Origin of the sequence: Bradyrhizobium sp. 172 (assembly GCF_023101065.1) — a bacterium.
GTDB lineage: Bacteria > Pseudomonadota > Alphaproteobacteria > Rhizobiales > Xanthobacteraceae > Bradyrhizobium > Bradyrhizobium canariense_D.
Genome location: NZ_CP064701.1, coordinates 2,211,288 through 2,326,630 on the forward strand (window position 1 = coordinate 2,211,288; position 115,343 = coordinate 2,326,630).

Annotated in this window: 86 protein-coding genes, 1 tRNA gene and 6 pseudogenes (2 of these 93 cut by a window edge); 48 read left to right on the forward strand and 45 right to left on the reverse strand. The window is 61.7% G+C overall.

The genetic code is table 11. The features are described 5' to 3' along the window. The 4 genes from IVB07_RS10475 to IVB07_RS10490 form a co-directional block, all read left to right on the forward strand. On the forward strand, window positions 1-689 hold the 3' portion of the coding sequence (locus tag IVB07_RS10475; protein ID WP_247767629.1) for a DUF1501 domain-containing protein. Its footprint begins 562 nt before the window's first position; 689 of the gene's 1,251 nt are visible here — the last part of the coding sequence; its start codon lies off the left edge, out of view; its stop codon occupies window positions 687-689. Between the two features lie 30 nt (window positions 690-719). Next, a complete protein-coding gene (locus tag IVB07_RS10480) occupies window positions 720-941 on the forward strand; it encodes a hypothetical protein (protein WP_026233375.1) in 222 nt (73 codons plus the stop codon). A gap of 93 nt (window positions 942-1,034) precedes the next feature. Beyond that, the gene (locus tag IVB07_RS10485) at window positions 1,035-1,550 is read left to right on the forward strand and encodes a septal ring lytic transglycosylase RlpA family protein (protein WP_018457463.1); all 516 of its coding nucleotides are present in this window, start codon (window positions 1,035-1,037) and stop codon (window positions 1,548-1,550) included. 111 nt (window positions 1,551-1,661) lie between these two features. Then, window positions 1,662-1,817: a hypothetical protein gene (locus tag IVB07_RS10490; RefSeq protein WP_018457464.1), complete on the forward strand. Its 156-nt coding sequence runs from the start codon at window positions 1,662-1,664 to the stop codon at window positions 1,815-1,817. Between the two features lie 19 nt (window positions 1,818-1,836). On the opposite strand, the gene IVB07_RS10495 is transcribed toward IVB07_RS10490, so the two are convergent. The 3 genes from IVB07_RS10495 to IVB07_RS10505 form a co-directional block, all read right to left on the reverse strand. Continuing rightward, window positions 1,837-2,142, reverse strand: coding sequence for a hypothetical protein (locus tag IVB07_RS10495; RefSeq protein WP_018457465.1), 306 nt, complete (start codon window positions 2,140-2,142; stop codon window positions 1,837-1,839). A gap of 88 nt (window positions 2,143-2,230) precedes the next feature. Next, on the reverse strand, window positions 2,231-2,503 hold the full coding sequence (locus tag IVB07_RS10500) for a hypothetical protein (RefSeq protein WP_018457466.1): 273 nt from the start codon (window positions 2,501-2,503) through the stop codon (window positions 2,231-2,233). A gap of 128 nt (window positions 2,504-2,631) precedes the next feature. After that, window positions 2,632-5,322, reverse strand: coding sequence for an alpha/beta hydrolase fold domain-containing protein (locus IVB07_RS10505; protein WP_247361231.1), 2,691 nt, complete (start codon window positions 5,320-5,322; stop codon window positions 2,632-2,634). Window positions 5,323-5,513: 191 nt separating this feature from the next. On the opposite strand from IVB07_RS10505, the gene IVB07_RS10510 reads away from it, so the two are divergent. Then, on the forward strand, window positions 5,514-5,759 hold the full coding sequence (locus IVB07_RS10510) for a hypothetical protein (protein WP_018457468.1): 246 nt from the start codon (window positions 5,514-5,516) through the stop codon (window positions 5,757-5,759). Window positions 5,760-5,840: 81 nt separating this feature from the next. Beyond that, window positions 5,841-7,301 carry a carboxylesterase family protein gene (locus IVB07_RS10515; protein ID WP_247361233.1) on the forward strand — a complete coding sequence of 487 codons (1,461 nt, stop codon included), beginning with the start codon at window positions 5,841-5,843 and terminating at the stop codon, window positions 7,299-7,301. A 15-nt stretch (window positions 7,302-7,316) separates the two neighbouring features. Here IVB07_RS10515 and IVB07_RS10520 read toward each other — a convergent pair whose 3' ends face one another. After that, complete coding sequence (locus IVB07_RS10520; RefSeq protein WP_007601069.1) at window positions 7,317-7,496, reverse strand: hypothetical protein; 180 nt, start codon at window positions 7,494-7,496, stop codon at window positions 7,317-7,319. A 158-nt stretch (window positions 7,497-7,654) separates the two neighbouring features. On the opposite strand from IVB07_RS10520, the gene IVB07_RS10525 reads away from it, so the two are divergent. Further along, window positions 7,655-8,452, forward strand: coding sequence for a class III extradiol ring-cleavage dioxygenase (locus IVB07_RS10525; RefSeq protein ID WP_247294809.1), 798 nt, complete (start codon window positions 7,655-7,657; stop codon window positions 8,450-8,452). Window positions 8,453-8,496: 44 nt separating this feature from the next. Here IVB07_RS10525 and IVB07_RS10530 read toward each other — a convergent pair whose 3' ends face one another. Genes IVB07_RS10530 through glgC form a run of 3 tightly spaced genes read right to left on the reverse strand, consistent with a single transcriptional unit; the run spans window position 8,497 to window position 11,508 of the window. Next, entirely contained in the window at window positions 8,497-8,757 is a 261-nt protein-coding gene (locus tag IVB07_RS10530) for a SemiSWEET transporter (protein ID WP_018457471.1), read from the reverse strand. A 37-nt stretch (window positions 8,758-8,794) separates the two neighbouring features. Then, window positions 8,795-10,249, reverse strand: coding sequence for a glycogen synthase GlgA (glgA, locus tag IVB07_RS10535; RefSeq protein ID WP_018457472.1), 1,455 nt, complete (start codon window positions 10,247-10,249; stop codon window positions 8,795-8,797). Then, window positions 10,246-11,508, reverse strand: coding sequence for a glucose-1-phosphate adenylyltransferase (gene glgC, locus IVB07_RS10540; RefSeq protein ID WP_007613273.1), 1,263 nt, complete (start codon window positions 11,506-11,508; stop codon window positions 10,246-10,248). The genes glgA and glgC overlap by 4 nt, the downstream gene beginning before the upstream one ends. 335 nt (window positions 11,509-11,843) lie before the next feature. On the opposite strand from glgC, the gene IVB07_RS10545 reads away from it, so the two are divergent. After that, entirely contained in the window at window positions 11,844-12,275 is a 432-nt protein-coding gene (locus IVB07_RS10545) for a hypothetical protein (protein ID WP_018457473.1), read from the forward strand. Between the two features lie 204 nt (window positions 12,276-12,479). On the opposite strand, the gene IVB07_RS10550 is transcribed toward IVB07_RS10545, so the two are convergent. Further along, window positions 12,480-12,659: a hypothetical protein gene (locus IVB07_RS10550; protein WP_018457475.1), complete on the reverse strand. Its 180-nt coding sequence runs from the start codon at window positions 12,657-12,659 to the stop codon at window positions 12,480-12,482. Between the two features lie 202 nt (window positions 12,660-12,861). On the opposite strand from IVB07_RS10550, the gene IVB07_RS10555 reads away from it, so the two are divergent. Beyond that, window positions 12,862-15,930, forward strand: coding sequence for an AAA family ATPase (locus IVB07_RS10555; RefSeq protein WP_247767630.1), 3,069 nt, complete (start codon window positions 12,862-12,864; stop codon window positions 15,928-15,930). Between the two features lie 5 nt (window positions 15,931-15,935). On the opposite strand, the gene IVB07_RS10560 is transcribed toward IVB07_RS10555, so the two are convergent. Beyond that, window positions 15,936-17,030, reverse strand: a complete 1,095-nt coding sequence (locus IVB07_RS10560; protein ID WP_026233377.1) for a catalase family protein — start codon at window positions 17,028-17,030, stop codon at window positions 15,936-15,938. A 381-nt stretch (window positions 17,031-17,411) separates the two neighbouring features. Then, entirely contained in the window at window positions 17,412-18,392 is a 981-nt protein-coding gene (locus IVB07_RS10565) for an ABC transporter substrate-binding protein (protein ID WP_026233378.1), read from the reverse strand. 475 nt (window positions 18,393-18,867) lie between these two features. Here IVB07_RS10565 and IVB07_RS10570 point away from each other — a divergent pair, with 475 nt between their 5' ends. From IVB07_RS10570 to IVB07_RS10605, 8 genes are all read left to right on the forward strand, one after another. Further along, window positions 18,868-19,971 carry an ABC transporter substrate-binding protein gene (locus IVB07_RS10570; RefSeq protein ID WP_085360713.1) on the forward strand — a complete coding sequence of 368 codons (1,104 nt, stop codon included), beginning with the start codon at window positions 18,868-18,870 and terminating at the stop codon, window positions 19,969-19,971. Beyond that, a complete protein-coding gene (locus IVB07_RS10575; protein ID WP_247294801.1) occupies window positions 19,949-20,971 on the forward strand; it encodes an ABC transporter permease subunit in 1,023 nt (340 codons plus the stop codon). Before IVB07_RS10570 ends, IVB07_RS10575 begins: the two co-directional genes overlap by 23 nt. Then, window positions 20,965-21,765, forward strand: a complete 801-nt coding sequence (locus IVB07_RS10580) for an ABC transporter ATP-binding protein (RefSeq protein ID WP_247767631.1) — start codon at window positions 20,965-20,967, stop codon at window positions 21,763-21,765. Before IVB07_RS10575 ends, IVB07_RS10580 begins: the two co-directional genes overlap by 7 nt. Further along, entirely contained in the window at window positions 21,759-22,931 is a 1,173-nt protein-coding gene (locus IVB07_RS10585; RefSeq protein ID WP_018457483.1) for an acyl-CoA dehydrogenase family protein, read from the forward strand. The genes IVB07_RS10580 and IVB07_RS10585 overlap by 7 nt, the downstream gene beginning before the upstream one ends. Window positions 22,932-22,960: 29 nt before the next feature. Continuing rightward, on the forward strand, window positions 22,961-24,061 hold the full coding sequence (locus tag IVB07_RS10590) for an LLM class flavin-dependent oxidoreductase (RefSeq protein WP_018457484.1): 1,101 nt from the start codon (window positions 22,961-22,963) through the stop codon (window positions 24,059-24,061). Window positions 24,062-24,466: 405 nt separating this feature from the next. Continuing rightward, entirely contained in the window at window positions 24,467-25,312 is an 846-nt protein-coding gene (locus IVB07_RS10595) for a CmcJ/NvfI family oxidoreductase (protein WP_247294798.1), read from the forward strand. Between the two features lie 103 nt (window positions 25,313-25,415). Beyond that, entirely contained in the window at window positions 25,416-25,727 is a 312-nt protein-coding gene (locus IVB07_RS10600) for a septal ring lytic transglycosylase RlpA family protein (protein WP_026233379.1), read from the forward strand. 42 nt (window positions 25,728-25,769) lie between these two features. Continuing rightward, window positions 25,770-26,939, forward strand: a complete 1,170-nt coding sequence (locus IVB07_RS10605; RefSeq protein ID WP_026233380.1) for a Gfo/Idh/MocA family oxidoreductase — start codon at window positions 25,770-25,772, stop codon at window positions 26,937-26,939. Between the two features lie 270 nt (window positions 26,940-27,209). Here IVB07_RS10605 and IVB07_RS10610 read toward each other — a convergent pair whose 3' ends face one another. The 10 genes from IVB07_RS10610 to IVB07_RS10655 form a co-directional block, all read right to left on the reverse strand. Continuing rightward, the gene (locus IVB07_RS10610; protein WP_018457488.1) at window positions 27,210-28,520 is read right to left on the reverse strand and encodes an ABC transporter substrate-binding protein; all 1,311 of its coding nucleotides are present in this window, start codon (window positions 28,518-28,520) and stop codon (window positions 27,210-27,212) included. Between the two features lie 153 nt (window positions 28,521-28,673). Beyond that, the gene (gene uvrA / locus IVB07_RS10615; RefSeq protein WP_247767632.1) at window positions 28,674-31,187 is read right to left on the reverse strand and encodes an excinuclease ABC subunit UvrA; all 2,514 of its coding nucleotides are present in this window, start codon (window positions 31,185-31,187) and stop codon (window positions 28,674-28,676) included. Window positions 31,188-31,362: 175 nt separating this feature from the next. Beyond that, complete coding sequence (locus tag IVB07_RS10620) at window positions 31,363-32,604, reverse strand: ABC transporter substrate-binding protein (RefSeq protein WP_026233382.1); 1,242 nt, start codon at window positions 32,602-32,604, stop codon at window positions 31,363-31,365. Between the two features lie 41 nt (window positions 32,605-32,645). Further along, complete coding sequence (locus IVB07_RS10625) at window positions 32,646-34,127, reverse strand: ATP-binding cassette domain-containing protein (protein WP_026233383.1); 1,482 nt, start codon at window positions 34,125-34,127, stop codon at window positions 32,646-32,648. Next, window positions 34,127-35,053, reverse strand: a complete 927-nt coding sequence (locus IVB07_RS10630) for a branched-chain amino acid ABC transporter permease (protein ID WP_018457492.1) — start codon at window positions 35,051-35,053, stop codon at window positions 34,127-34,129. The genes IVB07_RS10625 and IVB07_RS10630 overlap by 1 nt, the downstream gene beginning before the upstream one ends. 1 nt (window position 35,054) lies before the next feature. Beyond that, window positions 35,055-35,930, reverse strand: a complete 876-nt coding sequence (locus tag IVB07_RS10635) for a branched-chain amino acid ABC transporter permease (RefSeq protein ID WP_018457493.1) — start codon at window positions 35,928-35,930, stop codon at window positions 35,055-35,057. A 104-nt stretch (window positions 35,931-36,034) separates the two neighbouring features. Next, on the reverse strand, window positions 36,035-37,276 hold the full coding sequence (locus tag IVB07_RS10640) for an ABC transporter substrate-binding protein (RefSeq protein WP_247767633.1): 1,242 nt from the start codon (window positions 37,274-37,276) through the stop codon (window positions 36,035-36,037). A 250-nt stretch (window positions 37,277-37,526) separates the two neighbouring features. Beyond that, entirely contained in the window at window positions 37,527-38,630 is a 1,104-nt protein-coding gene (locus IVB07_RS10645; protein WP_247361242.1) for an FAD-dependent oxidoreductase, read from the reverse strand. A gap of 10 nt (window positions 38,631-38,640) precedes the next feature. Continuing rightward, entirely contained in the window at window positions 38,641-39,825 is a 1,185-nt protein-coding gene (locus tag IVB07_RS10650) for a hypothetical protein (protein WP_247294795.1), read from the reverse strand. 198 nt (window positions 39,826-40,023) lie between these two features. Beyond that, window positions 40,024-41,244 carry an SMP-30/gluconolactonase/LRE family protein gene (locus IVB07_RS10655; protein ID WP_018457497.1) on the reverse strand — a complete coding sequence of 407 codons (1,221 nt, stop codon included), beginning with the start codon at window positions 41,242-41,244 and terminating at the stop codon, window positions 40,024-40,026. Between the two features lie 276 nt (window positions 41,245-41,520). Here IVB07_RS10655 and IVB07_RS10660 point away from each other — a divergent pair, with 276 nt between their 5' ends. From IVB07_RS10660 to IVB07_RS10680, 5 genes are all read left to right on the forward strand, one after another. Beyond that, entirely contained in the window at window positions 41,521-41,784 is a 264-nt protein-coding gene (locus IVB07_RS10660; RefSeq protein ID WP_018457498.1) for a hypothetical protein, read from the forward strand. A gap of 429 nt (window positions 41,785-42,213) precedes the next feature. After that, window positions 42,214-43,776, forward strand: a complete 1,563-nt coding sequence (locus IVB07_RS10665; protein WP_018457500.1) for a 2-isopropylmalate synthase — start codon at window positions 42,214-42,216, stop codon at window positions 43,774-43,776. A gap of 170 nt (window positions 43,777-43,946) precedes the next feature. After that, window positions 43,947-44,951, forward strand: a complete 1,005-nt coding sequence (locus IVB07_RS10670) for a TRAP transporter substrate-binding protein (protein WP_018457501.1) — start codon at window positions 43,947-43,949, stop codon at window positions 44,949-44,951. A gap of 193 nt (window positions 44,952-45,144) precedes the next feature. Next, on the forward strand, window positions 45,145-45,768 hold the full coding sequence (locus tag IVB07_RS10675) for a Spy/CpxP family protein refolding chaperone (protein WP_018457502.1): 624 nt from the start codon (window positions 45,145-45,147) through the stop codon (window positions 45,766-45,768). Window positions 45,769-45,968: 200 nt separating this feature from the next. Beyond that, window positions 45,969-46,044: transfer RNA gene (locus IVB07_RS10680), tRNA-Lys, on the forward strand. Window positions 46,045-46,105: 61 nt separating this feature from the next. Here IVB07_RS10680 and IVB07_RS10685 read toward each other — a convergent pair. Then, window positions 46,106-47,128, reverse strand: a complete 1,023-nt coding sequence (locus IVB07_RS10685) for a tyrosine-type recombinase/integrase (RefSeq protein ID WP_247294793.1) — start codon at window positions 47,126-47,128, stop codon at window positions 46,106-46,108. A 706-nt stretch (window positions 47,129-47,834) separates the two neighbouring features. Between IVB07_RS10685 and IVB07_RS10690 the strand changes: the two genes are divergently transcribed. Further along, the gene (locus IVB07_RS10690; RefSeq protein ID WP_247294791.1) at window positions 47,835-51,185 is read left to right on the forward strand and encodes an adenylate/guanylate cyclase domain-containing protein; all 3,351 of its coding nucleotides are present in this window, start codon (window positions 47,835-47,837) and stop codon (window positions 51,183-51,185) included. 48 nt (window positions 51,186-51,233) lie between these two features. Here the strand turns inward: IVB07_RS10690 and IVB07_RS10695 are convergent, their stop codons facing one another. Then, window positions 51,234-52,643 (reverse strand): patatin-like phospholipase family protein, encoded by a 1,410-nt coding sequence (locus tag IVB07_RS10695; RefSeq protein WP_247294790.1) that lies wholly within the window; start codon window positions 52,641-52,643, stop codon window positions 51,234-51,236. Between the two features lie 1,355 nt (window positions 52,644-53,998). Here IVB07_RS10695 and IVB07_RS10700 point away from each other — a divergent pair. Both IVB07_RS10700 and IVB07_RS10705 read left to right on the forward strand, forming a co-directional pair. Beyond that, entirely contained in the window at window positions 53,999-54,469 is a 471-nt protein-coding gene (locus IVB07_RS10700; protein WP_018460466.1) for a nuclear transport factor 2 family protein, read from the forward strand. A gap of 686 nt (window positions 54,470-55,155) precedes the next feature. Further along, entirely contained in the window at window positions 55,156-55,494 is a 339-nt protein-coding gene (locus IVB07_RS10705; RefSeq protein ID WP_018460464.1) for an ABC transporter substrate binding protein, read from the forward strand. A gap of 1,296 nt (window positions 55,495-56,790) precedes the next feature. On the opposite strand, the gene IVB07_RS10710 is transcribed toward IVB07_RS10705, so the two are convergent. Both IVB07_RS10710 and IVB07_RS10720 read right to left on the reverse strand, forming a co-directional pair. Beyond that, a complete protein-coding gene (locus IVB07_RS10710; RefSeq protein WP_247294782.1) occupies window positions 56,791-57,006 on the reverse strand; it encodes a hypothetical protein in 216 nt (71 codons plus the stop codon). A gap of 1,384 nt (window positions 57,007-58,390) precedes the next feature. Next, window positions 58,391-58,789, reverse strand: coding sequence for a hypothetical protein (locus tag IVB07_RS10720; protein ID WP_094183477.1), 399 nt, complete (start codon window positions 58,787-58,789; stop codon window positions 58,391-58,393). Between the two features lie 1,080 nt (window positions 58,790-59,869). Here IVB07_RS10720 and IVB07_RS10725 point away from each other — a divergent pair. Further along, window positions 59,870-60,040 carry a hypothetical protein gene (locus IVB07_RS10725; protein WP_018460462.1) on the forward strand — a complete coding sequence of 57 codons (171 nt, stop codon included), beginning with the start codon at window positions 59,870-59,872 and terminating at the stop codon, window positions 60,038-60,040. Window positions 60,041-60,758: 718 nt separating this feature from the next. Here the strand turns inward: IVB07_RS10725 and IVB07_RS10730 are convergent. From IVB07_RS10730 to IVB07_RS10750, 5 genes and pseudogenes are all read right to left on the reverse strand, one after another. Beyond that, window positions 60,759-61,005 (reverse strand): annotated as a pseudogene (locus tag IVB07_RS10730) (DNA polymerase IV); the annotation flags it as partial. A 471-nt stretch (window positions 61,006-61,476) separates the two neighbouring features. Further along, complete coding sequence (locus IVB07_RS10735; RefSeq protein ID WP_204512002.1) at window positions 61,477-61,689, reverse strand: hypothetical protein; 213 nt, start codon at window positions 61,687-61,689, stop codon at window positions 61,477-61,479. A 480-nt stretch (window positions 61,690-62,169) separates the two neighbouring features. Further along, window positions 62,170-63,915 carry an ATP-binding protein gene (locus IVB07_RS10740; protein WP_231190465.1) on the reverse strand — a complete coding sequence of 582 codons (1,746 nt, stop codon included), beginning with the start codon at window positions 63,913-63,915 and terminating at the stop codon, window positions 62,170-62,172. Window positions 63,916-63,920: 5 nt separating this feature from the next. Further along, complete coding sequence (locus IVB07_RS10745; RefSeq protein ID WP_247767634.1) at window positions 63,921-65,078, reverse strand: FIST N-terminal domain-containing protein; 1,158 nt, start codon at window positions 65,076-65,078, stop codon at window positions 63,921-63,923. A gap of 610 nt (window positions 65,079-65,688) precedes the next feature. Next, on the reverse strand, window positions 65,689-67,902 hold the full coding sequence (locus tag IVB07_RS10750; protein WP_247767635.1) for a VCBS domain-containing protein: 2,214 nt from the start codon (window positions 67,900-67,902) through the stop codon (window positions 65,689-65,691). A gap of 295 nt (window positions 67,903-68,197) precedes the next feature. Between IVB07_RS10750 and IVB07_RS10755 the strand changes: the two genes are divergently transcribed. Beyond that, window positions 68,198-68,818: a FecR family protein gene (locus IVB07_RS10755; RefSeq protein ID WP_026234035.1), complete on the forward strand. Its 621-nt coding sequence runs from the start codon at window positions 68,198-68,200 to the stop codon at window positions 68,816-68,818. 23 nt (window positions 68,819-68,841) lie between these two features. Further along, window positions 68,842-69,639, forward strand: coding sequence for a tetratricopeptide repeat protein (locus tag IVB07_RS10760; RefSeq protein ID WP_245288580.1), 798 nt, complete (start codon window positions 68,842-68,844; stop codon window positions 69,637-69,639). Between the two features lie 749 nt (window positions 69,640-70,388). On the opposite strand, the gene IVB07_RS10765 is transcribed toward IVB07_RS10760, so the two are convergent. The 4 genes from IVB07_RS10765 to IVB07_RS10785 form a co-directional block, all read right to left on the reverse strand. Continuing rightward, a complete protein-coding gene (locus IVB07_RS10765) occupies window positions 70,389-71,528 on the reverse strand; it encodes an FAD-dependent oxidoreductase (protein ID WP_247767636.1) in 1,140 nt (379 codons plus the stop codon). 202 nt (window positions 71,529-71,730) lie between these two features. Next, window positions 71,731-72,516 carry a hypothetical protein gene (locus IVB07_RS10770; RefSeq protein WP_026234034.1) on the reverse strand — a complete coding sequence of 262 codons (786 nt, stop codon included), beginning with the start codon at window positions 72,514-72,516 and terminating at the stop codon, window positions 71,731-71,733. A 1,300-nt stretch (window positions 72,517-73,816) separates the two neighbouring features. Next, the gene (locus IVB07_RS10780; RefSeq protein ID WP_143274137.1) at window positions 73,817-74,056 is read right to left on the reverse strand and encodes a hypothetical protein; all 240 of its coding nucleotides are present in this window, start codon (window positions 74,054-74,056) and stop codon (window positions 73,817-73,819) included. 184 nt (window positions 74,057-74,240) lie between these two features. Continuing rightward, window positions 74,241-74,753, reverse strand: a complete 513-nt coding sequence (locus IVB07_RS10785) for a septal ring lytic transglycosylase RlpA family protein (RefSeq protein WP_083926609.1) — start codon at window positions 74,751-74,753, stop codon at window positions 74,241-74,243. A 2,578-nt stretch (window positions 74,754-77,331) separates the two neighbouring features. Between IVB07_RS10785 and IVB07_RS10790 the strand changes: the two genes are divergently transcribed. After that, window positions 77,332-77,871, forward strand: coding sequence for a hypothetical protein (locus IVB07_RS10790; RefSeq protein ID WP_198293420.1), 540 nt, complete (start codon window positions 77,332-77,334; stop codon window positions 77,869-77,871). Between the two features lie 425 nt (window positions 77,872-78,296). Here the strand turns inward: IVB07_RS10790 and IVB07_RS10795 are convergent, their stop codons facing one another. Both IVB07_RS10795 and IVB07_RS10800 read right to left on the reverse strand, forming a co-directional pair. Further along, window positions 78,297-78,623, reverse strand: a complete 327-nt coding sequence (locus IVB07_RS10795) for a lipocalin-like domain-containing protein (protein ID WP_143274136.1) — start codon at window positions 78,621-78,623, stop codon at window positions 78,297-78,299. 775 nt (window positions 78,624-79,398) lie between these two features. Continuing rightward, window positions 79,399-79,704, reverse strand: coding sequence for a phage integrase N-terminal SAM-like domain-containing protein (locus tag IVB07_RS10800; protein WP_018460443.1), 306 nt, complete (start codon window positions 79,702-79,704; stop codon window positions 79,399-79,401). 831 nt (window positions 79,705-80,535) lie between these two features. Here IVB07_RS10800 and IVB07_RS10805 point away from each other — a divergent pair. Continuing rightward, complete coding sequence (locus tag IVB07_RS10805; RefSeq protein WP_039801407.1) at window positions 80,536-81,546, forward strand: PAS domain-containing protein; 1,011 nt, start codon at window positions 80,536-80,538, stop codon at window positions 81,544-81,546. 70 nt (window positions 81,547-81,616) lie between these two features. Here the strand turns inward: IVB07_RS10805 and IVB07_RS10810 are convergent, their stop codons facing one another. Continuing rightward, window positions 81,617-81,844 carry a hypothetical protein gene (locus IVB07_RS10810; RefSeq protein ID WP_143273025.1) on the reverse strand — a complete coding sequence of 76 codons (228 nt, stop codon included), beginning with the start codon at window positions 81,842-81,844 and terminating at the stop codon, window positions 81,617-81,619. 119 nt (window positions 81,845-81,963) lie between these two features. Here IVB07_RS10810 and IVB07_RS10815 point away from each other — a divergent pair, with 119 nt between their 5' ends. Further along, a complete protein-coding gene (locus tag IVB07_RS10815; protein ID WP_018460439.1) occupies window positions 81,964-84,072 on the forward strand; it encodes a methyl-accepting chemotaxis protein in 2,109 nt (702 codons plus the stop codon). Between the two features lie 1,655 nt (window positions 84,073-85,727). Here IVB07_RS10815 and IVB07_RS10825 read toward each other — a convergent pair. Continuing rightward, window positions 85,728-88,127 carry an EAL domain-containing protein gene (locus IVB07_RS10825; RefSeq protein ID WP_026234031.1) on the reverse strand — a complete coding sequence of 800 codons (2,400 nt, stop codon included), beginning with the start codon at window positions 88,125-88,127 and terminating at the stop codon, window positions 85,728-85,730. Between the two features lie 846 nt (window positions 88,128-88,973). Beyond that, a pseudogene (locus tag IVB07_RS10830) lies at window positions 88,974-89,732 on the reverse strand (IS110 family transposase); the annotation flags it as partial. 253 nt (window positions 89,733-89,985) lie between these two features. Here IVB07_RS10830 and IVB07_RS10835 point away from each other — a divergent pair. Continuing rightward, entirely contained in the window at window positions 89,986-90,642 is a 657-nt protein-coding gene (locus IVB07_RS10835; protein WP_240543263.1) for a Crp/Fnr family transcriptional regulator, read from the forward strand. Window positions 90,643-92,217: 1,575 nt separating this feature from the next. Here IVB07_RS10835 and ligD read toward each other — a convergent pair. The 5 genes and pseudogenes from ligD to IVB07_RS10860 form a co-directional block, all read right to left on the reverse strand. After that, on the reverse strand, window positions 92,218-94,035 hold the full coding sequence (gene ligD / locus IVB07_RS10840) for a DNA ligase D (RefSeq protein WP_018460435.1): 1,818 nt from the start codon (window positions 94,033-94,035) through the stop codon (window positions 92,218-92,220). Between the two features lie 232 nt (window positions 94,036-94,267). Continuing rightward, window positions 94,268-94,894 (reverse strand): NYN domain-containing protein, encoded by a 627-nt coding sequence (locus tag IVB07_RS10845; protein WP_018460434.1) that lies wholly within the window; start codon window positions 94,892-94,894, stop codon window positions 94,268-94,270. 514 nt (window positions 94,895-95,408) lie between these two features. Next, on the reverse strand, window positions 95,409-95,786 hold the full coding sequence (locus IVB07_RS10850) for an ATP-binding protein (RefSeq protein ID WP_051113081.1): 378 nt from the start codon (window positions 95,784-95,786) through the stop codon (window positions 95,409-95,411). Next, window positions 95,783-96,370, reverse strand: a complete 588-nt coding sequence (locus IVB07_RS10855; RefSeq protein WP_051113080.1) for a histidine kinase dimerization/phosphoacceptor domain -containing protein — start codon at window positions 96,368-96,370, stop codon at window positions 95,783-95,785. Before IVB07_RS10855 ends, IVB07_RS10850 begins: the two co-directional genes overlap by 4 nt. 91 nt (window positions 96,371-96,461) lie before the next feature. Beyond that, window positions 96,462-97,151: pseudogene (locus IVB07_RS10860) on the reverse strand (Hsp70 family protein); the annotation flags it as partial. Window positions 97,152-97,224: 73 nt separating this feature from the next. Between IVB07_RS10860 and IVB07_RS10865 the strand changes: the two are divergent. Further along, window positions 97,225-97,365 (forward strand): annotated as a pseudogene (locus IVB07_RS10865) (protein-L-isoaspartate O-methyltransferase); the annotation flags it as partial. A 1,734-nt stretch (window positions 97,366-99,099) separates the two neighbouring features. Here the strand turns inward: IVB07_RS10865 and IVB07_RS10870 are convergent. Next, the gene (locus IVB07_RS10870) at window positions 99,100-100,080 is read right to left on the reverse strand and encodes a LysR family transcriptional regulator (protein WP_018460432.1); all 981 of its coding nucleotides are present in this window, start codon (window positions 100,078-100,080) and stop codon (window positions 99,100-99,102) included. A gap of 102 nt (window positions 100,081-100,182) precedes the next feature. Here IVB07_RS10870 and IVB07_RS10875 point away from each other — a divergent pair, with 102 nt between their 5' ends. The 12 genes and pseudogenes from IVB07_RS10875 (at window position 100,183) to IVB07_RS10930 (ending at window position 109,498) form a co-directional block, all read left to right on the forward strand. Beyond that, window positions 100,183-101,127: a ketopantoate reductase family protein gene (locus IVB07_RS10875; RefSeq protein ID WP_026234030.1), complete on the forward strand. Its 945-nt coding sequence runs from the start codon at window positions 100,183-100,185 to the stop codon at window positions 101,125-101,127. A gap of 4 nt (window positions 101,128-101,131) precedes the next feature. Further along, entirely contained in the window at window positions 101,132-101,518 is a 387-nt protein-coding gene (locus IVB07_RS10880) for a VOC family protein (RefSeq protein WP_026234029.1), read from the forward strand. Between the two features lie 13 nt (window positions 101,519-101,531). Next, on the forward strand, window positions 101,532-102,002 hold the full coding sequence (locus IVB07_RS10885; RefSeq protein WP_018460428.1) for a MaoC/PaaZ C-terminal domain-containing protein: 471 nt from the start codon (window positions 101,532-101,534) through the stop codon (window positions 102,000-102,002). Further along, window positions 101,999-103,225 (forward strand): CoA transferase, encoded by a 1,227-nt coding sequence (locus tag IVB07_RS10890; protein WP_018460427.1) that lies wholly within the window; start codon window positions 101,999-102,001, stop codon window positions 103,223-103,225. The genes IVB07_RS10885 and IVB07_RS10890 overlap by 4 nt, the downstream gene beginning before the upstream one ends. 3 nt (window positions 103,226-103,228) lie before the next feature. Continuing rightward, entirely contained in the window at window positions 103,229-104,056 is an 828-nt protein-coding gene (gene aroE, locus IVB07_RS10895) for a shikimate dehydrogenase (RefSeq protein ID WP_018460426.1), read from the forward strand. A 15-nt stretch (window positions 104,057-104,071) separates the two neighbouring features. Beyond that, the gene (locus IVB07_RS10900; protein ID WP_247361250.1) at window positions 104,072-104,926 is read left to right on the forward strand and encodes a shikimate dehydrogenase; all 855 of its coding nucleotides are present in this window, start codon (window positions 104,072-104,074) and stop codon (window positions 104,924-104,926) included. 51 nt (window positions 104,927-104,977) lie between these two features. Then, on the forward strand, window positions 104,978-105,646 hold the full coding sequence (locus IVB07_RS10905) for an amino acid ABC transporter permease (RefSeq protein WP_007601261.1): 669 nt from the start codon (window positions 104,978-104,980) through the stop codon (window positions 105,644-105,646). A gap of 12 nt (window positions 105,647-105,658) precedes the next feature. Next, the gene (locus IVB07_RS10910) at window positions 105,659-106,315 is read left to right on the forward strand and encodes an amino acid ABC transporter permease (protein WP_018460423.1); all 657 of its coding nucleotides are present in this window, start codon (window positions 105,659-105,661) and stop codon (window positions 106,313-106,315) included. 51 nt (window positions 106,316-106,366) lie between these two features. Further along, the gene (locus tag IVB07_RS10915) at window positions 106,367-107,194 is read left to right on the forward strand and encodes a transporter substrate-binding domain-containing protein (RefSeq protein WP_018460422.1); all 828 of its coding nucleotides are present in this window, start codon (window positions 106,367-106,369) and stop codon (window positions 107,192-107,194) included. A 62-nt stretch (window positions 107,195-107,256) separates the two neighbouring features. Next, window positions 107,257-108,003 (forward strand): amino acid ABC transporter ATP-binding protein, encoded by a 747-nt coding sequence (locus IVB07_RS10920; RefSeq protein ID WP_247361252.1) that lies wholly within the window; start codon window positions 107,257-107,259, stop codon window positions 108,001-108,003. A 13-nt stretch (window positions 108,004-108,016) separates the two neighbouring features. Continuing rightward, complete coding sequence (gene aroQ / locus IVB07_RS10925) at window positions 108,017-108,463, forward strand: type II 3-dehydroquinate dehydratase (RefSeq protein ID WP_018460420.1); 447 nt, start codon at window positions 108,017-108,019, stop codon at window positions 108,461-108,463. A gap of 6 nt (window positions 108,464-108,469) precedes the next feature. Further along, window positions 108,470-109,498 (forward strand): annotated as a pseudogene (locus IVB07_RS10930) (Gfo/Idh/MocA family oxidoreductase). 1,319 nt (window positions 109,499-110,817) lie between these two features. On the opposite strand, the pseudogene IVB07_RS10935 reads toward IVB07_RS10930, so the two are convergent. After that, a pseudogene (locus IVB07_RS10935) lies at window positions 110,818-112,011 on the reverse strand (IS256 family transposase). A gap of 265 nt (window positions 112,012-112,276) precedes the next feature. Between IVB07_RS10935 and IVB07_RS10940 the strand changes: the two are divergent. The 3 genes in view from IVB07_RS10940 to IVB07_RS10950 are tightly spaced (at most 55 nt apart) and all read left to right on the forward strand, a layout consistent with a single transcriptional unit that may run on beyond the window. Then, the gene (locus IVB07_RS10940; RefSeq protein WP_018460419.1) at window positions 112,277-113,578 is read left to right on the forward strand and encodes an ABC transporter substrate-binding protein; all 1,302 of its coding nucleotides are present in this window, start codon (window positions 112,277-112,279) and stop codon (window positions 113,576-113,578) included. 55 nt (window positions 113,579-113,633) lie between these two features. Further along, window positions 113,634-114,533 (forward strand): branched-chain amino acid ABC transporter permease, encoded by a 900-nt coding sequence (locus tag IVB07_RS10945; protein WP_018460418.1) that lies wholly within the window; start codon window positions 113,634-113,636, stop codon window positions 114,531-114,533. Then, window positions 114,533-115,343 carry the 5' portion of a branched-chain amino acid ABC transporter permease gene (locus tag IVB07_RS10950; protein ID WP_085359164.1) on the forward strand. The gene runs 146 nt beyond the window's last position, so only the first 811 of its 957 coding nucleotides appear in the window; the start codon lies at window positions 114,533-114,535; the stop codon falls past the right edge of the window. The genes IVB07_RS10945 and IVB07_RS10950 overlap by 1 nt, the downstream gene beginning before the upstream one ends.

Consider the following 115,343-nt stretch of genomic DNA (forward strand, 5'->3'; position numbering starts at 1 on the left):
CGGCGAGCGAGGACACGCAGAACCGCCTGCTCGATCTCTACCAGCACACCGATCCGAAGCTTGCGACCGTGCTCCAGGCCCGCATGAGGCTCGCTTCGCTCGGCGGCGCACCAGGCGCGGGCGATCCGATGTCCGACGATCCGACCTTGCCGCCGCCCGGCATCGCGCGCGTGCGCGCCTATTTCGCCGAAGCCGCCGGCACGGCCGCGCGCTATCTCGCCAAGCCTGACGGCCCGCGTGTCGGCGCCATGGGCTTCGTCGGCTGGGATACGCACATCGCCGAGGGCGTGGCCTCGGGCCAGCTCTACAATCTGCTCGGTGCTCTCGACGGCGCCTTTGCCGCGATCGAGAGCAATATGGGCGAAGCGTGGCGCGAAACAGTCGTGGCCGTCGTCACCGAGTTCGGGCGAACCGCGCGCATCAACGGTACGCAGGGTACCGACCACGGCACGGGCACGGTCGCTTTCCTGATCGGCGGCGGGCTCAACGGTGGTCGCGTGATCGCGGACTGGCCCGGTCTGAAGCCGGCGCAACTCTTCGAGGATCGCGATCTCAAGCCGACCACGGATTTGCGCGCGGTGCTGAAAGGCCTGCTGAGGGATCATCTGCGCGTCGAGGAGAAGGTGCTCGCAGAAGCCGTCTTCCCGGGCAGCGCCGACGTCAAACCGATGGGAGGCCTCGTCGGCTGACGACGCGGCTCTCGCAACCGGATCGGGTTCATGATGTGCACGCTGACACAACGGGAGCTCGACTTTCTCGCCAGCTTGAAGACCGGCTGGCAGCGGCTCTATCGGCGCGAGCTCGCGCGGCTCTCGAGGAGCGGCGCCGAACCTGACGAGGTTCCGCCGGAGACGCGCCCGATCTGGCGCGTCGTATCGGGCTTATCCCACGAGCCTGTCTCGATTCAGGACAAGCCAGTGTGGTGGAATCGCCACAGCTAACCCGAAACGGCTGCGGCCTCAGGCGCGCTTTCGTTCCGACAAGGTTCTGCCCTCATTGCCCACCGAAACTCGGGGCCATTCGGAGGGCGCATCATGTCTTGCTTTGCACGTGCCGAAAATGCCCGGATTTCGCCGGCAAGCCTGTGCCGGATCCTGCTCGCCACCATCGGCGCGGCGTCGCTTGCGGCGTGTGCGCAATCGCCGGTCGGCCACCAGAAGGCCGATCTCGGCACCCACCGCCAGGCCGCTGTCGAACGACCGCACAGGGTGGCGGCGCTGCATCCGCGTCCGATCAGCCGGGCGCGCATCCCCGACGGTGATGCAAAGCAGAGCGTCTCCCACGGCGTCGCCAGTTTCTATTCGGACACGGAGACGGCGAGCGGCGAGAGGTTCGACAAGAACGAATTGACCGCGGCCCATCCCAGCCTGCCGTTCGGCACCAAGCTGCGCGTCACCGATGTCTCATCCGGCCGCTTCGTCACCGTCAGGATCAACGATCGCGGGCCGTATGTTCGCGGACGCGTGGTCGACGTCTCTCCCTCCGCGGCGGAGGCGCTCGGCATGGTCGACAAGGGTGTCACCAATGTCCGGCTCGACGTGGTGCAATAATTTGCGGCTGCATCGATCCGAAGCGCTGTGCTTAACCGGCTGTTAGCCGCCTCAAGCCACCATGGATACCCAATCATTCGGGACTAGATCTAAGCTCTTGGGAGGCGGCGTTTGACCACGATCCAGTATCTCGAAGATCAGGCCGCACGCGCCGAGCGGCTGGCCAAACGGATCACGGATACATTGACGATCGAAAAGCTCCTGACCTTCGCGCACGAACGCCGCCGCGAGATCGAGGTCATCGCCGGCAAGTACCGGCGCGCCTGATTCTCATCCCCATGCGCGCTCAGCTGTGGCTTTCGACGAAGTCGCTGAGATAGTCCGGCAGCGTCATGCCATCAATGTCACAGCGCGCCCGGATCTCGCCGGCGACATCGGTCGAGATGTCCTTCATCCAGTGCTCCAGCGTGTTGAACGAGATGACCTTGATGGGGTCGTTGAAGCAGCCAGCGACGAGCTCGCCGATCGTGGCGTCGAGATCGCTTCGCTCGACGCGAATTTCGGTCGCCTTGTCGAGGCGGTCGATCACCACGAACAGGGTCTGGTCTGCGCCATAGGGCACGACAGGGGCTGGCACGCCGGCTTCAAGCATGTGAGGCACTCACGCCTTCGCTTCCGATCACCATCAACGGGAAAAACCGGCAGAAGGTTCCCGCGCTCAGCCGGTGCTTCTGCGAGGATCAGAGAAATTCGCGCAGCCGCGCCAGCTCCGTGATGTGCTCGGGCGAGAGAATGTCCGTGACCAGCGGCGGTTGCGCGATGGTGCGGATCTCATAGAGATGCCTGGTCGCCGCCGGCTTCGCCATGAACGCCGAGATGCATTCGTCGAGCGTACCCTCGATCACCTGGTAGGACGCTCGGTCCGACCGTCGCTGGTTCGCAAGCGACGGCCATTTATGCAGCACCGCAAGGACACCAAAGTCGACCTTTGAATCCCCAACCACGTCCCCCATCGTCCCGCCTCACGCAAAAAGACCCCGGCACACGATCGTGCGTACCGGGGCCTACACCCATTACTGCATCTCAATGCCTCAGCACCAAACGCGATGACCGGGAAATAGTTCCCGGCAAATGTTTGCTTTCAGCTCGCGGCCGCCGCGATTTTATGGCCCGGGCTGGTGTGCCCGTGGCTGGTCTCATCGCCGCGACCAACTTCGGGCGGAAGCCCGGCAAAGCGCCGCAAGGCCTCGGCCATCTGCACCCGGCTCGGCGCGCCGGTGATGATCACGTCCACCATCGTGAAGGACGAATGGAAATGGCCACGCGCCTTGAGTTGCTCGACCGGGACGCCGGCGGCTGCCATCGCCTCGGCATAGGCGATGCCTTCGTCGCGCAGGGGATCGAATTCGCAGGTGACGACGAAGGCCGGCGGTAGCCTTTCGACCTTGCCGCGGAGCGGCGAGGCGCGTGGATCGGTGCGGTCGGTCGGCGAGCAGTAGAGGTCCCAGAACCAGTACATCAGCGAGCGCGTCAGGAAATAGCCGGTCGCATTGTCGTTGTAGGAGGGGCGGTCGAAGGTGCAGTCGGTGACCGGGCAGATCAGGAGTTGGCCCGCGATCTCAGGGCCGCCGCGATCGCGCGCAAGCTGGCAGGTGACGGCGGCGATGTTGCCGCCGGCGCTCCAGCCCGCGACCAGCACCGGGCCCGGCCTGCCGCCGAGCTCGGCGGCGTGCTCGGCGATCCAGCGCGTCGCCGCATAGCCGTCTTCGGCCGCGGCCGGGAAACGATGCTCGGGCGCATGACGATAGCCGACGCTGACCAGCATCATGCCGGTCCGCCGCACCATGTCGCGGCAGAACGGCTCGTCCGACTGCTCGTCGCCGAGCACCCAGCCGCCGCCGTGGAAATAGACCACCACCGGATGCGGCCCCGGCGTTGCCGGCCGGTATACCCGGTAAGGCAGCGGACCGTCGGCGCCTGTCAGGGTGCCGTCGACGATCTCGCCGATCGGCCGTCCCGCCGGGCGGCCCTTGTTGAACTCGTCGACGAAGGCGCGGGCGCCGAGGGCGCCCATCGACTCGATCGGCGGCAGGTTGAGTGACGCCAGCAGGTTCAGCACCAGCCGCACGTCCGGCTGCAGCCGCACCACCTCGCCGTCATTGCATTGCGCGGCGACGTCGGGGCCGGTCAGCTTGAAGCCGAGCATGCCGCGGCTGACCACCTCGTCGCAGATGCTGCGATAGGGACCGACGCCGCCGGTATAGGGCATCAGGCCCTGCACCTTGCCGGGCACGTTGGCGCCCGTGTACCAGGTGTTGGCGAGCCGGTGCAGCGTCACCATCGAGCAATCGGCCATGTGCCTGTTCCAGCCGGCTTGCGCCGTCTCGCTCGGCTCGATCGTGGTGAAGCCGCCGTCGCGCAATGCTTTGAGCCGGTCGACGACCCAGTCGACATGCTGCTCGATTGACACCGCCATGTTCGACAGCACCGACGGGCTGCCGGGACCGGTGATCATGAAGAAGTTCGGGAAGCCTGCGACGGTGAGGCCGAGATAGGTCTGCGGCCCCTGCGCCCAGACGTCGGTGAGCGACTTGCCGCCACGTCCGGTGATCGGATGCACGGCGCGGATCGCGCCGGTCATGGCGTCGAAGCCGGTCGCGAACACGATCACGTCCACGTCGACGCTGCGCTTGGCCGTCGTGATCCCACTTGCGGTGATCGCCTTGATCGGCTCCTGACGCAGATTGACCAGCGTGACGTTCGGCCGGTTGTAGGTCGCGTAATAGTTGGTATCGAGGCAGGGGCGTTTGGCGCCGAACGGATGATCGTCCGGCATCAGCGCCGCGGCGGTCTCGGGGTCTTTGACGGCGGCGCGGATCTTCTCGCGGATCAGGTCCTGGACGATCTTGTTGCCGTCGATGTCGACCGCCTGGTCGGCCCAGAGCTGGGTCAGGATGTGGACGAGGTCGCCGGCCGCCCAAGCGCGTTCGAACCGCTCACGACGCTCGGCATCGCTTAATTGCCAGCTAACGACCGTCTGCTGCGGATAGGGCACGCCGGCCATCGACTGGCGCGCCTGCTCGCGATAGGCCGCGCGATCGCCTTGCAGCAGGCTCATGCGATCGGACGGCGCGGGACCGTTGTGCGCCGGAAGCGCGAAATTCGGGGTGCGCTGGAACACGGTCAGGTGCGCAGCCTGCTCGGCGATCAGCGGGATCGACTGAATGGCCGACGATCCCGTGCCGATCACCGCGACGCGCTTGCCGCCGAGATGGACGCCGTCATGCGGCCAGCGTCCGGTGAAATAGACCTCGCCCTTGAAGTCCTTCACGCCGTCGATCTCCGGCGGCTTGGGCGCCGAGAGGCAGCCGGTGGCCATGATGTAATGGCGGCAGGAGACCGGCGGGCCATTATCGGTGGTGAGCTGCCAGCGCTCGATCGCCTCGTCCCATTTCGCTTCCGTGACCTTGGTCTTGAAGCGGATGTCACGCCTGAGATCGTAGCGGTCGGCGACGAAGCCGAGATAGCGCAGGATCTCGGGCTGGGTCGCATATTTCTCCGACCAGGTCCATGCGGTCTCGAGGTCGGGATCGAAGGTGTAGCTGTAATCAATGGTCTGGATGTCGCAGCGCGCCCCGGGATATCGGTTCCAGTACCAGGTGCCGCCGACGTCGCCGGCTTCTTCGAGGCCGACCGCCGTCAGGCCGGCCTTGCGTAGCCGATGCAGAAGATAGAGGCCGGCAAATCCGGCACCGACCACGGCAACATCGACCTGCTGGCTGGTTCCGCGCCCCGTGTCCGAGGCACGTGCAGCAACCATTGCATCAGGCATGGCATTTCCTCCCGTGTGTTTTGTTTTGCCCGCAGGCTATCGCTGCAGGTTCGGCTTGTCATCACGGCATGTGCAATCTTCGGTAGCCATTTGCGGCGTCATCATGGCCGCGTGAATGTTGCGGCGGCACACGCATCGCGATGCACAAGGGCCGTGATTTCCCGGGCTAATCAGGGTCGATCCACCTGTGTATGCTCTTGTTTTTGCCACGCGTGCAAACGGGCGTCATGACAGAGTTGAGTGAGCGGACCAAAGCGAACATGGACGTCGTCCTGGAGGAGACGTGCCGCCAACTGCCTCACGGCGGCGATCACGACAGCCGCAGGTTCATCGCCGAGCGGCTGATCGAGGCGGCGCGGTCCGGTCACTCCACGCTCGGCGAGCTCGGCATCATCGCACGGCACGCACTGGCGGAGCTTGCCGCCAAGCGGAGCTAGGCGCAGCCGCGGCGCTTGCTTCGCGGCGGGCCACGGACATAACCTGCCCAAAATCCTTCCGCGCGTCGAGATGCTCCGAAGATGCGGTCCGTGTTCGAGCTTTTTGCGACGTCACTCGTCCTCTGTTGCGCCGGCTCGGTCGTGGCCCAGCCGGTCGGCCAGTTTCCATTTGCGCTGACGCGCGAAGGACAGATGCTTGGCGCCGTCGAAGGCGAGGTGGCCTCGTTCAAGGGGCTGGCCTATGTGGCCGCGCCGCTCGGACCGCTGCGCTGGCGTCCGCCGCAGGCTGCACCCGAGAGTTCGGAGATGCGCACCGCCTATGCCTATGGCGCGCCGTGTCTTCAGCCCTCGCTGCCGGGATCGAGCGAGGATTGCCTCACGCTGAACGTGTTTCGTCCGTTCGGGGTCGACGGCCCGCTACCGGTGATGATGTTCATCCACGACGGCGCTTTCGTCAGCGGCACCGCGAATGATCCGCTGTTCGACGGTGCCAGGCTCGCGCAAGCCGGCCTCATCGTGGTGACCGTGAATTTTCGCCTCGGCGCGTTCGGCTGGCTCAGCGATCCCGCGCTGTCGGAAGGCGGCTCCGGCAATTTCGGCCTGATGGACCAGATCGCGGCGCTGCATTGGGTGCACGACAACATCGCGGCCTTCGGCGGTGATCCCACCAACGTCACCTTGTTCGGCAGTGGCGCAGGCGCAACGTCGATCGCGCTGCTGATGCTGTCGGAGCAATCGCGCGATCTCTTCCAGAAAGCCATTCTGCAATCGATCCCCGGCCGTGCGCGCCTGCGTTCGGCACAAGAGGCCGAAATTGTGGGGCGGCAATTCGTGGCGGTGCTGGGGCGACAGGCCGATTTACGTACAGCCGAACCGCAACGCCTGCTTGCCGTCGAAAAACATTTCCTGGAAAAATCGCCGCGCAGCTTCGCGCCGACGATCGATGGGAGTCTGGTGAGCGAGGAGGTCGCCGCGGGCTTCGCAGCTGGACATGAGAGCCGCATCCCCTTGATCATCGGCTCGAACGACGACGAGACCGGTTTCGACGGCGAGCTGGATATCCGGGAAGAGCTGGCATCGTCAGGCACCACCAGCGATGAGCTGCGCAGGCTCTATCCCGATCTCGCCAGACCTTCGGACCGCGCGGCAAGGTTCTACACCGACAGGGTCTTCTCCGAGCCAGTGAGACTGCTGGCGCGCCTGCATGCCGCCAGCGGTGCGCCGACCTTTCGCTATCGCTTCACCTATGTGCCGGAGGCACGGCGCGCAAACCCCGAGGGCGGTCACGGGCGGGAATTGCAGTTCATCTTCGGCGTCGAAGGCATGCCCGGTGCAGGCATCTTGTCAGGAGCCGATCGCGAGGTCGCAAATCGCATGCGCGCCTACTGGATCAATTTCGCCAGGAGCGGCGATCCCAACGGTGCGGACCTGCCGCATTGGGATTCGGCCGCAGGCAGCGATCGCCTGCTGCTGATCGCGAACGATGGCATCGCGAGCGGAGACGACCCCTGGTCGGAGCGTCTGGACCGGTTCGCGCATTAGAGGGATGAGTTGGACTTAAGCCGCGAGCTCGACGCGCGGCGCCGGGCTTAGCCGGTCTTCCTCCAGATAATCCATCGCGCCGTCTTTCTCGACGGCGTAGAACTGCTGGCCTTCCTTCGACTTGTAGGCGGCGCGAACGACGCCGCGGCGGCCCTTGTCACTGTTGACGACATCCCCCAACGCAAACTTCTTCATTTCACGTCCCTGGCTGCTGGCCGACTCCTTCGGCTACGCCCGGGATTCTGGGCAGCAAATCGTTAACGTCTTGCTAACCATACGGGTTTGCCTATGCTCGCGGCCGATCGCGCGGGCAACTCGCACGCGCATGTTGCCAACGAAACGAGCCTTCGCCCATGGTGCGATTTCCCACCTTCTTCCTGTCGCATGGCGGCGGTCCGTGGCCGTTCATGGAAGACAGGCGGGTGCAATACGCGAAAACCGCCGAGGCGTTCGGCCGGCTGCCACAGCTCTTGCCGGAGAGGCCCAAGGCCGTGCTCGTCATATCAGGACATTGGGAGGCTGACGCCTTCACCGTGTCGACTTCCGCGCATCCGCCGATGGTGTACGATTATCACGGTTTCCCCGAGCACACCTATCACCTCAAATACCCGGCGCCGGGGCGGCCCGAGCTCGCCGCGGAGGTAAAGGCGCTGCTCACGCGCGCGGGTGTTGATTGCCGGGAGGATCCCAACCAGGGGTTCGATCACGGCACCTTCGTGCCGCTCGGGCTGATGTATCCGAACGCCGACATGCCGATCGTGCTGCTGTCGCTGAGATCGAGTTACGATCCGGCCGAGCACATCAGGATGGGGCAGGCGATTGCCTCCCTACGCGACGAAGGCATTCTGATCGTCGGCAGCGGACTCACCTATCACAACATGCGCGGGTTCGGCCGTGCCGAATCGAAGCCGGTCTCGTATGATTTCGAGGCTTACCTGAACGAGGCGATCAGCCACAAGGACGCGGCGCGGCGCAACGCGATGCTGGTTGACTGGGAGAACGCGCCGAGTGCGCGCCTGGCCCATCCGCGCGAAGATCATCTGCTGCCGCTGATGGTGGCCGCCGGCGCCGCCGTCAGCGACACGGGCAAGCGCGTCTTCGTCGACGAGGTCGCGAATGTCGCGATGGCGTCGTATGTGTTTGGCGGGTGATCTTCTCCTCTTCCCGCAAGCGAGGAGAGGTGAAGAAGAGTGGCTCACCCGTATTTCAGCTTCATGAACAGGATGCCGCCGGCGAGCACCATGGTGATGGCGTTCGCGGCGACGAGGGGCGCATCGCCCGACAGCAGGCCATAGACGAGCCAGAGCGCCAGCCCAAGCACCATGACCAGGAACATGCCGAGCGAAATATCGCCGGTGGAGCGGGTCTTCCACACTTTGATGGCTTGCGGCGCGTAGGCCACGGTGGTGCAGGTCGCGGCGGCAAAGCCGATCAGCTTGATCAAGAACGGGTCCATGGCGGCTCTATAGCATTGATTCGAGGATGGTCGCGCCTCAGGCGCGCGCGGTCATGAGGCCGCGATAGAGCGCGGCATAGTCACCGGCGCGGTTGCGCCAGGACACGTCGGTCGCAAGGCCGCTCAGTTGCAGCCGGCGCCAGGTCAGCTTGTCGTGGAAGGCGATGTTGGCCTTGCGCAGCGTGCCGGCGAGGGCATCCGCGGTGACGGGTGCGAACTTGAAGCCGGTGGCATCGCGGCCTGATTTATCGGCCTCGCCGATATCGACGATGGTATCCTCGAGGCCGCCGACCCGCGAGACGATGGGCACGGCGCCGTAGCGCAACGCGCAGAGCTGGGTCAGGCCGCATGGCTCGAACCGCGAGGGCACGATGAGCGCGTCCGAGCCGGCCTGGATCAGATGCGCCATGATCTCGTCGTAGCCGATCACGACCCCGATCCGGCCAGGGTTCGCGCGCGCTACGGCCTGATAGCGATCCTGGAGATCGCGATCGCCGCTGCCGAGCAAAGCGAGCTGCATGCCTTCGCGCAAAATGGTCGGAATGGCTTCGAGCAGGAGATCGAGCCCCTTCTGCCACGACAGGCGGCTGATGACGCCGAGCAATGGCGCTTCGTCCGAGGAATCCAGATTGAACTGTTGCTGAAGCACCGCCTTGTTCGCGGCCCGGAACGTGAGGTCCTCCGCGCCGAAGCGGTAGGCGATGTGCGGATCTTCTTGCGGATTCCAAACGGATACATCGATGCCGTTGAGGATTCCGCTCAGCGCGTTCGCGCGGGCGCGAAGCAGGCCGCCGAACCCCATGCCGCCCTCGTCGGTCTGGATCTCCTGCGCATAGGTCGGCGAGACCGTGGTGATGCGATCGGCGAATTGCAGGCCGGCCTTCAAGAAACTGATGCCGCCGAAATATTCGAGGTCGTTGACGCCGTAGGCGCGCCACGGCAGGCCAATCGAACCAATCAGCTCGGGCACGAACTTGCCCTGATAGGCCATGTTGTGGATGGTCATCACGGTGGCCGGCCGCGGCCGATTGTCATAGTGCAGATAGGCCGGCGCGAGCCCGGCCTGCCAGTCATGGGCATGCACCACGTCGGGCACGAAGGCGGGAACGAGGCCGTGGCCGATATCGGCCGCGATGCGCGAGAGCGCGGCGAACCGCACGCCATTGTCCGGCCAGTCGACGCCTTCGGGCGTCACGTAGGGGTTGCCAGGCCGTGCGTAGAGATGCGGCACGTCGAGCACGAACAGATCGAGGCCGTCATGCGAGCCGGCGAGCAGACGTCCGGGTCCGCCGAAATAATCCGGCCAGCGCCGGATTTCGTCGGCTCCCCCCAGCACCCGCATCACGTCAGGATAGCCTGGCATCAAGGTGCGCATCTCGACGCCATGCGCCTTGAGCGCAATCGGCAGCGCGCCCGCGACATCGGCGAGACCGCCAGTCTTGACGATGGGATAGACTTCAGAGGCGACCGCGAGGACGCGAACAGGCGTCATGTATTGAGCCTGTCGAGCATCGGCTGGGTGATGAGCGAAATGCCCTGCTCGGTGGTGCGGAAGCGTCTTGCGTCCAGCTCGGGATCTTCGCCGACGACGAGCCCTTCCGGGATCTCGACGCCGCGATCGATCACGACGTTCTTCAGGCGCGCGCCGCGGCCGACATTGACATAGGGCATGATCACGGCGTTCTCGACATTGGCGTAGGAGTTGACGCGCACGCCGGTGAACAGCAGTGAGCGCCGCAGCGAGGCGCCGGAAATGATGCAGCCGCCCGAGACCAGCGAGCTCACGGCCTGGCCGCGCCGGCTCTCCTCGTCGTGGACGAATTTTGCCGGTGGTGTGATCTCGGAATAGGACCAGATCGGCCAGGCGCTGTCGAACAAATCGAGCTCGGGCACTACGTCGGTGAGGTCGATATTGGCGGCCCAATAGGCGTCGACCGTGCCGACGTCGCGCCAATAGGCGCGGGGGTCGCTGCCCGAGCGAACGCAGGAGGTCGAATACTGGTGCGCCATGGCGCGGCCGTTCTTGACGAGGTAGGGGATGATGTCCTTGCCGAAATCGTGGTTGGAATTCGGATCCTCGGCGTCGCGCTTGAGCTCTTCGAACAGGAATTTTGCGTCGAACACGTAGATGCCCATGCTGGCGAGCGAAACGTCCGGCTTGCCCGGCATCGGCGGCGGATCTTTCGGCTTTTCCAGGAACTCTTTGATCCAGCCGTTCTCGTCGATATGCATGATGCCGAAGCCGGAAGATTCCTGGCGCGGCATCTCCAGGCAGCCGACGGTGACGTCGGCGCCGCTGTCGACGTGCTGGCGCAGCATCACCTCGTAATCCATTTTATAGATATGGTCGCCGGCGAGAACGACGATGAAGCGGCAGGCGTGGGATTCGATGATGTCGATGTTCTGGTAGACTGCATCGGCCGTGCCGACATACCACATGTTTTCGGAGACGCGCTGGCTCGCCGGGAGGATGTCGAAGCTCTCGTTGCGCTCGGGGCGGAAGAAGTTCCAGCCCATCTGAAGGTGCCGGATCAGGCTGTGCGCCTTGTACTGGGTGGCGACGGCGATGCGGCGGATGCCCGAGTTCACCGCGTTCGACAGCGCGAAATCGATGATGCGGGATTTTCCGCCGAAATAGACCGCAGGCTTGGCGCGACGGTCGGTCAGCTCCAGCAGCCGGCTGCCGCGTCCGCCGGCCAGGACAAACGCCAGCGCCTGACGGGCAAGCGGCTCGGGTCTCGCGGCACTCATGTCATCCTCCCACAACTCTTGCGCTCGCGAGAAGCCTCCCGGCCGCGCTCATTTGGAACCGATAGTAACGGCACGAATAGTAAATCGGGAAGGTGGTTGTTGGTTGCGAATGCGCCGGAAGCTTAATGCTTTGCCGCCGTGATCGGGCCCCAGGCACCGTCCTGCCGGTGTCACTCGCGGCAAGGTTGTCGAGCCCGTCAGGTACCGGTTGATCAGAATGGAGGCATGCGTCTTGTGCGGTGCACGCAAAACTCGAGGCTTTGACCTCGCGCCAGGATGCCCGATGATGGCGCTGCGATCCATGTCCAAGCCAAACGTCAGAAAGGAGTAAGACGATGAGGGTCTGGAAAACGGCAGTCGCCGGTTCGCTCGCCGCCGCGGTCATGGCGGGGGGGATTCAGCAGGCGGCGGCGGCTCCGCTGCCCACCAATGTCGCAACCATGAAGGCCGCCGTCGGCGACGATGTCACGCAGGTGCACTGGCGCGGCCGAGGTTTTGGATGGGGTCTCGGCGGCCTTGCCGCTGGCGCGATCATCGCAGGTGCCATCGCCAGCAGCGCGCCCTATGGCTATGGCTACTATGGCGGCGGGCCCTATTATGGCGGCTACGGATACCCGGGCTACGGCTATGGTTATGCGCCGGCCTATTACGGCTATGGTCCGGCCTATGCTTATCCGCGCTACTATCGGCCTTACCGCCCGTATTTCGGCCCTCGTTACGGCTACTACCGGCCGTATTACCGGCACTATCACCGCGCGTATTGGTGATCGATCAAACGGGCGGACCCGCTCGCCGCAGGGCGACGACGCTGAAGAGGTTTGAGGGCCGCTGAATGCAAGCGGCCCGATCGGCTTGCGCGCGCTGAACCCGGTGATGCGGCACGACGAGCCGGCCATGCCCGCCCACGACAATCCCGATGCAGATCGCGACGATGATCGCGATCTCGATGCACCATTCGAGCGGTCCCGAGCTCATGGCAGCGCGATGGCGTTGGCGAGATCGAACTCGGACAGGCCCGGGCCGCCGCACGCAAGGTAGATGGCGACGAGGAAGATGCGGCTGAGGACGGTGAGGCCCAATATGACCCTGATGTCGTAATGGCGAATGGCAAAAGCGAGAGGCGAGATCGCCAGATGTTTTAGAATGCTCATGGCCAACTCCTTGCCAAAATTCAGGCATCGACTGCCTGCCGACTGAAATGACAGCGTGATGAAAAGGCCGTCCGACGCCTTGCCGGCGTCTCTGAAATGGACAGGCCAATGCTAGTGCCGGCGCAGGGCGCAGGTCTTTATCGCGTCCTTACATTTGGCTGAGCTTTCCCTTAAGATGGGCGAGCATCCGGGGGTCTGAGCCGTGCGTAGAGACGCGCTTGCCTTTGGTGAATTCCGCCTCGACCGTGCCAACGCGCTGTTGTGGCGAGGCGGGGAGCGGATCGCGCTGGCGCCGAAGCCGTTCGAGGTTCTTTGCTATCTCGTCGGTCGGCCCGGTGAGCTCGTCACCAAGGAAGAGTTGCTCGACGCGGTCTGGTCCGATCTGCACGTCAGCGAGTCGAGCCTCGCCGTTGCCGTGAACGCGCTACGCTCGGTGCTCGGCGACGACAGGCAGTCCCCCAATTACATCGAGACGGTCACGCGGCGCGGCTATCGTTTCATTGCGCCGGTCGCGACCGCCGACTTGCCTGCGATCGAGCGGGCGCCCGAAGAAGAGACCGCTTCCGTCACGGAGCAGGTCGTCGATCGACGCCGGCACTGGAGTGGGCGCACCGGGGCACTCGACACGCTGGAGAAGGCATTGCAACTCGCTCGCACCGGACAGCGTCAGGTCGTCTTCATCACCGGCGAGGCCGGGATCGGCAAGACCACCCTCTTGCAAATGACGCTCGACAGGATGAACCAGCAGGGACTGGGCGTGCTGCATTGTAGCTGCAACGAGTTGTTCGGCACCCATGAGGCCTTTCTTCCGCTGATCGGAGCGCTGAACGAGTGCTGCCGTCGCACCGATGGAGCATCGCTGCTGACGTCCATCCGCGAGCACGCGCCGACCTGGCTCGCGCAGATGCCCGGTTTCCTCGGCGAAGCAGAGCGGGCCACATTCCAGCATGAGGTCTTTGGCGCAACGCGGGAGCGCATGCTGCGCGAATTTTCCGATCTCATGGAACATCTCGCTGTCACGCGACCATGGGTGATCATCCTGGAAGATCTGCATTGGAGCGACTTTGCCACCGTGGATGTGCTCTCCCGGCTGGCGCGGCGGGATCGGAGGGCTTCTATCCTCGTGCTCGCCACCTACCGGCCGATGGAAGTCGCCGTCGGCGGACATCCTATCCGTGCCGTTCATCAGGACTTGCGGATTCACGGACACGCCACCGAGCTCGCGCTCGATCGACTGACCGGCACCGACGTCGAACGCTATCTGTCCCTGCGCTTCAACTCGGCCGATTTTGCCAGAGAGCTGGTCGAGCGCATCTTCGCGCGAACCGGCGGGCATCCTCTGTTCGTGTCGTCTCTGCTCGATCATCTCGTGGCGCAGGGTGCACTGGTCGAGCACGAATTGGGCTGGCGGCTGGTCAGCGAAGACGCGGCCTCGCATGACAGCATGCCGCGCGATCTGGAAGGAATGATCAAGCAGCAGATCGATCACCTCACCGAAGACGAGCGCTGCCTGCTCGAGGTCGCCAGTGCGGCGGGAGCGGAGTTTTCCGCGCTCCATATCGCCGGTGCGCTGGACCGTCCCGTGCTGGATGTCGAGCAGATGTGCGAGGACCTGGCACGGACCGATCGCATTATCGTCGGGGCCGGCATGACCGAGTGGCCGAACGGAAGCGTCTCCGGTCGCTATGCGTTCCAGCACGCGCTTTACCAGGAGATCCTCTACCAGCGGCTCGCACCAGCGCGCTGCGCGAAAACCCATGCGCTGCTTGGGGCGGGGCTCGAGCAGGGCTATGGGCCGCAGGCTGCGGAGATCGCCGCCGTTGTCGCGCGCCATTTCGAACTGGGCCGTGATTTCCCGAAAGCGATGCATTATCTGGGCGCGGCGGCCGAGGGCTCGGCGCGAAGGTTCAGCACGCGCGAGGCCGCCAATTACCTGTCCCGCGCCTTGGAGCTGGTGCCGCATCTGCCGCCGGAATTTCGGGTGACGACACGTCTGAAGTTGCTGCTTCAGCGCGCCTGGGCCTGGCGGGCCAGTGGAGATTTCCTGAATTCCCTGCAGGATCTCAGCGCTATCGTGGCGCACGCGGCGGAGAACGGGCACGTGCGCGAAGAGGTGAACGCGCTGGTCGATCTCAGCAGATTCTGTCTTTACGTCGATCGGCGCCAGAGCCTGCCTGTTGCGGAACAGGCCCTTATCAAAAGCAGGGCGATCGACGACGCCGCATTCAGCGCTCTGGTCCAGGGCAACGTTGCCAATCTGAAGCTGATGCTCCGCGGCTGGGATCGTGAGAATGCGGACCTTGCCGAGCGTGCGTCAGCACTGATCACCGGAGAGCAGGATCTGAGCATGCGGCTGCGACGCTGCTCGATGGAAATGGTGCTGGAGTTTCTGCGCGCGAATTATCCGGCCTGCTGCGATGCGACGACCAGGGGAAAGGAGCTCGCCCGCCTGGTCGGTGACGTCTATCTATTCGTGCTTTATGAATCGGTCGAGGCGTTTGCCCAGATTTATCTCGGCGAATGGGGCCAGGCGCAACGAAACCTCGTCTCCGCGTTGGCTATCTCGGAGCGGAATGCAAATCCGCAGGCCGTCGCGCTGTGTCATCTCGCGATCGGATGGCTGTACTCCGAGGCGGAGGAATATGGCAGCGCGTCACGGCGTGCGGAGGATGCGCTCGGCCCGATGATCGAGGCCAATCCGTTCACCTTCTTCGTTGGCAGGAATCTGCTGGCGCGAGCTTATGTCAGGATGGGCGACCTGGCTCGGGCGCGGCAGCATCTCGATGCGATGGAGCGGCGAATGGAGGTCGACCGGGTGCCGATGGAGTCGCTGGTCATCCCCCATTATCTGCTGACTTGCTGCGACTATTGGATCGCGATCGGCGATCTGGACCGTGCCCAGGGCTCGGCCAGCCAGTTTCACGAGGTGACGAGCGCGGCACCTGACCGGCCGTTTCTCGCGCTGTGCTACGAGGCCATGGCGAGAATTGCGATGCTGAAGCACGATGCGCAACTCGCCGGCGGGCATCTGTCGGCGGCCATGTCGATCCTCCGCCATGCCAGGTTGCCGCATGCCACCTGGCGGGTTTACCGCACTACCGCGGGGCTCTATGAGAGCCTCGGACAAGCGCAAAGGGCTGCCAAGTGGCGGGACCGCTCCTGCCAGGTGATCGCATCGCTGGCAGAGACGCTTGATCCCAATGATCCGCTGCGCTCGGCATCCTTTTTCGACGCAGGCCGGGACACCGGGCCCGATATTGCGGGACGCTGATCGGCTCAATCCGGCAGGTCCGCGATCTCTCGCGGTTCGCCGGGCCGTTGCTTGACCTTGAATTGATTCTGCTGCTGCCGCAGCGTGCGGGAGGCACGGTAGGCATCCCTGCGCAATCGCATGATCGAGCCGAGCGGCTGATGCGCGGCGAGACATCGCCATGGATCGAACGAAAGCACCTCGTCGGAATAGACGCGACGCGCGGGGCTGTCGGCGGTCTGGCGCGGAAGCGTGATCTTGCCGAGTGCTTGCGGCGGCGCGACGTCTTCAGGCCAGTCGATCGAGGCATCTTCGATCGGTGTTCGCTCGAGGTCGGTGCAGAGCTGGGCGAATAATTCGTACTCGGCCGCATTATCCTTGAAGAAGGCAACGACGCTGTTCAGCACGGCATCATCGGCATCGTGGCAGGGTCGGCCGGTGAGTTGGCGAACCGACGCCGACATCGGCATCAGGCGAAGCCTTGCGATATAATCGCCAAACCGCAATGCACCCTCGGTGTGAAAGGTCTCTCCGAGGATGTTGCTGCCGGCATCACCGAGCGCTTTCAAGACGATCGGGATCGGAATGCCTGTTCTGTCCGATGCGGCGACCAGGGCGCGCGCCAAAAAGCCTATGGGTCCGTACGCCAGATCAGGCAGGAACAGGGTGTGCTCGACCTTGTGCTGTGCGCGCATATAGGCCATCGCATCCGCGAAATAGCTGGGGTGATTGACGAGCAGGAGATCCTGGTTCGTCGAATCGTCGTCGCCGAGCGCCTTAGCCCCCGTCACACCCAAAACCTTGATGGCAAACCCTCGCGGCGAACGTACACGATCGCTCCTGTTGAATGCGGTGGAGAGGCGGACGATGATCGGGAAGTGGCCAGCCTGCTTGAACAGGCCTTGGCGCAGATGATCCGGCAAATTGTCGTAGACGATCAGCTCGCCCCGGAGATAGCCGGCGCCCTTGGCGTGCTGCTGCCGGGTCCCATGCTTGTTTTTGCGAAAAGTGCGATCACTCGTTCGCGAAATCGAAGCAACGATCTCCTCGACCGCCGCCGCTTCCTCCGGCAGGATGTGTTCGACGGACGGATCGTAACGAAGATACTGATCGGCTGACATGGCGCTGATCTCCAGCCCGAAGGTCGCCTTCCCATTGCAAGCGTCGACGGCCGCAGGGCGGATCACTGTAAGCCCGTCCAGTCGGGATCGGCAACCCGAGAGCGAGTTGTGATTGCCTGGACAAGCCGCGGGATGAGGCATCCTGTTACCGACGCGATCACAGGGTCGATGCTAGGCCAGCGGCGTCTCGTAAGTCCTTATGGGTTCCTTATGTTGTCCTGATTTTTTCCTTAAGGCCGGGCCGGCGAGCGGGGGTCCTGGCTGGCGTCTAAAGCGACAGCCACACGATCAGGCTCATGCAGGCCAAATGCGCGAGTAAGATCGCGGCGAGATGCAGCGGGCCAGCGTTGAGACGGAGCCCGCGCATCCCGCCGCCTCCGCCTAGTTCGATCCCGCGGCCGCAGCGGTGAAGCTGCGGTCGACGGCTTTGCTGACGTCGAGCTTCTTCGGCAGGATGCCGTAGCGCGTCGAGCGGTCGGAGGCTTCCTGCACCTCCTTCACGACGTTCTCGTCGATCGGAATCGGGCTGGTGCGCTGCGCGGTGTAGGCCGAGAGCAGCACATCCTCCGGCAGCTTGGTCAACTCGGCCGTGCTCTTGGCGTACTCGCCGAGATGATCCAGCGACCACAGCCGCGCCTTGTTCAGCCGCTGCACGAGGTCCTGCACCGCTGCGCGCTTGGTGGCGATGGCGTTGTCGGAAGCGACGATGAAGGTGATGGTCGGCGTCAGGCCCTCGCCATTGGCGATGACGCGGGCCTTGTCCTTGAGCGTCGCGAACGAGACGTAGGGCTCCCACACCGCCCAGGCGTCGATCGAGCCCGCAACCAGCGCGATCTTGGCGTCGACCGGGCCGAGCGGCGCGAAGGTCGCGTCCTCCAGCCTGATCTGCGCCTTCTCCAGCGTGGCGTCGATCAGAAACTGGCCCCAGCCGCTGCGCGTGCCGGCGAGGCGTTTTCCCTTGAGGTCGGCGGCCGATTTGATCGGGGAATCCTGGCGCACGAGGATGGCTTGTGTCTTGGCATCCGACCTTGTGCCGCCGATCGCCTTGATCGGCGCGCCGGCCGCGTAGACGGAAAGGAACGAAAGGTCGCCGGTATAGCCGACGTCGAGCGCGCCGGCGTTGAGCGCCTCCAGGATTGGAGCTGCCGCGGGGAATTCCGACCACTCGATCTTGTAAGGCAGATCCTTCGCGTAGCCCGAGATCTCGAGCAGCGAACGATTGCCGCCCTTCTGGTCGCCGACCCGCAGCACGACGGCATCGGCTGCGAACGACGCCGCGGCCGTCGACAGGGTGATGGCGGCGGCAAGCAGCGATGCAGCGAGCCGGCGCGCGATGGAATGATCGAGGGAGTTGATGCTCATGTGGCCTGTCTTGTTGCTTTGCCCACGACGCGTGAGCGAACGATGCATCGAGACGATCAAGTCTATGGCCGCATGATGCGCGGTCAATGAAATGGCTAACCGTATTGCGCGCGCGATCGGCAAGGACGTTTCAGCGAGGCGCCGATTTCGAGAACGTGCGGTATGCGCCACTGATGCTGCGCAAAAATGAAGCAGGAGAGGGAGTAGCCCCGTGCTCCGTCAATCGATCCATCGGCGGAAATCCTTTCGTCGTCCTCGCACGCACCGGTGGAGAGAATGACTTCGCTTCGTGCCACATTCGAAATTCCATTTCATTGACGATACGGCGAACGCGCCGCATGATTTGCGCATCGCATCAAGGCACCGAGCAGGCGCCGGCGAAAAGATTTTCTCTCGACGCAGGTCCGCACGGAACAGGCGCAACGCAAGCTGTTGTGCCGATGGCGGAGCCGTGCCAGCGCAGGAGTGGAGACGGATGAACGACGACGACAAGCGCGACGGATCGAGGCTCGACCGGCGCCATTTGCTCCAGGCGGGATTAGCTGCGGCATTCGCTGCGCCGCTCGGTGCCTTCGGTGCGGCACAGGCCTTTGCGCCGCGGACAATCGCGCCCGGCGTCGATCTCTCGGAGTTTCCGCTGTGCCGGACTGCGTCGGATGTGCCCGCGCTCACCGGCGCGCCGCGCAAGCTCAAGCTATCCTGGAACGCGGGCGCGGTCTGTCTCGCCCCGGTGCCGGTCGCCATCGAGCACGGCTTGTTCCAGAAGCATAATCTCGACATCGAGCTCATCAATTATTCCGGTTCGACCGACCAGCTGCTCGAGGCCATCGCAACCGGCAAGAGCGATGCCGGTCTCGGCATGGCGCTGCGCTGGCTAAAGCCGCTGGAGCAGGGCTTTGACGTCAAGATTGCCGCCGGCACCCACGGTGGCTGCATGCGGGTCCTGACCCGCGCCGATTCCAGCGTGAGCAAGCTTGCCGATCTCAAGGGCAAGATCGTCGCGGTCGGTGATCTCGGCGGCCCAGACAAGAATTTCTTCTCCATTCAGCTCGCCAAGCTCGGTATCGATCCGAACAAGGATGTCGACTGGCGCGCCTATCCCGGCAACCTTCTCAACGTCGCCGTCGAGAAGGGCGAGGTGCAGGCATTCCTGTCGTCCGACCCGCTGGGTTATCTCTGGCTCAAGGACAGCCAGTACAAGGAGGTCGCCTCCAATCTCGATGGCGAGTATCGCGACAAGAGCTGCTGCATCCTCGGCCTGCGCGGCAGCCTGGTGCGCGAGGAGCCGCTGGTCGCGCGCGCCCTGACGCAGGCGCTGCTTGATGCCGCGATGTTCACCGCGCAAAATCCGTCTGTGACGGCGAAATCGTTCCAGCCTTACGCGCCGAAGACGGCGTCGCTCACGGATATCGAGGGCATGGTGCGCTACCACACTCATCACCATCACCCCGTCGGCGAAGTGCTAAAGCGCGAGCTCAAGGCCTATGCCGACGATCTCAAGAGCGTGCAGGTGTTCAAGCAGAGCACCGATACGGCCAGATTCGCGGAGCGCATCTATGTCGACGTATTCGCTGTCTGACGGCCTTGCCTCCGGCGCGCCGCGCCTCTCGCGCGCACCCTGGCTGACGAGCTGGGTCCGGGACTCCGGTGCCGGCATTCTCGCCAGCGTGGCGTGGATTGCCTTCGGCCTGTCCTGCCTGTGGTGGGAGGACGTCGGCGACTGGTCGCGGACCCATTCGCTCGGCATTGCCGCGTTTGTCATCGCAGCGATCGCGTTGTTCGGGACGGTCGGCGCCGATTACCTCGGTTCGACGGGCCGGGCCTTGCGCCAGCGCGCGCCGTGGCTCGTCGTGCTCGGCGTTGTCCTGACCCTGTGGGAAGTCGCGACGGCAAAATTCGCCTGGCTACCGTTGCCGTTCTTTCCGCCGCCGCAATCGATCATCGAGGTCTACACCGACGATCTGCCAAAACTGCTCGACAGCGTGTTCGCCTCGGTCAAGCTCCAGCTCGGCGGCTATCTGATCGGCGCGACGGTCGGCTTCCTGACCGGCGTCTCGATCGGCTGGTCGCGCGCGGTCGGCTATTGGGTGCATCCGGTGCTGCGCTTCATCGGCCCGTTGCCGGCGACCGCCTGGCTGCCGATCGCCTTCTTCACCTTTCCGTCGAGCTGGAGCGCATCGAGCTTTCTGATCGCGCTGGCAACCGGCTTCCCGGTCACCGTGCTGACTTGGTCGGGTGTCGCGAGCGTGAGCAACGCATATTACGACGTCGCGCGGACGCTCGGGGCGAAGCCTTCCTTCCTGGTGCTGAAGGTCGCGATCCCCGCGGCCTTGCCGCACGTTTTCGTGGGCCTGTTCATGGGGCTCGGCTCGTCCTTTGCCGTGCTCGTCGTCGCCGAGATGATCGGCGTCAAGGCAGGGCTCGGCTGGTACCTGCAATGGGCGCAGGGCTGGGCCGCCTATGCCAACATGTATGCGGCGCTGATCGTGATGTCGTTGCTCTGCTCCGGCGCGATCACGCTGCTGTTTGCGATCCGCGATCGCCTGCTGGTTTGGCAAAAGGGGACAGTGAAATGGTAGCCACAACCGCACTGGCTGACTTCGACGCTCACCCGGCGGCCGGTGCCGCGCTCGACATCGAGCAGGTCAGCCACGCCTTCGACATCGACGGCGCCGAGCTGCCGGTGCTCAGCGACGTCAGCATCTCCGTCGAGCCGGGCGAGTTCGTTGCGCTGCTCGGCCCCTCCGGCTGCGGCAAGTCCACGCTGCTGCGCCTCGTCGCAGGCCTCGACAAGCCCCGGTCCGGAACGCTGCGCGAGGACGAGGCGCGCATCACGCGACCGCACCCGTCGCGCGTCGTCGTGTTCCAGGATCCCACCTTGTTTCCTTGGCGCACGGTCTGGGACAACGTCGCGCTCGGGTTGGAGGCGCAGGGCATCTTGAAGAGCCAGCGTCATCGCGTCGATGCCGCGCTCGATCTCGTCGGGCTATCGTCCTTCCGCAATGCCTATCCGCACCAGCTCTCGGGCGGCATGGCGCAGCGCGTCGCGCTGGCCCGCGCACTGGTCAATGATCCCAAAATCCTCATCCTCGACGAACCGCTCGGTAAGCTCGACTCGCTGACCCGCATCACCATGCAGGCCGAGCTGGTCTCACTGTGGCAGCGCAAGGGTTTTACCACGCTGCTGGTGACGCATGACGCCGAGGAGGCGCTGGTGCTCGCCAACCGCGTCATCGTGTTCAGCGACCGCCCGGCGCGTGTGAAGGCAGACATCCGTGTCGACCGGTCCTATCCGCGCCATCGCGGCGATCCGTATCTGGTGGATTTGCGCCGCCAGATCCTTGGCCTGCTCGGATTGGACGCCACATGGTGACTTCGATCGCCAAGGGCCGCGCGGCGCATCACGAGCCCGACTACATCGCACGTGCCGAGGCGCTGGCCGAGGCTTTCGCCGCCCGCGCGGCCGAGCACGATCGCACCGGCAGCTTCCCGTTCGAGAACTTTCGCGAGCTTTCCGAAGCAGGCCTGCTGTCGCTGACGGTGCCTGCCGCCCATGGCGGGGCCGGAGCTGGCGCACGATACGCCGCCCGCGTCCTCGGCATCATCGGCAAGGCCGATCCGTCGACAGCGCTGGTGCTGTCGATGCACTACATCAACCATCTGGTGATGGCACGGAGCCCGACCTGGCCGGCGCGGCTGTCGCGCAAGCTCGCGCGCGAGAGCGTCGAAGGCCTTGCGCTCGTCAATGCGCTCCGCGTCGAGCCCGAACTGGGCTCGCCTGCGCGCGGCGGCCTGCCCGCGACCATTGCACGTCGGACCGAGACCGGCTGGCGGCTCTCGGGGCACAAGATCTATTCGACGGGATCGCCGATCCTGAAATGGTATCTGGTCTGGGCGCGGACGGACGAAGCCGAGCCGCGCGTTGGACAGTTCCTGGTGCCGGCGGGCCTGCCAGGCACGCGCATCGTCGAGACATGGGATCATCACGGCCTGCGGGCCAGCGGCAGCCACGACGTCATCTTCGAGGACGTCGTGATACCCCTCGATGCCGAGATCGATGTGCGCGAGCCGGCGGACTGGCGCGCACCTGATGTGGCGCAGGCGACGGTCCACACGATCTTTGTCGCCGCGATCTATGACGGCGTTGCGCGGGCTGCACGCGACTGGCTGGTCGGGTTCCTGAAGCAGCGGGTCCCTGCCAGCCTGGGCGCGCCGCTTGCGACCTTGCCGCGGGCGCAGGAGATCCTTGGCGCGATCGAGGCGCGGCTCATCGTCAATGCACGGCTGATCGCATCCTTTGCCGGTGATTTCGATGACGGTGTCGCGCTTTCCGCGGCCGAGTCCAACGTCATCAAGCTGGCCGTCACCAATAACGCCGTCGCCGCGGTCGAGAATGCCTTGTCGCTGACCGGCAATCACGGCCTGTCCCGCGCCAATCCGCTGGAGCGGCACTATCGCGACGTCCTGTGCGGTCGCGTGCACACGCCGCAGGACGATTCCACGCGCACCGGCCTCGGCCGTGCCGCATTGGGCCTCTAGCCTGCCGCCAAACATTCAGGGAGAACATCATGTCGGTCGAGTTCATCGGCTTTATCGCCAACAGCAATGCTTCCGAGACCATCGTACGCCAGGGCCCGGTGCTCGATGCCGCCTATATCGAGACGGTGGCGAAGGCGCATGAGCTCGCGGGTTTCGATCGTGCGCTGCTGGCGTTCCATTCAACCACGCCCGATGCGCTCCAGGTCGCACAGCATGTGCTGACCATCACCAAATCGTTGAAAGTGATGATCGCGCAGCGACCGGGCTTTACCGCGCCGACGCTGCTCGCGCGGCAGCTTGCGACGCTTGACCAACTCTATGGAGGCCGCGTCTCGCTCCACGTCATCACCGGCGGCAATGCAGCCGAGCTTAGGCAGGACGGCAATACGCTCGACGACAAGGACGAGCGTTACGCCCGCACCAGCGAGTTTCTCGACGTGGTGAAGCTGGAATGGACCAGCGAGAAGCCGTTCAACTACAGCGGAAAGTACTACAACGTCGAGAACGGTTTTTCGCAGGTGAAGCCGCTGCAGAAGGCCGGCATCTACACCTTCGTCGGTGGTGGCTCTGACGCTGCGATCGACGTCGCGGGCAAGCATGCCGACACCTTTGCGCTGTGGGGTGAATCCTATGCGCAGGTGCGCGACGTCACCTCGCGGGTTCACAATGCGGCCGTCAGGCAGGGCCGTCGGACGCCGCGCTTCAGCCTCTCGGTGCGGCCGATCATCGCTCCGACCGAGAAGCAGGCCTGGGAAAAGGCGGACGAGATTCTTGCGCGCGCCACCGCGCTCCAGGACAAGACCGGCTATCGCAAGCCCGCCGACGGCCATGCCACCGCTGGCGCGCGGCGTCTGCTCTCGCTCGCCGACCAGGGCAGCCGCATCGACAAGCGGCTGTGGACCGAGATCGCAAAGCTCACCGGCGCCAACAGCAACACCACCGCGCTGGTCGGCACGCCCGAGCAGGTCGCCGAGGTCTTCGGCGACTATTGCGACCTCGGCGTCAGCCATTTCCTGATCCGCGGCTTCGATCCGCTTCCCGATGCCATCGAGTATGGCCGTGAGCTGATCCCGCTGACGCGCGAGCTGATCGCCAAGCGCCAGCCTGTTCGCGGCGAGGCGGCGGAATGATCCGTCTCATGCTGGCCGACGCGATAATGTTCGGCTGGTCGCGGACGAGCAGAGCGAAATCGACCTCTACCTTCACTGGGGTCTGATCAAGCAGAAGCTCGAGGCGGCCGAGATCGCTACTGCGCAGAGCCGGGACCCATGCCGCACAGATGCTCCCGGTGAGATAGGCCCCGGCTCAGCAGCGTACCACTGCGTGATGCGCTGCGTCCGGGGCACGAGATCTCAAAAGGCTCTCAAGCATCCGTGAAGCGGGCAGGGCGCATTCCAACCCGGCCGGATTTCGCGATGCGTTTGTTCTGCGTTTCATGCCAGCGACAGCACTCGCATTGCTATTTGCACCAACTCCCTTGCAGTACGCCCGGTGTCTTCAAAAATCATCCAGACGACCACATCGGGAGACCGGCCATGGGCCTGCAAGAAACAAAAATCGAATCGCTTCCCTTCGTCACCGCTGAACTCAATTACCTCGCGCCGGTTTCGGGCAAGCCGCGCACTTACGCCTTCGATCCACCGCCTGGCGAGCCCAAAAGCACGTCATTGCCGGAGCCGCATCAGGTACCGATCTTCGATGCCCGGCTGATCGCACAAAACATCTCGCTCGACCGCGAAGGCTTTGCGCTGGTGCGGCATCCACATCAGGTGAAGGACTTCTCTAATGAGGAGGAAATCAAGGCGGTCTACTATCCCGCCGTCGAGGCCTTCCTGCGCGCAACGCTGAAAGCCGACCGCGTCGTCATCTTCGACCATACCGTGCGCAGGCGCGTTGAGGGTGCCGCGGACATCCGCGACGGTGGCCCGCGTCAGCCGGCAACGCGCGTCCACGTGGATCAGACCGCCGTCTCAGGCGCCAACCGCGTGCGCGAGCATCTGCCCGACGAGGCCGAAGAGTTGCTGAAGGGCCGCGTCCAGGTGATCAATCTGTGGCGGCCGATCCGCGGTCCTTTGCGAGATTCGCCGCTGGCGATGGCCGACGGCACGACGGTTGCGCCCGACGATCTCGTCGCCTCGGATCTGATCTATCCCAACCGTCGCGGCGAAATCTATTCGGTGAAATACAATCCGAACCATCGCTGGTTCTATTTCCCCGAGATGACGGCGGACGAAGCACTGCTGCTCAAGTGCTACGATTCCGCAACCGATGGCCGCACCCGCTTCGGGCCGCACGCCGCGTTCGTCGATCCGACCACGCCGGCCGATGCCGCGCCGCGCGAGAGCATCGAGGTTCGGACGCTCGTATTCCACAAACAGTAACAGAACTGTGATGGCACTGCCGGGCGCGGCCCGGCAGTGGCTCAGGAACCCACGGGAACCGACAAACGTTTGCGCCCGGGGCAGGCCAACCCGGAGGGGTGCCGTGCGAGCGCAGACCACGTTATTTTCTTGCCTTGCTACGTTTTCGCTTTCTGCAGTTTCCTTTGCCCAGGCCGAAAGCGGGCTTGCCTCCTATTACAGCTACGGAAAAGCCGGGAAAGGTGAGCTGACCTGCGCGCACCGGACGCGTCCGTTCGGAAGCGTGCTGAGGGTGTCCTACGGCAGCCGCTCGATTCAGTGCCGCGTCAACGATCGCGGCCCCTTCATCCGCGGCCGCATCGTCGATCTCTCGGTGCCGGCTGCCAAGGCGCTGGGCATGATGAGCGCCGGCGTGGTGCGGGTCTCGGTGGAATAGACCTGCCAGCACGCTATAGTGCCGCCCAAAGCGGGGGGCGCTATGGCCAGGATCAGGGTGGGACTCGTCGGCTGCGGCTTCGTGTCGGAGCTGCATATGTATGCGTTCCGGCGCGTCTACGGGGTGGATGTCGAGGTCGCGGCGGTCGCTGCGCGCGGCGACCATGTCGTCGAATTCGCCGGCCGCCACCAGATCCAACGGGTCTATCGCAGCTTCGCCGAGCTGATCGCAGACCGCGAGCTCGATGTCATCGACATCTGCACGCCGCCCAATCTTCATGCGGGGATGATCGTCGCCGCCATGCAGGCCGGCAAGCATGTGATCTGCGAAAAGCCGTTCGCCGGCTATTTCGGCCGCGACGGCGACCGGCAGCCGATCGGCAGGCATGTGGCGAAGGCGCTGATGTATGAGCGCGTGCTGGAAGAGATGGACGCCACGCGTGCCGCGATCGAGCGCACCGGAAAGCTCTTCATGTATGCCGAGGACTGGATCTACGCGCCGGCCGTGACCAAGACCGCGGAGATTCTGAGAGCGACCAAGGACAAAATCCTGTTCATGAAGGGCGAGGAGAGCCATTCCGGATCGCATGCGGCCCATGCCGCGCAATGGGCGATGACCGGGGGCGGCTCGCTGATCCGGATGGGCTGCCATCCGCTCTCGGCGGTGCTGTATCTCAAGCAGGTCGAGGCCAAGGCGCGCGGTGAAACCATCCGCGTCGCCAGCGTCAGCGGCGATGTCGGCAATGTCACGGCCATCCTCAAGCCGGAGGAGCGCACCTACATCAAGGCCAATCCTGTCGACGTCGAGGATTGGGGCACGCTGACCGCGACGTTTTCGGACGGCACCAAGGCCACCGTGTTCTCCGGCGACATGATCATGGGCGGCGTGCGCAATCTGATCGAGACCTACACGTCAGGCGGCTCGCTGTTCGCCAACATCACGCCGAATGATCATCTGATGAGCTACCAGACCTCCGAGGAGAAACTCGCCTCCGTCTACATCACCGAGAAGGTCGACCGCAAAACCGGCTGGCAATATGTCTGCCTCGAAGAGGAGTGGACGCGCGGCTATCTCCAGGAGATCCAGGACTTCATGGAATGCGCCGCGACGGGACGGCAGCCGCTGTCGGACCTCGCGCTGGCGTACGAGACAATCAAGGTGAACTACGCGGGATACTGGGCGGCGGAGGAGGGACGAAGGGTGATGATGTAGGGCGTGATGAACTCACTGAGCTAGCCGCAGGCACGGTGCCAATCCTTCTCCCCTTGCGGGAGAAGGTGGCATAGGCGGCCTTCGGCCGCCGTTCTCAAGAACGCCGAAGCGTAGCTTCGGCTATAGCGCCGGATGAGGGGTTCTCTCCGCGGTTTAAAATGAGAGAGGTTTGCTCGCGGAGGCAACCCTCACCCGTCTCGCCGTTTCGCGGCGAGCCACCCTCTCCCGCAAGCAAGGGGAAAGGGTGCACCGTCGGCGCGGCGCGTAGCCTCACGTCCCGTAGGTCGAGCCCTTCGGCAGCGGAAACACCGGGTCCCGCGTCCGGATGTTCGTCGGCCACACCACCGAGATGTGTTCGCCGGCATTCTGCATCACCACCGGGGTCGAGCGCTCGTTCTGGCCGGACATCGGCGTGCCCGGCGGGAAGAATTTCACGCCATAGCCCTGGATGGTGCCGCCGGCTGGAATGTCGACGTCGAGCGCGGCCTTGCGAATGGCCTCGGGCTCGAAGCTGCCGTACTTCTCCTTGGCGACCGGCAGCACGTTGTTGAGCAAGATCCAGGTCTGGTTGAAACCCATCGAGCAATGCGGCGGCACGTCGGTGGCGCTGGTCTTGGCCTGGTAGCGCGAGACCATGGTCTTGGTCAGGTCGCCGATTCCAGGCGCGAGCTTGGAGGCATCGAGCAGTTGCGCCGGCACCGGATCGATGTTGCAGAAATTGTCGATGTCGGGGCCGAAGGTCGCGCGCAGCTTGTCGAGCTGGCTGTAGCCGGCGCCCGCGCCGAACAGCATCTTGAAGCGCAATCCGCTCTCGCGGGCCTGGCGCAGGAACAGGGTGATGTCGGGGTTGTAGCCGGCGTGCGAGATCACATCGACCTTGGCGCGCTTGAGCTTGGTCACGAGCACCGAGAGATCGGGCGCGGAAGCCGAATAGCCTTCGCGCATCACCACCTGGATGCCCGCCTGCTTGGCATAGGCCTCGTCGGCCGCCGCGACGCCGACGCCGTAAGGGCCGTCCTCGTGGATCAGCGCGACCTTGACGTCCTTCGGGTCCATGCCGAGCTTGCCTTGCGCGTGCTCGGCGACGAAGCCCGCGAAGGCCTGGCCGTACTGATCGGAATGGATCTGCGCGCGAAACACATATTGCAGGTTCTTGTCCTTGAACACGGCGGTCGAGACCGCGGTGGTGATCCAGAGGATCTTCTTCTGCTGCTCGACCTTCGCCGCCATCGGCACCGCATGCGCGCTGGAATAGACGCCGTTGATGATGTCGATCTTTTCCTGGCTGATCAGCCGCTCGGCCTCGTTGATGGCGACGTCGGCCTTGCTCTGAGAGTCCGCCGCGACCGGCACGATCTTGGTCTTGCCGCCGATGCCGCCCTTTTCGTTGACGAGGTCGATGGCGATCTGCGCGCCGACCGAGGAGGCGACCGAGCCGCCGGCGGCAAACGGACCGGTGAGGTCGTAGATCAAGCCGATGCGCAAATTCTCGGCTTGCGCCTGGGCCCGTGTCCAATCGAGGCTGAGTGCGGCGGCGGCAGCCGCCGAGCTCTTCAGCAGCTGCCTGCGTGAAGTGGGCATCCTATCCTCCCTCAAAGATCGTCTTATGATTTGGTCTTGTTATTCTTTTTCGAAGTATGGGGAGCGGGGCGGCGGAAAGTCAACATGGCGAAAGTCGGGGTCCGGTCTCCGCGACGCAGAACGCAATTGCGAAATGGGTGATGAGCGCGCCCGTTACTGTTTCAAGCGACGGGCAAGATAGCCAGCGGTCTTCCCGCCGGCCGCGGCGACCTCTCGCGGCGTCCCCGACGACACGATACGGCCGCCTTCCTCGCCGGCGCCGGGACCGAGGTCGATGATCCAGTCGCTATGAGAGACGACATCCATGTCGTGCTCGACCACGACCACGCTGTTGCCGGCGTCCACGATGCGCTCGAGTTGGGCGATCAGCCGCTCGACATCCCTGGGATGAAGACCGGTGGTCGGCTCGTCCAGGACATAGAGCGTGTGACCGCGTTGCGGCCGCATGAGCTCGGTCGCAAGCTTGATGCGCTGGGCTTCCCCGCCCGACAATTCGGTGGCGGACTGACCGAGACGAATATAGCCGAGCCCGACCTCGCGGACGACCGATAGGGACCGGTTGAGGGTTGGATCTTCGTGGAAGAATTCGAAGGCTTCGTCGACGCGCATCGCCAGCACATCCGCGATGGATTTTCCGCGGATCTTCACCTCCAGCGTCTTGTCATTGTAGCGCGCGCCCTTGCAGGTCGGGCAGGGCGCATAGACGCTGGGAAGAAACAGAAGCTCGACGCAGACAAATCCTTCGCCTTCGCAGGTGCTGCATCGGGCCTTCGCGACATTGAAGGAAAAGCGCCCGGCATCGTAGCGGCGGGACTTTGCCTGCGGCGTCACGGCGAACAGCTTCCGGACGTGGTCGAACAGGCCGGTATAGGTTGCAAGGTTGGATCGCGGCGTGCGGCCGATCGGCCTCTGATCCACCACGACGAGACGATCGACCTGGTCGAGGCCGGCGACGATCTCGCCGCCCAATGTCTCGACCGTGGGTGCCAGGCTATCGTCGTCCGCGTCCGCAGCCCGTGCATGGCCGAGATGCTCCGCCATGGCATCGACGAGGAATTGGCTGATCAGGCTCGATTTGCCGGAGCCCGACACGCCGGTCACGCTGGCGAGAACGCCGAGCGGGATATCGACGTCGAGGCCGCGGAGATTATTCCGGGTCACACCCCGGACTTTCAGATGCGCCTTCGGCTGGCGGCGGACCATCGGCAGCGGCTTTCGTGGATGCGCGAGATAATGGGCGGTTCGCGATTGCGCGACCTGCCCGAGTCCTGAGGGCGGTCCGCTATAGAGGATGTTCCCGCCGCCTTCGCCGGCATGAGGCCCGACATCCACCAGCCAGTCGGCATGCTTGATCACCTCGATCTCGTGCTCGACCACGAAGATCGAATTGCCCGCGTGTTTCAGCCGGTCCAGCGCCCGCAGCAGCGCCTCGGTGTCGGCGGGATGCAGACCTGCCGACGGTTCGTCGAGCACATAGACGACGCCGAACAGGTTGGAGCGAACCTGGGTCGCAAGCCGCAGCCGCTGCAACTCGCCGGGCGACAGCGTTGGCGTGCTGCGCTCGCAGGCGAGATAGCCGAGGCCGAGGTCGAGCAGGACGGCCAGCCGCGCCGACAGATCCTCGCAGATGCGCCTGGCGACGATGGTTTTCTCCGATGCTCCGACGGTCGAAGTCTCCGCGAAAGGGTTCATCACCTCCTGCAGCTTCTCGAGCGGCAGATGAGACATCTCGGCGATATCAAGTCCGGCGAATTTGACCTTGAGTGCCTCGGGCTTCAATCGCGTGCCATGGCAGGTCGGGCAGTCCTGGGTGATCATGAATTGCGCGACGCGGCGCTTCATCATCGCACTCTCGGACTTGGCAAAGGTCTGCATCACGTAGCGCTTGGCGCCGGTGAACGTGCCCTGATAGCTCGGCTCCTCCTTGCGGCGCAGGGCCCGTTTGACCTCGGCCAAGTCGTAACCGGCATAGACCGGAACGGTCGGCTGCTCCTCCGTGAACAGGATCCAGTCGCGGTCCTTCCTGGGCAGCTCACGCCAGGGCTTGTCCACGTCGTAGCCCAGCGTGGTCAGGATGTCCCGGAGGTTCTGCCCCTGCCAGGCACTCGGCCACGCCGCGACGGCGCGCTCGCGAATGGTGAGGGTGTCGTCGGGCACCATGGACTTCTCGGTGACGTCGAGCATCCTGCCGATACCGTGACAGGTCGGGCAGGCTCCTTCCGGCGTGTTCGGCGAGAACGATTCCGCATAGAGCATCCTTTGTCCGCGCGGGTATTCGCCGGCACGGGAATAGAGCATCCTGAGCAGGTTCGAGATGGTCGTCACGCTGCCCACGGACGACCTCGTCGTCGGCGCGCCGCGCTGCTGCTGGAGCGCTACGGCGGGCGGCAGGCCTTCGATGTCGTCCACCTCAGGGATCTGCATCTGGTGGAAGAGGCGCCGCGCGTAAGGCGACACCGATTCCAGATATCGCCGTTGCGCCTCGGCGTAGACCGTTCCGAAGGCGAGCGAGGATTTTCCGGAGCCCGACACGCCGGTGAACACGACGAGGGCGTTGCGCGGAATACTGACGTCGACGTTCCTGAGATTGTGCTCACGCGCGCCCCGCACGCGAACGAAGCCGTCATCCTGCATCAGGTCATCGGGGTGTCTTGATCGGTCGTCCATCTCGCTGCTCCGGCCCACGCATGGGAGATAACGGCAGGATCGCAGGATGGGTCCACAGATGCCAGCGCATCGGTTGCGTTCTGCACAAAGCGAAGGCCCGCCGCGATTGAAGCGACGGGCCATGCAAGGGCGATGGGGCGCTCGGGACGGGGCCCTGGTGCCCCAGCGTGGCGTGTTACTGCGACAGCTTCACGAAGCTCGGAAACTTCAGCTTGCCCTCCGCGATCTTCTCGGGCCAGACCACGACCTGCTTGGAGTCCTGCCACTGGAAGACCAGACCGGATACGGTCGTGGGACCGGACTTGATGCCGTGGGTGAACTCGTCGTCCTTGCCGTAGAACTGGATGCGGCCGATCGTGCCCTCGTAGTCGGTCTTTTCGAGCTCAGCGACCATCTTGTCCGGATCGGTCGAGCCGGCGCGCTTGATCGCCTCCGTGATGAAGTAGACTTCGTCATAGGCGGTGTAGCCGGTGTAGGCCGGCGGCGAGCCGAACTTGGCCTTGAAGGCGGCCGCGAACGGCTTCGTCTTGGAGGTCACGGCGACGTCGGGCGTTGCGACCGCCAGCGACGGCACGCCGTCGGCGGCGCCATTGGTGTCCTTCCAGAAGGTCGGGCTCAGCGCCTGCGCGCTGATGCCGAACATCGGGACCGGCACCTGCTGGTTCTTCCACTGCACCGTCGGCTGCACGCCGACATGCGAGATGCCGGTGACGATCACGTCCGGCTTCTTGGCCTCGATATTGTTGAAGATCGGCGTGAAGTCGGTGGTATCGGGCGAGAACCGCACGTGCTCGACGACCTTGAGGCCTGCTTTCGGAAGACAGGCTTCGTAGCCGACGTCGAGCGGCTTGGTCCAGGCGGCGTCCTCGCTCATGATCGCGGCCGTCTTGAACTTGAGCTTCTCGACCAGCAGATCCTTGGCGGCGTCGCAGACGAGCTGCGCTTGTGCGGCCGAGGTCAGATAGCCGTGGAAGGTGTATTTGTTCTTTTCGTAGTCGTTATGGATCGCCTTGGTGATCTCGTTCGAGGCCGCGCCGGGGGTGATCAGCGGCATCTTCAGCCGCGCTGCCCAGGGCTCGAGCGCCAGCACGACCTCGCTGATATAGCTCGCGATCACGGCGGAGACTTTGTCCTCGCTCACCGCGCGCTGGAACGCGCGCACCGAGTCCGCCGAGGAGCTCTTGTTGTCGTAGGTCACGATCTCGATCTTGCGGCCGAGAATGCCACCCTTGGCGTTGATCTCGTCGGCGGCGATCTGCGCGCCGCCGGGCGTCGCGGCACCAGCGATCGACTGCACCTCGGCGATGACGCCGATCTTGATAGGATCGTTCGACTGCGCATAGGCGGGAGCAGCAAGGCACAGCGCCAGCGCGGAGGCGAGGAGGAAGCTGCCGCTCAAACTCTTCGATGGTCGCATGGTCGTTTCCTTTTGCTTGTTTTGTTGTTGGTATGGGCGAACTAGAGAAAATCGGCGCCAGCCTCCGCGGCGAAGCGGCCCGGATCGCCCTCCCAGACGATCCTCGCATGCTCGAGCACATAGACGCGGTCGGCATGCGGAAGCGCGAAGGTCACGTTCTGCTCGCCGAGCAGCACCGTAATCGACGTCGTCTGCCGCAGCCTCGTTAGGGCCTTGGACAGGAGTTCGAGGATGACGGGGGCGAGACCCAGCGTCGGTTCATCCAGGATCAGGATCTGCGGCTGCATCATCAGCGCGCGGCCGATCGCAAGCATCTGCTGCTCGCCGCCGGAGAGCGTTTGCGCCATCTGGCCCTGACGCTCTTTCAGGATCGGGAATAGCTCGAACAGCCAGGCGAGCTGTGCCGCGCGCTTGTCGTCGGCCAGATGTTGCCCGCCGAGATCGAGGTTTTCGCGCACGCTCATCTCGCCGAACAGCTCGCGCGATTCCGGGCACTGCACGAGGCCGCTGCGGGCGATCTTCGCCGGCGTCGTGCCGCGCAGCTTCTCGCCGTTGCGCACGATCTCGCCGCTATAAGGCAGGAAGCCCGAGATGGTGTTGAACAATGTGGTCTTGCCGGCGCCGTTGAGACCGACGATCGAGACGAACTCGCCCTCATGGACGTGGATCGAGACGTTCTCCAGCGCCTGCGCCTTGCCGTAGAACACGCTGACATTCTCGACCTGGAGCAGCGGCACCTTGTCCTTGAAGCTGGTCTCGGGCCGCGCATGGGTCTCGATGGCGCCGCCGAGATAGACCCGCCGCACCGTCTCGTTCTTCATGACGTCCTCGGCCTTGCCGGTGACGATCTCCTCGCCGAGATACATCGCGAGCACGCGGTCGACCAACGCCGCGACGCTCTTGACGTTGTGGTCGACCAGCATCACCGCGCGGCCCTCGTCGCGGAAACTGCGGATCAGGTCGGAAAACATTTCGACCTCGGCCCGCGTCAGCCCGGCAAAGGGCTCGTCCACCAGCACGACCTTGGGATCGCGCGCGATAGCCTTGGCCAGCTCGAGCCGGCGCAGGTCGGCGAAGGGCAGCGTCGGCGGGCGGCGGTTCATCACGTTGCCGAGCCCGACGCGATCGGCGATCCATTTGGCGCGCTCGAGCAGCGCCTTGTCCGGAAACAGCATGAACAGGCTGTCCGGCAGCAGCGCGACCATGATGTTCTCCAGCACAGTCTGCCGGTTCAGCGGTCGCGAATGCTGGAACACCATGCCAAAGCCCTTGCGCGCGATCTTGTGCGCCGGCAAGCCCGCGACGTTCTCGCCCTCGAATACGACTTCGCCTGATGTCGGGCGCTCGATGCCCATGACGCTCTTCATCGCGGTCGATTTGCCCGAGCCGTTCGGGCCGATCAGGCCAAAGATCTCGCCGCTATTGACCTCGAAGCCCAGGTTCTTCACCGCCGTCAATCCGCCGAAGCGCTTGGTCAGGCCGCGGACTTCGAGCACGGCCCGGTTTGAAGATCGCATATCCATCACGAGCGCGCCTCACGCGAGAGGGCCGCTCCGAGGAAGCCGCCGGGGAAAAACAGCACGACGAGCAGCGCGACGGCCGAGACGATGAAGGTCGCAAGCTCGCCGGTGGGCCTGAGGAACTCGCCGGCGACGATCAGGAAGATCGCGCCGAGTGCCGCGCCAAGCACGGTGCGCCGGCCGCCGAGCACGGCTGAGACGATCACGTTGACGCCGACCGCGACGTCGACGACGGTGCCGACCGAGGCGGTGCCGAAGTAGAACACCAGCAGCGCGCCTGATAACCCCGAGAAGAACGCACTGACGATGAAGGCGGCGAGCTTGTGCTTGACGATGTTGAAGCCGAGCGCGCCGGCCTGGACCGGGTCCTGGCCGCTGGCTTGCAGCACCAGGCCAACAGGCGATTGCGACAGGCCATAGAGAATGGCCGCCGAGATCGTCATGAAGCCGAGCGCGATCCAGTAATTGACGCCGGCGTTGATGGAGATGACGTCGGGAATGGTCAGCCCGATCTCGCCACCGGTGAGGTCGGCAAACACCACGATGAAATTCTGCAGCATCAGCACCGCGACCAGCGTGGTCAGGCCGAAATACGGTCCGCGCACCCGAAGCGCCGGCAACGCCAGCACGAGGCCGGCGATGACGGAGGCGAGCGCGCCGAGCACGATGCAAGCGTAAACCGACCAGCCGAACTGGGCATTCAGGATGCCGGCGGTGTAGGCGCCGACGCCGATCAGGAAGGTCGGCCCGAAATTGACCTCGCCGGCGAAGCCGAACAGCAGGTCCCACGCCATTGCGAACACGCCGAAATAGAAGGCGACGGTGAGAAGCCCGAGCACGTAGCCGGAGACGTAGAGCGGCAGCGTCGCCGCGATGACGACGAGCGCGAATGAGATGAAGAACAGGCGTGTCGTAAAGAAGCTGGCCATCTCAGCGCCTCCCCAGAAGGCCCTGGGGCCGGATGTACATCACGAACACGAGCAGCAGCAGCGCCGGAATGGTGCGGTAGGCCGGCGAGACCAGATAGGCCGTGAGCGTTTCGAGATAGCCGACCACGAAGGCTGCGATCAGCGAGCCGGAGACGCTGCCGAGGCCGCCGAGCACGACGATCGAGAACGCGCTCGCGGTCAGCGGTCCGACGCTGTAGGAGCTGACGCCGAGAAACATTCCGAGCAGCACGCCGGCGATGCCGGCGAGGATGCCGTAGATCGCCCACACCACGACGTAGATGTTGGTGAGCTCGAGGCCGAGCAGGGTGACGCCGCGTGGGTTCATCGAGGCCGCCAGCACCGCCTTACCGGTGCGGGTGCGGTTCACCAGGAGCCACAACAGAGCGATGACGAAGCAGCACACGATCGCGGTAAAGATCTCGTTCCTGGGCGTGCGGACGCCGAGAATCTCGACCACGCCCTCGACGATCGGCAGCACGGTCTTGGCGTTGTTGGTGAACAAATAAGCGATCACCTCCTGGATCATGATCCCCCATAGCAGCGTGCCGGTGAGGACGAAGATCTCCTTCTCTTCATTCGGGATGCGCCGGGAATCCTGGATCGGCTTCACCACCGCGAAATAGGTCGCAAAGGATGTAAGGAGGGCGACACCGACGCCGATCAGTGCGCCGGCATAGGTGCCGACATTCAGGATGCTGGCGGCAGCCCAGGCCGCCACCGCTGCCGCCACCATGATGGCCCCGTGGGAGAGGTTGAGGACGCCGGAGACGCCGAAGATCAGCGTGAAGCCGGTGGCACCGAGAGCATAGAGAGCGCTGATGGCAAAGCCATCGATCAGAATCTGGAAAGCACGCATCTAGGGTTGGCAATCCGATTTATGAGAGACGATGTTGCTGGAGCAACGTGCTGCGGGGGCCGCATGTGGAAGCTCCCGGGAGCTGGTCCCGGGAGCGTGTCCTGCTAGTTCGAGAGCTTGATGAGGCTCGGGAACTTGACGTCGACCTTGGCGACTTCCTTGGGCCAGACCGCGCTCTGCTTGCCGTCCTGCCATTGCAGCATCAGCCCGGTGATCAGGCCCTTGCCGTATTTGATCGAGTGCGTGAACGGATCGTCCTTGCCGTAGAACTGGACACGGCCGATCGTGCCTTCCCAGTCGGTCGTCTCCAGAGCGGCGACCAGCTTGTCGGCGTCGGTCGAGCCCGCGCGCTTCACCGCATCGGCGATGTAGTAGACCTCGTCATAGGCGGTGTAGCCGGCATAGGAGGGATAGTTGCCGAACTTCTTCTTGAAGGCTTCGGCGAACGGCACTGATTTCGGCGTCACCGCGACGCCTGGGCCGGAGACGCCCTGGTAGAGTACGCCCTCGGCCGCCTGATTGGTGTCCTTGCCGAAGGTCTCGTTGGTGGCCTGCGAGGAGATGCCGAACATCGGGATCGGCACCTGCTGGTTCTTCCACTGCACCGTCGGCTGCACGCCGACATGGGAGATCCCGGTGATGATCACGTCGGGCTTGGAGCCTTCGATCTTGTTGAAGATCGGCGTGAAGTCGGTGGTATCGGGCGAGAAGCGGATGTGGTCGAGCACCTTCAGCCCGATCTTGGGCAGGCATTCCTCGTAGCCGATGTCGAGCGGCTTGGTCCAGGCGGCGTCCTCGCTCATGATGACCGCGGTCTTCATGTGCATCTTGTCGACGAGCAGGTCCTTGGCGCCGTCGCAGACGGAAAGCGCCAGTGCGGCGGAGGTCAGATAGCCGTGGAAGGTGTACTTGTTCTTCTCGTAGTCGGCATGGACGCTCTTGCTGATCTCGTTGGAGGCGGCACCGGGCGTGACGAACGGCGTCTTCAGCCGCGAGGCCCAGGGCTCCAGTGCCAGCACGACTTCGCTGATGTAGCTGGCGATGACCGCATTGACCTTGTCCTCGTTCACCGCGCGCTGGAAGGCGCGCACTGAATCTGCCGAGGAGGAATGATTGTCGTAAGAGACGATCTCGATCTTGCGGCCGTCGACGCCGCCATTGGCGTTTATCTCGTCGGCGGCGAGCTGTGCCGCCTGGGGGATGGAGGCGCCGGCAATCGCCTGCGCTTCCGCGATCACGCCGATCCTGATCGGGTCGGCCGCAAGCGCCGCGCCTGACGTCATCAACACAGCGGCCGCGGCGGTACCGAGTGCTATTCGCAACGCAACAGAGAGCGGTTTCTTCATCTTGTTCTCTCCCTTAACAGGCCTCTTATGAGCCATTATGCCGCGACTATACCGGCGGAGACATTCTCGGCAAGTGAAACCGCGTTCAGGATTGTGAGGCACGAACTAAAGTCTAGCGCTGGGCAATAGCGGGCAGGAAAGCTGTCGGACCCGTTTCACGCGGAGGCATGCAGATTTCGTCGGTAGGCATGCGCAGCTATCGCGGGCGCACAGCAACCGGAACGCTGAATTGCGATGCCGTCGCGTCGGCTCAGCGCGCTTGCAGCAGCGATGGATCGAGCGGCGCGAGCCGGGCCGGATCGAATGGCGAGATGTCGACGTTGCGCGTCGCACCCTCCGCGATCAGTTGCGCCATGACCTCGCCCGTGGCGGGCGCATTCAGGATGCCCCATACATTGTGCCCCGTCGCAACATACAGACCTTCACTTCGCGGCACCTTGCCGATCAGCGGCAGGCCGTCCTGTGTCACCGGCCGGAAGCAGGCTTGTTGCGCAATGATCCTCTCGGAGCGGAACAGCGGCGACAGCCGCTCGGACATGGTTTGCAGGCGCGCGATCGCGTCCTTGTCCGGCGTCACGGCCGCCGGATCGAGCGGAAGCGGCGCGATGTCGGAGAGAGCGGTGATATGCGTGCTGCCGTCGGCGCGAGGAAAGACCTCGATCGACACGGCACTGCCATTCTCTTCATACTCCAGGAACAGCGCATCGGCCGGCGCATCCGTGCCGGTGTCGTACACGATGCTCGGGCTGCGCTGGCCGTAGACGGCGGGCAGGCTCATCCATTGCGCCGCGAGCAGCGACCATGGTCCCATCGCGATCACGACGGCGTCCGCCTCGACGATGCCGCCGTCGACCTCGACGCCCGTCGCGGTGGTGCCGTTCGCATCGCGCATGATGCCGGTCACCTGGCCGGGACGAAACTCGGCGCCTTCCGCGAGCGCCGCGTTCATCACGGCTGCGGTGAATTTTTTGGGGTGAACGATCGCGGCGGTCTCCATCGTGCCGATGCGCTGGGCGATGATGACGCCGTTGCTGAGCCAGCCGAGCGCGGACGGTGCATCCCGGCGCGGGTGGCCATCGGCGGCAACGAAGCCGCTATAAGCGGTAATCGGGCGATAGCCCCAATCGCCTGCGATCTGTTCCGGCAGCTGCGCATGGATCGCAAAGCTCCGTCGCGCCAGCGCATCGAGCGGCGAGCCCTCGCACCAGTCGCGCGCGAGGAAGCCGCCCGCCTTGCCTGACGCCGCGGCCGCGACGCCCGCCCGCTCCACGACGACGATTTCGATGCCACGGCGGCGGAGAAACCAGGCGATGCAGGCGCCGATCACGCCGCCGCCGCAGATCACAACGCGCATGAATGCTCCCTTACACAATGAAATCCTTCGCATGGAGATCCGCGGTATGGATTCCCGCCAGCGTAATCGTATCGGTCGCCGTCAGGTGGATCACCGCGTTTCCTGTGCTGTCATCGCTGATCAGGCTTTTCAGCGCCGCCCAGTCTGCGAAGCCGTAATCGTGCAAATTGATCAAATCATGCTCTCGCGCCGTGCTGCCGACAGCCTTGTTGCCCTGGTCGAAATCGTTGATCACGTCCAGGCCCGAATTTTTGTCGAAGACGAATCTGTCGTCGTTCGGTCCGCCCCAGAGCTGGTCATTTCCGCCACCGCCATTCAACATGTCCTTGCCGCCGGTGATCGAGCCGGCTGTGAACGGAGCGTAGGTCTGTGCGTCGCCATACAGGAAATCGTCGCGGCTGCTGCCGAGGAGGATATCATCTCCGCCATGCGCATTGCCTGACATGTTCGAGGCGTCTCCGACGAGCACGATGGACGTGGAGTCCGGGTTGCCGTCGACGGTCGCGATCAGGATATCGTTGCCGCCACGGGTATCGTCGCTCATGTAGCCGGCGTCTCCGACCAGAGACGCGCCGCCGGATCGGGCTGGGGCACCGACGGTGTAGATGAGCATGTCGTTGCCGCCGTGCGCATCGCCGCTCATGGAGACGAGGGCATCGCCGGAGATTGAAGCGCCGCCGTAACTGCCGCCCTGGGTCACGCTGAGGATATCATTGCCGCCACGCGCGTGATCGCTCATGGAACTGCCGGAATCTCCGCCGAACGTGCCGGACGATCTGTTTCCCATCGATGCAATGACGACGTCATTGCCGCCCCCCGTGTCGGCTGACATGGCGGTTTCGGCATCGCCAAAAATGCCGAGAGACGCGTAGATCGATGTCGATGCATCGACATGAAGTACATCGTTGCCGCCATGGGCGTCGCCGGACATCGCCTGCGCATCGCCGTCCAGGAACACGTAGTCCCCGAAGCCTGTGACGGTCGCGGCGAGATGGTCGCCTCCTCCGTGAGAATGTCCTTGGAGGGTCTGGTCGTCGCCAACGAATATCAGGACCGCGTTGCCACCGTCGACGGTCGCGATCATCTTGTCGCTGCCGCCGCGGCCTCCGTTCGGAAGGCCCGGGTCTCCGAACTCCGTCACGAATTGCTGGTTCCCCACGCTGACGATGATGGTGTCGTTCGGCATACGGCGCATCGCGCAACTCCCGGTTCAAGTCGGGCGCGAGAACGAAGAGCATCATGCCTTTGCACCGCGCTGCGGCCTTGCCGCGCGATTCAATCTTCGTTGGATTAATGGCGGAGATTTGCCCGCGGCGTAATTTGATTGCGATCAGGGAACCGCGGGCGCCGGCGATCCACGCCGACGCCCGTGCTTGCGATCTTGCGCGCGGGCTCAGCCCGGTCCGGCGCCTTGCGTGGCCGTGTACACCGCATAGAGCGATTGGCTCGCCGCCATGAACAGGCGATTGCGCTTGGGGCCGCCGAAGCAGACGTTGCCGCACACTTCGGGCAACCGGATGCGGCCGAGCAGCTTGCCCTCCGGCGACCACGTCGTCACGCCGCTGTAGCCGACGGCGCGGCCGGCATTGCTGGAGGCCCAGACATTGCCGTTGACGTCGCAGCGCACGCCGTCCGGTCCGCACTTCACACCGTCAATCACGCACTCGCTGAACCGCTTGTGGTTGGTGAGCTTGTTGTCGGCGCCGACGTCGAACACGAATATTTCGCCCTTGCCGCCGGGGCCGGTGTCGCCGGGTCCCTTGCCAGTCGAGACGACGTAGAGCTTCTTGAAGTCCGGCGAGAAGCACAGCCCGTTGGGATCGGGCACCTGCTCCTCGGTGACGACGAGATCGACACGGCCGCTAGGGTCGATGCGATAGCAATTGGTCGGAAGCTCGCGCTTGCCCGGTGCGAAGCCGGCCGGCTGTCCAATCCGAGGATTGAGCTTGCCGCCGGAATTGCTCGGACCGCCCACGGCATCGGGCTCACCTTCGTAGAGCTGGCCGCCATAGGGCGGATCGGTGAACCAGTAGCTGCCGTCAGGATGCGCGACGACGTCGTTCGGCGAGTTCAGCTTCTTGCCGTTGTAATTGTCGCAAAGCACGGTCGCGGTGCCGTCATGTTCATAACGCGTCACCCGCCGGGTCAAATGTTCGCAGGAAAGTTGACGGCCCTGGAAATCGAACGAGTTGCCGTTGGAATTGTTGGACGGCGAGCGGAACACGCTGACGCGACCGTCGTCTTCGCTCCAGCGCATCTGCCTGTTGTTGGGAATGTCGCTCCATAGCAGATAGCGGCCCTGTGCACTCCACGCCGGGCCTTCAGCCCACAGCAAACCCGTATAGAGACGCTTGATCGCAGTGTTGGGCTGCGCGAGATCGTTGAAGGACGGATCGACTGTGACGACATCGGGGTCCCAGAAATAGGTGGTCGGCGCGCCGTTGGGACCGAAATCGCGTGGCGGGGTGGTAATCGTCGTCGGCGGTGCGGCTGGTCCGGTCTGGGCCAGCGCGGAGCCGGCGCCGGCAAAAGTGGCGGCGCCGAGCGCAAACCCCTGAACGAGCGTTCGTCGTGAAAGCGCAGCATCCTGGTCACGCTGCTTTTGGCGTGTCATCGCGTCCTCCCGGTCATGTTCGGCTAGCCGGTTGATCCGGCCGAGCAGGGCAAGGTTAGTCCGGTCCGATGACGGTTGCGAGGGGGAGGTACGCATCCTCAGCGAGATCGGGGCGGCAAAGCGCTGCAACGTCGAACATGGAAACGACAAATTCATCAGGCGTGACGGGGTTTACCGGAGCTGTCTTCGGGACATTGCCAAGCAGGGGAATGTCAAGCCTTGACCTCCTGCGCGATGCTGGCAGAACGTCATTCGGGGCGTAAGTCGGAGTTTACTGTGGTCGCTGTCGTCGTACTGGTTTTGCTGCTCGGGATTGCATTTGCGGCCGGCTATTTCACCCGCGACTACGTCTCCCGAAAAAGACGAGCCGAGGCGCGCCGCTGGCGTGAGTACAGCGAGCCGGATTGGCTCAGTGCCAACGCACCAGCCAACACCAACGATATCGCGATCGCTGGCACGGCTACGCCGGTTGCCACCAGCGAGCTCGGTCAGATGCTGAACCGCTGGGAGAGCAGGGCTCGCGCTCGCCGCTCGGCATAGCTTGACCGCCTTGCCGGCGTTCGGTCGGCCAAACAATTGGCACCGGTCACGCATCCGGCGCTGCGATCATGTCAGCCCTTCTGTCCATCTTTTGGCGTTGCGGTTGCTGCCATTTCTCGTCTAGAAACGACGCATCGAGCCTCCCGGCAACCAACCGTCAACGGTTTTGACCGAGGATTTGAGGGCTCAAAGGGTCCGGTAATGCTGATTCGCGGCCAAATCGATGGGATTTCGGGGGAGGTGGCTCTTGCCGCCGCCGCGATCCCGGCCGCGCTGCTGCCTACCCTCCTGATTGGCGGGCTTCTTCTTACTTGCCCCTGAGGGCCGGCTGGGCGCCATGCGCCTGGGCGCTCAGGGGTTGGTCGAGATCACCGGACACCTCAAGCGCCCAGAAGACTGACGGCGCAAAAAGCTCAAAAGGAAATTCAAATGGCCCCCGTGAACAAGTCCGATAAGGACCGCGTCATCATTTTCGACACCACCCTGCGCGACGGCGAGCAGTGCCCCGGCGCCACCATGACCTTCGAGGAGAAGCTCGAGGTCGCCGAGATGCTGGACGATATGGGCGTCGACGTCATCGAGGCCGGCTTCCCCATTACCTCGGAAGGCGACTTCCAGGCGGTCAGCGAGATCGCCCGCCGCTCCAAGAACGCCGTCATCGCCGGTCTGTCGCGTGCCCATCCGGCCGACATCGACCGCTGCGCAGAAGCGGTGAAATTCGCCAAGCGTGGCCGCGTCCACACCGTGATCGCGACGTCGCCGCTGCATATGCGGGTGAAGCTGAACAAGACCCCGGAGCAGGTGCTCGAGACCTCGGTGGCCATGGTCGCGCGCGCCCGCAACCAGATCGACGACGTCGAATGGTCGGCCGAAGACGGCACCCGCAGCGAGATGGACTATCTGTGCCGCATCGTCGAAGCCGTCATCAAGGCTGGCGCCACCACGGTGAACATTCCTGATACCGTCGGTTACACCACGCCCGACGAATACACCCACTTCATGAAGACGCTGATCGAGCGCGTGCCGAACTCGGACAAGGCGGTGTTCTCCGTGCACTGCCATAACGACCTCGGCATGGCGGTGGCGAACTCGCTGGCAGGCGTCATTGGCGGCGCGCGCCAGGTCGAGTGCACCATCAACGGCATCGGCGAGCGTGCCGGCAACGCCGCGCTGGAAGAGATCGTGATGGCGATCAACGTGCGCAACGACAAATTCCCTTTCTGGAATAAGATCGACACGACGCAGCTGACCCGCGCCTCGAAGGTGGTGTCGGCGGCGACCTCGTTCCCGGTGCAGTACAACAAGGCCATCGTCGGCCGCAACGCGTTCGCGCATGAGAGCGGCATCCATCAGGATGGCGTGCTGAAGGACGCTTCCACTTACGAGATCATGCGGCCCGAGATGGTCGGCCTCAAGCAGTCCTCGCTGGTGCTGGGCAAGCATTCCGGCCGCCACGCCTTCGTGCACAAGCTGGAGGAGATGGGCTACAAGCTCGGTCCGAACCAGCTGGAAGATGCGTTCACGCGGATGAAGGCGCTGGCCGACCGCAAGAAGGACATCTACGACGAGGACATCGAGGCGCTGGTCGACGAGGAGATGGCGGCTTCGCACGACCGCATCAAGCTGACCTCGCTGACCGTGATCGCCGGTACCCATGGCCCGCAGCGCGCGACGATGAAGCTCGATGTCGACGGCCAGATCAAGATCGAGGAGGCCGAAGGCAACGGGCCGGTCGATGCCGTGTTCAACTGCATCAAGCGCCTGGTGCCGCACGAAGCCAAGCTCGAGCTGTACCAGGTCCACGCCGTGACCCAAGGCACCGACGCGCAGGCCGAAGTCTCGGTGCGGCTGTCGCACGAGGGACGCGCGATGACCGCGCGCGCGGCGGATCCGGATACGCTGGTGGCCTCAGCAAAGGCCTATCTCGGCGCGCTCAACAAGATCGTCATGAAACGCCAGCGCGACACCGTAACGACCGCGGCGGCGAGCTGAGGTGGCTACTACCGCCTCTTCCGGAAGCGGGAGAGGCGGTGCTTGCGGCGTTCACCATGAATGGCTGCCCTGCTAACGACCAATAGCAGCTGGTGATGTCGACCTGTATTGATGCTGACGGCATAGGCCACCCGCGCGCCCGGTGGCCCAAATAACAACAGGGAGAGATTATGCGCACCTTCGCGATCGCTGCGTCCATCGCGGTCCTGGCACTTGGCTTGACCGGGCCGGCATCGGCCCAGTCGCCCATCATCATCAAGTTCAGCCACGTGGTGGCCACCGACACGCCGAAGGGCAAGGCGTCGGAGAAATTCAAGGAGCTCGCCGATAAGTACACCGGCGGCAAGGTCAAGGTCGAGATCTACCCGAACTCGACGCTTTACAAGGACAAGGAAGAACTCGAGGCGCTCCAGCTCGGCAGCGTGCAGATGCTGGCGCCGTCCAATTCCAAGTTCGGCCCGCTCGGCATCCGCGAGTTCGAGGTATTCGATCTCCCCTACATCCTGCCTGATCTGAAGACGCTGCGGAAGGTGACGGAAGGTCCGCTCGGTGCCAGGCTGCTCAAGCTGCTCGAACCGAAGGGCATCACCGGCCTCGCCTATTGGGACAACGGCTTCAAGCAGATGAGCGCCAACAAGAAGCTGGTGACGCCGGCCGACTATCAGGGCGTCAAGTTCCGCATCCAGTCCTCGCGCGTGCTCCAGGCCCAGTTCAAGGCGCTCGGCTCGCTGCCGCAGGTGATGGCGTTCGGCGAAGTCTACCAGGCGCTGCAGACCGGCGTCGTCGACGGGCAGGAGAACACCTGGTCGAACATCTATACCCAGAAGATGCACGAGGTGCAGAAGTACATCACCGAGAGCAACCACGGCTACATCGGCTACGTCGTGATCGTGAACAAGAAGTTCTGGGACGATTTGCCGGCCGACATCCGCGACCAGCTGACGAAGGCGATGAAGGAAGCGACCGACTTCAACAATACGCAGTCGCAGAAGGAGAACGAGGACGCGCTCGCCGAGATCAGGAAGAGCGGCAAGAGCGAGATCATCAAGCTCACGCCGGAGCAGGACGAGGCGATGCGCAAGGCCATGGAGCCGGTCTACAAGGACGCCGCAGGCCGCGTCGGCCAGCCGCTGATCGACGAGTTCCAGAAGGAAGCGAAGAGCACGACGAACTGATTTGAACGGAGGTTGAAAGGGGCTTCCGTGCCTGGCGCGGAAGCCCCTTTTGTTGCGAATGATTCCGATTGCGACTGAACTAAAATTCAGGAGCGTTACATCTTGGAAAGGACTCGCTCCCTGTCCAAGTTGTAAGTTGCGCGTAAGCCGCGCTGCGCTCATCCTCACGACATCCTTCCAGAGGAGAGTTCGCATGAGGAAATTCACCATCGCCGCCATCGCCGTGCTCAGCATCGCCGGCTCGGGCGCGGTCTATGCCCAGTATCATCGCCCGTGGATGCACGAGCACATGCGCCACATCCGCATGAACCCGGAAGACCGCGCCGCCATGGTCGACGCGCGGATCGCTGCCGTCCATGCCGGGCTGAAGCTCAACGCCGACCAGGAAAAGCTGTGGCCGCCGGTCGAGGCCGCCGTGCGCGACTTCGCCAAGCTGCGCATCGACCGCGCCAATGCGCGGATGAATGCCGGAGCCGGCGATGCCGGCAAGGACGCTAACAAGGACGCCGTCAGGCCGGAGGATCCGGTCGCCCGCCTGCGTCAGCGCGCCGAGGACATGGGGGCAACGTCGGCGGCCCTGAAGAAGATCGCCGATGCCGCCGATCCGCTCTACAAGACCCTCGACGAGGGCCAGAAGCGGCGCCTCGCCGTGCTGACCCGTCACCGCGGCCCGTTCGGCGGCGGCGAAGACGGCCCGCGCCGCCACTTCATGGAGCGTGGCATGGACCGCATGATGGAGCGCGGCATGGACCACTTCCACCGCGACCGTTTCGACCGCGACGATGGCCCGGACCGGGACCGCGAGGGCCGGCTCTGAGCCTACAAGGGTTGCCGCGATCAACCCTGGCGAAGCCGCTGGAATCCAGCGGCTTTTCGCTTTTTTGGGGGATGTGGGCACGCCCTTGGCGTACCCTTGGCGTACCCTTGGCATACCCTTGGAAAACTTACGTGCCATCGCTTGCCAGACCCGGATCGCTTTGCTAAACGACCGGCCTCGCAAGGCTTTAACCGCCTTTCGGGCGCATAGCTCAGTTGGTAGAGCAGCTGACTCTTAATCAGCGGGTCCCAGGTTCGAGCCCTGGTGCGCCCACCATATAATTCAAACACTTTGCGGGCTGAGCAAACGGCAAAACCAGCGCCGTTTACACCACCGTTTACAGTTTTGTTCTCGCTTCGAGCTTCACCACCGCAGCTTCAGCGAGCTGAATGTCGCGACCGAGGTAGTGCGCATCGAGAATGGCCTCGACGTCTTTCAACGAATGACCTGTGACGGCTGCGATCTGTGGCACGCTGGCGCCTGCGATTGCGAGGCGCACCACTGCCGTGCCGCGCAGGTCGTGAAAGGTCAGTTCACCCATACCGGCGCGCTCACATGCCCTTCCCCAGGACGTGCGAAAGCCGTCCGACGTCCATGGCCGACCGAGCGTGTTGGTCAGGATCAGGGGGCCTCGGCGCTCGGTGATATCGAGAAGGGTTCGCAAAGGCGCGCCGGCTGGCATCGCGACGCGCCGCCCGCCTTTAGACTGGCGCAGGCGAATGTAGGGGTTCTCGTAGGCGGACCAGGGCAGTCGCAGCAAGTCGCCTTGGCGCTGGCCACTCCACAACGCCAGGACTAAGGCGGGCTGGATCTCGCTAAAGGCGATCGCAAGAACCGCTGCGATGTCCTGCTCGGTCCAAATCTTGTCTCTGCGGTCTGCTACGTAGAGGCGGCCCCCGCGCTCGCATGGGTTGGTCGCGATGATGCCGCGGTCTTTTGCGAACGACATGATCCGCGCCAACGTGGTCCAGGCGTAGTCCGCCTTACGTGGTGTCTCGGCGAACAGGTCGCGCCAGGCCTTGAACTCACCACGCACTCGACGATCGGCCAGAGCTGCCACCGGCAGGTCGCCGAATTCATCTTCGATCAGCTTAATGTAGGCGAGGTACGCACGACGGGTCGATGCCGCTAGTCCGGTGAACTCTGGTGCGGCCTTGTACTGCGCAACGATCGTCATGAAGGTGCCGGCGCGGGGCTGCCGAAGGCTCGCATGCGCATCGTGATACTCTCGAACGAAGTCTGGCGCACCGGGCTGCGCATGGATGGCGGGGCCCCCACGCCATGCGTAGCAATGTACTTTCGTCTCGCCATTTGCGAGCCGTCTCTTGACCTTATGAATTCCTTTCAGAACGACGCGCACGGTTCATCCTCCATTCGTCCAAGGCCGCACCCTCTGTCTCGCAGTTTTTGGCGTCGCCTACGCCGCTCAGGGTCTGTCGCTCGGCACGGATATGCTGGGCCCATTTCCTCTGCGAGGAACTGGAGCCTTACTTTGGCTACGACAACACCACTAGGGCGACCGATAGGAAGGTTTTCTTCTTCACCCTAGTCGACATCAACTGTGCGAGGTCGCTGAACGAACGCAAGGTCGATCTGAAGCCGATAGCGTGCAAGCTGCAGCGGGGGCTAGCCGACTGCATCGGCCGCCAGGATCGTCGTCAGCCGTCGATTTGGCCGCTCTATCGCCAAATCTCCCTCCTGGCTCGGTCGGACCCAGTCTACGCATTTAGCTCCAGGTGCCAAGGGATTCGGTGATGAGGGGGAGCTGTTCGGTATGAGGGCTTCTGGTCCCTTAACGAGGCATGCATTGATTGCCCGCTTATGGCCCGTTAGCGAAGTACCGGCACATCTCGACTAGGTCCGCTTAATGAGGCATGGCGGACCAGATTTGCTTAGGTTGAGTTCTTCGCACTTTGACCCCTAACAGACATCGCGCCCAGCGGCGTTCACTTTTCGCCTGGGCCACTGTGTTACATTGGGCAAGACGTCCGGCGCTTCGGTCGACAGATGTGCCTTCGCAAGCCTCTCCAATGTGCTATTCTCATCGTATAAGCCATAGGTATACCATGGCAGGTATTGCAGAGTGGCTAGCATCGATCGGTTTGGGCGAGTACGCCGAGCGATTCCGCGAAAACGCCATCGACCTCTCGGTCGTTCGCGATCTCACGGAGCAGGATTTAAAGGATTTGGGCGTCCTGCTTGGGCATCGCCGCAAGATGCTGCGCGCGATCGTAGAACTTCAGAGAGAGGTCCTGCGAACGCCTCAAGCGGGCGCTAAGCCGGCCTCGACGGATCACGCCGGCCGGCGTCAGCTTACAATCATGTTTTGCGATTTGGTCGGCTCGTCGGCACTTGCGGCCCGCCTTGATCTGGAGGACCTGCGGGCCGTAATGGGCACCTATCACCGCTGCATCGCGGAGGTTGTTGCCAGGAATGAAGGGGTTATCGCGCGGTACATGGGAGATGGCGTGCTCGCCTATTTCGGTTATCCCCAGGCCCACGAGGATGATGCCGAACAAGCGACACGCGCCGGGCTGGCGCTGGTCGATGCCGTAGCTAGCCTCCGGACAGAACCCGCCACCGAGCTGCAGGTTCGCGTTGGCATCGCTACCGGTATGGTGGTCGTGGGCGATTTGACCGGCGAAGGTTCAGCTCAAGAGCAGACGGTCATTGGCGAGACGCCAAACTTGGCTGCGCGCCTGCAGACCTTCGCCAATCCCGGTACCGTGCTGATTTCCGAAAGTACGCACCGGCTCACTGATGGGCATTTCGAGTTCCGCAATCTCGGCCCTGTCGCGCTTAAAGGATGGGCCGAGCCAATGCCAGCCTGGCAGGTACTGGGAACAACCGAAGTGGAAAGCCGCTTCGAGGCACAGCACAAATCTCGATTGGCGCCGCCAATCGGGCGTGACGAGGAAATCGAGATGCTCTTGCGTCGCTGGCAGCACGCCAGGCGTAGCGAAGGTTGCGCGGTGATGCTCACCGGAGAGCCCGGTATCGGCAAGTCGCACATTGCGCTGGCGCTTGAGGAGCGGCTCCAAGGCGAACCGCATATAACGGTGCGCCAGTTCTGCTCGGCGCACCACACCAACAGTGCGCTGTATCCTTTCACCCGCCAGCTCGAACGCGCTGCCCGGTTCGAGCGGGGCGACCCGCCCGCAGAGAAGTTCGCTAAGCTCGAGGCTCTGCTCGTGCGGGCTGATGCCGACCGCGTGTTGCTACCTCTGGCCAACCTTCTGTCCCTTCCACCGAGTAACCGCTACCGTATGCCAGAGCTGAGCCCGCAGAAGCGCAAGGAGCTAACGTTAGCGGCGTTTTTGTCCCAGCTAACTGGCTTGGCCGCAAGACAGCCGGTGTTCGTCATTGTAGAGGATGTCCATTGGGCAGATCCGACGTCGCTGGAGCTGCTCACGATGACCTTGGAACACCTACCCCGGCTTCGGGGGCTGCTGCTCATCACGGCGAGGCCAGAGTTCACTCCGCCGTGGCCAGGTCATGCGCATGTGACGACGATCTCGCTCACGCGGCTGAACCGACGCAACGGGGCGGCGTTAATCGAGCGCGTCACCGCTGGCAAGACGCTCCCGGAAGAGGTAATGGACCAGATCCTCGCCCGCACCGATGGCGTGCCCCTATTCGTGGAGGAACTGACCAAGACGGTGCTCGAAACCGGGCTATTAAATGAACAGGACGATCACTACGTCCTCAACCGTCCTCTCCCCCCGATGGCGATTCCAACGAGTTTGCACGCATCGCTGATGGCAAGGCTCGATCGATTGGCTCCAGTGAGGGAGGTGGCTCAGATCGGCGCTGTGGTGGGTCGCGAGTTCTCCTACGAACTGCTGAGCACCGTAGCCGGGTTGTCAAAAGAGAGACTTGAGGAGGCGCTTGCTCAGTTGGTTCGCTCGGAGTTGATATTCTGCCGGGGCGAGATACCGCAGGCAATCTATACCTTCAAGCACGCGCTTGTGCGGGACGCTGCCTACTCGGGACTCCTGAAGAGCCGACGCGCAGCGCTGCATGCTGCGATCGCGGGTGCCTTCGAGCAACGGTTCCCGGACCTTGTGGAGACTCAACCCGAAACTCTTGCGCATCATCTGACAGAGGCCGGCCTGTTTCAAAAGGCGGAGGCATATTGGCTGCAGGCAGGCAAGAAGGCCGCCATGCGCTCGGCCAACCTTGAAGCCATCGCACACTTGCAGCGGGGTATCGAGGCCTCGGGCCATCTGCCAGAAGGCGCCGGAAAGGATAAGCTGGAACTTGCCTTCCACTTCGCCCTTGGGCCCTGCCTGATCGCTACGCAAGGGCCAGCCTCGAACAAGGCGATGGCAACCTTTGCCCGCGCGCGCGAGCTGTGCGAGCGCCTGGGAGACCCTCCCGAGCAACTCCAGGTGATGTTCTGGTTGACCACTGCGAGCGTAATGCGCGGTGAGTTGCCGGTCGCCGAGGAAACGATCGCGGCCCTGCTCCAGCTCGCCGAAGCGCGCGACGATCTACCGGCGTTGCTCAACGCGATGCGCGGGCAGGCAATGATCCGCCTCTTCATGGGACAGCTTACCGGTGCCCATGAAGCGATTGGACGCGCCTATGAAGCGTTCGAGGCGAGCAGCGAGGACGACAGGCTGGCGGCGCGTTCGGCCGGCCAGGATGCCGGCGTGGCGGACCTGGCGCTGATGTCGTGGGCGCTCTGGCTGCTCGGCCAGCCCGATACGGCAATTGTGCGAATGGACGCTGCCATTCGGCGCGCAGACGCTATAAGTCATCCGCATTCCCAGGCGTATGCCTGTTACTACGCATGCATTCTTCACGCGCTTCGCGGCGAGTTCCTGGTCGCGCAAGGTCATGCCGAACGTTGCATCGCCCTTTCCGAGGAACATGGATTCCGGCAATGGCGCCTGGCGCGCGCCCTTCGGGGCATATGCGTGGCTTCGCTCGATCCTTCACCCAGCGCACTGGGGGAGATCGGTGCCGTCTTGGACGGATATCGCAGCGCCGGTTATCAGCTGGCCATCACCGCGCTCGACGTGTTGTTGTGTCCGCCATTGTTAAATAGTCACGACTACGAGGCCGCGCTGGAGTTGATCGAGCACGGCCTAGCTACAGCTAACCGTAACAGCGAACGAATCCTAGAAGCCGAACTGTATCGTCTAAAGGCACGGGTGCTGGTCGCCCGCGGTGGACCGGCCGTGGAAGCCGAGGCGCAGGCGCTGCTCGACCGGGCATTGAGCACGGGAAGAAGTCAACACGCCAGGACGCTTGAGCTCCGCGCCGCAACGGACCAAGCTGCTCTGTGGATCCATCAGGGCAGACGCGAGGAAGCGCTCAATTTTCTCGCGCCGATTTATGCCAGCTTCACCGAAGGGTTCGAGACGCATGATCTAAAGGTGGCAAAGGTGCTTCTCGATGGGCTACGGTGATCAAGCCGGGACAACGCTTGCGCAGATTTAAATCGCAACGCGATCTGCTTACTTGGGCTTGGCACCACTAGCCGCCCTCTTTAGAGCCGCATAAGTACGATCTCGCAGCTCTAACCAATTCGGGTCGTCCTGTGGATTCTCGTTTATGAAAATGGGCTTGAGCAGCTTGTCGTCTTTACTATTCGCCTTAATCTCGTTTTCCGCTTTGTTAAATGCATCGATTGCTTGTTTAGCGGCGGCGTATCCTAGCGTTATCGAATTTTCGAGATTGCTGTGGTTCCACTTGAAATTGATGTGCCCCGGCACGTGAATCTCGACGACTACGCCTCTCCAAGGCGTTTTCCCGTTCCTCCTGTCCACGGCTGGTTTGTCGAGCATCCCGCACTCGACCGCTTTCTCGAGTATTCCGGCTTCGGCTGCTCTGTCGAGTGTGTGCGCCTCTTTGACGTGATATTTGAAAAGCTTGACGTCATCCTCACCGACCGTTGCCGCAAACAGTTGGCAGAGATTTGCTAGTGCATCGTGAAGATTTTCCGGAACGCGGATTTGCTTCGCATCGACGATCCGGCTCACCCAGATTTCATCCAAATCAGGGTGCTCCTCGAGCAAGCTATCGAAGTTCACAGTATCGACTAACGCCCCTTCGCAATATGTAACTTGGTCGATCTCAACCGTCCCTTCGACGAAGGGAAGAGACGAACACGCACACAGGCTGCGTGAGTCGATAGCTCCCCTGTACTGCTTTTTCTCGTCCTCCTTCATCCGACGATTGGAAAACAACGCCAGCTTCTGTTCGTCGAGATTCCAGGCGTTGTGATAGATGTGTGGCATACCGTCCTTTTTCAGCTCGTCGAAGTTTATGCTCTTCATAAACTCGCTATCCGGATAGTTGATCCTGGATAGGCCGTTGACCTTGGACAAGTACACCAGGGAGGTGAGGTATCGGACAAGTGGATTAGGTGCGAGCACCTTATTGAGTATCCAGTTGTTGATGTCTCCTTCGCGCCATTCCTTGAAGGGTTGTTCACCACGAGGCAGACGATTGAACCAAGCGGACATGTTGCCCTGGATCTGTTCCATCATTTTGTACGGTTGCCATCGGAAATCACTGTAACTTTTGGGATCGGTGACGAAGTCCTGGAAGGCCTTGATGTTGGCGTTCCAATCCGTCCCGAATACGGTGTTTATGGGGAAACGCTCATAGCCTTCATCGTCCCGAAACACGCCGTCCCTGAAGAATTCATAGGTCAGCTCGGCTCTGCTTTTGTTTTCTTTTTTGATTTTTTCTTCATCGAATTGATTGTAGACGATGCCAACCCAGGCGCCGATGCAGGACAACGCCCACACATCAGACTTATCGTCGAACGTCTTGCCGTCCTCAGCAAGTGCTTTCAGAACCCCGATGTGTAGCCCTGCTGCCGGTCCGCCGCCGCCGAGCGTAATCGCTCTCTTCACCATTGGTTCCTCCCATCTATTTTATCGTGTGGCTTATTCTCCGATCGAGTTTCCGAATTGCGTGAAGAGGAAGAGATTAATCGTTTTTGGGATCATTGGAAAGCGCGGTTGAGGTGGATATTCGACGCTTTCTTGGACCTTCGCATCGAACTAGCGCACATACGCTAGGAGCGCGAGGACTTGGTATCGTGCGATTACGTTTGACCCTCTCGTACAGGTGTGAACCAGTTCGCGTTAGATATTAATCGCTGACGGTAGTAGGAGTAGCTGTAGTCCATTTCGTGACTTCCGGTAATGGCGCGTCAGCGAACTCGCTGAGCGCTTCGTTGAGGTCCGCTCTGTACGGCAAGGCGGACCAGATTTGCTCCGGTTGAGTTCTTCGCATTTTGACCCGAAGTCGTCCTTGGACGGAGCATGCGCTGACCTCCATGGAGAGCGCACCTACGATCGATAAAATCCACTCTCTAAGAGAGACGTGCCTTTGCGACCAAAAAACAATCCTACACATCGTCGCGGGCGTTTTGATGGCCCGGCAAATGACGCCCGAGTACCGAACGAACGTAGGTTACAGTCGCCGCGCAGTGAGATCGCCCGCGGCTATGTCGAAGATGTTGGCAAACTGTGAGGTAGTTTATATCCCTGCATTCTTGGCCCACCCTAATGTGGCAGAGGCTTCTTACTTTAAAGGAGGCATCCAATGCTCGCCGCAATCAAATGGAACTCCCGATATAGCGCTCGCGAATGGGTGATGATGGCTGGGGTGCTCGTCGTCCAACTCCGCACACTGAATGCAGACCGACAGAAGGGTGAAAGCAAGCCAAAGCGGCCACTCTGGAAACACTTCGACGACACTCATCATTGGGACTCAACCGCGGAGGAATGGGTCCCCGACAAGATCAGTGATAGTGCAACGCATTATGCGTCCCGCAGGCCGAGTTCCGAGACTCCCTCTCACTAGTGGGCCTATCGAGCGGTGCGGTCGCGCACAAGTAGCTGGATCGGGATGTGCGTGCCTCTGGCCGCTTGATAGCGATCCAGCAATTGCTTGGGCCGTTTGCCGGCCGCTTTGGTAAACAATCTGGATAACAAGGCCATCGCGCGCGTCGAGCAAGACACTTTCATCTGTCACATGCGTCAACTTGCCTGTCTTTCCCGACCGCATTCGCCGCATTCTCGAAGGAATGCCGCCTCCGTCGTCGATGATCAAAGTTGGCGCGCGCCAAGCCGTGCAAAGTGGCATATACTCGTAGTATTACAGCCTAACGAAAGAATGCCCCCCGGAACAAATGCAACGCGACGTCCTACGTCAGGAGGACGTCGCGATGCAATTGTGCATCACAACCAGAGGGGAAGTTGCTATGAAGCGACGTTCATTGCTCTTGGCATTGTGTTCTTCCGCCTTCATCTCTGCACCGGCACTGGCCGATGAGGTCAAGCAGGAGGCCGAAAAATTAGCCGTCGCCTACACCGACTGCGTCGCCAAGAAAGACGCGGCCTGTGTCGCTGCGCTCTATACAAAGGACGGGGTCCAGATCAACCCGGGCGGTGTGTTTTCCGATCTCAAGACCGTATACGAAAACAACTTCAAGAACGGCACCGATCATATAGAGATCAGAGTCGGCAACATGTCGGTCATCAACAACGATCTGGTCGTTGCCAACGGCGAGACCGACATCTTCGGTAAGGACCCTAAGAGCGGCGACGCCACCAAGGTTACAGTGTTCTGGGGCGCCATCGACATACGTGAAGGCGGCGCTTTAAAAATCCGCCAGTTGACCGTCGGCATGAAGCCGCCTCCAGCTAAGGAAGCCAGCGCCGAGAAGAAGTAGGACGTCATCATGTCGTAAGTCACCACGCGCCCATCCTCTTTGAGGGTGGGCGTTTGATCTTGCTGCACGCGTCCGAAAGCGAAATACGGTTGCCTCGAAATGCACACCGCTCGCGCGATGTCTGCAAGTGGCCCATCCACGTCTCATTGAGGTCCGTTCCATGGGGCTTAGCGGACTGAATATGCTCGCGTTGAGGTTTTCGCTTTTGAACCCGCACCGCACATCGCGCGGCTGGCAGGCGTACTCGAGATTCTGTGGCAGAAGTCATGCCCGGCCAGTCCCAATGTGTTAGTTTGGGGCGAGTGATAGGTTGTCTCTACCTTTGCCGAGGCATCAGACATGAAGCGGCGCGAGTTCATAACGGCACTCGGCGGCGCTGCGGTGTGGCCGCTGGCGGCTCAAGCGCGCAATCTAAAAAGATTTACCGCATTGGATATCTGACGGCTAATTTGCAGCTATCCTTGGGTAAACGGCTTCGTTCGCGAATTAAGTGATCGCGGCTATTCGGAGGGCAACAATCTCACCATCGAATGGCGGGAGGCAAAAGGACATTCGGAACTTCTGCCTGGGATGGCTGCCGATCTGGTCCGGCAGAATGTCGACGTGATCGTGGAACGTTTGAAGTTCGTTCACCGCCGGAATTTGAGGTCGCGTTTGCTTCAATCCTGCGCAAAAGGCAGGATCCGATGATTGATGCGATGACTACCGTCACCGATCCGATGTTCGTCTTTGATCGGAAGAGGATTGTCGACTTCGGAATAGAAAACAAAATTCCGAACGCCCATGAATATCGAGAATGGGTGCAGAGCGGCGGACTGCTTGCCTTTGGTCCTACAATTGATGGAATATGGCGTCGGGGCGCATATTTCGTCGAGAAGATCCTCAACGGGGCAAAGCCAAGTGATTTGCCCGTCGAAGGGCCGAGCGAATTCCATCTTGCGATCAACCTCAAAGCTGCCAAAGATATGGGCCTATCTGTTCCTCAGCATTTGGTCGCGAGGGCTGACGAGTTGATTGTCCGCTAATGACCACCGATTGCAGACCTCCGGGTTGAGGACCGGGAGCATTCCGATGTTCTCGAAGGTCAAGGCGCTCGGCATCGATCTCCCTGCGACGCTGCTCGGCCGAGGTGATTGAATAACGATCTTCTGCGCTGCACGAGTCTGCTGTTGGGCCCATCTCGGACATTCTGACCGGCGCTGATGATGGTCCCCGGAGCTCAAGCGGAAGTAAGCAGCCTGGGACACCAAAGGCCGCTCGTGACCCACTCTAGACGTCATATGCTTCAGGACCGCCTTGCCGTTGAGAGCGTAGCAGCGTCGCGGCGCATAGCGGGGCAGGTGGTCGCCTGCGCTCAGCAGCCCGCGAGATCAAAATGCGAGGGGTACGCGGATATGTCAGTTGGCCGAGGTTTGCATCCAGCCTAGGCCAATGCTACGGGTTTACCAGCGTCCCCTCGTCGGAAACGCGCCACGCTGCCAAGCCGAAACATAGCGTTAGCATCAAGTTGGCCAGCAAGAGCAGGACCGAGGCAAAGTGGCTCACACGCGCCTCGGGAACAGAACGTCCCTCCAGTCCGGAGACAGGTGGATGATTCGAAAAATGCAGCTGTGCTGACCTGGTTGTAGTTTGTAAAAATGCTGGATCAACAGCTTCGAACGGGGAGCGCATCCATCGAGCGGTTCGTGGGGAGCCGGGGACTTCGCGCCGCGCTGATCGTAGCTAAGAGGCACGGCAGGAGTTATGATCTGTTCCTTCTCGCTCGGGTCATTCGCTTCGAAGGAGTCTGGCGTGATAAAAATCTTACAAGGAATGCTCCTCGCGACCACGGTTCTGGCTGCTGCTAGTGGGGCGCACGCAGCGGGTGGCTGTGGCGAGGGCTGTCATAGGACAACCGGTGGCGCATGTGTCGTCGACGGCTGGGGCACGGGAGCCAAGGTTCGGAACGAATGCCCGGCGACCGCTCGCCCCCGTCCACCCTGCGGCGGCGGGGATTTCATCTGGGACCGCACCAAACAGGCATGCTTCCAAAATAACCGCACCTGGTTCTGATCTCGCGCCCCATTCAGGCGGGCTCTACACAGCGCAATCTGATCTCAGTGCGATGGCCTCAGAGCGGGTGACAACGAGTTCAGACGGGAACAGCTTGGCCCTTATCTCGGCCAGTGCGTTGCTTCATGGCCCGCTGTCGGCGCCGGCGCTGACGGGCTCGGTTCACGTGCTTCGGATCAGGTGCGGACCTCCAGGCACGGGAGCCGGATAGGGCTGGACTGCTATGATGGTTGTGCGGCCCTGCCGCTGGCTTACAGCTCAACTGCGGACTAGCCGTCTTGGCAGGGAATACCGAAGTTGTCACAAGCGAGAGCGAATGACTCTTTTGCTTTTGTATCCTCGAAGCAAAAGCGAGTGCCGACCTCTGCCTGATCGATCCACCAATCGACGTTACTGCCTTTTGCGATGCGGGAGGCTTCGTCGCGTAACAGGTCCAGTTGTCTTCCCGCAGCACGAACAATCAGGCAATTTTTCTCTTTGGGCATAATACCTTCTCCAATGGCACAGGACGCGAAGTCATTGGTACTAAGAGCCGTGATCACGAAGGCCGCAGCAGGGGGACTGCTGCTGCGGCCCGCGCGGTCAAAAATTCCGGGTCAAAAACGACTAGGTGAAATATGCAGCCAGCCCCGGTGCGATGATCGTACCGCAGCATCTCTGGCTCGCAATATGATCAGTTTCACAATCGGCAGAAGGCTTAACGTGCATCAGTGCCCCGGCTCTCAGGTCCATGGGGATCGGGAACATTCGGCAATCTGGGTGCGTTCGCCTCCAGCTCCGGGCGATGTCTCGGAGCGGACGCGTAGAACTTCCGGCCTCAGGAATCATCTGCCTGGGGCCGCTTTTTCCAGGACCGTCTTGGCGCCCAGTTTGATTTAGCGGTCGCCTATGTCAATTTGGCAGATGAAAGGGTGGCGGTCGGAAGCTATCCGGGATATGTTGGCAGCGGAAGCTGGCGCACTGAGAGACGACCCCGGCTTGGGGGCTTGAGGGTTGATGCCGGGGCCGCTCCGCCAGCTCGAAGAAGAGAGCTAACAAAACCTGCAATTTTTCCTCTGCGCGTTCGTTCCTCCAACGAGCGCTCGATCTCGCAAACTGCGGCGGCTTGCCGGTGCTAAAATCCGGTCTGACCTGAGCCCCTCGGTTGCCGCATCCGGCGCATACACAACGCGCCTCGATATCAGACAGGCGAACATCGTCCGACCAGCGAGCGGCGCTGAGTGCAACGTTGTGGCCGGAGTGGCAGCAGACCAGGACACCGCGTAGGCCCATCTCGCGCATCTCGCCGAAGGTGATCTTGAGCGCTCGGCCGTTGGCGTGTGGCGTCTAGCAGGAGGGGACATGCCACCATCAAAGCGGAAGTACCTCGCAACCTATTGAATGCTCCGACGTAGCCGCCCTAACCGGGCCGCTTTTTCGTTGTGTCGGCTCGGTTTGACCCGACGGGGGGCACTTCCCCATCTAGCCATTCCTGCTCCTCGGCTAAAGCTCGCCACGCCTCTTCCATGCGCCGGTACCGCTTGTAAGCCGGACTATTCTTAGATGGTTCCCCTTCAGCGAGCGTTGCGCAGTTGTCTGCGTTCTCTTTGTAAATCTCTGATGGCTTCATCATCGGCCTCCTGCGTAATGCTTAGGAGAGGAGTCTGAAAGAAATGTGGTTTCGCCCGTCCCAGTTCGAGACGTGAAAGTAACCGGCTAGAAAGCTTCAGCCGTTGTAAAGGCATCGCATTGGGGGATCACAAGGTTCTACCCCGACTGTCAGGACGGCCGGGCTGTGAAGGACGAACACGGGGAGGAAGACCCGAGCGCCGCAGAAGTAAAGCATGAGTCGTTTCTGGTGGTCGCAACGAACTGCTCCGCGAAGGAGCGCTAGCGCTTCGATTTACTCTTGCTCTTCTTCGCGGTCTTCTTAGACGCAGAATTCTTGGTCGCCTTCTGTGGTGCGGCTTTCTTTGCAGCCTCCTTGGGTGGCGTTTTAGCCGGCTTCTTGGCAGACTTCTTCGCCGCGGATACGGTCTTCTTTGTACGAGCAGCTGCGACCCGTCTGTTAGCTCTCATAGGGGCAGGAACGCGCTTCTTCTTCCGAGTGATGATCGGCGGCGGAACAGCGGCAGCATCGGTCGCTTCAGGAATGTAGACTTGCTCGTTGGTCACTCCGGCAACCGCTTCTGGATCGGGCTTCATAGCATCCGCGGCTGCAGTCGAGGCGGTGTCCACGATCTCTTTTACAGTGTCTGAAATTCGTTCGACTATTGATTTTTTAGCCATGGGAGGCTCCCTGAGTCGGGGCAGGATATCTCATTTTTGCGTCGGGAGGGATTGGTGCCGTTCTGGCATCTCCGAGGATTCATTCGAAAGAGGGAAGCGGGATTTAGCGCCCGTTCTATCAAATGATACACCAGCTAGTTATTGCCGGAAGCAAGATGGCAACGGCGCGCTGCTTCGGTGGCACGTCGGGCGGCCCCGGCGCGTCCGGCGCCAGCCCCGGGACGACCGGGGTCGTTCCCCGTGCGCAGCGCGGACCAAAAATTGTGGCTGGTCGACGATCGAATGCCGGATGCGCGGCAAATTCGTACGGCCATCACCTCAGCGGCATCTCCGCTTCGCACGGCCGAAACTAGGCTCAAGGCCGCAACGAAGACGGACCCGGCATAGATAAAGAGGCAGATCAAGAACGCCGCCACAATGCTCACGAGCCATCTTATGGACCGGCAAATCAGGGTGGAAAGGGCATTATTCCAAGATGCGATCGGCAAGGACCTTTGACGCCTCTTGCGCGGCTGTCACCATGGATCGATCTGTTCGTCAAGGTCGCGCTTGGAGCGGCTCAGGGGGAAGCCCATCATCCATCGGGGAATGGCTCAAGCAAGGTCCGATCGATTTGGTTGTCGTTGTCAGGAGGGCTGAGAGCTCCTGCGTTCCAGCTTGGTGGCGTGAGGCGGCGGAATGGGACAGAGAGGGCGCTCGGTTTGCGACTTCGAAGGCGGCGCGAAGTAGGGCGTGTGAAGCGAAATGGGGGCACACCGCGGGCGTGACGCTCTGCTTCGTCGACCAGACCTCGAAGATCTTCCAATTCTGAGAGCTGAGAAGTGAGTTCGCTAAGTTGTTCGACGTAAAGGATTGCGCGAGAGCCTCGCATAAATGTCCTCCCCAGCACAAAAAAGGCACTATCAGGACGGCGTCAGAGCAAAAGATCGCGAGTAGTAAAAGTAAAAGACTACCACAGGTAAAATAGCTGACTGATTCGTCAGGCTCACTGCGTCAGGGTGTCGCGCTTGAGCCGCGGTCCGGTCGTTGGGCCGTCCGCCGGCCGGCACGAGCTGCTCGGTCCGAACGACCGGGATTTCGTTGCCCGTCGTCGTACTGATCGCTTGCGATCTGCTCGATGGTCTACCGATGCCTTTTGACCGTGCCGGCAATATCATTCGGATCGGCGCGGTCGGCGGCGGCACGTTCGCGCAAGGCTGTCCATTCGACCCTGCAACCAATACGGTCCTCGGCGCCGAACATCGTGAATAGAGCTTCAGGCGCCCCTCAGCGAAATCGCCGGATGGGTCAGGGGTAGGGGTATTTCGAACTCCGGACTCGGGGCCGCGAGATGCCAAGTATCGACTCCGCCCGTCGATCCTATTTTGCTCTTTCAGGGGATAGCCGGCCAAGGTTGTGGCGCCATCTCTCAGGAGAATGCGATACAATCGAAGCGGGAATCAGCTCAACTAGGTCCGACGGAATATTGCGATGACCAGAACTTTTCCTGCCGTCGGCCTATTTGCCGGACCGACGTTGGCGCAAGAAGGGCGACTGCCTTTCTGTGCCGAGCAACAGTCGTAGAAGCTCCTGCAGCTCCACTGATTGCTGCACGAGGCATCGGTGAGCGGCGAAGATCCGCTCACCGTGCTTCCGGGGTGCTTCCGGCGCGAATTTTGCGGAGAGCACGATGGAGGTAAGTGTTTGAATTAGCTGGTGCTGCCAGACAGGATTGAACTATGATCACAATCCTGCTTTTCATTGATTTTATTGATGTTTTCGGTCCGGCGATCTGTTTTTGTGTGGCACTCTTGCGTGGCGCCGTAGCACTGAAATTAGCTTAGAGCAGCCGCGATTGCATCACCTTTATTCACGTCGAATGTGACATGAGCAGTCTCGGCGCGAAGGTCGATCTCAGGACACCTGATGGCCCTCCCGCTGCATCGAACCCGCGCGGCTGCCTAGGGAAGTTAGTGGCTTCCATCGACTATCAGATCGGCAGGCCAAACTGCGGCTCTGCCAAGCCCTCCCCTTGCAGCGAGGAGAGTGAGACGTCCAACAGCCGGACCAGCCTGGGAAGCGGCATCGCGTTTTGAAGCAGTGCGATGGACAGCGCTCGAGGTCGTCTCTGCTCGAGACCACCACGGAGACAGACCGCTGCGGGTGATGATCCCGAAGTCCTTGAACTTTATCTTCAGCGTGTCCGTCCGGCCCGGTGCGCCCTTGTCCTCGCAGTGGGGCTTAGACTGATCCCGGATACGCAATCAGCGGGCCCGTACTCGCCGAACAGGCCGAAAGGCTTGCCACGGAAGCCTCCGCAGGATCATATTCGAAGTTCTCCTGAGTTAGCCAGCGCGTCGAATCCCTTCAGCTAAATTCTCTGCACGGCTCCTGCGTCTCGAACCCGATGCCGCGCTCCATTCCCGCCTGTCCGGGTTGCAAGAAGCCGAAAGTTGCAATTGCAACGCGCCCTCGACGTGGCGCTGCTTCAAATGCGAATCCGCCGGCTGATTCCGCTCTGTGCCTCCGGCATCGCACCCTCTCCCCCGGCGTTCCTGGAGAGTGCTGCTTTCAGCATATTCTCAATTCTCATTTTCGATTTCTTCGAGGGGCACTGCTGGCACTCTTGATTCCCGGCCGAGTTCGTGGAGCGGGTGAGAGTGATCTCATCACAAACGGCCTTTGAGGTGGCTGCTGGCGCCGGTGCCTCAGGCCTCGCCCGGTCCGGAGAAGATCGATGGCGGTGGCGTTGTGCGCGGCCCCGGGAGCGGCCGCTCGCTTGCTCCGGACCGGGACGCCGGCTTGCCCTTCGCATCGTATCGCTTGGCGAGATCCAGCAACCGACGGCGGGTGAACGGATCGGCCTTCGGGGCGATGGCGCGGACCCGCTGCGCGAGACCCTGGTAGAATTCCTGCTCCATGACGCACCTCGCAACATCACTGCTCTCAGTTGAGTAGGCTACGGTTGCGAAGTCAAGAAGAGCCGACGCACCCGCGCAACTTTCTGCGACCGACTTGAGATCGCAGTGGCGAAGGACGTTGATGGGCAGCGCGGGGAATCAGATGGCAGTGTCCTATCCATTCCGGAAGGCTTGCCCGGCCGGCCGATAACGGCTGCTTCCGATGAAACCGTGAAGGGGAGGCTGCGGTTCAGCGGATTAGACTCGCACTGAAAATGCAAGCGCCATTTCAGAACTGGCCTGGCTTCAAACAGATACGTCTCGCGTAAGTCGTTGCGCATGCAACCCCGAAATTATTGGACGAATGATGGCGAATATTTATGTCTCGCGATTCCGCAGAGGATTTGAGCATTCCGGCATCTGGAAAACGATCAACTTCGGGAGGAGAAGGACGGCACCCATCCGAAGGCCGGCAAATGAATAGCCTCGATCCGATTTCAGTCATGTTTGTTCGTCAAGAATTCTTCGTACTTTCTCCGCCAGACCGCGAAAGGTAAATGGCTTGCTCAACAAGTTGACCCCCGCATCAAGTCGACCGTTGTGGACTATCGCATTCCGTGTGTAGCCCGTCGTGAACAGCACCTTGATCATTGGATGCAACCTTCTAGCCCGATCTGCGATGTTACGTCCGTGAAGGCCATCCGGGAGCACGACGTCGGTGAAGAGAAGATCGATGGTGCGAGATGATTCAAGGAAAGCAATCGCTGATGCCGCGTCGGCTGCTTCGAAAACTTGATATCCGAGATCGCGGAGCACACCGGATGAATACGCGCGCAAATCGTCATGATCTTCCACAACGAGGATGGCCTCATTCCCCCGTAACATTGTTGCTGTCGGAATACTGCGATCTTCCTGCTTGTCGGGTTCAGTCTTGGACCGAGGAAGATAGAGTTTGACCGTCGTGCCATGCCCCGGTTCGCTATAAATCCTAATGTGGCCACCCGTCTGTCGCACGAACCCGTAAACTTGACTTAGCCCCAGCCCAGTTCCTTTGCCGACCTCCTTAGTCGTGAAGAACGGCTCGAACACGCGATCCAGGGTTGCCTTATCCATTCCGGTTCCAGTGTCGGTGACAGCAACCAAAACGTATTGGCCGGGAGGCACGGGTTCTGGGAGCGCGGCAACATACTCATCATCCAGCCAGGTGTTGCCGGTCTCGATTGTAAGTCGTCCGCCGCCGGGCATTGCATCCCGCGCGTTAACCGCCAGATTGAGGATGCCATGTTCTAGTTCCGATGCGTCAGCAAAGGCGCTCCACAAACCGGCATTGCCAACTATCTCGATCCTGATTTGCTCTCCTAAAGTGCTCTTGAGCAGTTCGCTCATTCCCCCGAGCAAGCGATCTACATCAATGGACTTTGGATCCAGCGGTTGGCGACGTGAAAAAGCTAGCAAGCGGGCGGTGAGTGTGGCCGCGCGCTGGGATGCATGATGCGCCATCGCCTGCGCTCGCATGATGCGCCCAAACTGTGGCGCATCGGACATGCTTGCGATCTGCCGTCCGATCGTATCAAGACCACCCATGATCACCGTAAGCAGGTTGTTAAAGTCGTGTGCAACACCGCCGGTAAGCTGACCGATGGCCTCAAGCTTTTGAGCTTGGCGCAGCGCTGCTTCGGCCTCCGTTCGACGCGCGATTTCTTCCGCTACACGCTGTTCCAGCGTCGCATTGAGTTGCTGTAGCTTTAAGGACGTAGCGGACACATCTTTACGCGCACCATCGAGTGCTCTCGCAAGATGCGTTGCGTGAGTAGCCGCCTCCGTGGCAGAACTTGCGCGCGCTAGGGCCATATGAACCCGCGCTTCAGTCTTTAGTAGTTCAATTAAAAGCGGAAGGCTCGATTCGATATCATTCCAAGGGATAGACAAGTTCCTGCCGACAAATACCAGGATTGCCGCAGGGGTCGAACGAGCGACCGCGGGAACGAGCGTGTTAGCGTCGGGAAATGCTACCTCTCCGAAGAACTCACAGCAGCTTGATGCTTGCTTCAAAAACGCTCGCCAAGACGGGCCGCCAGGCAGGCGCTGGTCAAATCCCTGAGCTGGCGTAAAACTCCCCGTTTCTTCATCCTTCAAGAAAATGAGGAAAGCATCGCCTCCCATAAACTTGGCTAATCGCGCGGCAGCTTCTCGCCTCCCGTTGGCGTTGGCAAAACCACTTAAAAGATGAGCCCCGTCATCCTTCAAGTGACCTACTCGGGAAATACGCAAACGACTGCAGTGCAGTTGTGAAAGCCACTGAACTGCCCCTCCGCTCGGGCGATTTGACCGTGGGTGTTACACCCCGTCAACGGCACTTCCGAAAATCGTTCTTGCAGGCTTGAGAGTTCCAACCCGAACTCGTCTCCCATACGGAGGCGAGTAGCGACGCAATCAAAGAAAAGGGCCGCCGCTGGGGGGCCGCCTAATGCATCCAAAGCAGCATTTGCAGCCTGCTTCGCGGCAGAAACTGCGGATGCCGTGCTAGTCTTCATAATTCTTACAACTGAACCAACGGGGACCTCAGCGGCGCACACAACTGCGCCTTCCTCATCCACAGCCAGAGGAACACGCAAGCGATGTTCAGCTCCGCTATCAACCCCAATAATATTGTGCAGGAAGAATGGTAACGGTTCTTTCCGATCCAAGTTCTGATGAGTCTCTTCCGCGTGTTCTACGAATGCTTCGATCGCTGGAAACCCATCAAGGCTTATCACTTTCATGCCGTCGCTCGCCGTGACGCGATAGGCTCGGGACGCAGGTTTCCAGCCGTGACTAACACCCACGCCGATCGGCTTCGAGGAGAGAATCTCCAATGCCACCGCGGCGTCGGACAAAACTTCTTCTCCACAAAATACAGTGGTCTTTTGAAATTGAGCGTTGTCCCCCGCTCCTCCACCAAAAAACTGATACTGACCGGCTGTAGCTAACGTCAACTGATCTACTAAAATATCAGCATGCCCAGCTAGAGCATCAGCTAGAACGAGAGCAGCCCGAAACGCAAATCGTCCGGGCGGTGTTGGTGTAAACCTCGAAACTATCTCCTGGGCTGCCGCAGTGGCATCCATCGCGAGGTTACGTCCAACACTATGTGAGAAGACCACATCGTCGCCCACCAACCCCAGTGCACACGCCAAGCCTTGACCACTGCTCACATTCGTAAACTCGCCGGCAGATGAAGCTCCAACAACGATGGTATCGGGCAGCTCCTTTTTTATGGCAGAAAGTATCGCTCCGTGGTCATGCTGAGGAGCTGCAAATAACACCAAGGCAGCAGGCGGTGTGCTTAGGGATCTTCGTATTTCGGTGGCCAGAAATTCGCCTGCAGTCGAGCTATCGCTCGAATCCGTCGAGACTACCGACGCTTTCATTGTTTCCCCCACTTAGACAACAGCAGTAAACAACCTCCGAAAGGATAAGTTCCAAGTAGCTCGAAAATATCAAGGGGCCTCGAGGCGGCAAAGTGACGTAAACCTTTTGGGGCTTTTACTCTGCAATCTGCCAATTCTCACCGTCGGTAATCAAAGGTTTAAAGCGAAGTTGGTTCGGGGTGTCGTAACGCTTTAGTCGGGACGCTTTCCTTCTGGCGACCCAAAGCGGACAGCTATCCGCGATCGAGCCGTGGTCGGCTGGACCTTTTTTCGGAGCGGCGGCCTGATGCGAATGTCTGCTGTCGGGCCGACGAGAAGTGGTCAACCGAACGGCCGACCGACGCGATTGACCCGAAGCGGACATCGCGAATCCTGCAAGTGCTGCTCCTGTCGCCTTTCCGAGTATGATTTTGGAGGTTACAATGACTCATTATTATCGTGCCTCGGAGCGGAAATGAAGTAGCGCCCCTTCATGGCTCTTGATGGCCGTGCAGCTTCTTGATGGCCGTGCAGCTGATGGCGGTGCGGGTCCATGAATGTGATCGGCGCAGCCATGGGAGCGCCCCGGAAAACGCCAATCAGCCGGACGCGACGAAGGCGTCGGCGGCTCTCAGAGGATCAGATCGTGTTGGAAGGGTAGCTGTCCGCCCTCGCCAGCAGCCTCCCCGTCGAAACGCCAACCCTCCGGCGCCTCATCGGCCGGATGGGGCCATGCGGCCGCGGCGGAATCGTACTCCGGATTGAGCGCGGCGACGGGTACCGAGGAAGTGACCGCTGGGGGCGTCGAGCTGGCATGCTGCTGTTCCGCACCCGCCTCGAAATGGAACGCGGGCTCGGCCCGGTTGTCAAAGCCTTGGTCGTCGGCGCCCTGAATGACCACGGTCACGATCTGCGGCGTGCCGTCGATCGTGGTCACGGTGAAGGTGTCGGTCAGCGCGTCACAAGACCTCAAGGCCTGGACCGCGGGATTGTCGGGGTTGAGGACATATGTCCACGTGCCGCAGGTCGTCATCGTGAAACTGCCGTAGCCGTGGTCGCTCGCCTGCGGACATGTCGTGGCCGTGAAGGTGTCGTCGGGATTGTCGACGTCCCGCTCGGACAAGGTGCCGCTGGCGCTTGGCGGGGGTTCGCAGGAATTGCTTGGCTCGGTCACGCGTCCGCAAATATCGCCGCAGACGACCGCGGCGTCGTTGGCGCCCTCGATGGTGACCGTCACCGTCTGTGCCGTACCGTCCGCGGCCCTCACGGTGAAATCGTCAGTCAGCGATTGACCTGCGTTCAGCGCCTGCACCGCGCAGTTGCCGTTGTCGAGCGCGAAGGTCCAGTGCCCATCCGCGGTCATGGTGAAGCTGCCGTAACCGTGGTCGCTCGGCTCCGGACATTTGACGGGATCGAACGCGTTCGACGGGCCGTCGACGTCGGTGGCGGTCAAAAGGCCGCACGCGGTTGGGACGCCCTGCGCGGAATTGTCGGCTCCGCCTGCTTCGACCACGCGACCATGCGTGTCCCCGGAGATGACGGCCGGATCGTCGGCGCCTTGGATGGTCATCGTGACGACCTGCGGCGTGCCGCCGATGGTGGTCACGGTGAAGGTGTCTGTCAGGGTCTGGCCCGCCGTTAGCGCCAGCACCGCGGCGCTGGCGGAATCCAGCGCATAGGTCCAGTGCCCGTCGGACGTCATCGTAAAGCTGCCATAGCCTTTGTCGCTGGCATGCGGAGAACTCACCGCCGTAAACGTGTTGGCCGGATCGTCGACATCGGTGTCGGCGAGTTTGCCGGTCGCGGTTGGGACGTGGTGCGCCATGGCCGCCGCCGCGATTGCGGCGGCAGTCATGGCGATCGTGGCGACGGATCCGCCGGTCTCGCCGCTTATCGCTGCCGCGTCGTCGGTGCCGGCGATGTCGATCGTGAAGGTTTGGCTTGCCGAGGCAAAGTCGTCGGACGCCGTGATCGTGAAGCTGTCGGCGTTCGGCGCCTTCAACGCGTTGATAGCGTCGTTGTTCGGTACGTAGGCGTAGGCGCCGGTCCCGCTGTTCAAGTACAGGATTCCGAAGGAGCCGGCCTTCTCGACGTCGTAGCTTGCGCCCGCGACGGTGAAAGCGCCGATCGCGCCGCCCGCGATGCCGAAGGTCGGGGTCGTGCCGGAGCCGAAGCTCGTGGCCGAGAAGCTGCCGCTGCTCGCCGAGAACTCATCGAACGCGACTGTGTCGATCTCGACGGGGCCCGACCCGAGCGTCAGTGTCGGTGGCGAATGGATCAACGGCCCATCCGGCACGAAGCTGGCCGGCACCACCAGCCCGGGAAGGGCATGTTGTGGATTGGGCCCGTCCGGCGCGTGGAAATCGATCGGCTGCAGCGTCTGATCGACCGCTTCGCCCGGAGGCGTGCCGGATCCGGACGGCCCATGGTCCTTCGAGTAGTTGTCGAGCACGTCCTGCTGCCGGCTCTGCAGGTCCTCCATCCGCGAAGCGTTGTTGGCGACCTGCGCGAAGCTGACGGACGATCCGGTCTTGCTGAGGATGACCGTCTGCCCGGGATCGTCCACGATGATGTGGCGCGGCACCGCCTCCTTCGTGATGAGTTCGAAGGTGCCATGCTCGAAGCCCTTGTAGGTGATGGAGGCATCGTCGAACAACGCGAGATCGGGATCGGCGGCCCACGCTTCTTTCAGCGCCGTCAGGATCAACGGGACGAAAGACAGCGCTCCGGCCCATCCGAGTCTCGCGACAACCGCCGACTCTACAGCGCGCCCGCCGCGGACGGACGACGGACTGCGTTGGTTCTGCGCCGGCCAAAGACCGGTGAAGACACGTGCGAGCGACATCTTGAACGCCTCGCATGCTGCCCGCTTCCGCCGAAGCGGCCGGACCCATGGATCGCGTGTGAGTCCACCCGCCGAGGTGTCCGGTTTTGCGCATCAGACTACGCTTTGTCATCCCGAGACCCCTTCACGAAATGTTGACTGAGTGCGCGCAAATGCGCTCTTTTGTTGGCGCTGAGCGGTCGGGACCATCGTCCGTTGCGACTAAAGAGTGGCGGTCGCAACATGCGGTATGGTGCGCCGGGCGCGCTCTGGCATCATTCCGCCGAAGCGGGCACTTCACGGACGGGAGCGACGCATGCACGGACTAAGGACGGTCGCAGGACTTCTCTGCCTTTTGCTCGTTGCAGTGGCGTATCCGCCTGCGCCGCTTCGGGCGCAGGACGTCAAGCCAATCGGCAAGGTCGTGACCGTCGCTGGCAAGGCAGTGATCGAGCATATCGATGCCGCGGTTGTGCAGGCGAGACTGTCCGAGAACGGGGCCAGCGCGAAGGTCGGCGATCCAGTCTATCGGGGCGACGTCGTCAGGACGGGCGCCGACGGGCGCCTCGGTATCAATTTCGCCGACGGCAGCTCCTTCAGCCTGTCGAGTAACGCCAGCATGGAAATGAGCGAGTTCGTCTACGATCCGGACGGCAAGGACAATTCAACCCTGATCAGCCTGACCAGAGGCACCTTCACCTTCGTCGCCGGCAGCGTCGCCAAGACCGGGAGCATGAAGGTGGACACGCCGGTGGCGACGTTGGGGATCCGGGGCACCACGCCCCACATCGAGATTTCGGACGACGGCACGGTCAAGTTCGCCACCCTGATCGAGGAGGGCAAGGATGCGGTCATGAAGCGGAAGGCCGGTCCGACCGTTGCGCCTCCCCGGCAGCGGAGGGCCGACCGCGCTCTCGGCATCTGCCGGGGATGCTGAAGGTCTTCGGGACGGCGCCAGTTATGATCCTGCTGCTGGCCGCCCCCGCGTCGGCGCAGAAGCCGGAAGGTCAATTCCGGAACGTCGAGCTCTGCAACGCCGCTTCGTCCCCCGACCGGAGGATCGAGGCCTGCTCTGCCTTCATCGCAGCCGGCCGTGGCGGGCCACAGGCCTTGGCCATCGCCCACAACAACCGCGGCATCGCCTACGCAGCGAAGGTCGACTACGACCGCGCTGTCGCCGACTTCGAGGCGGCCATAGGCATCGATCCGACCTTCGCCAAGCCCGTCAACAACCGCGGCGCGGCGAGACTGAGGACAGGCGACTACGACGCCGCGATGGAGGATTTCGACCGAGCCATCGCCCTCCAGCCGGCATACCCCGGCGCCTTCGTCAACCGCGCCCAGGCCTGGCTGAAGAAGGGCGATCTCGTACGCGCCGAAAGCGACTACACCGCCGCGACTCGTCTGAACGCCGACATGGAAGTGGCTTGGAGCGGCCTTTGCTGGATCCGGGCGAGCACGGGCGACCCGCAAGGCGCGGTGGAAGCCTGCGACAAGGCGATCGGGTCGGGCGCGCATACGGCTGCGACCTACGATTCCCGCGCGCTCGCCCACCTCAAGGCTGGACGGACCGATGCGGCCATCGCCGACTACGACGCCGCGCTACGCATCGACCCCACGCTCGCCGCCGCGCTGTACGGTCGCGGCCGGGCAAAGATCCGCCGCGGCGAGACGGCTTCGGGAGAAGCCGATGTCGCGGCCGCGAAAGCTGTCCGGGGCGACATCGCCGAGGAATTCGCGCGCTACGGCGTACCGTAGTCCGTCCTCAACGCGTGCCCGTCGGAGAATGCCATCTCTCCCCTACCGAGAGAACCTGAGCTGCAGCAGTCGAGCAGTTTTTTTATTGATTTTTCCCCCAGCGAGCGATACCCGAAAAATGCTAAACGGTTCTGCTTCCTACAAAACCGATAAGCAGACGTACGAAACAGAGCCAGATGGCGAACTCATCAGCTTTCGAGTCAAAACGGGGTCAGTTGATCGACTGATAAGCTTTCATACGAAGCGGAGTCAGCTGGCCAACTGATAAGGTAATACGCAAAACCTTATCAGTGCTCCGCTGGTCCGGAATGTGGACGAGTACGTATCCCGCCTACCCGAGGATCACCGCTCCTCCAAACGGGAATGACCAAGGCGTTGAGGATTCTAAAATTTTCGGTGGGGTGAGGCGCGGTTGACGTGACTAACTACGGTTACAAGCTACAGGATTTGCTCGCCGCTGCGAGACCACCGCGGCACGTCCGGCCGACGAGCGTGCAGGTCGGCGGAAGGCCGGGATGTGAATCGGCATCGAAGCATGCCCCCTCCAATGTGATGTGAATCAGAGACTTATCGTGCCGATCAGCCTCGGGCCACGCCGATTCACACCACGGCTCAAGGCTCAATTCGCGCTTCAATAGTCTTCGCGCGCGAATTCGGAGGTCCCGCGCCGAAGCTCGCCGGCGCAGAACATATCGGCCAGTGACACCGCTAGGGTAACGTAGCCGATCCGGCCACGCCGCGATATCCGCTCAGGCGAATTGAGAATATCGGGAAAGCTGAAAGAAGGACTCCGCTTCGTAGGACGGATCGGTGGCCAGTCGGGCAAGCCTTTGCCCGATGGCAGGCGCGAACTTCGCACCGTGGCCTGAACACGCGGAGCAGACGATTAGGCGGGAATCCGGCCAGCGATCGATGACGAATTCCTCGCCCGCATCGGGCAGGCGGTCGGCGGGCACGGTGTTGGTGTAGAGGCAGACGTCTCGATCGATGATTGGCCCGGCCGCGCCCGGGACAAGGGCCGCCAACGCATCGCCGACCGGGCGGAGTTCGGCCTCGGTGGCCTGCGGACCCCAGTCGTCGGGGCCGACCACGGGCCCGTGGTTGTGAGGCGCCGCTTTGACGCCGCGCTGTTCGAAGTCCGGAAAGCCGTAGACCACGTCGTTCGGACCTCGGTCCAGAATGAAGATCGGGAAACGACCGAGCGCCACAGTGTCAGGGCGGGTCGGCTTGAACCAGCCGACCGCCTGTCGGGTCACGTTGAGCAGCGCGCCCAGTGTCGGGAGTGCGCGACCGAGCCATGGACCCAGCGCCAGAATCGCGCGCTCGGCGAAGAACTCTTCGGTCACCGTGCGGATCGATACGCCGTCGTGGTGCGGCGTGAAGCTCGCGCGTTCCGGAATCACACGGTTGCCGGCGCGTGAGCGCATCAGTCTCATGACGACACCGGTCCGCAGTATCGCGCCACCGTCTTGTACTACGACGTCCCAGTCGTCGGGCAGGGCGAAAGCCGGAAATTCCTTGTTCGCTACGGTCGCGGTCAACATCGGATCAGGGCGCCCTTTCGCGATCGCGGCCGCGCGTGACGACGCCACCATCGCAGAGCCGGGGAGGCCTGCCTCCAAAACAGGGGTTTCCGTCAGAACCGTTTGACGGCTTTCGGCCTGCAGCCGGATCCAACCGGCATGAGCCTCGTCGCTCAGGCTGGTGTAGTTGGGGTTTTCGAAATTGAAGCGACGGAAAATTCGACATGAACCATGTGACGAGCCTCGATCCGAACCGGGTCCGACAGGGTCGAAGCCGAGCGCATCGACGCCGGCATCCAACAATGAGTTGAGCGCTGCTCCGCCCATGAGTCCTAGACCCAGCACGGCGACTTCGCATTTTCGCATGAAGGCCTCGCGAGCGATGCTACGACTCGCCGATCATCCTGATGATTTCGCGGGTTTACAAGGTCTACGGGAGGGCGATTACGTAGCGAAAGGGACCGCGGGGCGACAGCGGGCCAGATCCGAAAGTCTGAATAGGAGCCGCAGTCAACGGCGCCCGTCTCCATAGCTTTAGTTTCGGCCGCAGGAGCAGGTCGGTCGCGGCTTAGCGCGACCATGGCCACGATAACGACGGTTGCGGTTTTATAGCTTGCGGTCTGGCAATTGGCGCCGGCTTTGGCGCCTGGGCAACATTGGCCGACTGCCGTGGACGCGGCAATGGTACTTCCTGCATGACCTGTGGCTTTTCTGGGATTGCGTTCGTACCTTCAGGCATCATCTCCTTTGGTGCTGAGGCGTTCGCCGTGGCGCGGGCGAGTTGCTCCTGGTTTGCGTTGAGGCGATCGGTGAGCGTTTGACTTTCGCGGGCCATCTGGATCTGGATCCCTTTGACATCGTCGATGACACGGCTGTTACGTGCGAGTTCTTCCTGGCCTGTCTTGAGTTGGCGCGCCACATTTTCATTGTCGTGGACCAATTTCTCTTGCGTCACGTTAAGCTGTTCGACTGCTTGCCTCAAGGCAGCGAGATCGCGCGTCATCGACTGCAGCTGCTGCGTCAAGTCGGAAACCAGGGCGATTGCAGACGGCGCCGCGTCTTTCGGCGCCGCAGCATCTCGGGGGCCCCGCGTCAGGGGTGCAGGGTCCGAAGGGGCCCTCATCGCCGGTTGTGCGGAGGACGACCACCACCACCAAGCAGCAAAGGACACAGCCAACAGAGAGCAGACGAAGGCCACGTGGGGCTGTTTCGTCGGTTGATGGTTCGTTGCCGGTGCGCGAGACGTCTCCATGGTCGGCTGGACCGAGGCACCGTCTTCCGCCTTGCGCGTCAGGTGCGAAAGCTCCTCCGCGATCTGCCGTTCCGCGACGCTGTCGTCCCGCGTGGAAGCCATTTGGTGCTCCATGTGAACCCTTGACGATGGTGCTGACTTTCGTTGTTTAGCACAGTTTTAGCCTGTGCGCTCGGGCCCAGCGCTGCGCGCGAAGGCGCCGTCGGCAAATGAGTCCGATCGCCGAAAGTTCGAGGCTGATCGAGGCAGGAAAAAGCGCCTAAACTCCAGAGCGGCGTGTGCTTATGCCGATGTATGACGTCGAATGGCAGGCTCGCGTGTCTTGCAGCGGGCGCACTCAACCTCCAGCCAGGCGAGTCCGCCACTAAGCATTGATCGATCGTCGGGCAGGGCTGCGCAGGGCCCCCGTAGCATTCCATGCGGACGGACCAGGCTTCCGCCTCCGCCCGTCGGCTTCTCGAACGGCCTCCTGGGCGCGCTCGCGGGCTCCTTGCGCATCATCATCGCGCCCATAATCCGGCCGCTCCAGACTACCTCTCCACACTTTTCGCGGAGGATTCCGCAGGTGGCTTGTGAGGCTAACCGTCAGCCGGGAGCCCCACACCTCACTTCGGGTCAAGCGCGACTGAGCCTAGCGGCTCCCGCGATCTAATGTGTCAACGTGGCTCGAACCGTAGAAGTGACAAGCTCCGCGCGGAAAAAACGCAGAGCGCTTTCGCGGAAGGGGGCGAGCTACTGGTCCCTGGTTCTCGCCGCGCCGAGGATATCCACTCCTCCGAACTCTGGGCGCTAAGCTTTCGCGAAGACGTTCATTTTTCGCAAACCGTGGACGGCTCTAGAAATAAGCTACAGTAAGGAACTACGGTAACTCGGCTAAATGGCGATACGTGATGCCACTGTGGACATCCGCCTGCAAGGATTTGAACTTCTTTGTCCTGCTGGGCTCTTCCGACTTCGACGGGCATAGTGTCCTTTGGCACGCCTCGTGCCGCTCAACTGCGAATACTTTCTGCACACGCCGGTTTCGATTGTAGCTTCTAAAATCTTCCTTGCAGTCGCTCTTCGTCGCGTTCGTGCTCGGAAGGTCGATCCCCCGCGGATTTAAGAGAGCTGCCAGCCTGCACGCAGGATGCAAGTTAGATCAAGATTTCAGAGCTCGCTGGGCGTCACCGATCTCGCAATTTCGCCTACGTGAACGGGCGCGGGAGCAGTTGGATCATCGCGGCCAACCGGGCTCAGGCCATGGCATGTAAAGACGCAGCCCTGCCGGGAAAGGCATCGATGAGCTGCAGCCGCGCCCTCTCATGCTGTGAGATAACGGCCGGCACGATCCAGACCTACAAGGCCGGCACGTAGGGCAGGGGGCTCCGGCTAATCGTCGAAGCACGGTCCGCATTGCAAGTTAGACGGGCAGCCGAAGCCAAAGGTCGTTGCTGGACAGCGTACCGGCCGGCGTGGCTATCTCCATATCGACGACGCGAAATGAGCCGGGTTGATCATCATACAGGTAACGAAGATGCCAGACGGAGCCAAGTTCTGGTGTAATGGCGAAGTCATCTAAGGCACTCGCGACGTATCGAACGGCATCGCGATGTGCTATCGGCGCGGAGAACATCGTGTCCGTCAGCGTGGCGAGGCTCATACCCTCCAGGAGCATGGTTCGCGCGACTTCGTCTCCGTGGACGAGCCTGAGGACGGATACGAGGGCCGCGATAGCGTCAGGGTTCTTTAGAGACACGGCAGATTCGTTTCAGGCCAAAAGGCGGACTATTGACGTAAGGGCGCGTGGGCGGCGGTCGCGTGTTTTCGCAGGGCATGGTCGTCCGCTACAACACCTCAGCACGAACCTGAGCCACGCCACGATTCGTAATCCCCAAGCTGCGCGCAGCCGCCAGCGAGAGGTCGAGGACGCGGCCACGGACCCATGGTCCGCGGTCGGTGATACGAACCACCACCGACTTGTTCGTCTCAAGATCAATGACGCGGACTCTCGTGCCGAACGGCAGACGGCGATGCGCCGCGGTTAGTAGATTCCGATCAAACGATGAACCGCTCGCTGTCTTGCCTTTGGAATACGAATAGTAGGAGGCTTTTCCGGAAATAACTCGATTGAAAGATTGAGCGCCTGAACGATCTTTCAGGGGCTCTTGTCCGCTCGGGCGTTGCGCTTGCGGCTCCTCCTTCTTTGTCTTATCGAGTCCTTCAGGAGCGGGCTCGGCGTGAGCGTCTGGCACGATGGACCATCTATCATTGAATGTTTGCCCAACGGCTGGGGCGGCGTGAAGCCCCGTCCAGATTGAGACCGCTGCAATCACGATCATTCCAGAAAGCGGACGCATGATCGACCTCACTACAAATCACCAGACTGACAAACAATGCAAACTCGTAAGGCGCGTTCCGGCACATCGGGATTCATGTGTAGAGAGGTCATCTGATACCGATTTGAATGTGTTGCATGGCGAAGAGTGGAAGCAGTGCAACAAGCAGATGGTCCGCTGCAGCGCATTCACGAGAACCGGCGAGCCGTTCTAGAGCTCGACGCTTTGCGAAGCAGCGTCAACCTGGCCTGGCGTGCAGGCGGTTCAGTGGCGTGAATCTCTTCGCCTGATTATAGAGACGAGCAGGACATTGAACGGGCCACGGGCAGCTCGTGGGGCGAGATGCCGCGAGCCGCCTAAGAAGCTCCGCGCGTTATCCAGCCTCGCTCGCAGTGGATCGCAACCGTACACGGCTCTTCTGTGTTATTCCAATCGCCGGCAGTTTGCGTCTTTCGCGCTTCTTCAGCGAAACTGCCTCGGAGCAATTGCTATGAACATAAATCTCCGAAACGAACTCGCGAAGTTGTTGGATGACGTCCAAATAACGCCAGAAAATGTCGGACCTCAGCAGTTGGCTACCACTTCTCCCACAGGAATGCATGCGCGAAGGAGGCCGGTGACATAGGGACTGCTCTCAGCTGGCGCATGCGCTCTGGTTCCACTGGCGTTTAACGTGGCCGCTGTCCTCTCTCCTCACTAAAACGGTTGAGCAAAGAACCAAAGGCCGCCTCAGTTGGCGGCCTTTTTACAAGTAGGGTACGCCAGTTTACGTGAACGAAACCTCTGATCAGTAGCGCCGATAGTACCGATGGGCATAAGGCCGACGAACGACGACTACGCCGCGGCGATAGGCAGGACGATAGACCGGGCGGGTTCGGACGCATCCGTGCCGGCCGCAAACCAGAGCTACCGTCTCAACGTTCGCGATGTTTGATTGTCCCAACGGAGCAACGGGCATTGCCGATGCCGTTGCAATTGAGAATGCCGCCCCACCGAGAACGGTTATTGCGGCAAGTGTAAGTTTGTATTTCATCCATGCTACTCCGGCGGAGCCCATCCCCGCTGACCAACCTTAGACGTTCCTTCCTGAACCTCGGATGACCACGCCGCAGCTTTCGCGCGCGCCCTGGCTGGCTGTATGTTTCGGCACAATTGGGCCACGCGCGAGGGGTTGTTCTCTCGATCCTATCCGTCGGGCGGCCGCGCGGTGGCTCTGCGACATGGCTTGCCAATGAAGTTCACGCTGGCGCGCCGATCACCTCGTATTCGAAGCCGACGCCCTCCCGATCGTTCTCATCAATCCAAGCCTGCGCCACCTCCTCTGTAGCGAACCACTTTCGGCGGGGGCGAGGCGCGCCATTACAGATCCTCGCGCAAGGAGGATCTTGTGAATGCAGCGCGCGTCGCGCGGAACGGCCCCGACCCCTGCGCAAGCATGGCTCACCGGGGAAGGGGCGCCCCGGTCCCCATTGCGGAACGAACTCCAACCGAAACGGATATTCGGGTATTCGGGTCCGTAGGCGCCGGTTGGTTCCTAAGCCATAGGTCGATCTTGGGAGCCTCGTAAATTGTTCTAGAGTACTGCGATGGCTGGCAAGAGAACGTCCGAAAGAGAGTTCCTGCCCTCCTAAACCAAACAGGCGAGGTGGAGGCGCGGCAGGTTGTCCAAGAGCAAGTCTCGATCACCAGCCGGCGCTCGTCAAAGGTTCGAAAGTAAGATGAAACGAAGGCCGTCACAGTTGGCGGAGTCGTATTGTAGCTTCCGGCACTTGGGAACTGCCATGCGGTACGTTGCGTATGTGGTCGATTTATCCGGCGTTGCTCGGGCGGTTTATCAAGACAGTCCGACGGATGAAGGCGCCAGAACGCGAGCAGAGAAATTTCTCGATACGTACCCCGCCGTAGAGGTGTGGGATGGTCCTCGCAGAATTGCCCGGCTGGTGCGTGAGAGCTCGGGCTGACCGGTCGAGAAAAAGCGAGAGCTACGCCGGGTTGGTTCGGATCTGCTTACGATCATGAATTGACATTTCGCCGCGGCTCGTGGCTTCCAAAATCTTCATGGCGCGCAGGAACGAGCGGTTCGACTTTTAATTGTTGCCCGAGCAACCGTCCAGGTGCGGGAACCTCGTGGCATTAACATCGACGCGCGTGTTATGACGACTGTTCAAACGGCCTTGCTATTGCGGCCGCAGTGCACGCTCTGCACTAGATCGTGGGCGGTAATCGACACATCAAGCATCAGAGGGCACGGCGGATGTAACCGGCTCGACGATCTTAAGGGCCCGACGTGGAATGCGTCGGGGCCGTTTGTTAGGGCTCCATCTACACCGGCAGCCGCTCAGGGGCGCGAAGCGGAAATTATATCGCTTCGATCCGAGCGTTGCCGGTGGTCACCCCGGAGCAGACTTGACAAGTCGGACGAGTGCAAGGCTCTCTCTCTCTCTCTCTCTCTCTGCGAGTTAATCAGATAGCGTCGCAACGTCTGGCCGTGAGGGTTGACGATATTGGACCGCGATCGCTGTTAACCTTGGCCGCTTTTCGGCCAAATTGTTGTTTGTTGCTTGGTACTCGGGGCAGGACCTCATTTTGGAGCCCTGCAATGTTCAAGCAAGTATTTTCTGCGTGTCTCTTCGTTGTCCTCAGCTCGATCTGTTCGGAAGCAAGACCCTACCGCATCGGCCACGCGCCCGAATGCAACGTGATCATGCCATGTGACTTCTCGTCCGCGCAGACGCGCGGCGAACGAATTTCGCAATATTCACTGCAGGCGTATCGTCCCAAACAACTCGTAGTAACCGCAGCCAACAGCTTGGCGATGAGTGTCCCTGCTGAGAGCCGGATCGCCGGGGGTCGGCCGCCCGGCTGCCCGGCGGCATTCTGTGGTTGTGGCGCAGCGCTGCGCGTGTTTGGTCGTGTGGTGCCTGAACTAAACCTCGCAGCCAACTGGCTACGCTTTCCGCGTACGTCGCCGTCGCCCGGAATGGTCGCGGCACGCCGTGGGCACGTCTTCGTACTAGAACAGCATCTCAGAGGCGACATTTGGATGGCGTATGACGCCAACTCAGGCGGACACGCGACAAGGATGCACGCGCGATCGTTGCGCGGCTATACAGTTGTCAATCCACACGTTGCGGCCTGAAAGAGCGCGCGCCAGTTGGTGTACCGGTTTGTCGCTACCCGAACGTCAGCGCGTGTGCCCACGACCGCCGCCTGTGGCGCACTGGAAGGGACGGCCCCCGACCGCCAGCCCCCGTGTTGGTCGGGGCCGATTTTCGTCTGGTGCCCAACGCTCTGACACCATCTGACGAGAACCAGCCGGTTGGTTTTCCGGTTTTTTACAGAGTGGCGTTATGTCGCGTGCGATTGCCACCGTTCAAATTCGACTGGGGCGCCGCTACGCGCTTCCAAGTGGTTCGCAGCGTCATACCGTTTGGAGTTCAGGGATTGTCGAATTTTAGTTCGTCTGAGTTTAGCAAAGTAATCGTTCTTTTCTGATTGGGAATGGCGGCGACATTCGCGGAGGTGCTGGCTGCAAGGTTGACCATCATACCTTTTGTATTTTCGTCAACCGAGTATGTGCCGTAATAGGCAAATGCTTGACGCCACGATACTTTGCGCCTCCTCGGGCGTCGCCTTGGCTCGGTCATTAGCCGCAATCTTTGGAATTTCCGCGCGCGATTGGAAAAGCGAGAAATGGCCATCATCTGAGAAAATCATCACACCCTTTGGGGAAGGACCGAAGGGTTCGCCTATTTGGCCGTCGTCCATTTCACTGGTAACAGCGACTAGCGTCCACGCACCAACAAGCTGTTCCTTAGCCGACTTCTCTTGCGCGAATGCTGCGCCCGACAGGGCAAGCCCAAGCCCGATAGCAACAATGGCTTTGTTCATTATGTCCTCCACCACAAAATTTAATTGTTCAACTACGGTCACGTGAGATCAAGGTCGGCGTGAGCTTCGGGGTCAAAATCGGCGATGAAAACCCACACGATGCCATTCCGATCTAACCTGGACAGCGGGCCCACCCACAGACACAGACTAGCCGCAGTACCCACGTGCCAACCGCCAACCCAGCAGGAATGCCGGCTGATCTCCTACCCAGATGTGTGTCTCGGGATCATCGACCTGCGGCGGAGAGCGGGTCGGCCCACCCGTAAATTTCCCAAGTGCCGCGCCTGCCCCTGATCTGGTACGACGGCCCCAGCTCACCGGAATGAGGCGCATTCGGCCAAATGGATGATCTCGCAATGCTTCTCGCCGAGCTGGAGCGGTGCAAGGCAGAGTTCGAGCACCTGCAAACGGAGCTGAATTCCCCAAGGGGCGCCGGCCCAGTACAGCCAACAACGCTCCAAGATCTGGCGCGCCGGATGAGCGAGATCGCGGCCCGTCTTGAAGCTGCAACGCGCGCGATCTCAAAGGGACCTGCCAGCGGAATACATTGAGCAGTTCCGTAGCGCCCTAGCGAGCCGGCCATCTCCGGTTTGAAGCCAGAACGGACTTGTCCACTTCGCGGAGTACATGGTCTAGTTCGCCATTGGCCGTTGCTCAAGCACCGCAACTCTCCGGCTTGCGCAGGATCAAAACGGACAGCCCCGTTCTCACTAGCCTCACACCTAGCCGAACAACCTGCGGTTCAGTCTGCTGAGGTTATGGGCGCCCAATTGACCTACCCCGATGGAGCGCCGCGCCTGTTACGCCAGTACTCTCGCAATGGCATCCCGCAAGGTTTGCCGTGCGAACGGCTTGCGCAAATAGGCGACGCACCCGGCGTCCACCGCCTCAGGGCCTCGGTCAGATGCAGCTGGAACGCGCGCAGCTCTTCCGCCGTCGCACTGTCGGGGGGAGGGCTGAGGAAAACCCTAAGCCTCTTGACGGCGCGGATGTACTCGCGTTGCGTATCGGGTACGAACCTGCGCATGTTCATGTCGTCGAGCATGCGTTGGCGCAGCGGGCTGATGGGCTTCTCGCTCATTGGGGGCTCCTGTCTTGAGGTTGGAGTGCTTGACCCCTCGATCCTGCAGACGGAGCGCCCGCCCGTCACCTGTGCTCGTTCAAACGGTTACAGCGGTAGACGTGATCGGCGGACCGCGCCGCCAGCCCTCCCGCGAGAGCGGGTTCGTTCTTTGACCCGAAGCCGAAGTTATCAGTCAGCCTTTCATGCCATCCAGACCGGGATAATCTTTGTAAATGTTTTCCTGAAGCACGGAGTCTATTCCGAGAGATGATATCGCCGACCGATGTCCTCAATCTCAGAAACTCAGCTACTGGAGATTCTTGGGCGAGCGTGAGCGCCAGGGATAACTCTCCATGATCCGATCTACGTGCTGTTTAAATCGTGTGGCTGATTTCGCGTCCATAGACCATCTCGCGGCAACAGGGCCTGCCTGGTAAGAGGCCCCTCCAAATATCTAGAGCGCTACTCTACCGCTTGGCCCAAATGCGAAGTGCACGACGTCCGCTATTTGAGTCGCTATCGGGGGAAAAGAGGACGTCGCACACAATCCGCGGGTCTTACTGTGCTAGAAATCCGAATGCGACAACCAGTGCCACCATGCTCGAGAAAATCAGCAGTGCCGGAAGGGATTTTCGGGTCATTGGCCTCGTCGAATGGCGCGCAGCCGATTGGCCGGGTTGAGGTGTAGGCGGTCTCTAGGACCGCACGACGTTGCCCTCTCTCGTTGGCGTTGCCCGTGGAGAGACGTTCCACCGGCCTGCGACCGTATGGCCGGGTTCACTCAAACATCAGTGTTGAATTGTTCTGCAATTGAGAGTTGAATGTTTGTATTTGAGAACGGGGGTTAATTTGCTGCAGCTGGAGGCACATCTCGGTATATCCGATGTGCTTCGTTTGATTGAAGAAAAGCTGGGAGCAGGTGTCTGGCGCTGTGATGCAGCCGGCCAGATGCAATGGTCGCGTGGCTTTTTTAGGCTGCTCGGATTGGATCCGCATGCGGTGTCGCCGTCATACACCGAAATCCAACGAAGGATTCATCCGGACGATCGCGGTCCGACTCGCGGTCCCAGCGAGTTGATGATAGATCGGACGTTGCTCGACGGTGAATTTCGCATCATTCGGCCCAATGGCGCTTTGCGCTGGATTAACTGCCATACCGAAGTGCTACTGAATAGCGCAGGTGAGCCGGAATGTATTTTGGGGATCGCTCTCGACATTACAGCGCAACGTCGGTTGGTCCAGACGCTGCGAAGTGACGCCGAGCGCTACAGCGCTTTGACCCAGGTGGTAGGCGGTCTGCTGTGGATCGGTAGTTCCGACGGTCGAATCACGGCACTGCCGAATGGCGAGAAGACACCAGAGGCGCATCGGTTGCTTGGCAAAGGCTGGGCTGATCTTCTTCACGAAGACGAGCGTGAGGCGGCCTTGAGAAGCTGGACGGCCTCGGTCGAGACCGGACGGCGGTACAGCGTCGAGCATCGCCTGCGAGAGCCCGACAATACATATCGGTGGTATCATTGTACGGCCGTGCCTGTCACCAATGCGGACGGCAGCATCCAGGAATGGATGGGTCTCTCCATTGACGTGCATCAGGAAAAGCTCTCCGTTCAACACGCGGCAACATCGCAGCTTACGGGCGCGCAACTGCGCGCAGCCCGCGGCATCCTAAATTGGTCTGTGAAACAATTGGCCGCGCGAACGGGGATTTCGTCCGCCATCATTCGTCGGCTTGAAGAGTACGATGATGCTCCCCCAATGTCGGACGAGACGACGGAGATTCTTCGTCGCGTCTTTTCGGATGCGGGAATCGAGTTCTTGTTCCCGTCTGTCGGCGAGCCTGCAGTTCGGCCGCGACGATGATTTGAGACAAGTTGTCGCAAGCTGGCTATCTCACTTTCCATAGGTAGCTTTGGAAGGACCGTCTTGGGGCTCAGTTTTTGGGTTGCTCGCGCATTTCGCGGCCGGGCGAACCAAAAATTTGCGAAATGCGCCGAGCTAATTTCGTCATACGCGCTGAAGCAGCAATTTTTGCGCGCGTGAGGAAAATCAGGGTCGATTTCTTCTTAACCAACTCGCAGCCAATTGTCTTCACCATGGTCTGCACGCTCAAGTAGGGACGGGAAACCTGAGCTACTGTTTTATTATCGAGTGACCCCACGAGGGATCTTTTTGCCATCTGACCTAAAAGCCGCCGTCGGTTGCGGCGACTAAGCGCGTCACATCCAAATCCATTCTTGCCAATCTTTTTAAGGGTCCAATGACCCGCGGAGTGTTGCCATGCCCTTCAAACTCAAACTTCGGATTCGTGGCCGGCTGATTTCGGGATTTCTTTCCGTATGCGCGATCATCGCGCTTTCAGTCGGATACACCGTGTTTGCGGTCGGCGGGATTTCCACGACCGTCGATCGCATGGTGAACCTGCGGACACCCGTCGCGCTCGCGAGCACAGAGCTGGTCGGCAATCTCTATTCCACACTGGCGACATTGCGTGGCTATCTCTTGACCGGAAATCCGCAAGGCAAGCTAGATCGGGCCGCGATGTGGAAGGAAATGGATGCCACAGTTGCCGGCTTCGATGAGAAGGCGGTACATTTTACCAACCCGGAGAACAGCCGAAAATGGGCCGAGGCCAAGGCGCTGCTCGCAGAGTTCCGAGCTGCCCAAGACAAAGCCGAAGCCGTCGCGTTCACTTCCGATGCATATCCAGCGACAAAGCTACTTGTGACCGAAGCCGGTCCGCGCACCGAAACAATGTTTTCCGAGATCACCAAGATGATCAACGAGGAGGAGGGCCAGGAGGCGACGGCGGAGCGTAAGAGATTGCTGAAAGCAATGGCGGACACGCGCGGCAATTTTGCCGCTGCCACCGCTCAACTTCGCATGTACCTCCTGTCGGGCGAAAAGAACGACAAGGAGAAATTCTTCAAGCCGTGGGAGCTCTCTGAAAAAGGCTATACCGCCGTGAGTGCGAAGAAGGACCTGCTTACGCCGTCTCAGCTGCTCTCTTTCGAGAAGATCACGAAGGCGCGGGGCGAATTTGTTCTCCTTTACGAGAAGATGTTCGCGTTCCGGGAGTCAGCGGACTGGAATGCACCCGTGCATATTCTCATAACGGAAGCGGCGCCGCGCGCGGTGAAGATTCTCGATCTGCTCGACGGGCCGAAGGGCGCCGACGGCACCCGCTCTGGAGGCATCAAGACGAACCAGAACAGCATGCTTGCCGAGGAAAGCCATCAGGTGCAGACGAGCATATCCTTCCTGAGGCTGGTCCTGTGGGGCTTGCTTGCGGCAGGACTGGGCCTCGGGGCCGCCATTGCGCTGCTGACCGCTCGCGCGATCGCCCTCCCGATCCAGGGGATGACCGCCGCCATGGGCAGGCTCGCGAGCGGCGATACGTCGACCTCGATCCCAGGTGTCGGCCGCGCTGACGAGGTCGGCGAGATGGCCGAGGCGGTTCAGGTCTTCAAAGACAATATGTTCGAAACCGACCGGCTGCGGGCCGAACAGGCGCAATCAGAGGCCCGTGCGGCCGCCCAGCGCAAGACGGACATGCACCAGCTCGCTGGACGCTTTGAGGATGCGGTCGGAGAAATCATCCAGACGCTCTCATCATCCTCGACCGAGCTCGAAGCGGCGGCCAAGACCCTGAGCAGGACAGCCGAGAGCACCCAGCAGCGCTCTAGCATGGTCGTTGCGGCTTCCGAGGAAGCCTCGAGCAACGTTCAATCGGTTGCCTGCGCCACCGAAGAGATGAGCTCATCAGTCGTCGAAATCAGCCGCCAAGTGCAGGACGCAGCCAGGATTGCCGGCGCAGCGGTGGATCAGGCACAGAAAACCAACGATCGCGTCAACAAGCTGTCACAGGCGGCAACTCGTATCGGCGACGTGGTCGAACTGATCAATACGATCGCGGGGCAGACCAACCTTTTGGCGCTGAACGCAACGATCGAAGCGGCGCGGGCCGGCGAGGCCGGACGCGGCTTCGCTGTCGTTGCCTCCGAAGTCAAGGCGCTCGCCGAACAGACTGCCAAGGCGACTGGGGAGATCAGCCACCAGATCGCCGATATACAGGCCGCCACCCAGGATTCCGTCGTCGCGATCAAGGAAATCAGCGGCACGATCGGTCGGATCTCAGAAATCTCTTCCGCCATTGCAGCCGCGGTGGAAGAACAGGGAATGGCTACGCAGGAGATATCGCGCAACGTCCAACAGGCCGCGCAAGGTACCCACGAGGTCGCCTCCAACATCACGGAGGTGCAGCAAGGGGCCACGGAAACCGGCTCTGCCTCTAGTCAGGTGCTTGCCTCGGCGCAAACGCTGTCGAACGACAGCGCGCGGCTAAAGACAGAGGTCGAGAAGTTCCTGATCACTGTGCGCGCAGCTTGAGGTGCTTCCATGACAAGTACCTCAACATCAGCGAGTCACGCTGGAAGTGTCCCAGCGAGGATCCGTGATGGAGCGTCCGAGCCGGTGGCTGCCAACATCATCCCGCTGCCATTTAGTCGAGAGCGATACCTGATCGTCCAGACCAGAACGGACTAAGTTGCTGCGACGGAAGGTCAATGTCGTTATCGAATGTCTTAGAGTTCTCAATGGCCTGCTTGAAGATGTGGATAACGGATCGATACGTGAGGAATTTCAGTCTCGGGTAGCGCGGCTGAACGAGCTGCTCGTGCTTCGGCTTGATCAGCTATCCGCCGCGGATCGCTTGCTGCAGGAGATGCTCCCTTATGCCTGACACGGGACGGATTGTACTGCAGCGCGTACGTTCGTCCTTCAATACTTCGAAGCAGGTGTCGGTGACCACGCAGCCACATCTTGTCCCGTCGCGCGGAATCGGCCGCACGACCGCTCTGACCCGTTACAGCAATAGCGGCGACGCGAGCGATCGATTAGCTAATGCGACGGTAGGTCCCGCGGTCGCGATATCTCCCTTCACCAATGCAAGCGGTGTGACCGATGTGCAACGAGCGCGTAGCTTCACCACAGCTATGTCGGCAACCGAACAATCCGGCTCACGAGTACGCGGTAGCATCCGCGCGACCAATTACTGAGGGCCTGCGGATGAACTTTTCAAGCTCGGAAGATCAGACGTTATTGTCTCTTTGGGAAAGTGTGCGGCGGCAAGTGTTGGCTGATCGCGCGAATGGCGGCCGCTCCCGCATTGTTGGTGACAATCTTCGCAACTATGCTGAGTTGCTCCGTTCGGAAATAGATCGGCGTGAGCTCAAGTACACCTCGATCAATTCAACTGAATGAAGAGGATGCTGCCGGGGGCACTCTAAAATGAGAGACATCCGTGAGCAGTTGGACAGACTCCGCAACGATGCCGCCGACTGCAAATCGATCAGCGATCTAGCCACTGATCTGCGAAAACGAGAATTGTTCGCGAGGCTTGCCGATCATCTGAGCGCGTTGGCTTCAGAGGTCGAACGCGCTACGGCTGTGACAGTCTCTGGCACCCCACCAGAGCTATCACCGCAACATCGGCAATGTTGGGATGCTGCAGCAGGCAGGTTTCGACCTCGGCCGGGTAAATATTCTCTCCGCCGCGGGATGTCCTCGAGGCGGCCCGTGACACGCAAGTAGCCGCGCTTATCCAGCGTCCCGAGGTCGCCCGTGCGCAGCCATCCGTCAGCCGTGATGGCCGGACGCGCATTCTCCGGCGCGTCGAGATAGCCGATTGTGGGTCTGATATCCACGGACTTGAATTACGCCCTAAGTGCCGGTCGGCAAAATACGAAGATCCATCGGAACCGCAACGCGCACTTCCGACGTTCCAGAGCGCTTTCCCGCGGTCCGGACGAACTCAGTCTCCGGATGTCGACGCTCGTCTGGGCGACAATCGGGCTGAGCTCGGTCTGACCGAAGACAGTAAGGACCGGAAGGTCGAGCGCTACCCTCACGCGGCGATGGATCTCGGGAGAGACCAGTGCACCTCAGACAACGCGACGTGCAGCGACGATCCCGACCGTCTCAGGCGTGCCCGCCGGACTTACCGCGCTGTGCCTCGGTGCCGCGATGGCATTCTGATAATTTCGTTAAGCCAACGCTCGGAGCCGCGGCCCTTCCAGCATCAGTGCCACGTCGCAGGCAGGCCGCGGCTTGCTGAACAGATAGCCCTGTGCCTGGGTGCAGCCCTCGCGCCGGAGCAACTCGAGCTGCGCGTCGTTCTCGACCCCTTCCGCGGTCGTGACGATGCCGAGGCTGCGGCCGAGGCCGGTCACGGCGCGGATGATCGCCATGGAATCGGCGCGGGTTGCCAGCTCGGAGACGAAAGAGCGGTCGATCTTGATCTTGTCGAAGGGGAAGCTGCGCAAATAGCTTAGCGACGAATAGCCGGTGCCGAAATCGTCGAGCGAGATACCCACGCCCATGGCGCGCAGCTCATGCAACGTGGTCAGCGTCGCCTCACCGTTTTGCAGCAGCACGGATTCAGTGATCTCCAGCTCGAGACGACGGGCTTCCAGTCCCGCCTCCTCCAGCGCCGCGGTCACGGATGCGATCAGGTTCGGACTCTTGAACTGCACCGGCGACAAATTGACGGCGACGTCAATATCGTCGGGCCAGGTCGCCGCGTCGGCGCAGGCGCTGCGCAGCACGAACTCGCCGAGCTGGATGATGAGACCTGTCTCCTCCGCCAATGGAATGAAGTTGATCGGCGCGATCAGGCCACGCTGCGGATGTGACCAGCGCAGCAACGCCTCGAAGGCGACGACGCGGTTGGTGGCGACGTCGCGGATCGGCTGGTAGTGCACCTCGAATTCGTTCCGTTGCAGCGCCGCGCGCAGATCCATTTCCAGCAGCCGCCGCGCCTGCGCGCGCGCATCCATGCCGGTCTCGAAGAAGCGATAGGTGCCGCGACCGTCCGCCTTGGCGCGGTACAGCGCAAGGTCTGCATTCTTCAACAGCTCGTCCGGATGGCTGCCGTCCTGCGGCGACAGCGAGATGCCGATCGAGACGCCGATCACGATCTGATGGTGGTCGATCTCGTAAGGCGCCGAGATCGCCTCGACGAGACGGCCGGCCAGGAACCTTGCAGCGGTTTCCTCGGAGCGCCCGATCAGGACCACGGCGAACTCGTCGCCGCCAAGCCGGGCCACGGTGTCGCTCTCGCCGACGGTCGCCTCCAATCTGCGCCCGACCTCCTTCAGCAAGGCATCACCGATGGGATGGCCGAGCGAGTCATTGATGTCCTTGAAGTGGTCAAGATCGAGGCAGAGAACGGCGAGTTGGTCGCCTGAATTGGTCCGGCGCAGCCCATGCTCGAGCTGCTCGTGGAATAGGATGCGGTTGGGCAGGCCGGTCAGCGCGTCGTGGCGGGCCATATGGGAGATCCTCGCCTGCGCCTCCAGCCACTCGGTGATGTCCTCGAAGGTCGCGACCCAGCCGCCACCCTGCATCGGCTGGTTGACGACCCGGATGGAGCGGCCGAACCTGGTCACGATGTCGGTCGTGGTGCGGCTCTCGCGCGCGTCGGCGACGAGGCGGGCGAAGAATTCGCCAGCATCGCCTTGCCACTGGCCCTTGGCCTGCTCCTCCCGCAGCACGTCGACCAGCAGCCGGCCGGTGAGCAGGATGTCGGTGCGGCCGAGCATCGCGGCATAACGCTCGTTGAACAGGATGATCTTGCCGTCCGCGTCGAACATGCAGAGCCCCTGCGACATGTTCTCGAGCGCCGTGTCCAGCACCCTCTGCTGGCGGCCCAATTCCCCCTTGGCCCGCCGATCGAGCAGCGCGGCGACCAATGCGATCACGATGATCGCAGCCGCAGCACTCGCGGTCAGAACCGACAGCGACGTCGGCGGGATCGACAGGCCGCTGATCGGCAGCGTCGGATCCGGCGTCAGCTGCACCGCGCCCATCGCCGTAAAATGATGCGAGACGATGGCGACCGTCAGCAGCACCGCAGCACCGAGCGTGCCGGACAAGTTGTCTCGCCGTTCAGCGACATGGAGCGCGAATGCGCCGAAAACCACCCCGAGCAGGATCGAAGCGGCCACCGTGCCCGTCGCCCAGCTGACGCGCGCAGGGATCTCGAGCGCCATCATGCCGGTATAGTGCATCGCCGCCACACCGCCGCCGACGATCGCCCCGCCAAGAGCGACGAGGCCCGGTCGCATGGTCGAGACCGCAACGCTCAAGCCAACAAAGGTGATGGCGATGGCGAAGATTAGCGACAACAGCGTCACCGGAACATTATAGGCGCCGCTGGCGCCCGGTCCGTAGGCCAGCATCGCGATGAAATGCGTCGCCCAGATGCCGCAGCCGGCAACGACTGCATCGAGCGCCAGCCACACCAGGCGGCCCGATCCTTGCGTCGCGCGCGCCCGGTGAAACAGGCTGATCGCAGCCGTACTTGCGAGCAGGCAGAGCGCGCCCCCAAGCGCGACCAGTCGCCAATCGTGTTCATCGGTCAGACAGTAGAGCACTTGATACATCAGCATCCCCCAAGGCCTGCGATCACCAGAGCGGGGAAGTGGTGGATTTTAGGTAACGAAGGAGGACCGGCTTGCCGGATGGTGAACAGAGGCTTCCAGAATCAACCATTCGTTGTCAGTCGAACGACATTCGTCAAACTTCTTTCAACGGGCGATGGGCTTTGCCTGGACAATCAATCTTGACGCGCAAGCAGCAGCGCCGGTTTGCAGAGGGGACGGCGCATCATTGTTACGAGCAGGCTCTCGTCCATGGTGCCTCGCAAATAGAACGGCCACCGCGGAGCAACGCGAAGGCCGCTGCTGGGTTGCCTAGAGCTGACAAGGGCGTTTCCAACCTCCACCCGAGGGGTGAAACGAACTGGATATTTCGGGTTATATTCGTCGCGCTCCGCCGAAGGGCGACAACATTTGGGATGTTGCCGAGAGGGCGCGGACGAATGGCAGAGTGCCGAAGGTACGCCGCAGAGAGTAACGCCACCTCAGTTGCCGGGCTCCTGCGCGATGGCGGAGAGTGCCCCGGCTTCAGCTTGGCTCTGAGGCGGATGGCCGGAGCCGCCTCCGCCGGCTCGGCGGCGGGCCGGCACGGATTAGCTTTCTGCTGATTTTCCATGTTCCCGTAGTACGTGAGATATTGCATACTTTTCCCGATTTGAGACTGCTGCTTTTCCCTTGAGGCTTTTGCAATGTCGAACAGAATAATCGAAGATGATCTGGAGATGCTGCGCCTGATCAAGGCATTCCAGAAAATAACTGACCAGGACACCCGGCGAATGATCCTTCTCTACGTCGAGGAGCAGCTCGAAAAGCGCCAAGCGAAGGTACCGGAAAGCCCTTCGCGCTAACGCGCCAGGCGCCGAAGTCGCGGCCTTTCGAGAACACGTCTCCAGTGCCGATGGCAGCCACCATCGCGCTCGAGATGATCGGGCCAATGCCGGGCACCGTCATCAGTCGCTCGCAGCTTTTGTCTTGACGGGGCAATGCTTCGATCTCGCTGGAGAGGTCCTCGATACGCTCATCCAGCCGGCGCCAGTCGCCCGCCAGATCCTCAATGATGCGCAACATGCGAGGCGAGAGCACATCGGTGCGCGTCGCGAGGATACTCGGCAACTCGGACCGCAGGCAGCGCAGGCCTTGCCGCACGGCGATGCCCCGCTCCAGCAGGAACGCACGGATCTGATTGATGACGCCGGTGCGCTGACCGACTAATCGCTCGCGCACGCGGTGCAGCGCATGCAGGTCGAGCTGGTCGGCGGTCTTGGTTGCGGCGAACTTCATGGTCGGGCGTTGGACCGCCTCGGCGATGGCTTCCGCATCTCGGAAGTCGTTCTTCTGTCCCTTCGAATAGGGGCGCACGTATTTCGCCGGCATCAAGCGGGCGTCGTGGCCAAGCGTTTGCAGCTTGCGACTGAGGTGATGCGCGCCGACGCAGGCCTCCATGCCGATCAAGCACGGCGGCAGGTTGGCGAGCCGGGTTTCCACCTGGCCGCGCGACCACTTCTGCCGCAGCACGATGCCGCCGCGCTGATTCTGGCCAATGATGTGGAACGAGTTCTTGCCGATATCGATGCCGATGACGGCGGGCGAAGCGTCGAGTTTCTGAGACATGGCGTGCTCCTTGTCTTGGGCGCCCTTGCCAGCTTCTCGTACCGCCAGGGCCGCAGCACGGCCGGACCATTCCATTAGCGGAAGTTCGAGCCGAGGCACGCGGAAAACAAATGGTCAGTAAATTGGAACCTGCCTCCTGGGCGAGGGTTTGAGCCGCGTTGTTTCTGCGTGCTTGAGAGGAATACCGGCGATTTCGCTCCAGAATGGCCTTGGGAATAGGCTGCTGGCGGCAACGCCGCCAGCGGACCTTAACTTGCTCGCGCCCTACACCCAGAAAACGTCGTTCGACCTTGATACTGTACTGGTGCGAACGGGAGATGAGTTCAAGCTGGTCTATTTCCCCCTCAGCGGGGCCATAGCGTTCCTAGTTGAAATGTCGGACGGACGCATTGTCGCGTCAACTCTCATGGGCTCGGAAGGGGCGGTCGGCGCTCTCTCCGTCCTAAGTCCCTCACGCTCCCCAGTCACAGCAACTGCCTACGTCCTTGGAGCCGCGCTCCAGGTCCCTGTTTCGCAATTGCAGCTTGCTTATGAGCAAAGCGACACGATCAGGCGTGTTCTACGGCTCCATCTCCGCACACAATTGTTGCAGCTTAACAACGCGGCAGCTTGCAACGCGGTGCATCCGGTGGAGTGCCGCATGGCTCGATGGTTGCTTGAGATTCACGACCACACCGCAGAGAGCGGAATCCAGCTAACGCATGAGGCGCTCGCACAACTTCTCGGGGTCCGCCGAACGACCGTGACGCTAACGATGGGCAGACTTCAGGCCGCGGGCGGCGTCTTATCGGACCGACGCGGAATGCTAGACATCGACCGAAGGCGGCTCGAGAAGATCGCTTGCGAGTGCTACGCCGTGATGCGACACAGAATCAAGCGCATGTATGACAAGGAGCTGGTGGCCGCCTGATCCGCGAAAGTGAGCCGCCGCTCTTTGTTTGACTGGACCTTCGTGCTTGCCTGCGGCTCAGTAACGGCCGACGGTCGCGGTCTAGCGGTAAGTAGCTCACGTTCACCACGCCCCGACAAGCATTAGACCGATAATGGTCAAACACGAGACGCAAGCCACCGTTACAGTGTAGCATTCTGGGGTGTTCATAGTTGCCTCCCGAGCTGTTGCCTGTCACTGCTGCGCCGGGAGAGGCCGCCTGTCTCGGGGCCGCTGTTCGGCACGCCTGTGACCGGTTCGGTGCGGTGTGTTGGTCCTGTCGTCGCTGCTGTGATCCGCAGGATTGTAATCCCACATGTCTGGAGCTTCAGGGCGTTCAGCTGGGATCAGAAGCTGCTTTCGCATTTCAGCGAGGCAGGCGCGGCAATATTCACGATAGAGCAGGTCGAATATGGCGGGCATCGTCACCCCCACCGTTTGAGTGTCAGTGTCAGATCTTTCCACCGCGATCTTCGCGTGATTGTAGCCACTTCAGACGGCTCTTCGATGTGAGCCCGTTCGCAGACTGCACCAGTTCCAAGCTCAACAGCCGATTGGTTGACCTGATTGTCTGCCCGCAAAAACAAAGTCACGCTAACACAGACTATAGCAACTCATTGTTTCAGGAAAACTTCGTCAAACAACTCCAGGGCGCCGAACGCCAACGAAAATCCAACCACAGCGCGAATAACTTTACCACTGAGTGAGAGCAACATTCGTTGCAAGCCGACCGAGTATGAGGACAGCATTCTTCCACGCGTTGGCCGACGGCGGCTTCGTAGCCAGCGGCACGCGTGACGCCGCGCTCACCACCGCCTCGGCAGAAGTGAAGTGTATCAGCGGCTGGTCCGGCGTGGCGACGTCGTTTTCCGACGTGAGCCGGTGCTATGCCGGGCAGGGCGTCGTTCCTCGACTTCCGGTGTTGGCCCATCTGCGACCTCGGAGCCCACCCGCTCTTTGGCCGATGTTGGCGGCAAACCGGACATCAGGCGGCCGCCGCTTCATGAGTACGTGCCCTAGTACGGCGCCGGCGAAATAGTTTGAGCTTGTGCATGTGAAACTTGGGGCGTGCCGATTACGGCCGATTGCGGCACGTGCAATGGGACACCGGCCCCGGCTGTTTCTCCCAACCTGGCTGGGGCCTACGCGCCCTTCAGAAAACTGTCAGCACTGTTGGCTGTTTATTTCGAGCGACGCCGTAACGCAGTTCGCTATATGGTTTCGTTCCCGTTTTTTACATCACCGACTGCCGGGCGATCATAAGAAAGCTGCTCCGCAAGTTTATGCTTTGGACTTTGCCGTCGTCGCCGGGTGTTCCGGGATTTTTGTATGAAATACATATTCATCGCGGTCGGCTGCTGGCTGCTGCTGAACCTGCTCTACATTCTCATAGTCACTCCGCCACGTAGGTCGCTCTGGCCTAGACAGCTCGCTCGCACCATTGCTGCGGTCAAGCGACTCATGCAACGCGGACGGCAGCCACCTACCTGAAGGGAGTGAACTTGGGAGTTTTGTGGCGCCATTCCACCCATAGATCGAATGCATCCGACATACGGCTCACCTCCTTGGCTTGACGCGAAATGGACTGTCGATGGAGAAGGCGTCCGGCGCGATCCCGCTCTCGATGCGCTTCCAGGTCACGGGCGCTGCGATCGGAAATCCCTCGCGCGCTCGCGGGGAATAGGTGCCGATCGCCGTCGTCCCGCGGCCATTGCGCAGATAATCGAGGAAGATGCGGCCGCGACGTTTTGATTGCGCAGACAGAAGGTAGCGGTCTGGATGACGCGCTGCGAGCGCGGAGACGAGCTGATGCGCGATCCGATGCGCCTTGTCGTGCAGCATCGGCTGAGCCAGTGGCGCCATCAGATGAATTCCTTTGCCGCCCGTGAGCTTGGGCCAGGTCTCGAAACCCTCGCACTTCATCAGCGTGCGCAGATCGAGCGCGGTCTCCACGACGGCCTCCCAGCCGACGCCCTCGCCGGGATCGAGATCGATCACGATACGGTCGGCATGTTCGAAGTCCTCGACGGTCGCATTCCACGGGTGCAGCTCGACAGCGCCGATCTCGACGAGACCAAAGAGGCCATCGAGGCTGTCGACCCACAGGCGCGTTCCCTGGCCGCCCTCCCGCTTCTGAATACGAAGCTGGTGCACGGCCGCCGGAATGTCCTTCGGCAGCGGCCCCTTGTGGTAGAAGGTGGTGCCTTGCACGTGGCGCACCAGCTTGAGCGGGCGATGGCCGAGGTGCGGGAGGGCCTTCTTCCACACCCTGCGCCAGTAGTCGGCGAGTTCTTCTTTGGACGGTGCAACGGCTTCGGGCAGAAGCTGCAGGATGTTCTCTCTGGGGACGCCGAGCTTCGGGCGGCCGGCCGCGCAGGGCACGAGGCGCGGCGCCTTGACCTTGCGCACCGCAAGATCATCGCGAAAGCCTTTGAACACGGCCTCGCGAAGCAGGCCATCATCGGTAAGCGCGCCATACCGGACCTCGATTTCGAGGATCGGATCGACCCAGGTCGCCTTCGGCTTTTTGACTGGCACGTCCAGGGGAGACGTCTTGCGGATCAACGGATCGAGCCGCTCGCGCAATTCGCGCGCGGTCGTCTCGGTGTAGCCGGTCCGCACCTTGCCGGCATAGAGCAGCTTGCCGTTCTCGCGCCGGCCGACGTAAAGCGAGGCCACTTTCCGGGGGCGCGCCCCTAACTTCTCCACGAACGCGACGATCGGAAAGGCGTCGCTCTTCTTGCACTTGAGCTTGATCCAGCTCTCCTGTCGGCCCGAGCGATAGGGCTCGCCGAGCCGCTTGCCGATCAGGCCTTCCAGCCCCAGCTGGCACCCTTTTTCGAAGATTACGTTGCCGTCGCCCGCAAGCGCCTCGACGTACATGAACGTCTCGGGCGCGTCCTTCAGAAGCCGCTGCAGCAACCGCTTGCGCTCTTCGTACACGACGCCACGCAGGTCATAGCCGTCGAGGTACAAGAGATCGAAGGCGTGATAGCGCACGCGCTCGCTTTGCTTCGGGCCGAGCTCTCGCCTGAGCTGCTGGAAATCCGGCAGGCCGCCACTGCCGTACACCACGGCCTCGCCGTCGATGACCAAGCTGTTTGCTTTGAGTTTGGCCGCGCCCACCGCGATCGAGGAGAACTGTTCCGTCCAGTCCAGGCCGGTCTTCGAATAGACCTTGGCGTCCTCATCTCCCCGGTGCAGTTGAGCGCGGTAGCCGTCGGCCTTGATCTCGTAGACCCAGTCCTTGCCGCGCGGCGGATTCTCGCGCAGCGTGGGATCACACGGCTCGATGTAACCAGGAATCGCAACTTTGGTGGCGCCATGGACACGCGATACTCCCCAACGAGACTGACGCAACGCCACGGCACACATGGCGATTCAACGCCGTCGCGCTGATTCGTTCCGTTCCGCGGAGGCCGCTTGACGGCCTCGCCAGCGCGGCAGGTCGAGGAGGCCAAATCCGACGAAACCGGGTGGTCGCGCTACGTCTGCACCAGGATATTCCACTTGCGCGTCGGTCTCCCGACAGGAGCACCGGGCCTTCGGCGGAGCTCATGATCGTACCGGCAGGCCGAACCCGCGCCCCGAGCAGGTGCGCTCGATGTTACGGGATGAGTTCGTCGGGCTCTGGACGCGGCGCCGCCGTGTCGGCGCGCAGCGGCGGGCCACGAACATCGCCGCGCTCGCGGGGTGGTGGGCGCGTGGACAGGTCCCGGCCGATCGCGGCTCGCAGCTCCATCAGGTCGGTGAACACGTCCGCCTGCCGCCGGAGTTCGTCCGCGATCATCGGCGGCTGGGTCGCCATGGTCGACACCACGCTCACCCGTACGCCTCGGCGCTGCACCGCCTCCACCAGCGAACGGAAAGTGCCGTCGCCCGAAAACAGAACCATTTCGTCGACGTCGCCGGCCATCTCCATGGCATGCACCGCGAGTTCGACGTCCATATTGCCTTTGACCTTGCGCCGTCCGAACGAGTCGACGAACTCCTTTGTCGGTTTGGTCACGACGGTGTAGCCGTTGTAGTCAAGCCAATCGAGCAACGGCCGGATCGAGGAGAATTCCTGATCCTCGATGACAGCCGAGTAGTAGAAGGCGCGGAGCAGGATACCTCGGCTCTGGAATTCCTGCAGAAGGCGCTTGTAGTCGATGTCGAAGCCAAGGCTTCGGGAGGTGGCATGAAGATTGGCGCCATCGATGAACAGGGCAATCTTGCTGGGCGAGGACGACATGTTGGCAGGCCCGAATGATCCCGGCGGAAGCACCGCTCCCGCTTGGCGGATGGTTTGCTCAAAGATGGAGTTTGGGCACGGGGCGGCCTTGGCCCGCCGCTCACTCGCATTCTGCGTTGCGGCAAGAACGTGAGCTCCGACGGAGCAAGGCTATATCCAAGAATTCGAGCTTTCAAATCCTTTTTCATGAACAGTTGAACCAGGAGCCTGCTGCAAAGACAATGCAGTAGGGGACGCCGTGAATGCCGCACGAATTGCCGCTCTTCGAAATCCACCTCAGGCGGCGCCGCCGGGCATGCAGATGGTGTCTCTGCACGACTGATGGGCAAACCATCATGCAAGGCTCGGAAGCCAACCGGCCGGCTGCCCGGTACCAGGCCAATCGGGCGCTCTTTCTGATGCTGCTCGCTTCCGGGAGTCGCTCGGCAGGCCGCGAAGACCCGTCGCGGAGTCGCTCGCGCCGAAGCGCCTGATCACCCGGGAAATTGCCCGCAAGCGGGCCGACAGCTCGTTATCACGCAATCGCCCGTCGAGCGACGTTCATCGTCACTTGAACGCCCTTGTTCGGCGCGGACTCGACCTTGAAGTCCGGTTTCGCGTTTTCCCTCAAGGTCTGCACGATCAGCGCGCCGATCTTTCCCGGGATCGGCCATGTAATGCCCTCAGGCAACCCGACTCCGTCGTCCGCGATGACCACGCGATACCGGTCTTCGCTCTGGCGCAGACATTCGATCGTGATCACGCCGTGGCCGCGGCCTTCGAAGGCATATTTGAAGGAGTTGGTCAGCACCTCGTTCACAACGAGCCCCACCGACCGCGCGGTGTTGACCGAAACCGGGGCATACTCCGTCTTCTGCTCGAGCCGAATTCCCTGGACGGCGCAGGTGTTCATGACCGCGGCGGCGATCTGGCTGAGGTAATGGCCCAGATCGACCTCGTCGCCGGCGGCCTCGTTCGACAGGCCTGATAGGGCAGATGCAGGGATTCGATGCGGCCGGCCAGCGTGTGCAAGTCGACCCTCTCGCCCCGTCTTTCGTTGCGTGCTTCGAGCCGTATGAGGGCGACGATCAACTGAAGATTGTTCTTCACGCGGTGCTGCAGCTCGCGCAGCAGGATGTCCTTGTCGCGGATCCGGCGCGCATACTCCTCACGCTCGGCACGCGCCCTGTCGGTGATGTCGATCAGCGCCGCGATGCGATAGTTCTCGGTCCCGTCCTCGTTTTGAATGAGACCGGAGAAGGCCTCGACCAGGAGCGGTCTAGGCCGCTCCGCCCGGAAGGTGCCGAGAAACTCTCCTCCGTCCTTCAGCACGGCCAGATCCAGCGAGACGTTCGGATCGCTTTCGTCCGTGAACCCGGCCAGGATCGACCAGCCCTTGCCGGCGCAGTCTTTCGCGTCCTGGCCGAAGAGCGTTTCGAATTCCTTGTTCGCGTAGCAGATGCGCTGGTCGCCGCGGAAGAATTTCGAGACTGGCATCCTGCTCGATGGACGGCGCATTGGTATGATGCGCTCATCGTCAACATGGCCCTACCACCCTGCTGGACGTCTTCGAGGGCCACAGCATCTCGGGTGGAATTCCTACGAGGTCGAATTGCCCCAACAGCTTGTTGTCGGCCGCCAGCTCGCGTTCGCCCTGGAACACACGTACCGTGACGGCATTCTGATTGTCCTCTGCCGTCGAGAACACCTGGCTGCGTTTTGCGGGAATTGTGGTGTTGCGGTTGATCAGCTTCGTCATCACGCCGCCGAGCGTCTCGATACCCAGGGACAGGGGAGTGACGTCGAGCAGCAGCACGTCCTTCACGTCACCCTGCAGCACGCCGGCTTGAATGGCGGCCCCGATGGCCACGACCTCGTCGGGGTTGACGCCCTTATGCGGCTCGCGCCCGAACAAGGCCTGGACGGTCTCCTGCACCTTGGGCATGCGGGTCTGGCCGCCAACCAGCACGACTTCATCGATCTGACCAGGCTCCAGACCGGCGTCCTTCAGGGCAGCCCGGCATGGTGGAATGGTTTTCTGGATGAGGTCGTCGACGATCGCCTCCAGCTTGGCTCGCGTCAGCCTGATGTTGAGGTGCTTGGGTCCGTGCTGGTCCGCGGTGATGAACGGGAGATTGACATCTGTCTCTGTGCTACTCGACAGCTCGATTTTGGCCTTCTCCGCAGCGTCCTTGAGACGCTGTAACGCCAGGCGGTCGTTCCGCAGCTCGATGCCACTTTCTTTCCTGAATTCATCTGCGAGGTAATCGATAATGCGCTTGACGCCCCTGTGCTGGAACTCCTCGATCTCTTGCTCGCGGCACGAGCGGCATCGGCCTCGCCGGCGCGATGAGGACGGCGCGCCGCCGATCGCGCACGCCCAGACTGTCTCCCAGCCCTACATTGTCGCGCTGATGACCGAAGCGGCCGCACTGAAGTCCACGGACAAGGTGCTCGAAATTGGAACCGGTTCAGGCGCGCGGAGCTCAGTGAACTGCGCGGATCGGACGGCGGACGGGCTTCCGCATCACGCAGCCCGTGCACTTTCTCCGGGTCTTGCAGAGCATACGGTCGGAAGCTTGGACAAGGGAGCCGTGCCGCCGTCGAGATCGATCAGCGCATCAATGGCCTCATTGAGCTCCGAGGCCGCATCCGACTGCATGCCTTGCTTCGCGGACGCTACGAGGCGGTATGCGTCTAACGCCCACCGGCGGAGCAGATCTCGCTTCTGCTCCTCGCATAATGTCGGGTCGCGCAGAACCTCGCTCGGTCGCGTATAGCGATCGCAAGTTCGACCTGCACGCTCTCCTCGGCCGCTAGGCCTTTTGCGGCCGCAGGTTGAGGTGGCTTTCTGGCGACGGCACTCGCCGAAGCGCGTAGCGCGTCTTGCCGGTCGCCACACCCACTGCCGGATTGTCTGACATTTGGGATCTTGTTCGGCATAGAATCCTCCCGATACAGCGGGAGCAGGGGTCAAATGGTATCAGTCCCAATACACCTCCAATGGCGTTGCGCCGCTGGGTGTCTGAGCCAAACGCCGGCGAAGGGCGACAAGCAACTAGTGAGCAGCCAAGGAATTTCAAGAAGGACACCAAGCCTCATTACTCCACAAGATTTCCGAAGCCTGAGGAGTTTGCCTGCAGAAACTTCTCGGGAGCGGGTTGGCTATGCCGTCAGCCGCCGTGCCTTTTGGATGAGCAACTGCCGCAGGCGTTGAGGGGTCAGGCATCCCCACAGGTCCGTCGTCCCCAACATGATTGGGCTGCCATCCAGGACCTCTGAGGGCGCGTCCGCAGCGAGCGGCCCCTTCAGCCGCCGTGCGGCGGAGCCGTCTGCGAGTTGGCCCCGAATCCACCTAGGATCACGCGGGGGCGGGCGCCCCCTGCGCACCGGCAAATGATGGGTCCGCGATCCAGCCAAAGGTCACTCCTCATACTCTTGAATCGGTGTCGCCGTAGGCGGGTGCTCGCCGACGCCCCCGTTACTACCCCCAACTTGTATCGTTGTGTTGGGCAAGAGCGAAACGCCCGGGCGGCCGGCAGGCACGGCGAGGATCGCAGGATACGTGAGGTGTAACTTAGCGTGCGATAAATTCGCATCTAGAATTTGCGCGGGTTGTCGTTCTAGGTCCTCGTTTGTCTCAGCCACAACACACAGTTCGTACGCGCGGTGCCGATTACTGTTCTCGGCCACGAATTCGGATCGGAGTCCGAGTCCCTCCCGCCATGCCAGATTGAACAGCCGACGGCATTAGGGACGACAAGGTGGGTGCAACGGACCAAGACAATCGATTGGCGGCGCGTCTTGCGCATTGTCTCACGGACGTGTATTACAGCCTCAGCAAGGCAGCGTGAAAAGCACGATTTTTCATAGGGTTACGTAGGAGTCTTCGGAGGTTCGATCCCTCCCGCCCCAGCCAGATGTCAAGCTGTTGAGTTCATTCGGTAAGCAGTTTCACTTTGGGCGCGTTTGGAAACACAGATTTTAAGGCTCGGTCCAGAATCGAACTAAACGGCGTGGCCATGCTGGCTTATCTCCGAGGCTTCCATCCGAACATATACCGTGGAAGCTGGGCGGGCAGGTGTTTTGCCCTCATCGTAGAATAGGGTGCTACGGCGAACGAAGCGGACAACCGGTCCAGATGCGCATGTGCGGAATTGCAGCCGTGCCGCAGTCGGCCCGGCCGGTGGCCTCGGGCGCGGTCGTTGCCCCGCTACCGGGGACCATTACGACTGCAAATCGCGTGGCCTTCGTTTCCTTGGCCGACCGGAACGATATAGACCCCGCACTTCCTGCTGTTGAAAGAGCTCCGCGCAGACGCCACGCAGCCATTGGCTTGCCGGGTCATGATGGAAGCGGGCGTGCCAGTATTGCTTCACCGTAAATCCGGCGATTGCCAGCGGGCAGTCGAGCACGCGCAGTCCGTAATAGTGAGCCAGCGTTTCACCAATGTGCCTTGGAAGGGTGGCGATCAGGTCAGTCGTCCCGACGATTGCAGGCAACCCCAAAAAGCCGGGTAGCTCCAGCCCAACGTCTAGGACTAATTTCTGCTCCTGCAGCGCAGCGGCGAGCAACTGATGCCCGGTGCCGGAGCGAATGAGGACGTGTGCCTCACGCCTGAAATCCTTTGCCGTGATGCGGTCGCGGATCCGGGCATGTTTCGCGCTCGCCAGGCAGACCCAATCCTGCGGAAACAGTGCCTGTTGGAAGTGTCCCGCGTCGAGATCCGAGATGTAGCCGAGCGCCAGATCGGCCTTTCCGGACTGCAGCATTCTTGGGGTGTCGGGGCCGATCTGTGTCGCCTCGATACGAACGCCAGGCGCAACGCGACGGACCTGAGCGAGAATGGAGGGAAGCAGCGTGACGTGACTTCCATCCGTCATGCAAATGGCGAAACGGCGTTTCGCGGTTGTCGGATCGAAGTCGCTGCGAAGCTCGGCCAGGCGACGCAGCATCTCCAGCGCCTGCCTCGCCGTGCCGATCAGAGCCTCCGCGCGCGGCGTCGGCAGCATGCCGTCTGCTGACCGGACGAAGAGCGGATCGTCTAATTCCTTTCGCAGACGGGCCAGCCAGATCGAAATGGTCGGCTGACTTTGACCGAGCTTCTCGGCTGCCTTGGTGACGCTACCCGTTGCGAACAATGCGTCGAACAGCCTGAGCAGGCGCGGGTCCAGCAGGTTGGTCTCGATGGGATCCTGGTGCTTCATTGCGATTCACAATAATTGCTATAAAGATCATAATATATCTAAATATCGAGCGGCCGGCTACCGTGCTTCCAACGCCGAGAATGGCGCGGGAGAAGCGTTCGGATGAGGATCTGCTTTATCGGAGCGGGAGCCTTGGGCTCGACCATCGGCGGTACGCTGGCGCGCGGCGGGGCCGAGGTCTGGCTGATCGATCCGTTCCAGGCTCATGTCGACGCTATCAATGCCGGCGGCCTACGGGTGCTCGAAGTTGGCGCCGAGACCGTTGTGAAGGTCACTGCGTGCACTTCCGCGACCCAGGTTGGCGTAGAGGCAGACCTCGTCATTGTCCTCGTCAAATCCTACCACACGCGGGATGCCATCCGTGCCGCGGCGCCGATCATCGGGCCGCGGACGGTCGTGATGTCGCTTCAGAACGGTCTTGGTCACGAGGACATCCTGTCGGAGGAGGTTGGTCGTGACCGGGTCATGGCGGGCAAGACCTACGTCGGCGGTGTGCTGCTCGGCCCTGGTCATGTTCGTTCCGGGGTCCTCGGCAAGGAGACCATCATCGGCGAGCTTGACGGTCGCTTGACGGAACGTGCGCAGCTAATCTCCGGGACTTTTAATCGCGCCGGAATTCTCACGCGGCTCAGCGACAACATCTTGGGCACGATGTGGGACAAGTTGTTCATCAACGTCGCCGGAGGAGGAATTACCGCCGTTACCGGGCTGACTTATGGCGGCCTGTATTCGCTGCCAGTTCTGGAAGATTGCGCGCTGGCCGCAATCTCGGAGGGCATCGCGGTTGCGCAAGCTGCCGGCGTGAAGATCTCGATTACCGATCCGCGACGCGCCTGGACGATGGCGTCCGCCGGACTTCCGCCCGAGTTCAAGACGTCGATGCTGCAGAGCTTGCAGTCCGGCAATCTGACCGAGGTTGACTACATCCACGGCTCCGTCGTGCGTTGGGGCGCCAGGCTCAACGTGCCGACCCCCGTCAATTCCACCCTCGTCGCGCTGGTCAAAGGCATCGAATACGCCCGCAGCGACTATCCTGGAAGGTCTTGAGACAATGTCATTGCCCCGCGCTTATGTCGAACACGTCGCGATCCGTGTGCCGGACGTTGATCGTCACGTCGACTTCTTTCGTGAGGTGCTTGGTCTCGCCAATCGCGATGAGCAACCCGCCGATGGTACGCGCCCGCGTCAGGTTTGGGTGCTCGGAAGCGTGCAACTCATTGAAGATCCGAATTTCGTCGGACCAGAGGGGCGTCTCGCCCATCTCGGCATCATGGTCGACGATTACGAAGGTGTACTCACCCGTGCCGCCGCCTGGGGCGCCAAGGCGTTGCCCGCCGGGCCGAACTGGCTCGAGCTGCCGGGCGGGCTCAACGTCGAAATCTTGCAAGCCAGCGCAGGCGCCGTGGAAGCCGCCCTGGCGATCAATCCCCGTGCCTAGAGGAAGACGCGATATGACAGATGAGCGCTACTGGGACGATGCCAAGGTCGGCGATGAATGCGTTACGCCACCGGTGACGGTCACAGAAGGAATGGTAAATGCCTACGCCGAACTGACGGGCGATTTCACGCCGGTCCATGTCGACGAGGAGTACGCGAAGACAACGCCGTTCGGCACGCGCGTCGCGCACGGGCTGTTTGGTCTGTCGCTGGCCGACGGTTTGAAGACCCGTGCCTACTACCGCTTCCTCCCGGGAATGTCGCTGGGCTGGACGTGGGATTTCAAGCTGCCGATCAAGCTCGGGGACACCGTGCACGTGAAGTTCCGCGTGGGTTCAATGCGCGAGACAAAGCGGGACGGGTGGGGCATCGTGGTGCTGCCCTCGGAGCTGATTAATCAGCGCGGCGAAGTGGTGCAGCTCGGTGAGCATCGGCTGATGATTCCGATGCGCCCGAAGACCGGCGTCGCGGGAGAGCGCGCATGACCGCGCAAGATCTGCCGCTCAAAGGCGTCCGCGTCATCGACTACAGCCATTTCCTGGCCGGCCCGTTCATGGGCCGTTGCCTCGCCGCGATGGGCGCGGAGGTCATCAAGGTGGAGCGTCCAAAGGGCGGCGACGCAGGCCGGGCCCATGGATATTTCAAGGACGAACAATCCGGCTACTTCCTACAGCAGAATATGGGGAAGCAGGGACTTTGCATCGACCTGCGCGACAAGCGTGGTCTCGACATGATGATGAAGCTGGTCGACACAGCCGATGTCTTCATCGAGAATTACCGACCCGGCGCACTCGAACGTCTCGGGCTTGGTTACAAAGCGCTATCGGGGCGGAATCCGAAGCTGATCTATTGCTCGGTCTCCGCCTATGGTCACACCGGTCCCTATGCCGATCGTCCGGGCTTCGGCCTGATCGCAGAGGCGATGTCGGGGGCCCTGGCGCAATTGGGCAATCCCGGCGAAGCGCCGCCACTGCTGCGGATGCCGCTGGCCGATATGTACACTGGCATTCATGGCGTCGCTGCTATCAATGCGGCGCTGGTTGGCCGTGCGTCGTCCGGGCGCGGCCAACATATCGATCTGGCGCTGTACGATTGCATGGTCTCGATGCACGACTATGCGGTTCAGCGTTACTTCCTCTCGGGCGGCGCTGACCTGCCGAAGCAAACCGGCAGCGGACAGCCGGACTCGACCGTTTACGGGGTCTTTCCGGCCAAGGACGGCAATCTTGTCATCGCTGCGCAAGTCGATGATGCGTGGCGACGATTGGCGAGCCTGATTGGAGGAGACACGCTGGCATTGGACGAGCGTTTCGCCAAGCCCGCCGCGCGGAACGCCCATTATGCTGAAGCCATGGAGATTGTGCGCAACTGGACGCTATCACAGCCGTCTCGGGATGCGTGTCTTGCGGCACTCGAGGAAGCAGGTGTGCCGTCCGCTCCCGTGCAGACCATCGAAGAGGTCGCGAGGGATCCGCAGATCCATGCGCGCGGCATGCTGGTCGAGCAGGAGCATCCGGTGCTCGGCAAGGTAACGCTGCCGAACCTGCCGTTCCGGTTCTCCGATTGCGACACTACGGTGCGTACTCCGGCGCCACTGCTTGGGCAGGACAATCGCCGCATTGCCGCATCGCTGGGACTGTCGGCCGAAGCCGTCGACGCGATGGTGCGCGACGGCGTGCTTTACAACGAAGCTGCAGTGCGGGAGTGAGCGATGAGCGATCGTTATGCGGTGATTGGCAATCCGATCGGCTTCAGCAAATCACCCTTGATCCATGGCACTTTCGCCAGAATGACGGGACAGGATCTCGTCTATGAGGCGATCGAGGGACCTATCGATGGCTTCAGCCGACGGGTCGACCAATTCCGGACAGAGGGTGCCAAGGGGCTGAACATCACCGCCCCTTTCAAGCTCGATGCCTTCGCTTATGCAAATGAGCTTTCAGAGAGCGCCAGACGGGCAGGTGCCGCAAACTGCCTGAAATTCGAGGGCGACCGGATCATCGCCGAAAATTTCGACGGGGTAGGGCTGGTGCAGGACATCACTGCCAATCTCGGCGTCAAAATGGCCGGTCGGCGCGTCCTGATGCTCGGCGCCGGGGGAGCGGCGCGTGGCGCGTTGCTGCCTTTCCTGCGCCAGCAACCGTCCGAGTTGGTTCTCGTCAATCGAACGCTGTCCAAAGCCGTGGCATTGGCCGAAGAGTTTGCCGGCTGTGGTCCCCTGATGGTGAGCGGCTACGCTGAACTGGCGGACCTTGCCGAGGGCTATGACGTCGTGGTCAACGCGACCTCTGCCAGCCTGCGAGGTGAAATGCCGCCGCTTCCGGGGAATGTCTTCCAGGGCGCGGAGCTGGCGTACGAACTTGCCTATGGCAAAGGATTGACTCGCTTTCTGCAAGCGGCCCGCGCCGAAGGCGTGGCCAAACTGGCTGACGGCGTCGGCATGCTGGTCGAGCAGGCGGCGGAAGCCTTCGTCTGGTGGCGCGGCGTGCGACCGAGCACGGCCCAGGTCATCGCCGAATTGACTGTTCCATTGAGCTGACGGACGACGCCGACAATGCATCGCAAACCCGGCTTTCTCGTCGGCCTGATCGGCAGCGGCATCTCGGCGTCTCGCACGCCGCCCATGCACGAAGCGGCCGCCGACGCCGCTGGCATCCGCTATCTCTACAAGAAGATCGATCTGACCGAGTTGAACCTCGGCGTCGAAGCATTGCCGGAATTGCTCACGGCCGCAAGGCGGATGGGCTTTGACGGTTTGAACGTAACCCATCCCTGCAAGCAGGCGATCCTTCCACTGCTGGACGAGCTTTCGCCCGACGCCGAGGCGCTTGGTGCGGTGAACACCGTGGTCGTCAGGAACGGCCGAATGACCGGCCACAACACCGACTGGTTCGGCTTCGCGGAGAATTTCCGCCGCAACATGCAAGGTGCACCACTTGGTCGCGTCGTGCAATTCGGCGCAGGCGGCGCCGGTGCGGCGGTTGCTTTCGCGCTGATGAAGCTTGGCGTGCAGGAACTGACCATCATAGACGTCCACCTGGCCAAGGCGCAGAGCGTGGTCGACGGCTTGTCCTCTCGATTTGTAGAAGGGCGCTTGAGGGTCGGCCAGGATGTTGCCGCCGCCGTGGCGGCCGCAGACGGAATTGTCAACGCGACGCCGATCGGCATGGACAAATATCCGGGAACGCCGCTGCCGCTGGCGATGCTGTGTTCCGGTCTCTGGGTTGCCGAGATCATCTACTTCCCGCTGGAGACCGCGCTGCTGCGCGCGGCGCGGGCCCTCGGCTGCCGCACGGTCGATGGTGGCGGAATGGCTATCTTCCAGGGCACCGAAGCGTTCCGCCTGTTCACGGGCGTCTCGCCTGATCCAGACGTCTTCTTCGCAACTTTCGCATCCCTGGGAGGGTGACACCCGGCCGATGGGCGAGCGGCACGCACAACGCCCGAGAGGAAACGCAAGATGGGCTACACGCTCGATTTCTCGGTGGTTTGGCACGCAATGCCCGCGTTGCTGTGGGGTTGCGTGGGGACGTTGGGTTTGGCGCTTGCTGGCATGACGCTCGCAATGATCATCGGCGTCGCGGGCGTCGCGGCCCGCGATGCGAAGGCGGCCTGGTTGCGCGCCATCGTGATCGGCTTCGTCGAAATCGTGCGCAACACGCCGTTCCTGGTGCAGATCTTCTTTCTGTTCTTTGCACTGCCGCTCGTCGGGGTAAAGCTCAATCCGACCGCCACGGCCATTATCGCACTCGGCGTCAACGGAGGCGCGTACGCCATCGAGATCATCCGCGGCGGCGTGCAATCGATTCACAAAGGGCAAATCGAGGCTGGCTACGCGCTCGGACTGCACAAAGGGCAGGTATTCCGTTCCATCGTACTCAAGCCCGCGCTTCGCGCGATCTATCCCTCGCTCACGGGACAGTTCATCATGCTGACGCTGACCTCGTCGATCTGTTCGGCTGTGTCGGCTTACGAATTGACGTCGGTCGCGCAGCGAATCGAAAGCGACACATTCCGCAGCTTCGAGGTCTATTTTTTCGTCACTTTCCTCTACCTCGCGATCTCCTGGCTGCTGATGGCGGGCTTCGCAATCATCTCTCACCGCTTCTTCTCATATCCGACGCGCTGAGGAGCACAGATCATGACACCGCATTTCGGCGTTCCCGAGTTCGGCTTCCTCCTGCGTGGTCTGCAATGGACGGTACTCCTGACGCTGGTTGCATTCGTCGGTGGCTGTACCGCCGGCCTGGTCGTCGCATTGTTGCGCACCTGCGGTCGCACGACCGTGGAATGGATAGTTCGGATCTATATCGGAATCTTCCAGGGGACACCGCTGCTGCTGCAACTGTTCGTGGTGTATTACGGCTTGGCGCTCCTCGGATTGAAGCTGTCAGCATTCGTTGCGGTCGCGATTGGGTTCACCGTCAACGCCTCGGCTTTTCTGGGCGAGATCTGGCGCGGCGCAATCCAGGCCGTGCCTCGCGGTCAGACCGAGGCCGCGATGGCGCTCGGTCTACACTATTCCGCGCGCATGCGCGACATCGTGCTGCCGCAAGCCATTCGCATCGCGCTGCCGGCGACCATTGGCTATCTCGTGCAGCTCATCAAGGGTACCTCGCTCGCTGCCATCGTCGGCTTCATCGAACTCGCCCGCGCCGGTCAAATCGTGTCGAACCAGACCTACCAGCCGTTGCTCGTCTTCGGTGTGGTCGGCGCGATGTATTTCATCCTCTGCTGGCCACTCTCGTGGTGGGGCAGTCGGATGGAGGCCAGGCTCGCCCTGGCCGGTCAAAGGTAGGTTCGGCGCACCTACTCAATCAAACACAGCCATCACCAGGAGGAGATACTCATGTTGTTTTCGCTCAATCGCCGCCAACTCGGCGTTACGCTGCTGACGCTGTCGGCCATCGTTGTCGCAGGCGGCTCGCAGGCGGGCACTCTGGAGGACGTGAAGAAGAAGGGCGTCGTCGTCATCGGCATTCAGGGCGATAATCCGCCCTGGGGCTATGTCGATAGCTCAGGAAAGCAGGATGGGATCGATGCCGACATGGGGCGTGCCTTCGCTGAATATCTCGGCGTGAAGGCCGAGTTCGTCCCGCTGGCGGTGGCCAATCGTATTCCGGCGCTGACCACAGGCCGCGTAGACATTCTGTTCGCGACCATGGCCATGCTGCCCGAGCGTGCGAAGGTGGTACAATATTCCAAACCCTATGTTGCCAATGAGATTACACTTGTCGCTGCCCAGGCAACGCCGATCAACAGTAACGCCGATATGGGGAAGTACGTTATCGGCGTCCCACGCTCCTCCACGCAGGACACCCAGGTAACCAATAATGCTCCTGCGGGCGCCGAAATCCGCAGGTTTGATGATGACGCGGCCACGATCCAGGCACTGCTCTCGGGTCAGGTGCAGGCGGTCGGGGCAAACAGCTTCTACCCGCAGCGTCTGAACGCTGCAAAGCCGGAACTTGGGTTCGAGCCCAAGCTTCACTTCACCGCCTTGTACAACGGGGCCTGCACGCGCCTCGGAGAGAAGGAGTGGAACGAGACGGCGAACAAATTCGTCGACCAGATCAAGTCCAATGGCAAATTGGCCGCTTTCTACGCCAAGTGGATGAAGGCGCCCGTGCCGGTCTTCCCCGACTCGGTCCCCGGCGTTCCGTTCACAGTTCAATAGTCACTGCAAGCGGCCGACGCGCTGGGCGCGTTGGCCGCCGTCCGATAACGGAGGCCGAATCCATGCAGGACCAGATCCTGATCGAAATGAAGGGCGTGCAGAAATGGTACGGCGGGTATCAGGCTCTCCGCAACGTTGACCTCACTGTGCGCAGAGGGGAAAAGATCGTGCTTTGCGGTCCGTCCGGTTCGGGCAAGTCGACGCTGATACGCTGTATCAACCGCCTGGAGGCAATCCAGCAGGGCAGTATCGTGGTGAACGGTCATCGGTTTGACGACAGCATCAAAGCCATCGATGTCGTACGCCAGGACGTCGGCATGGTCTTTCAGAGCTTCAACCTTTTTCCGCATATGACGGTCTTGCAGAACTGCATGCTCGCGCCCATTCGCGCGCGCCGCATCAGCAAGACCGAAGCGGAGGCGAGCGCGCGAAAATATCTCGAGCGGGTGCGCATTGGCGAGCAGGCCGAGAAGTATCCGGCGCAACTCTCGGGCGGTCAGCAGCAACGTGTCGCGATCGCGCGTGCTCTCTGCATGCAGCCCAAGGTCATGTTGTTTGATGAACCGACTTCGGCTCTCGATCCGGAAATGGTCAAGGAAGTGCTCGACACGATGATTGGCCTCGCCAACGACGGCATGATCATGATTTGCGTCACCCATGAAATGGGTTTTGCCCGCCAGGTTGCCGACCGTGTCATCTTCATGGCTGAAGGGCAGATCATCGAAGAAGGTGTGCCCGACGCTTTCTTCCGCAATCCGCAGCACGCTCGCACCAAGCAGTTCCTTGGCGAGATCCTCGCCCATCACTGAACGGAGTTATTCCATGAGCCGTCTTGTCTACGTCCTCAACGGGCCAAATCTCAATTTGCTTGGCAAGCGTCAGCCCCACATCTATGGCCACGAGACGCTTGCGGATGTGGAGCGAGATTGTCGGGGGCTAGCCACGGAGCTGGCTCTGGAGATGCGCTTTCACCAGTCGAACAGGGAATACGAGCTGATCGACTGGATCCACGAGGCGCGCGAGACGGCTGTCGGCATCGTCATGAATCCCGCGGCTTTCACCCATACCTCGGTCGCCATCCTAGACGCTTTGAACACGTTCGAGGGGACAGTAATCGAGGTGCACATTTCCAATGTGCACAAGCGCGAGGAATTCCGCCACCGCTCGTTCGTTTCCAAACGAGCTGATGGCGTTATTGCAGGCTTCGGCACTCAGGGTTATCTGCTCGGTTTGCGTCGGTTGGCCAAGCTGCTCGATGAGAAGGGATAGAATCGTATGAGTGCACCCGTCCGCCTGACGGTCATGGGAGCGGGTCTCATCGGCAAGCGACACATTGAACATATTCTCGCGCGGCCGGAGGCGGTCTTATCGTCAATCGTCGATCCGATGCCGGTTGCACGGGAGTTGGCGGTATCGCTCAAGGTGGACTGGTTTTCGTCCGTTCAGGACATGATCTCTGAAAACCGGCCGGAGGGGGTGGTTGTCGCCACCCCCAACCAGATGCACGTGGCCAACGGCATGGATTGTATCGCTGCGGGCATCCCGGCGCTGATCGAGAAGCCGTTAGCGGATGATATCGTGGCGGCACAGACGTTGGTCGAAGCATCCGAGCGGGCGGGCGTGCCGCTGCTAACCGGCCACCACCGTCGCCACAACCCGATGATCCAGCGCGCCAAGGCGGAGATCGACAGCGGCAGGCTCGGTCAGATCGTGTCAGTGCATGGCATGTTCTGGCTGATCAAGCCGGACGATTATTTTGAAGTGCCCTGGCGCGGCGAGAAAGGAGCGGGTCCCGCTTTCGTGAATCTCATCCACGATGTCGACCTGCTGCGGTACCTGTGCGGGGATATCGTGGCGGTACAGGCTGCCCAATCCAATCGGCTGCGTGGAAATGCGGTCGAAGAGACCGCGGTGATCATCCTGCACTTCGCGTCCGGCGCGCTGGGAACGGTCAATGTCTCCGATACCATCCAGTCGCCTTGGAGCTGGGAATTCACCACCGGAGAGAATCCGGCCTACAGCATACGCTGGAGACCTGCTACCAGATCGGCGGCACGAGGGCATCGCTGGCCATTCCGCAACTCGATCTGTGGCATCACCCGAGCAAGGCCAGCTGGTGGGATCGAGCGCGAGCGGCTGAGGTTCGAGAAAGAAGACCCGCTTGGCCTGCAGATCGCAAATTTCTGTGGCGTTATCCGCGGCACGGCCACGCCTGTGGTGAGCGGGCGCGAAGGGCTAAAAACGCTCAGGGTGATCGACGCGGTCAAGCGCGCAGCGGAAACCGGAGATCTCGTGTCGTTTTGACTCTGGTAAGCACAGGTGTCTACGCTGAAGTATCGATATTTTATTTGGCGAACCATCAAGGTGCCGCTGATAGACAATGCTGGGAGCACTATGATCCTGCGACGAAGGCCCGTTTTCGGCCGGATAAACCCAGTGGTGCGATTGGTAAGTCATTGATTGTTCTCTACCCGTCGCTATCTCTTAATCAGCGGGTCCCAGGTTCGAGCCCTGGTGCGCCCACCAAATAAATCAAGACCTTAGCAAGAGAAACCGTTTGAGACCGACGGACTAAAACGGTTTTTCAAACGGTGTTCTTGACGGCCAGCCGGCGAGTCCACTCTCGGCATTGTGATCTACTCTGTCCGTCTCGACGGAGGCCAAGGCGACTCGAAGGCCGTCCGGCAGAACCACTTCCTTGATGTTGTATGTAGATCAGAGCCGCCCGACATAGCCGGCATTCTCCACTTCTGTTCAATTTCATCAGCGACGCATTGGGTAGCCGCGCAGCGCCTCCACCGAAATAGTGCTTGAAGTCGATGTGAACTCTTATGTTGTCTGGCCAATAAGCCGCCATGCGGTCATAGAGGAGAACCGATCCGGTCTCGAAGCGCCGATAGACCGATTTGTGCATCGGCGATTTTGATTCCGCCATTCGGAGGTTCGATCTCTCCCGCCGCAGCCAAGCAGTCACTCAATTATAGAGAGTGGGACCGTATTGGCTGAAAGTGCCGCATTTTACGGGATTTTTGTGCGGCTCTCTAAAGTCTCTGCTCCTCTGAAACCGGCAACCTTGGCGAGAAGTCGTCGAAAGTCTCCAGCCCAAACCGCAGAAATTACCTTTTTCCGTGGAGACGATTGGCAGAGACCGGTTCGATCACCACTGGACAGTGGGGGTGGCAGTGAATTTTGACGGTTTCAAACCGCTCGACGACTATTGGCTCTGCGATGGCGATAGCTATTCTGCAGAAGCGGAAAACGGAACTCGAAATTGCTAAACGGCTCTGTCGAACGATTGCTATCGCATGCGCGGCAGGGCTCACAGGGGACAGTGGTGATGCGACAGCGCGTTCGCTTTGAAAGCGAGTGCAACCACACCCTTTAAATTGATCACTTCTCTCTCCAGAGGCATACGTAGCCAAGCGCGCATTCACGCTTCGCAGTCGATAACCGCTCCGAGTGGGGGCAAGTGGGACGGTCGGTAAGGTTCATGAGCATACTGAACCAATCTCATTATATACTGTCGAGCCGCGGAAGCCCTTCCCACCAGCACCGATCGTGTCCCGTGGCGTGGTGTAGCTGGCGGCGGGTCACCGCGTTCGCCGGCTGGAGAGCCGGGCTGGTCAGCTGGCGATAGCCGTGATGCTGACGCTCGGATCATCGCTCAACGGCGCGATGGTTTCCAGTGCCATGTAGCGGGCACGCTGGACGGCCCATTCATCATTCTGTTCGAGCAGGATCGCGCCGATGAGGCGAGTGATGGCGTCATCGTTGGGGAAGATGCCGACCACCTCGGTCCGCCGTTTGATCTCGCCGTTGAGACGCTCGATCGGGTTGGTCGAGTGCAGCTTGGTCCGATGCTGTGCGGAAAGGTCATGTAGGCGAGCACATCGGTCTCGGCCTCGTCGAGGAAGCCGGCAAGTTTGGGCAGCTTGGGGCGGAGCTGGTCGGCGACCTTGCGCCACTGGGTTCGCGCGGCCTCGGCGTCGTCCTGGGCAAACGCTGTGGCGATGAAGGCGGAGACGACGCGCCGCCCGCTCTTGCCGGCATGCGCCAGCGCGTTGCGCATGAAGTGGACGCGGCAACGCTGCCAGCTGGCATCGAGCACCTTGGCCACGGTGGGCTTGATGCCTTCGTGGGCGTCGGACACGACCAGCTTGACGCCGCGCAGGCCGCGGCGGGCGAGCTGGCGCAGGAACGCCGTCCAGAACGTCTCGGCCTCGGAAGGGCCGATGCCAATGCGGAGGACCTCGCGTCGGCCGTCGCTATTGACGCCAACCGCGACAATCACCGCGACTGAGACGATGCGGCCATTCTGGCGCACCTTCACGTAGGTGGCGTCGATCCACAGATACGGCCAGTCGCCCTCGATCGGACGGGCGAGGAAGGCCTTCACCTTGTCATCGATCTCGCCGCACAGCCGGCTGACCTCGCTCTTGGAGATGCCGGTCATGCCCATGGCCTGGACGAGGTCGTCCACCGAGCGGGTCGAGACGCCCTGCACATAGGCTTCCTGCACCACGGCGGTGAGCGCCTTCTCGGCCATGCGTCGCGGCTCCAGGAAGCCCGGGAAGTAGGAGCCTCGCGCAGCTTGGGAATGTGCAGCTCAACCGCGCCGGCGCGGGTCTCCCAGATCCGGTCGCGGTAGCCGTTGCGCTGGGCCAGGCGTTCGGGGCTCTTCTCTTCGTAGGCCGCCCCGGTCTGGCCTTCCACAGCTCCATCAGGCGCTGGGCGGCAAAGCCGATCATCTCGCGCAGCAGATCGGCGTCGGGGGTCTTCTCTACGAGCGTGCGCAGGTTCATCATGTCTTCGGTCATCGGTGGTTCCTCGGTTGCGTTGGCGTGTCGCAACCCGATCCTACCGGAGAACTGCCGGTGACCACCGCAAAGCTGCCCGCCCGCTACGGCGCTATTTGAAGGCGCGCATCCGGGCGGCTTTGCTCTACCGAGCTACACCACCACCGGGGACACGACCCCAGCAACTAGTAAGTGCTGGCAATATTTCAGAATTATAAGTAGCGTCGCGGCAAGAAAAATCGCGATGGCCGCCCGGTCAACGCAAGTTAAAAATGGGGAGATTCAAATGCTTTTGCTGAAAGCCGCAGTTGCAGCCGGTCTAGTCATCACAGCTTTTACGGGCGCTGCGCTTGCGCAGAGCAAGCCGCCGGAAATCAAGATCGGTATCACCACTTTCCTGTCGGGACCGGCTTCCGTATTCGGCGTACCGGCAAAGGCCGCGGCCGAGATGATTGCAGAAGACCTCAACAAGAAGGGCGGAATCGGCGGTGTACCGGTAAAACTGTCTTTCATCGATGAAGGCGCCGGCGGCGAGGCATTGGTCTCGAACTACCGGCGCATGGTGCAAGACGAAAAGGTCGACGTGACTTTCGCCTCCATCTCCTCGGGCAGCTGCAATCAGCTTGTCCCGGTCGCCGAAGACCTCAAAGTCATGAACTTTATGTGGGATTGCGGTGCGGCTTCTATTCTGGAGACGAAGAAATATCGCTACAATTTCCGCACGCAGGCTAACGGCACGCCGGAGATGCTGGCGGTGCTCGTCTATCTCCTTAAGACAAAGCCCGACTTTAAGACCATCGCGGTCGTCAATCAGGACTACGCGTGGGGCCGCGAAAGCTGGGAAATCTTCTCCACCGCATTGAAGGCGCTGAAGCCCGACGTTCAGGTGTTGGCGGAGCTTTTTCCGAAGTTCGGTGCGCCGGACTATTCCACCGAAGTTTCGCGCTTACTGGCATTGCGGCCGGATGTCGTTCTAACCACCTCCTGGGGCGGCGATCTCGACACGCTGGTCCGTCAGGCCGGTCAACGCGGCCTGCTGCAACAGTCGACCTTCGTGTTGGGCATCGGCGAATCCTCGATCCAGCGACTGGGCAAGGATCTGCCGGAAGGCCTGATCGTCGGCGCGCGTGGCGATCATTGGTTCCTGCATCCTGAAAAGAAGAACGATCCGGCCTTCAAGGCGTTTGCCGAGGCATTCAAGGCAAAGACCGGCGCCTGGCCGATTTACCCCGTCTACCACATGGCGCAGGCTTTCACGGCGCTGCAAGCTGCCTATGACAAGGCGATCAAGGCCAATGGCGGCAACTGGCCGACACGGGAGCAGGTCGTAGACGCAACCTCCGGCACCGAGTTCGCGACCGGTTTCGGCCGGCCGATCACGCTGAGGCCCGAGGACAACCAAGGTCTGGAAGCGCAGCTCGTCGGCGTCACCAAGTCTTTCCCGGGCTATGACTTCAAACTGCTCGACAACATGATGATCTTTGATCCGAAGGTGATCACCAATCCGGCGGGCGTGCGCTCGGTCGAGTGGCTGAAGACGCTCAAGCCGGAATTCGTTAAAATGGACGTTCCGACCTTCAAGCAGTAGGCCAGATCATCGTCCTCCGGGCAAAAACCGCAGGACGGCTTTCCTGAAGGTCTCCATGAATTCGACTCTCGCCATATTGGCCGTCCTTGACGGGATCAGTTACGCCGCCTTGGTGTTCCTGGTTTCCGTCGGGCTGAGCCTGATTTTCGGTGTGCTTCGCGTGGTGAATGTCGCGCACGGGTCGCTTTATGCCTTTGGCGCCTATCTCGCCGCGACGTTGAGCCTCGTGATTGCGCAGGTGTCGCCGTGGCTTACCTATCCCGCATTGCTGGTTGCCTCCATCGTCATAGGGTTTGTGTGCGGCGGTTTCATCGAGCGCTTCCTGTTGCGGCCGCTTTACGGACGAGACGACGTGTTGCAGCTCCTGATCACCTTCGCGGCCTTCATGATCATGGACAATCTGCAGCGTCTGATCTGGGGCGTGCAGCCCATCTTCGCTGCTGAGCCCTTGAAGCTGTTGCCGAACATCAGCGTATTCGGCGTGAACTATACGTCCTACCAGGTCGTCCTGCTTCCAGGCGTGGCAGTCGCGACGCTGTTCGGACTGCGTTACTTCTTGCGGAAAACTCTTGCGGGAGCCGTGATTCTAGCAGTAACCGAGGATCGGGAGGCGTCAACCGCCATCGGCATCGACGCCCAACGCGTCTACTCTATTACGTTCATCATCGGGGCGAGCCTGGCGGCGCTCGGCGGCGCGCTTGCTTCGCCGACCACGTCGCTGGTGCCCGGCATGGGCGCGGACATGATCGTGCTCTCGTTCGCGGTGGCAGCCACTGCGGGTCTGGGGCAGATCGAGGGCACCGCCCTTACGGCCCTTATGATCGGTTTGACGCGCGCCTTCGTCATCTATCTGCAGCCGGAGTTCGAAGTTCTCGTACCCTATCTGCTGATGGTACTGGTGCTTCTGGTGCGTCCGTTCGGACTGTTCGGTACGGTGCAGATGAGAAAAATCTGATGGCGGGCCGTATCAAGCCGATCACGGCAGTCGCAATCATCTTGTTTCTGGCCAGCGCGGTACTGCCGCTCTTCGTCGCGAGCTGGGCGACGTTATTCGCGCTCATCCTCGCCAAGGGCATCGTGGTGCTCGGCATCGTCCTGTTGCTGCAGGCGGGACAAGTATCGTTCGGACACGCGATGTTCTTCGCCACCGGCGCCTATACCGCGGCGTTCTGGGGCAAGTACATCGGCGGCGGCGATATCCTGATCTTTCTCGCGCTGGGAGGCATAACCTCTACCGTTTTTGGCCTGATCGTCGGCCTGTTCGTGGTTCGCTACAGGGAAATTTTCTTTGGAATGCTGAACCTGGCATTCTCCATGGTCTTGTGGTCGCTGCTCGAGAAAATGTTCCACTACACTAACGGCGCGGACGGCATCCGGGTCGCCCGTCCTGGCTTGTTTGGGTTTTCGTTCACGCCGGAGACGTTCCAATACGTTATTCTCTACGTGAGCCTTTTGGTCGCGATTGCTGCCTTCTACGGCGTGCAACGCTATCTCGACAGCCCGCTCGGTCACATGTTGCGGGCAATGAAATCTAACGAAACCAGGCTCGAATATCTTGGCATGTCGGCGCGGCGCGTGCTGCTCATCGGCTACGTGTTCTCCGCATTTCTCGGCGGCATAGGCGGCACTCTGGTATCGATCATTCAGCAGATCGCGACCCCCGAATTCGGCTTCTGGACCAAGTCCGGCGAGTTCGTGTTCATCGCGATCCTCGGTGGCAGCGCCCATGCTTTCGGTGCGTTTGCAGGCGCGGCGATGTTCGAAT

Excerpts from the sequence above, each read along its gene's own strand:
- IVB07_RS10480 (WP_026233375.1), top strand. The coding sequence starts at position 720 with ATGATGTGCACGCTGACACAACGGGAGCTCGACTTTCTCGCCAGCTTG.
- IVB07_RS10485 (WP_018457463.1), top strand. The coding sequence starts at position 1,035 with ATGTCTTGCTTTGCACGTGCCGAAAATGCCCGGATTTCGCCGGCAAGC.
- IVB07_RS10495 (WP_018457465.1), bottom strand. The coding sequence starts at position 2,142 with ATGCTTGAAGCCGGCGTGCCAGCCCCTGTCGTGCCCTATGGCGCAGAC.
- IVB07_RS10500 (WP_018457466.1), bottom strand. The coding sequence starts at position 2,503 with ATGGGGGACGTGGTTGGGGATTCAAAGGTCGACTTTGGTGTCCTTGCG.
- IVB07_RS10505 (WP_247361231.1), bottom strand. The coding sequence starts at position 5,322 with ATGCCTGATGCAATGGTTGCTGCACGTGCCTCGGACACGGGGCGCGGA.
- IVB07_RS10510 (WP_018457468.1), top strand. The coding sequence starts at position 5,514 with ATGCTCTTGTTTTTGCCACGCGTGCAAACGGGCGTCATGACAGAGTTG.
- IVB07_RS10515 (WP_247361233.1), top strand. The coding sequence starts at position 5,841 with ATGCGGTCCGTGTTCGAGCTTTTTGCGACGTCACTCGTCCTCTGTTGC.
- IVB07_RS10520 (WP_007601069.1), bottom strand. The coding sequence starts at position 7,496 with ATGAAGAAGTTTGCGTTGGGGGATGTCGTCAACAGTGACAAGGGCCGC.
- IVB07_RS10525 (WP_247294809.1), top strand. The coding sequence starts at position 7,655 with ATGGTGCGATTTCCCACCTTCTTCCTGTCGCATGGCGGCGGTCCGTGG.
- IVB07_RS10530 (WP_018457471.1), bottom strand. The coding sequence starts at position 8,757 with ATGGACCCGTTCTTGATCAAGCTGATCGGCTTTGCCGCCGCGACCTGC.
- glgA (WP_018457472.1), bottom strand. The coding sequence starts at position 10,249 with ATGACGCCTGTTCGCGTCCTCGCGGTCGCCTCTGAAGTCTATCCCATC.
- glgC (WP_007613273.1), bottom strand. The coding sequence starts at position 11,508 with ATGAGTGCCGCGAGACCCGAGCCGCTTGCCCGTCAGGCGCTGGCGTTT.
- IVB07_RS10545 (WP_018457473.1), top strand. The coding sequence starts at position 11,844 with ATGAGGGTCTGGAAAACGGCAGTCGCCGGTTCGCTCGCCGCCGCGGTC.
- IVB07_RS10550 (WP_018457475.1), bottom strand. The coding sequence starts at position 12,659 with ATGAGCATTCTAAAACATCTGGCGATCTCGCCTCTCGCTTTTGCCATT.
- IVB07_RS10560 (WP_026233377.1), bottom strand. The coding sequence starts at position 17,030 with ATGTCAGCCGATCAGTATCTTCGTTACGATCCGTCCGTCGAACACATC.
- IVB07_RS10565 (WP_026233378.1), bottom strand. The coding sequence starts at position 18,392 with ATGAGCATCAACTCCCTCGATCATTCCATCGCGCGCCGGCTCGCTGCA.
- IVB07_RS10570 (WP_085360713.1), top strand. The coding sequence starts at position 18,868 with ATGAACGACGACGACAAGCGCGACGGATCGAGGCTCGACCGGCGCCAT.
- IVB07_RS10575 (WP_247294801.1), top strand. The coding sequence starts at position 19,949 with ATGTCGACGTATTCGCTGTCTGACGGCCTTGCCTCCGGCGCGCCGCGC.
- IVB07_RS10580 (WP_247767631.1), top strand. The coding sequence starts at position 20,965 with ATGGTAGCCACAACCGCACTGGCTGACTTCGACGCTCACCCGGCGGCC.
- IVB07_RS10585 (WP_018457483.1), top strand. The coding sequence starts at position 21,759 with ATGGTGACTTCGATCGCCAAGGGCCGCGCGGCGCATCACGAGCCCGAC.
- IVB07_RS10590 (WP_018457484.1), top strand. The coding sequence starts at position 22,961 with ATGTCGGTCGAGTTCATCGGCTTTATCGCCAACAGCAATGCTTCCGAG.
- IVB07_RS10595 (WP_247294798.1), top strand. The coding sequence starts at position 24,467 with ATGGGCCTGCAAGAAACAAAAATCGAATCGCTTCCCTTCGTCACCGCT.
- IVB07_RS10605 (WP_026233380.1), top strand. The coding sequence starts at position 25,770 with ATGGCCAGGATCAGGGTGGGACTCGTCGGCTGCGGCTTCGTGTCGGAG.
- IVB07_RS10610 (WP_018457488.1), bottom strand. The coding sequence starts at position 28,520 with ATGCCCACTTCACGCAGGCAGCTGCTGAAGAGCTCGGCGGCTGCCGCC.
- uvrA (WP_247767632.1), bottom strand. The coding sequence starts at position 31,187 with ATGGACGACCGATCAAGACACCCCGATGACCTGATGCAGGATGACGGC.
- IVB07_RS10620 (WP_026233382.1), bottom strand. The coding sequence starts at position 32,604 with ATGCGACCATCGAAGAGTTTGAGCGGCAGCTTCCTCCTCGCCTCCGCG.
- IVB07_RS10625 (WP_026233383.1), bottom strand. The coding sequence starts at position 34,127 with ATGGATATGCGATCTTCAAACCGGGCCGTGCTCGAAGTCCGCGGCCTG.
- IVB07_RS10630 (WP_018457492.1), bottom strand. The coding sequence starts at position 35,053 with ATGGCCAGCTTCTTTACGACACGCCTGTTCTTCATCTCATTCGCGCTC.
- IVB07_RS10635 (WP_018457493.1), bottom strand. The coding sequence starts at position 35,930 with ATGCGTGCTTTCCAGATTCTGATCGATGGCTTTGCCATCAGCGCTCTC.
- IVB07_RS10640 (WP_247767633.1), bottom strand. The coding sequence starts at position 37,276 with ATGAAGAAACCGCTCTCTGTTGCGTTGCGAATAGCACTCGGTACCGCC.
- IVB07_RS10645 (WP_247361242.1), bottom strand. The coding sequence starts at position 38,630 with ATGCGCGTTGTGATCTGCGGCGGCGGCGTGATCGGCGCCTGCATCGCC.
- IVB07_RS10650 (WP_247294795.1), bottom strand. The coding sequence starts at position 39,825 with ATGCGCCGTATGCCGAACGACACCATCATCGTCAGCGTGGGGAACCAG.
- IVB07_RS10655 (WP_018457497.1), bottom strand. The coding sequence starts at position 41,244 with ATGACACGCCAAAAGCAGCGTGACCAGGATGCTGCGCTTTCACGACGA.
- IVB07_RS10665 (WP_018457500.1), top strand. The coding sequence starts at position 42,214 with ATGGCCCCCGTGAACAAGTCCGATAAGGACCGCGTCATCATTTTCGAC.
- IVB07_RS10670 (WP_018457501.1), top strand. The coding sequence starts at position 43,947 with ATGCGCACCTTCGCGATCGCTGCGTCCATCGCGGTCCTGGCACTTGGC.
- IVB07_RS10675 (WP_018457502.1), top strand. The coding sequence starts at position 45,145 with ATGAGGAAATTCACCATCGCCGCCATCGCCGTGCTCAGCATCGCCGGC.
- IVB07_RS10690 (WP_247294791.1), top strand. The coding sequence starts at position 47,835 with ATGGCAGGTATTGCAGAGTGGCTAGCATCGATCGGTTTGGGCGAGTAC.
- IVB07_RS10695 (WP_247294790.1), bottom strand. The coding sequence starts at position 52,643 with ATGGTGAAGAGAGCGATTACGCTCGGCGGCGGCGGACCGGCAGCAGGG.
- IVB07_RS10700 (WP_018460466.1), top strand. The coding sequence starts at position 53,999 with ATGAAGCGACGTTCATTGCTCTTGGCATTGTGTTCTTCCGCCTTCATC.
- IVB07_RS10705 (WP_018460464.1), top strand. The coding sequence starts at position 55,156 with ATGATTGATGCGATGACTACCGTCACCGATCCGATGTTCGTCTTTGAT.
- IVB07_RS10710 (WP_247294782.1), bottom strand. The coding sequence starts at position 57,006 with ATGCCCAAAGAGAAAAATTGCCTGATTGTTCGTGCTGCGGGAAGACAA.
- IVB07_RS10720 (WP_094183477.1), bottom strand. The coding sequence starts at position 58,789 with ATGGCTAAAAAATCAATAGTCGAACGAATTTCAGACACTGTAAAAGAG.
- IVB07_RS10735 (WP_204512002.1), bottom strand. The coding sequence starts at position 61,689 with ATGGAGCAGGAATTCTACCAGGGTCTCGCGCAGCGGGTCCGCGCCATC.
- IVB07_RS10745 (WP_247767634.1), bottom strand. The coding sequence starts at position 65,078 with ATGAAAGCGTCGGTAGTCTCGACGGATTCGAGCGATAGCTCGACTGCA.
- IVB07_RS10750 (WP_247767635.1), bottom strand. The coding sequence starts at position 67,902 with ATGTCGCTCGCACGTGTCTTCACCGGTCTTTGGCCGGCGCAGAACCAA.
- IVB07_RS10755 (WP_026234035.1), top strand. The coding sequence starts at position 68,198 with ATGCACGGACTAAGGACGGTCGCAGGACTTCTCTGCCTTTTGCTCGTT.
- IVB07_RS10760 (WP_245288580.1), top strand. The coding sequence starts at position 68,842 with ATGATCCTGCTGCTGGCCGCCCCCGCGTCGGCGCAGAAGCCGGAAGGT.
- IVB07_RS10765 (WP_247767636.1), bottom strand. The coding sequence starts at position 71,528 with ATGCGAAAATGCGAAGTCGCCGTGCTGGGTCTAGGACTCATGGGCGGA.
- IVB07_RS10770 (WP_026234034.1), bottom strand. The coding sequence starts at position 72,516 with ATGGCTTCCACGCGGGACGACAGCGTCGCGGAACGGCAGATCGCGGAG.
- IVB07_RS10780 (WP_143274137.1), bottom strand. The coding sequence starts at position 74,056 with ATGAGCCTCGCCACGCTGACGGACACGATGTTCTCCGCGCCGATAGCA.
- IVB07_RS10785 (WP_083926609.1), bottom strand. The coding sequence starts at position 74,753 with ATGCGTCCGCTTTCTGGAATGATCGTGATTGCAGCGGTCTCAATCTGG.
- IVB07_RS10790 (WP_198293420.1), top strand. The coding sequence starts at position 77,332 with ATGTTCAAGCAAGTATTTTCTGCGTGTCTCTTCGTTGTCCTCAGCTCG.
- IVB07_RS10795 (WP_143274136.1), bottom strand. The coding sequence starts at position 78,623 with ATGAACAAAGCCATTGTTGCTATCGGGCTTGGGCTTGCCCTGTCGGGC.
- IVB07_RS10800 (WP_018460443.1), bottom strand. The coding sequence starts at position 79,704 with ATGAGCGAGAAGCCCATCAGCCCGCTGCGCCAACGCATGCTCGACGAC.
- IVB07_RS10815 (WP_018460439.1), top strand. The coding sequence starts at position 81,964 with ATGCCCTTCAAACTCAAACTTCGGATTCGTGGCCGGCTGATTTCGGGA.
- IVB07_RS10825 (WP_026234031.1), bottom strand. The coding sequence starts at position 88,127 with ATGTATCAAGTGCTCTACTGTCTGACCGATGAACACGATTGGCGACTG.
- ligD (WP_018460435.1), bottom strand. The coding sequence starts at position 94,035 with ATGTGTGCCGTGGCGTTGCGTCAGTCTCGTTGGGGAGTATCGCGTGTC.
- IVB07_RS10845 (WP_018460434.1), bottom strand. The coding sequence starts at position 94,894 with ATGTCGTCCTCGCCCAGCAAGATTGCCCTGTTCATCGATGGCGCCAAT.
- IVB07_RS10850 (WP_051113081.1), bottom strand. The coding sequence starts at position 95,786 with ATGAACACCTGCGCCGTCCAGGGAATTCGGCTCGAGCAGAAGACGGAG.
- IVB07_RS10855 (WP_051113080.1), bottom strand. The coding sequence starts at position 96,370 with ATGCCAGTCTCGAAATTCTTCCGCGGCGACCAGCGCATCTGCTACGCG.
- IVB07_RS10870 (WP_018460432.1), bottom strand. The coding sequence starts at position 100,080 with ATGAAGCACCAGGATCCCATCGAGACCAACCTGCTGGACCCGCGCCTG.
- IVB07_RS10875 (WP_026234030.1), top strand. The coding sequence starts at position 100,183 with ATGAGGATCTGCTTTATCGGAGCGGGAGCCTTGGGCTCGACCATCGGC.
- IVB07_RS10880 (WP_026234029.1), top strand. The coding sequence starts at position 101,132 with ATGTCATTGCCCCGCGCTTATGTCGAACACGTCGCGATCCGTGTGCCG.
- IVB07_RS10885 (WP_018460428.1), top strand. The coding sequence starts at position 101,532 with ATGACAGATGAGCGCTACTGGGACGATGCCAAGGTCGGCGATGAATGC.
- IVB07_RS10890 (WP_018460427.1), top strand. The coding sequence starts at position 101,999 with ATGACCGCGCAAGATCTGCCGCTCAAAGGCGTCCGCGTCATCGACTAC.
- aroE (WP_018460426.1), top strand. The coding sequence starts at position 103,229 with ATGAGCGATCGTTATGCGGTGATTGGCAATCCGATCGGCTTCAGCAAA.
- IVB07_RS10900 (WP_247361250.1), top strand. The coding sequence starts at position 104,072 with ATGCATCGCAAACCCGGCTTTCTCGTCGGCCTGATCGGCAGCGGCATC.
- IVB07_RS10905 (WP_007601261.1), top strand. The coding sequence starts at position 104,978 with ATGGGCTACACGCTCGATTTCTCGGTGGTTTGGCACGCAATGCCCGCG.
- IVB07_RS10910 (WP_018460423.1), top strand. The coding sequence starts at position 105,659 with ATGACACCGCATTTCGGCGTTCCCGAGTTCGGCTTCCTCCTGCGTGGT.
- IVB07_RS10915 (WP_018460422.1), top strand. The coding sequence starts at position 106,367 with ATGTTGTTTTCGCTCAATCGCCGCCAACTCGGCGTTACGCTGCTGACG.
- IVB07_RS10920 (WP_247361252.1), top strand. The coding sequence starts at position 107,257 with ATGCAGGACCAGATCCTGATCGAAATGAAGGGCGTGCAGAAATGGTAC.
- aroQ (WP_018460420.1), top strand. The coding sequence starts at position 108,017 with ATGAGCCGTCTTGTCTACGTCCTCAACGGGCCAAATCTCAATTTGCTT.
- IVB07_RS10940 (WP_018460419.1), top strand. The coding sequence starts at position 112,277 with ATGCTTTTGCTGAAAGCCGCAGTTGCAGCCGGTCTAGTCATCACAGCT.
- IVB07_RS10945 (WP_018460418.1), top strand. The coding sequence starts at position 113,634 with ATGAATTCGACTCTCGCCATATTGGCCGTCCTTGACGGGATCAGTTAC.